The following is a 95,227-nucleotide window of genomic DNA, read 5'->3' as shown; positions in this document are numbered from 1 at the left end:
GCGGGACGGACGCCTTCCCGGCGACCAGACCCGCGAGGTCACACCCGTTCCCATCCCGAACACGGCCGTTAAGCTCGCGGGGCCCATGATAGTGCTTCGGCGCGAACGTCGGTCATCGCCGGGTCCCCTTCCCGAAGACGCCCCGCATCACCCCCGTGATGCGGGGCGTCTTCGCGCGCTGAGCTTCCGACGCTCATTCCTCGTCGCTTGGCCCTGGCCGGACTCCGGCCGGAGCCTGGGGAAGGACGTGATCCGGGAATTCTGGGAGTAGCCGGGGACAATCGCCCCGGCACGCTCGTCGCTGTCGGGGGAGTGGATCGGGGGTCAATCCGACTCGACGTTCCCCTGGTCGCGGTCTTCGATGCTGTGCTCCAGGGTCCGGCGCAGGAGTTCCTCGTCCTTGAGGCGTCGGGCGAGGAGCTCGACGCGGTCGTCGGGGGTACCGGGTTCGAGGAGGAGCCAGGAGGGGTCGTCGGGGTCGAGGGGGGCGAGGCGGCCGTCGGCGGTGAGGCAGATGGGGGAGAGTCGGCTCTCCTGGTGGCGGTAGTGCCAGCCGAGGCGCTCCATGAGGAGCGGGTCGGGGTGGACGGGTCTTGGCACATCGCTGCTGTAGTGGTGGACGACCTGGGGCTGGATGGCGAGGACCGCGAGCGTCTGGTGGGACAGCGCGGAGGGGTCGTCGCGGTCGGGGTCCTCTCGGATGACCAGGGCACGCAGGCCGGGGGGGGCGGGGATGCCCGGCTGGAGGATCCGAAGGGCGTAGCGCTCCATGGGGGGCCTCGCTGGCTCGGGGGGCGCGGTCGTCGGGGGAATCGTCCGGGGGCCGGTCTGGGCTTCAGTCATCGAGCGGCCGGGCGCGGACGACCCGGAAGGCGACCGGGCCGTGGTCGGCCTGGAGCATCAGGGGCCCCCGGGGGAGCTCGGCCCGGGTCCGCCAGGCGTGGCCGGTGGGATAGGGGATCTCCAGGTCTTCGTGGATGAGCCGGCCGTTGAGTTCGGCGCGGTCGAGCCGGGCGTGGGCGACTTTCTTGCCCGAGTCGTCGAACCGGGGGGCGCGGAAGACGGCGCGGAGGGTCTGCCATTCGCCGGGGGGCTTCGAGGCGTTGACCAGCGGCGGGAAGCCCTCGTCGATGTGGTGGTAGCGTGGCAAGAGTTCGGCGCGGGGGTAGACGCCGCCGTTGCCGGTGGCGTCGATCGGCTTGCCGTAGCTGTCGAACATCTGGATCTCGTAGAGGCCGAGGAACTTGACGCCGGCGTTGGAGCCCTCCGGCAGCATGTACTCGATCTCGATCTCGACGTCGCCGAACTCCCGGGTTGTCAGCAGGTTGGTCGTGCGGCCGGGAGGGTCGTTGATCATGACGCCGGTGCCGTCCTCGGAGGAGAGGTGGCGGGGGTCGTCGGGGTTGAGCGACGAGGAGCCGACGATCCGCCAGGCGCCGTGGGGTTCCTGGAACGCCTCCAGGCCGGTGCCGTCGCCGAAGAGGGTGATCCAGCCCTCCTGCCGGTCGTCGTCGGCCCGACTCGTGGGGGGGGCGAGGACGATCACGCTCGACAGGGCCGAGGCAGCGGCGATCGCTCGGACGATGCGCATGGCTTGGGCTCGCTGCGATTGGAAAGACCGGAGAGGGCGGGGCTGGCGGATCAGCGGCCATCCCTCGATGGTACGGGGCGCCGATCCGGATTTGCAACCGGCTGGGCCGGCCGGCCGGGGGCTCCCGAGGCGATCGCGAGCCATCCGACCAGGGCGAAGCGAGTGCGATCGGCCGGGTGCGGCCGCATTTGGGAGTTCCTCGGACAGGGGCATCGAGGCGGATGCCGACCGATACGGAATCGGTGTATGTGCATTCTGTTGTGCGTTCCCCGCGCAAGGGGGGGCTGGCCATCACCCCCCGGGATCCTCCCCGGGGCCGGGTCCGGGGCCATCCTCGGGGATGTCCCCCGAGGTGGTCGGGGATGGCCCTCGGGAAAATTGGCCTCGCCTTCTTGTGTAATCTTGTATAGTATCCGGGGCGGCGGGGATCGTGCTCCCCGATCCGATCGGGCGGCCTCGGAGACCGTCAGCCATGGGAGAGCTCGTCGGGGATGTGGTGCGGGACGAGGTGGGGGAGGTCTATCGCTCGGACTCGAGGCGGGTCTTCGCGGCCCTGGTCCGCCTGCTGGGGGACTTTGACCTGGCCGAGGAGGCGATGCACGAGGCGTTCGCCGCGGCGCTGGAGCGGTGGCCGGCCGAGGGGGTGCCGGCCAGTCCGAGGGCGTGGCTGGTGTCGGTGGGCCGGAACAAGGCGATCGACGCCCTGCGCCGGCAGGCTCGGTTCGACGCCTCGCTCGGCGCGCTGGCCGCCCGGCTCGATCGCGACCGGGGAGCGTCCGCCGAGGCGGACGAGCTGGGGGACGACCGGCTCCGGCTGATTTTCACCTGCTGCCACCCGGCCCTGCCGAGGGCGTCGCAGGTGGCCCTGACCCTGCGAGAGGTTTGCGGCCTGACCACCGAGGAGGTCGCGGCCGCCTTCCTGGCGGCGCCGGCGGCGATCGCCCAGCGGATTGTGAGAGGCAAGGCGAAGATCCGGGAGGCCCGGATCCCGTACGAGGTGCCCGCCCGGGACGAGCTGCCGGGGCGGCTCGAGTCGGTGCTGGCGGTCGTCTACCTCGTCTTCAGCGAGGGGTACGCGGCCAGCTCGGGGGAGGCCCTGACGCGGCCGGACCTCTCGGAGGAGGCGATCCGGCTGGGCCGCCTGGTCGTCGAGCTGCTGCCCGACCCGGAGGCGATGGGGCTGCTGGCCCTGATGCTGCTGCAGGAGTCTCGGCGGGAGGCTCGGGTTTCGGAGGGCGGCGACCTGGTCCTGCTGGAGGACCAGGACCGCTCGCTCTGGGATCGGGGGCTGATCGCCGAGGGGAGGGGGCTGGTCGCCCGGGCGTTCGCCTCGGGGAGGGGAGGGCCGTACGCGTTGCAGGCGGCGATCGCGGCGGTCCACGCCGAGGCGCCCGGGCCGTCGGCGACCGACTGGGGGAGGATCACCGCCTTGTACGGGGAGCTGGCCCGGATCCAGCCGTCGCCGGTGGTCGAGCTGAATCGGGCGGTGGCGGTGGCGATGCGGGACGGCCCCGAGGCGGGCCTGAAGCTGATCGACGGCATCTTCGATCGGGGGGAGCTGCTGGGCTACCACCTGGCGCACGCCGCCCGAGCCGACCTCTGCCGGCGCCTGGGCAGGGCGGACGAGGCCCGAGCGGCCTACCGATCGGCCCTCGAACTCGCCCGGCAGGGCCCGGAACGCCGATTCCTGGAACGCCGGCTCCGGGAGCTGGGCTGAGCGGGGCGGAGCGGAGTGGGGCGGGGCGGAGTGGGGCGGCACTCCCTGGGGATGGTTGCATTCTGCTGACCTCGACTCGAGGTTGGCCGTTCGGACAGGGACGGAAGGGGTCGTTGCTTGAGAGCAAGAGGGAAGAGGGAAGAGGGAAGAGGGAAGAGGGAAGAGGGAAGAGGGAAGAGGGAAGAGGGAAGAGGGAAGAGGGAAGAGAACAGGGAGTGAGGCCAAGGCGAACGTCAGGGCCGCTCGATCGAGCGGGTCAACGCCGTCCCCCAGCGAGAGGCTCAGGAATGAGACCATCCCCCCTGCCACGGCCTGGCGATCGAAGGGCTGATGGACCAAGGAGTTGTCGCCGAGACGGGGCGGGAGAGGGTGGGCCTCGGGGATTTTTCCCGGGGCGGGTGTCGATTTCGAGGTCGGCCGATCGACCTCGGGGAGGAGATCGGGATTGGGATCGGGCATCGGAGCCGGAGGGGCTGGGCTGATGCGCTTCGCCGTCCTCGGATACAGGGAGGAGCCAGGCCGGGACGCGAGGCTCGGGGCGAGCCGAGCCGCCCTGGAGGAGGGAGCCGCCGCCTTCGACGACGAGCTGCGCCGGAGCGGCCGGTTGCTTGCCGGGGTGTCGCTGCGCCATCGCCGGGACGCCGTCGCACTGAGGCGCCTCGACGGCCGGCTCGAGGTGGGGGTCGGGGCCCCCGGAGAGGGGGGAGGAGAACTCGACGGGCTCCGGGTGGTCGAGGCCCGGGACCTGAACCATGCGATCCAGCTTCTGTCATTGCACCCCGGAATTGGGCTGGGGTCGTTCGCGGTCCTGCCGGTCGACGACCGGGGCGGACGCGAGGCCTCGGGGCCGCTCCGGTCGGATGGCCGCAGATTCAAGGATGGTTTCATGCGGGAAGAGCCGTCGGAGCGGCACCGCTGGCTCGACCGGCTGGTCGGCTCGTGGTCCGTTTCGTCTGAAGGCCGGATGGTCCCCGGCGAGCCGCCGATGATCGCGACGGGGGTCGAGGTCGTGCGGTCGGTCGGCGGCCTGTGGGTTGTTGCCGAGGGGATCGGGGAGATGCCGGGCGCCGGCCCTTCGGAGACGATCATGACGCTCGGCTTCGACGCGAGAGCGGGCCGGTACGTCGGCACGTTCGTCGCCTCGGCGATGACTCACCTGTGGATCTCCGGCGGCGAACTCGACGCTGCCGGCCGGGTCCTCTGCCTGGACAACGAGGGCCCCAGCCTCGACGGGACGGGGACATCCCGATACCGGGATGTCATCACGATTCTCTCGGAGGACGAGCGGGTCATGACGTCGCACCACCGCACCGGGGAAGGCTCCTGGGACCCGTTGCTGACGATGCGCTACCGGCGGATCGCCTGACCCCCCGTCCGGGCGCCGCCTCCCGTACCGAGCCCTGAGGATGATGGCCTGACCCAGACCCGAGCGTACCCCGCCGGGGCGTCGAGCCCGGCCGACCGCCCCGGCCCTTCAAGTTGAGGACGAGCGATCGATGAAATACATGCTGCTTATTTATAGCGAGGAAGGCGCCTGGACCGACGAGGCGCGCGAGCACTGCTACGAGGAGTCGATGCGGCTCGGCCAGGAACTCCGGGAGAAGGGCCAGTATCTCGGCTCCTCTCCGCTGGAGCCGGTGGCCTCGGCGACGAGCGTCCGGGTGCGGGAGGGCAAGCCGTTGGTGACCGACGGGCCGTTCGCCGAGACGAGGGAGCAGCTCGGCGGCTTCTTCCTCGTCGAGGCGAGGGACCGGGACGAGGCCATCGCCATCGCCGGCCGGATCCCCGCCGCCCGGGTGGGGACCGTCGAGATCCGGCCCGTCACGGAACTGCCCGGCCTGTTCGAGCTCGGGGAGGGGTCCCTGGCCCAACGGGGGGCCGGCGAGTGATCCGGAACCGGGATCGGACCGGGTCGAGGCCGAGGGGGGACGCTGACGATGAAGGTGATGGCCCTGGTCAAGGCGACCGAGTCGTCCGAGGCGGGCGAGATGCCCGACGAGACGCTGCTGGAGGCGATGACGCGGTACAACGAGGACCTGGCGAAGGCCGGCGTCCTGATCGCGGGAGAGGGCTTGCATCCCAGCTCGAAGGGCGTCCGCGTCCGGTTCTCGGACGAGGGCCGACGGGTGGTCAGCGGCCCGTTTACCGAGACCAACGCGCTGATCGCCGGCTTCTGGCTCTGGCGGGTGGAGTCGATGGACGAGGCGATCGACTGGGCCCGGCGCTGCCCGAACCCGTCGCCGGGCGGGCCGGAGGTGGAGATCGAGCTGCGCCCGGTCTTCGGGCCGGAGGACTTCTCGGCGGCCGACCCCTCGGGCGCGATCCGGGCCGCCGAGGATCGGATCCGGGCCGGGCTGGTGGAGGGGGCCTGACGTGATCGTCGGGCCTCGGGCCTGATCGATACCCCTCGGGGGTCGAAGGGAGGAGGGAGCATGAGCAGCGTTCGAGTGCTCGTCGGCACGCGCAAGGGAGCGTTCATTCTCTCGTCGGACGGCCGGCGGGAGCGGTGGGAGGTCAGCGGGCCGCACTTCGGCGGCTGGGAGATCTACCACGTGACGGGCTCGCCGGCCGACCCGAACCGGCTGTACGCCTCGCAGTCGAGCGGCTGGTTCGGCCAGGTGATCCAGCGCTCGGAAGACGGCGGCCGGACCTGGGAGGCCGTCGGCAACGACTTCTCGTACGAGGGGGAGCCGGGGACCCACCAGTGGTACGACGGCTCGCAGCGCCCCTGGGCGTTCAAGCGGGTCTGGCACCTGGAACCCTCGCCCGACAACCCGGAGGTCGTCTACGCGGGGGTCGAGGACGCCTCGATCTTCCGCACCGACGACGGCGGCCGATCCTGGCGGGAACTGCCCGGCCTGCGCCAGCACGGAACGGGCCCGCGGTGGCAGCCGGGGGCCGGGGGGATGTGCCTGCACACGATCCTCCTCGACCCGAACGACCCGGCCCGGATCGTCGTCGCCATCTCGGCCGCCGGCGCCTTCCGCACCGACGACGGCGGGGAGTCGTGGCGGCCGATCAACCGAGGCCTGCGGTCGGAGTACATCCCCGACCCCGACGCCGAGGTCGGCCACTGCGTCCACCGGATCGCGATGCACCCGTCCCGGCCGAAGGTGCTGTTCATGCAGAAGCACTGGGACGTGATGCGCAGCGACGACGCCGGGGAGTCGTGGCGGGAGGTTAGCGGCGACCTGCCCAGCGACTTCGGCTTCCCGATCGAGGTCCACGCCCACGAGCCGGAGACGGTCTACGTCGTCCCTATCACCAGCGACTCGCAGCACTACCCGCCCGAGGGGAAGCTGCGCGTCTATCGGAGCCGCACCGGAGGGGGAGCGTGGGAGCCGCTGGCCGAGGGCCTGCCCCAGCGCGACTGCTACGTCAACGTGCTGCGGGACGCGATGGCCGTCGACCGCCTCGATCCCTGCGGCGTCTACTTCGGCACGACCGGAGGCCAGGTCTACGCCTCGAATGACTCGGGGGACCGCTGGGCCCCGATCGTCCGAGACCTGCCCGCGGTGCTCTCGGTGGAGGTCCAGACGCTGCCATGATCCGGGTCGCCCTGCCGTTCCACCTGCGGAACCTCGCCGGCGTCTCCGGCGAGGTGGCGCTCCGGGTCGACGGCCCGGCGACGCTCGGGGCGGTCCTCGACGCCCTGGAGGCCGAGCACCCGGCGCTCCGGGGAACCGTCCGGGACCGGGACACCCGGCGTCGCCGGCCGTTCCTGCGGTTCTTCGCCTGCGAGCGGGACCTCTCCCTCGACCCTCCCGACACCCCCCTGCCCCTCCCGGTCGCCGTTGGGGAGGAGCCCCTGCTGATCGTCGGCGCCATCGCCGGCGGGTAGGCCGGCCGACCTCCGAGGCTCCCGGCCGTCGGGGCGCCTCGGCCCTCGACCATGATGCTCACCTCGATCGCGTTGTCACGTTCCGATTTCAGATCCTCTTTTAACGGGAGCAAGTCCATGAGCCACCCGATCCCCGCCGGATTTCACACGATCACCCCGCATCTGGTCGTCGCCGGGGCCTCCGAGGCCATCGAGTTCTACAAGCGGGCCTTCGGCGCCGAGGAACGCTCGCGCATGCCCTTGCCGGCGGAGGGGGGTGTGGTGAAGATCGGCCACGCGGAGCTGCGGATCGGCGACTCCCACCTCTTCCTGGCGGACGAGTTCCCCGATTACGGCTCGGTCGGCCCCTCCGGCGGCCGTTCCCCGGTGACGATCCACCTGTACGTGACCGACGCCGACGCCGCCTTCGCCCGGGCCGTCGAGGCGGGGGCGACCGTGGCCATGCCCTTGCAGGACATGTTCTGGGGAGACCGCTACGGCAAGCTCGTCGACCCCTTCGGCCACCACTGGTCGATCGCCGAGCATCTGGAGGATGTCGCTCCCGAGCAGTTGAGGGAGCGGATGGCCGCCGCGATGGCCGAGGCCCCCTGCGAGTGATCGCGTCCTCTGGATCGGCCGGGGCGACGGGCGGGATCGCCCCCGCCCCGGCTCGTCGCTCTCATCTCCACCCCGTGTTCGAGGAGTCTCGGATGGCCCGTTCGGTGAAGACCCACCTCATGTTCACCGGGGCCGCCGAGGAGGCGATGACGTTCTACACGTCCCTCTTCGGCGGCTCGGCGATCCAATCGATCGAGCGCTACGGCCCCGGTGAGCAGGGCAAGGAGGGGACCGTCAAGATGGCGGCGTTCACGCTGGCCGGGCGGGAGTTCCTCTGCATCGACAGTCCCATCGAGCACGCCTTCGGCTTCACCCCGTCGGTCTCGCTGTTCGTCGAGTGTGAGAGCCAGGCCGAGCTGGACGCGGCCTTCGGCCGCCTGGCGGAGGGCGGAAACGTGCTGATGCCCCTGGGCAATTACGGCTTCAGCGCTCGGTTCGGCTGGCTGACGGACCGCTTCGGCGTCTCCTGGCAGTTGAACCTCGCGTAACCAGTCGGGAGGACGCCCAGGGTCGAGGTTCGAGGCGGAGGAGGCCGACGATGAGGCAGGCCCTCGGGCTGGTCTCCGTCGTGGTGAGGGATTCCGACGAGGCGATCGGCTCCTCCGTTGGCGTCCTCGGCTTCGACCTCGTCGAGGATACGGCGATCCCGGAGCAGGTCACGCAATGGGTCGTGGTGCGTCCTCCCGGCTTCCGGTAAGATGGGATTCTGCTCGCCCGAGCCTCGGACCAGGAGCAGGCGGCCCGCATCGGCAACCAAACCGGCGGGCGGGTCTTCCTGTTCCGCTCTACGGAGGACTTCGGGCGCGACGATGCCGCCGACCGCGACCGGGGCGTGGTCTTCGAGCGGCCTCCCCGCCGGATGCCCTCCGGGACGGTCGCCGTCTTCCGAGACCTGGACGGCACCCTGTGGGATCCGCTCCAGCCGACGAACGGATGGCCGACCGGGGACGACTGACCTGCCATGGCAACGCAATATTACACGGCGTCCAGCCTGGATGGCTTCATCGCCGGCCCGGGGCACTCGCTCGACTGGCTGTTCCAGTTCGGGCCGGCCGAGGAGGCCGGGTTTCCGGCGTTTATCCGGGAGGTTGGCGCGATCGCGATGGGATCGCACACCTACGAATGGCTGCTCCGCCACGAGATCCGGCCCGATTCCGAACACCCGGGGGCCTGGCCGTACGAGCTGCCGACCTGGATCTTCTCGTCCCGGTCCCTCCCCGCGATCCCCGGCGCCGACCTGCGGTTCGTCCGGGGGGATGTCCGGCCGGTGCACCGGGAGATGGTGGCGGAGGCGTCGGGGAAGAACGTCTGGATCGCCGGCGGCGGCGATCTGGCGGGCCAGTTCTTCGACCAGGGCCTGCTCGACGAGCTGATCGTCCAGGTCGCTCCGGTGACCCTGGGAGGAGGGGCCCCGCTGCTGCCGAGGATGATCTCGAATCCGCCGCTCCGGCTGCGGTCGGTCGCCCCCCTGGGCGAGGCGTTCGCCGAGCTTCGCTTCGACGTGCCTCGCCCGATCGCTCAGGGCGGCGGGCCGGCGACGGCCGACGCCCCGGACTGATCGTCCGGGGAGCTGGCCGAGGTCGGATCGGCCCGGGGAGGGGAAGCGCATGGCTCTGACGGTGTATCACCTCAACTGCGGCGTGCTCCACGCCCCGCCGAACCCGGCCGCCTCGTGCCACTGCCTGCTGCTCGAGGAGGGGGGCGTGCTCTCGCTGGTCGACTCGGGGATCGGGCTGCTCGACGTCGCCCGGCCGCTCGATCGGCTCGGCCGGGAGCTGATCGACCTGGCCGGGTTCCAGTTCGACGAGCGGCTGACGGCGGCCCGGCAGGTGGAGCGGCTGGGGTTCCGGCCCGACGACGTGGCGGACATCGTGCTCTCCCACGCCGATCCGGACCACACCGGAGGGCTGGCCGACTTCCCCCGGGCGACCGTGCACCTCTCGGAGGAGGAACACTCCCGGCTGGGGGCCGGTCACCCGCGATACGTCTCGAGCCACTTCGAGCACGGCCCGGTCTGGAAGACCCACGGACCGTCTTCCCGATCCTGGTTCGGCCTGGAGGCCCGCCCGGTTGCGCTCCAATCCGGGTCCGAGGTGCTCCTGGTGCCGCTCCCCGGGCACACGATCGGGCATTGCGGCGTGGCGGTCGGCCGGGAGGGACGCTGGACCCTCCACGTCGGCGACGCCTACTACCTGCGCATCGAGCTCTCGACCGACGAGCACCCCGTCTCGGCCCTCGCCGCCTTGCGGGCCGACGACGATGCCCTCCGCCGCGAGAGCCTGGGGCACCTCCGCCGCCTGAACCGCGACCACCCGGGAGCGGTCGAGCTTCTCGGCTACCACGACGTCACTGAATTCCCCGAGGGGACCGCGATCGGGCTCGAACCCCCCTTCCCGGGGCCTCGACTCGGCGGCTGATCCCCAGTCTCCCGGCGTCGGTCCTTCGCCCGGGAGGAGGGGCCCTCAGCCGGACCGGCGTCGGGCCGGCTCCTCGCCGCCGCCGTCATCCTCCGGGGAGGGGCCGGCGGGGACGTCGCAGAGGGGGACGCTGGGGCTGGGCTCGGCGAGGATCTCGGCGAGCGTGGTGCGAGCGAAGGCGTCCTCGACCCCGGCCAACGCATCGTCGAGGCGGCGGTGCAGCGGGCAAAGGTGCCGGCCGTGCGCCGCCAGGCCGAGCGGACAGGTCCGGATGCGTCGGATCGGGTCGACGGCGTTGACCACCTCGAGGATCGTCAGCTCCTCGGGCCGCTTCTCCAGCGCGATGCCGCCGCCGATCCCCCGCTGCGAGCGGACGATCCCCGCCCGCTTCAGCCCCTGCAGCACCTTCGACAGGTACGGCGCCGGCACCTTCGTCACCAGGGCGATCTGCTCGGTCGTCCTCGCCTCCGGAGCCCGATCGGCCAGGTGGGCCACCGCCCTCAGGGCATACTCGACCGTCTGAGAGAACATCGGCGGGGCTCGCCTCCAGGGCCGTCGGGAATTTCGGACCTTGAAATCCATTATAGGCGGTCGTAGAGTAGGGCCAAATCGGACTCGTTCGTCCGATTTGGGAGGCGCGCCGATCGCCCGCGGGATGGGGAGGCGATCGGAGAGCGATCCGATCATCCTACCGTACCAGGTTCGGGAGCGATCTCCGATGACGACGCGACGCGTGCGATCGAGGGTCTTGCTTTGCTTCGTCGGCCTGCTGGTCCCGGCGGTCCTGTCGGCGGCGATGGCCGGGGGGCCGGCCCGGGAGGCCCGGGAGGGGGGGGAGGCCGAGGGCGATCCGGCGGTCGAGCGGGCCCGGCGGGAGGTGCGGATGCTCGACACGCTGTACAAGACGGCGGTGGTTTCCGTCACCGACACGTACCGCCGGGGCCAGCCGGCGATCATGGTGGCCAAGGACGTGTTCAAGGCGATGGACGAGGGGGGCTTCCACTCGGCCCGGCTGGTTGACGCCTCGATGGCCCCGCTCGGGGTGGACAATGACCCGAAGACGGACTTCGAGCGCCGGGCGGCCGAGGCGATGCGGAGGGGAGAGACCTACCTCGACGAGGTGGTCGGCGAGGGGGAGGGCCGCCGCCTGCTTGCCGCCACGGTGGTGCCGGCGGTCCATCCCCGCTGCGCCGAGTGCCATGGCGTCGAGGAGGGGGACCTGCTCGGCTTCATCCGCTACGAGGTGCCGATCCGGTGAGGGAGGCCGGCTCGTCGTCCGGCGCCCGGCGTCTGTCGTCGAACGTCGAACGTCGAACGTCGAACGTCGAACGTCGAACGTCGAACGTCGAACGTCGAACGTCGAGCCGATCCCGATCCTCCCTCGGCCCGCTTCCCCTCCCCAAGTCGCGCTCGGTTCTGGAGGCTGGGGATCGCTGGATTCCGGGAGGTCGGCCGGGGGATCGGGTCCCGGGGGGCGAGGCCGCCGGGGCTCGGGATCGGGAGGGAGGGGGGACACCACGGGCGGGACGTCGGGGCCGATCGAGCGCCGGACCCGGCCGGGCCGGTGAGGCCGCCGATCGAGGCCCGGAGGGGCGTCGCCATCGGTTTCGAGGGCACGATGCCCACGCCCCGGGCAGGAAACCCGGGGCTGGTCGATGAGGCCCGGCCCCGGGCCTCGGGACGTGATCGAGGCGGCAGGCCTGGCCCGGTGTTCCCGGGGCCCCGGGACAGGCCGCGTCCGGGCCGGGGCGTCCGGGCCGTTCTCGAGGGGGAGAGCGGCCAGCGTCGTCTCTTCCGACCAGGGCCGAAAACGCCCGGGAACGGGCCTTTTGGGGGCTGTCGGCGAGCCCCGGGCGCGAGAGTTGCGTCAGTCCCGGAGCGCCGCGGGTTCCGCGGCCCGTCGCCGCACTTGAGAAGAGCGGTGCCGGTCGGCTGGATTCCGAGCCATCGGCGCCCTATGTCTCGTGTAAGGGGCGTCGTCCTTTGACGTCGGGGCGCGAGGGCGTCTCGGGCGGGCGCAATCGGGCGGATTGGTCACGGTCGAGACTCCCCGGGGCCGGGCAATGGCCCCGGGGGACCTTCCTCCATTCGGCCGAGTCTTTGTGAGGGCTCGGCGTCGGGGCCGGACGCTCGGGGGTTCGACAACCAACGATGATGATGAGTGGAGGAGGGTCGACGCGATGAAGCCGCCCGAAGGCACCGATGATGTCCCCGTCGAGCCGAAGTCCCACCAGCGGACGCAGGAGGTCATCGCCGCGCTGAACGTGGCGGCCGCCGAGCTGGTCAACCGGATCGTCCGGGCCGAGCGAGAGGTCCACGACCAGCGCAACGCCGCCTTCCAGGCCATGAACCAGGCCGCCCTGCTCGGCGACGACGCGGATCGCCTGCGAGCGGCCCTGATCACCGTCCGGCAGTTGATCGAGGCGGCTCACGTCGCCATCGCCTCGGAGCCGCTTCGGGGGGACCTGGCCCGGGGGCTGGCGACGATCGACGAGGTCTTGCGAGAGACGGGAGAATCCCGGGAGGGCTGACCCGTCGAGCCGAGGGAGCCGAGGGCCGGGGGGGCGGGAGCCCCCCGGGTCGTGCTACCATACGAGGTCGAGGGGCGGCCGGCCGGCCTTCCCGGCTCGGGGGCCTCCGCCCCTCCCCTCCCAGGCGCGACCGATTCCCTCCCCCTGCCCCGGACCCGACCCCGATGCGCATCCCCTGCTGGTCTTCTCGACGCCCGGGGGCGATCCTCGCCCTCTTCCCCCGATCCGGACTGCTCTCGATCCTCGCCCTGGCCCTGGTCCCGGTCGCGACGGCCCGGGGTCAGGACTCGGCTCCTCCCCCGACCCCGATCCGGCCCGGCACCCCCCTGGAGCGGACGGGGGACGAAATCATCGTCTGCGGCCAACTCTTCCACACGACCGCCCCGGTGGTGCTCTGGACCGACCCGGGAGGCTACGACGCCTACCGCGTCGAGCGCCGGTTCGTGCCCCTGGACCAGGCCGGCTGGCGGGAGTCGGAGGCGGCGGGCCTGCGCTCCCCCGTCCGGTTCGGCCTGAGGGGAGACCGGCTGACTCCCGATCAGGTCGAGCAAGTCCGGGGAGGCGGCTGGAGCCTGCCGCTGCTCCAGCAGGTGGTCGATCAGTTCGTGATCCACTACGACGTGGCCGGCACGAGCCGGACCTGCTTCAAGGTGCTGCACGACCTCCGGGGCCTGAGCGTCCACTTCATGCTCGACGTGGACGGCACGATCTACCAGACGATGGACCTGAAGGAAGCGGCCTATCACGCGACGATCGCCAACCGGCGCTCGATCGGCATCGAGATCGCCAACATGGGCGCCTACCCCCCCGGCCGAGCCGAGGCGCTCGACCGCTGGTACGAGAAGGGGCCCGACGGCGTCACCCGACTGACCATTCCCGGCGGGGCCGAGGCGGCCGGCGTCCGGAACCTCGACGCCAGCTTCCTCCCCGATCGCCCCGAGCCGGTCGTCGGGACCGTCCGGGGCATGGAGCTGGTCCAGTACGACCTGACCCCGGAGCAGTACGACTCGCTGACCAGGCTGACGGCCTCGCTCTGCACCATCTTCCCCAAGCTGGAGTGCGACTACCCCCGGGACGCCTCCGGGAACCTCATCACCGACACCCTGTCCCGAGAGGACTGGGAGTCGTACCGGGGCCTCCTGGGCCACTACCACGTGCAGACGAACAAGGTCGACCCCGGCCCGGCCTTCCAGTGGGACCGGGTGATCGAGGGGGCCCGGGCGCTCATGGACCCGAGCCCGGCCCGGGAGCGGGACGAAGCGGGGGGCTCGGACGCCGAGGGCCGCTGACCGTCCGGCGCGGCCTCCCTTCGATGGCCTCCGCTGTCGCCGCTGCCGCCGCCCGATCCCCTCTCCTCCGGGCCGGGGTCGGGCCGCCGCCGAGACCGGTCCCGGTCCCGGTCCCGGCCTCCCGGGCCTCCTCGGCCCGAGATCGGGCCCTCCCCAGTTCCCGGGCCCAGACCAGCAGCAGCGCCGGGGAGGCCAGGGTGCCGCCGAGGCTGAGGCGGTCCCCCAGGGGGCCGAACATCGAGGTCTGCACCGGGCCGGCGAGGATCACCGCGGCGATCGTGACGGCCCGGCCGAACCGGCCCCCCGCTCGCCAGGAGTCCACCGCGCACCAGGCCAGCGCCACGCCTCCCAGCACGAGCGTCGGCGGCTCGACCGAGGGGGAGAAGACGGCGAACCAGAGCGAGGTCAGCACGAACGCCCGGAGCAGCAGCTCCCGATCCCCCTCCCCTCCGCTCCTGGCCCGCCAGAGCGCCAGGCAGAGCACCCCCCCCGATCCCGCCTGGATCGCCAGGTATTGCCTCGAGGAAAGGGAGACGCCGCAGACGTCGAGGAACTCTCGGAGGCCGATCAACGTGCCGCGGAACGCCTCCAGGTGCTCTCCGCTGCTCGCGTAGGAGGCGATCGCCTCCAGCCGGGCCCAGGAGCCCGAGGCCGGGTGCAGCAGCAACGGCAGGGCCATGAACCCGAGCAGGGCCGCCGCGAACCGGGGGGCGAGCCGCTTCGGGTCGAGCGCCGACAGCACCAGGCCGAAGGCGATCGGGTAGATCTTGAACGACGAGGCCGCCAGCAAGAGCGCGGCCCCGGTCCGGTGCCCCCTCCGGGAGGCCACGGTCGCCCCCATCAGGCCGGCGAGGATCATCGGGTTGGATTGGCCGTTGGCGTACCCCTGCAACCCGATCATCGGCACGATCAGCCAGATCCCGGCCCGGGCCCGGGCCGGCAGGGCGGGGAACACCTCGTCGAGCATCGCCCGCAAGGCGGCCGCCACCGCCCCGATCGACAGGATCGCCCACACCGCCCCGCTCCACCGCAGCGGCAGCGCCGCGATCGGGGCGATCAGGTCGGTGAAGTAGGGCAGGTACTGCCTGGTCATCAGGGCGCCGATCGGCTCCCCCGAGAACCACTCCCGGGAGGCCTTCCAGTATTCCGGGAAGACCGAGTGCGACTCCGGAGCCACGGCCGCCTTGATCGTCGAGGCCGCCAGCAGGACCCCCCAGCCGATCCGGGCGGCCCGGAGGGAGGCCGGCCGATGGCGGTCCCCAGTCGGGGGGCGGCGGGCTGGCCGTCGGGGGCGGGCGGGCACGCGTTCCTCGCCTTCGCGATCTCGAAGGGGCAGGCCGGGACGGATGTGCGTCTCCAGGGCGATGGGGGCCCTTGTCAGCCGAAGACTAGCACCCGGCCGGGGCCCTTCGGGCGATTCTCCTCCCGTCGTCAGGGCGACCGGAGGGCTTGTCGCGGATGTGCTCGCGACGAGGTGCATGCCGGATGTGCCGGCCCTCGCGTCCCGGGAGCGATCCCCTCCCTCGACCAGACGGGGCCTTCCTGAAGCCGAGGAACGGACGGCCCCGATCCGCCTCGGCCCCGCTCGGCCCCGGGGCGGGGGCTTCTTGGTTTCGGCACCGATCGGCGCGCGTTAGCATGGGCGAGGAGCCGCTCGCTCGCTGCCGATCGCAGGCGGGAAGGGCGGGCCGGGAGGGGTCCCGGCCCCGGGCTCTCGTCGCTTCCTTCCTCGTTCCGACCGACGACGGCGGCCCGCCCCGCTCCGGGCCGCGCCGGCGCCTCGGATCCCGGCAGGCTTCCCAATCGGAGAGGAATCCCCCCGATGACCGAATCCAACCCGAACCCCTCGCGTCGGTCGTTCCTGAGGCACACCGGGGCCGCCTCGGCCGCCTCGGCCCTGGCGGGCGTGTACGTGCCTCCGGTGCACGCGGGAGAGCAGAACACGATCAAGGTGGCGCTGGTCGGCTGCGGCGGCCGGGGCACCGGGGCCGCGGAGAATGCCCTGTCGGTCGACAACGGGCCGATCAAGCTCGTCGCCATGGCCGACGTCTTCGAGGACAAGCTCTCCAACAGCTTCAACTACCTCCAGGAGAAGTTCTCCAGCCAGATGGACGTGCCCGAGGAGCGCAAGTTCCTCGGCTTCGATGCCTACCAGAAGGCGATCGACTGCCTCGACCCCGGCGACGTGGTCATCTTCACCACTCCTCCCGCCTTCCGATGGCCGATGTTCACCTATGCCATCGAGAAGGGCGTCAACACCTTCATGGAGAAGCCCGTCACCGTCGACGGCCCGACCACCCGCCGGATGATCGAGCTGGGGGAGAAGGCCAAGGAGAAGAACCTGAAGGTCGGCGTCGGCCTGATGTGCCGGCACTGCGACGCCCGCCAGGAGCTGCTCAAGCGGATCAAGGACGGCGCCATCGGTGAGATCCTCACCCTGCGCTCCTACCGCCAGGTCGGCGGCGGCGGCCTGATCGGGCCGAACGACTCCGACATGAGCGAGCTGATGTACCAGATCCGCAACTTCCACGGCTTCATGTGGGCCAGCGGCGGCGTGATCATGGACTACATGATCCACAACATCGACGAGAGCTGCTGGATGAAGGACGCCTGGCCGGTCGAGGCCCAGGCCAACGGCGGCCGGCTCTACCGCGAGGACAAGGTCGACCAGAACTTCGACCACTACTCGATCGAGTACACCTTCGCCGACGGCACCAAGCTGTTCGTCTACACCCGCAACGTCCCCCGCTGCCGCCAGGAGTTCGCCAGCTACGCCCACGGCACCGACGGCGCCGCGGTCATCTCGACCAGCATGCACACCCCGGCCAAGTGCCGGATCTACCCGAACCAGAAGATCGACCAGGGCGAGCCCCTCTGGGCCTACCCCCAGCCCGAGCCGAACCCCTATCAGCTCGAGTGGGACCACCTGATCGCCGCCATCCGAGAGGACCGGCCCTATAACGAGGTCAAGCGGGGCGCCGAGGCCTCCCTCGTCACCGCCATGGGCCGCATGGCCGCCCACACCGGCCGCCTCGTCACCTTCGACGAGATGCTCAACCACGAGCACGAGTTCGCCCCCGAGGTCGACTCGTTCACCTACGACTCCCCCGCCCCGCTGCAGATGGCCGCCGCCGGCATCTACCCCCAGCCCCAACCCGGCCGGCTCCGCGACCGCGAGTATTGATCCCCTCCCCTTGCCTTGCCGATCCGACGACCGACCGACGCCCGATGCCAGACCCCTCGCGAGGGGCTGGCATCGGGCGTTCGTTCTGCCAGCCAGGCGTACCTTGGAGGGGAGGGCACGCCCGCAAGGAAGGAAGGATTGTTGAGGTTCCCTGGCGCGTTGGGTTGTGGCAGACTGGTTGAATCAACGGGTTGAACAAGGAGGCTCTCTGGCGACCGTCGGCTCCCTCGAAGCCAAGACACAGCTTCCCCAGCTCCTGGAGCGAGTCGCGCGCGGCGAGCGCATTACGATCACAAAGCACGGCCGCCCTGTGGCCATGCTCGTGCCGCCGCCGGTCGAGAAGGCCGATGTCGAGGAGACCGTCAGGAAGCTGCTGGAATTCGGCAAGGGCCGATCGCTTGGGGGAATGACGATTCGCGAGATGGCGGAAGAAGGCCGCCGGTTCTAACGTATCGGCCGCGGCCATCGACTCATCGAAGACCGCAACATGGACAACAGGCTTTGTGCTCGACAACAGGCTTTGTGCTCGACAACAGGCTTTGTGCTCGACAACAGGCTTTGTACTCGACAACAGGCTTTGTGCTCGACAACAGGCTTTGTGCTCGACAACAGGCTTTGTGCTCGACAACAGGCTTTGTGCTCGACAACAGGCTTTGTACTCGACAACAGGCTTTGTACTCGACAACTCTGATTTTCTGGAGATCCTAATTTTTTATTATTCCGCCTTTGCCGATCGACCCCGCCACCCCGTTTGCGAGTTACACCCAGAGGTTGAGGGTCGTCTACTCCGATGACTGCGGCAACGACCGCGAAGGTCCCGAGATTGGCCCGTTCTACGTCGAGCATCACAAGGTGGGTGCGACGAATTACGACGTAACGCTATCGACCTGCCTCCTTTTCCGTGAACGGTCGATACCCGAGACACTCCCGCACCCCCGTCCGCCCGCCCAGATCCGTTCCACCACCTGTCGTGTCGACTCTTGCCGTCTGGTTGTTAGGCGAGCGTTCCGGAACACAGGCCCCCCTGGACCAGATGGCACGCCAGCGGACCTTCAAGGAGGTTGGCGATGACTGCGGCCCTCGCATCGCTCATGGCGGCAGTGCTACCCCTTGGCGTCCTGGCCCAGGAGATTCCCACCCCTGCGGCCGGTGCCGCCTTGCAGGCAATGCAGACAGGCAAGGCCAGCCCGTTCCCGACCTTCGCAGGGACGGCCTACAGCGGCACGACCAGCTACGGCCTCTCCTCGGAACTCCGCGAGGAGGAGGAGCCGATCTATGAGAAGTTTGCAAGCCTGCTGGAGAAGGTCAACGTCATCCCAGAGCAGAGGCACGCTCGCTTCGCATATCACAACCAGGTGCCCGCCTTCCGAGCGAATGCGGTTCGATGGTCCAAGATTGTCAGCTGGAGGGGCGAGCTTGTCAGCGTCGATGAGGGCCGAGACGGCTGGCTCGTCACCGTGTGCATCACGCCGAAGGTGGTCAACCAATGGGGCGGCCCCTCAGCCGTCTTCGACTCCTACTTCGAGATCTATCGCGTCACGAGGGACGGGAAGGTGTCGTTCGTGGGCTTCAAGGAAGGTACGGGCGGGATGATGGGCGGGATTGGCTGAGCGGGACCACCTCGGCCAGGCCAGGTGGGGGCAGAATCGTCGTACTGGCCCCCGCCAGGCTTGGGATGGTTGCGAAACGTCTTCCCCTCGCTCAGAAGTTCACCTGTCAACATAGGATGTTATTTGCGGTAGTATTCTTGTATGTGCGGCAGGGTCGCGCACAGGAGTAAGTATGTAGTTGCAGGATTATTCGCTATGGCCAGAAGCTGTAGGTTGTGGCCATGCCATCGCGGATACCTAATCCGCCAGGTGATCCACCCAATCGCGCGTTTGCAAGCGGCTGGTTCGAGCCAGCTTTTTGGCCAGCCGGTTCGTGCAGGATAACCCCCTTCATCCTGCACAACCATCGCCTGGACCGACCGCTTTTGCCGGAGATACTTCCCTTTACCTCTGACGATCTTGCCTTCCATCCATGATTTCGATCTCCTGCCCTACCTCGTCACCCCTCGGGGGCGTGGGAGCCGGCGGTGCCAGACTGGGCGCCCCGTTCGGGGGACGCGGTCGGGCGGGGCAATAGCGGGCCGGGCGGGGCTCGGCTAGGATGGGGCGAAACCGATCGGGGAGGGGCGAGGGGCTCGACCGGGGAGGGTGCAGGTGGCGACCGAGGGGCAGGCGAAGGCGACGGCGGCCGGCACGGCCGGCGGCCAGGGCGCGGCGATGCGGGTGCGGGGGACGTTGGGGTGGGCGTGGACGGTGCTCGGGCCGTTCGTTGGTCTGGTGCTGATCGTCCTGCTGTTTGCCTGGCTGACGAGCGACTCCGGCGCGTTCATGACCGCCTACAACTGGCGGACGATCGCCGTGCAGTCGGTGATCGTGGGCACGGCGGCCCTGGGCATGACCCTGATCATGATCGTCGGCGGCATCGACCTGTCGGTCGGCTCGATGGTGGCGCTGGTGACGGTGGCGGTCGCGTGCCTGGCCAACGGCTTCGAGCTCGATCCGTCGAACCTGCCGTCGGCCCTGGGGGGGGACCTGCTCCGGAGGCTGATCGGCGGCCCGGTCTCGGTGCCGGCGGTGCCCTTGCCGGCGGCGATGGCGCTGGGGGTGGTGCTGGGAGGGCTCTGCGGCCTGCTCAACGGGGGGCTGATCACCCGATTGGGGGTGGTGCCGTTCATCGTCACCCTGGGCACGATGAAGGTGTTCCGGGGCCTGGCGAAGTGGTCGGCCGGGAGCACGTCGGTTTACATTGACGAGGGGAGCAAGCCGGGCTGGTTTCGAGGCCTGCTCGCGACGGACGCCGGGCTGCCCGAGGGGCTCGACCGCCAGCTCGGCCGGCTGCCGGGGCCGATCGGAGAGGTGCTGCGCGAGGTGGGCCGCCTGGCGCCGGGGGTCTGGATTCTGCTGGTGCTGAGCGTCCTGATCGCGACGATGCTGCGGTACAGCCTGCTGGGGAGGCACTCCTACGCGGTCGGCTCGAACGAGGCGACCGCCCGGCTCTGCGGCCTGAACGTGCCGGGGATCAAGCTGGCGGTCTTCGGCATCGCCGGCCTGCTGGCGGGCCTGGCCGGGGTGATGCAGTTCACCTACCTCGGCGGCACCGGCGACCCGACGACGGCCGAGGGGCTGGAGTTGCAGGTCATCGCCGCGGTGGTCATTGGCGGCGGCAGCCTCGCCGGGGGTGAGGGGAAGGTGCTGGGCACCCTGATCGGGGTCCTGATCATGTCGGTGCTCAACAACGGCAGCGTTCACGCCGGGCTGCCGAACCCGACGCAGGACATCATCATCGGCATCATCATCGTCGCCGCCGTGACGCTCGACCGGCTCCGGCACCGGGCAGAAGGCTAAGGGGCCGGGCTCCTCGGGCGTTTTCTGGTTGTGGGGAAAATCGGCCGGGGGCTGTCGCCCCGGAGGGGCCGATTTCGAGAGATCTGGGTCCGGATCCCGCCAACAGGAGCGCCCGAGATGCGATCGGAGTTGACGATCCCGGCGATGGCCTTCGCCTTCGCCCTGTTCGGAATGACCCTGGCGAGCGTTGCCCAGGAGGACGGCATGAGCGATCGGAGCACCGTGTCGGTCTCCGGCGAGGGCCGGATCTCGGCGGCGCCGGATGTGGCGGACATCAGCGTTGGCGTCGTCACCGAGGCCGAGACGGCCCGGGACGCCCTTTCGAGCAACAACCGAGCGATGGCCTCCCTGACCGAGCAGCTCAAGCAGAAGGGCGTGGCCGCCAAGGACATCCAGACCACCAACATCAACCTGAGCCCGAAGTACTCCCAGCCCTCCCCCCGGCCGCCGGGCCAGCCGGGCTTCCAGGAGTCGTTCACCCCCCGGATCGTCGGCTACAGCGTGGTCAACTCGGTGCGCGTCACGGTGCGGGACCTGCGGAAGCTGGGCGAATTGCTCGACGCGGTGGTGACCGCCGGGGCGAACCAGATGAACGGCATCAGCTTCCGGGTCGAGCGGTCGGAGACGCTGCTGGACGAGGCCCGCAAGCGGGCCGTGGCCGAGGCGAGGAGGAAGGCCGAGCAGCTTTGCGGAGAGCTGGGAGTGGTGCTGGGGGCTCCGGTCCAGGTCGTTGAGGGAGGCGGCTTCATCCCTCCGCCGCAGCCGATGATGGCCCGGGCGATGATGGCCGCCGAGGCGGTCCCGGTCTCGCCGGGGGAGCAGGAGCTGAGCGTCTCGGTCCAGGTCGTCTTCGAGATCCGTCCCCCCGAGTGACCCGAGGGGGCGGTTGACATCCTTGTCTTGGTGTTCAAGTCGGGGGCGGCTGCGGGCCGAAGCTTCGATTGACGGTCGGGCCGGCCGGCCCTAGGATGCCCGAATCGCGTCCCGAACCGGCCGGTCCCGAGTCGAATCGAGTCGAATCAGACCCGATCCCCGCCGGACGGTCGGAGCGAGCCCCGGGACACCGGCCGGATCCGGCCCCCCGACGTGTCGGGGGGCCCGGCCAGTTCCCGGAGCTCGAGCGAACCCGACGGGCGTCCCAGGGAAGGTTGCCGCCCGGCCTACAGGGAAGTGCGATCGCGCATGCCCAGCACGTCGAGTTCGCCGAGAAGCGCCCGACCGCTCCGAGCGGCCCCAGCGGCCCCCTCCCCCGGGAAGGACTGGCCCGTCGCGGCCCCCTCCCCCTCCTCGGACGCCCCCGATCCCTCCTCCCGGGAGGGCTCGAGGAGGATCGCCTCGAACTTCGCGGCCCTGAGCGTCGCGGAGGTGGCCTGCCGGGCGATCTCGATGGTCGTCACGCTGGCCCTGGCCCAGCGGCTCGGCCGGGCCGGCTACGGCCGGGTCGAATTCTCGTTTAATGTCGTCTTCTGGCTGGTCCTGCTGGTGCGGGAGGGCCTGGACGTCATCGCCACCCGGGAGATCGCCCGCCACCCCCGGCTCATCCGACCGCTGGTCAACCACATCCTGGCCATCCGGGGATGCCTGGCGGCGGCGCTGCTGACCGGCCTGGTCGCCGTGGGGGTCGCCTGCTTCTCCGAGCCGACCGAGCGGCTGATCCTGGCCCTCTACGGCCTGATGCTGCTGACCACCGCCATCGGGCTCGACTTCGTCTACCGGGGGCTGGAGCGAATGGGCCTGGTGGCCGTCTCGCTGCTGATCCGGACGGCGATCTACGCCGTCGGCGTCGGCCTGCTGGTGAGCGACGCCTCCCGGATCGCGTGGGTGCCGATCTGCCTGGTGGGGGGGGAGCTGTGCGGGATCGCCCTGGTCTGGGGGTTCTACGTCCGCTCCCACGGTCTGCCGAGGCCGACCCTGCGCGCTTCCCGGGCGATGCGGACGATCATCCGACGGGGGAGGCCGGTCTACCTGATCCAGATCTCCCAGGCGGTGATCGGCTCGGCCGACCTGCTGGTGGTCGGGGTGCTCAGCCAGTGGGCCGACGTCGGCCTGTACGGGGCGCCGCACCGGGTCGTCTCGGCGGTGCTGACCTTCGGGATCATCTTTCGCCAGGTCGTCTTCCCGATGCTGGCGAGGACCTGGCGCTCCTCGGCCTCCGAAGGGAGAAAGGCGCTGGACGGCATGGTCCGGGTGCTGATGCTCGGGCTCCTGCCGGTGGCCGTTGGGGCCTCGGTGCTGGCCGAGCCGCTGATCGCCCTGCTGCTGGGTCCCGAGTACCGGGGGGCGGGGCTGTTGCTGGCGGTCGGGGCCTGGCGGATCCCCCTGCTGACGCTGGCCTTCCTGTACCAGACGGCGCTGATCGCCCTGAACCGGGAGGCGGCCGGGGTCCGGATGCTGATCGGGGCGGCGATCCTCGTCGCCCCGCTGACGGCGGCGCTTCGGCTGCAATTCGGGCTGGTCGGGGCGTCGGCGTCGGTGGTGGTCGTCGGCCTGACGCTGACGGCCTGCGGCTATCGCCGGCTGGCGGTCGAGGGCAGGGCGCCGGCCTGGCACCACCACCTGGGCCCGCCGCTGCTGGCCTCGGCGGCGATGGTGCCCGCCTGCCTGCTGCTGGCCCGCTGGCACGTGCTGCCGGCGGTGGCCGGGGGGGCGGCGGCCTACCTGCTGGTGCTGGCCGCGCTGAAGGCCTTGCCGATGGCCGAGATCCGGACGCTCCTCCGCGGCCGGGGCTGATCGCTCGGGCCCGATCGCGGTTCGATCCTCCCTACCACCTCCCCGATCGGGGCGTTACCCTGGGCCGAAGCCGGTCGGCGGTCCCCCTCTCCTCGCGACCTCCCGGCCGGATCGGATTGCATCGTCCCCAAGGACGACCACCCAGCCAAGGAGCGCGCACCGTGGCCCTGACCCCCTCGACCATGCTCCCCCTGGGCACCCCCGCCCCCGACTTCGCCCTGCCCGACACCGACGGCAAGACGGTCCGCCTGGCCGATTTCGCCGGCGCGCCGGCCCTGGTCGTGGCCTTCATCTGCAACCACTGCCCCTACGTCAAGCACGTCCGGCACGCCTTCCGAGACCTGGCCGAGGAGCTCCAGGGCCAAGGCGTCGCCGTGGTCGCCATCAGCGCCAACGACGTGACCTCCCACCCCGACGACTCCCCCGAGAAGATGGCCGAGGAGAAGGCGAGCGTCGGCTACACCTTCCCCTACCTCTACGACGAGAGCCAGGCCGTCGCCAAGGCCTACCGGGCCGCCTGCACGCCTGACTTCTACGTCTTCGACCGCGACCGTCGCCTGGCCTACCGCGGCCAGCTCGACGACAGCCGGCCGGGCAACGACATCCCCCCTTCCGGGAAGGACCTGAGGGCCGCCGTCGCGGCGGTCCTCGCCGGCCGGCCGGCTCCCGCCGAGCAGAAGCCGAGCATCGGCTGCAACATCAAGTGGAAGCCCGGCCAGGAGCCGGACTACGCCGGAGGCGCCTGACGCCCGGTTCGGATCGAGCCGTCGGGAATCGGTCGAGCAACTCGCGAGCAACCGCCAGGGCCGGCGTCCTCCCCCGGATGCTCCGGGAAGCGGCGCCGCCGTTCCCCTCGGCCTCGATCGAGGCGTTCCGGCCCGGCAGGTTCCGGCGGAGCGCCTCCGGGCCGACGGCGGGCCTGCCGTCCGGAATCGGGCTCGATCGCGATCGGCCCCCGGCCTCGATCCGAGTCCCGACCGGCGGACCCGGGAGAGGTCCCCTCAACAGCCCCGAAGCCTCCAGGATCGAGGACCCTCGCCATGCCGCCGCATCGGCTCCTTCCGCTCTGCCTGCTCGCCCTGCTTGCCGCCCCTCCGGCCTCGATCGCCGGCGACCGGCCGCCGAACCTCGTCATCATCCTGATCGACGACCTCGGCTGGACCGACCTCGGCTGCTTCGGCAGCGACCTGTACGAGACGCCGAACCTCGACCGCCTCGCCTCGGAGGGAATGCGGTTCACCGCCTCCTACGCCGCGTGTACCGTCTGCTCCCCCTCCCGGGCGGCGATCATGACCGGCAAGTCTCCGGCCCGGTTGCACCTGACCGACTGGATCCACGGCCACAACCGTCCCGACGCCCCGCTGCTGCCCCCCGACTGGACGGAAGCCCTCCCCGAGGGCGAGATCACCATCGCCGAGGCCCTCCAGCCCGCCGGCTACGCCTCGGCCAGCATCGGCAAGTGGCACCTGGGAGACGACCCCCGGCACTGGCCGGATCGCCAGGGGTTCGACCGCAACATCGCCGGCTTCGGCATGGGATCTCCGCCGAGCTACTTCTCCCCCTACCGGATCCCGACCCTCGACGACGGCCCCGACGGTGAGTACCTCACCGATCGCCTCGCCGATGAGGCCGTCCGCTTCATCGAGGCGAACAGGGACCGGCCGTTCCTACTCTACCTGCCGCATTACGCGGTCCATACGCCCTTGCAGGCGAAAGCACCGCTGGTCGAGCGTTACCGGGCGAAGCTTACGCCTGGATCGCGGCACGACAACCCGGTCTACGCGGCGATGGTCCACAGCATGGACGAGGCCGTCGGCCAGGTCGTCGGCGCGATCGACCGGCTCGGGATCGCCGAGGAGACCCTCATCGTCTTCACCTCCGACAACGGCGGCCTGGAGCTGCGCGACATCACCGACAACTTCCCGCTCCGGGCCGGGAAGGGCTCGGCCTACGAGGGGGGCGTCCGGGTGCCGATGATCGCCCGGTGGCCGGGGGTCGTCCCGCCGGGGACAACCTGCGACGAGCCGGTCATCGGCACCGACCTGTTCGCCACGGCGCTGGAGGTCTCCGGCGTCGGCGGCTTCGCCGATCTGCCCGACTCCAGGTCCCTCGCCCCCCTGCTCCGGGATCCCGACGCCTCCCTCGACCGGGACGCCCTCTACTGGCACTACCCCCACTACCACCCCGGCGGCGCCTCCCCCTACTCCGCCATCCGAGCCGGCGACTGGCGGCTCGTCGAGTTCTTCGAGGACGGCCGGGTCGAGCTGTACCACCTGGCCGAGGACGTCGGCGAGCAGCGCGATCTCGCCTCGGCCCTGCCCGAGAAGGCGAAGCAGCTGCACGACCTCCTGGTTTCCTGGCGGGAGTCGGTCGGGGCGCAGTTGCCGAGGCCGAACCCGAAGGCCGGCCCCCGGGCTTCCGAGACGGGTCGCTGAGCGGTCTGCCTTCGGCGAACCGAGGGAGGGATCACCACCGGGGGGCGAACCCGAGTTGCCGGCGCCGGCCGGGAGCGCCGAGCCGGTCCGGGGAGGCCCCCCCGGTTTCGAGAGAAGCCAGCAGGGCGGCGACGACCGCCGCCGGGTCGATCCATCGGCGATCAATCAATGCGCCTGGCCGTTGCCGTCGCCTCCCCCGGCGACGGAGCGGGCGGCCTGGCCGGCGTCGGCGACGAGGTGGGCGAGCCCCTCGTCGTCGGTCCGGTGGTAGACCGTCCGGTGCGGGAACGGGATCTCGATGCCCAGTTCGTCGAACCGCTTCTTCAGGCGGCGGAGCAGCTCTCGCTTGACCATCCACTGCTGAAGCGGCCGGGTCTTGATGAAGAACTTGATGATCACGGCCGAGTCGGCGAAGGCGTCGACGCCGAGCATCGTCGGATCCTCGAGGATCAGGGGGCGGAACCTCGGGTCCTGGCGCAGGTCCTTCCCCACCTCCAGGATCACCTCCATCACGCGGTCGACGTCCTCCTTGTAGGAGACGCCGATCTCGAACAGGGCGCGCGACCAGCCGTGCGTCATGTTGATCACCGCGGTGACCTGGCCGTTGGGGATGAAGTGCAGGTTCCCCTCCAGGTCTCTCAGCGCGGTCATGCGGAGGGTGATCCGCTCGACCTGGCCTGAGTGGTCGTTGATCTTCACCACGTCGTTGAGCTTGTACTGATTCTCCAGCAAGATCATGAACCCATAGAAAAAATCTGACACAAGATTCTGAGCCCCGAAGCTGATGGCCAGGCCGAGCACGGCGGCGCCGCCGAGGATCGGGGCGATCGGCACGCCGGCCTGGTCCAGGGCCATGATCCCGGCGCCGATGACAATGACGGCCGAGGCGGCGTTGTGGAACACGCTGACCAGCGTGTTGGCCCGGTCCTCGCGTTCGGTCTGCGTCCCCCGGTTGCTCCTCCGGGCGATCATGGATGCGGCTCGGCCGGAGAAGCGGTTGATCAGGCCGATCAGCAGGGCGGCACCGACGAGGATGGCCAGGATGCCCGGCCCCCTGGTGAGGGCCCATCGCGAGAGGTTGCGGGGGGAGAACGGATTGCTGGCCTGCTGGAGTGACTCTCGGGCCATCTCCAACTCGCGCCGAGCGGCGGCGGCTTCGCGGAGCACGGCCATCCGGGCCTCGAGAATCACATCCCGCTCGTCTCGGAGCTCTTCCAGGCGGCCGGTGCGGTCGCGAACCTCGGCGGTCGCCTGGCGGACGGCCCGTTCGGCCTCGGCGATCCGGTCCCGGAGGGGACGCAGTTCGGCCTCCGCGGCGCCTTCCAGGGCCTTGGTCTGGAACTCGGCGGCCAGCAGATCTCGGGTTTGCCGGGCGTTGTCGGCCTTGCGCTGGGCGTTGGTCAGTTGCTCCCGAACGGTGTCGAGGTTGCGGTCGATCAGTGCGAGCCGTTCCTCCAGGGAGCGGGCCCGGCGCTCGGCCTGGGCCGCGGCCTCGGACCGCTGCTCGACCTCCTGCTCGGCCCGGACGACCTCCTCGCTCTTGGCCGGAGGAGTGGCGGGAGGATCGGCGTCCGGGGGGGGCGTTCCGAAGGCCGCCGGCGCCGTCGATCCGAGAGGAGCCGGAATCGTCGGCTCGGCGGCGGAGGGCGAGCTCGCTTCGGAGGAAGCCGGGGCCGTCGGCTCGGGAGAGGTCGGAGCTGGTGTTGCGGGAGCAGGCGATGGCGAGGAGGCCGGGCCGTCGGCGCTGGCCGGAGCGGGCTCGGTCCCGGCCGGAGCCTCGCCCAACAGTTCCCGGAGCCGGGCCTCGTCTTCGGCGATGGCGCGTTCGAGGATCGCGATCTGTTCGGCGGCGGCCTTGCGCTCCTGAATGGCCAGCTCGAACCGTTCCTTGGCCAGTTGTCGGCGCGTCTCCAGGTCCTTGAGTTTGTCTCCCAGGGTGCCGTCGTCGTCCTGGCCGGTGTCGACCGCCGCTTGCAGGGCCGCTTGTGTCTTGGCGAACTGCTGGTCGAGCGTGTTGAACTCCGCCTCGGCGCGGCGGTACTCGGAGTTCGGCCCGTCGTCGAGCTTCGCCTTCTGCTTCTCCAGTTCCTCCCGGTTGGCCCGGATGATCCGCTCCAGCCGGGCGACCTGCTCCGCCTCCCCCGGTTCCTGCCCCGTCCGGGAGAGCTCGGGGTCGACCGGGGCCTCGGCCGGGGCGGTCGGGCTGGCCCGGGAGGAGTCGTCGGCGGCGGGAGCCCCGGCGGCCGGAGCCCCGGCGGCCGGAGCCGGCTCCTGAGGGGCCTCCTGGCCGGGGGAGGCGTTGAGCCCCCCGGATTGGTAGAGCACCAGGCCGGTCAGCGCGACCGTCGCGCCAACGGCCCGGGCCGATCGGCTCGGGAGGCTCTCGCGTCGCTTCGAGCGGGCCATGAGTCTCGATTCCCTGGGGTTTGCGTCGCGATCCGTCACGGATTTCCCCGCTGGCGCTCTCGGGGACGACGGAAGGACGGCGATCGGGCCTCGGATCGCCGGCGCGAGGCGGCGTGCAGGTCCCGTGCCGACCGCTTCGGTTCGACGGCCTCCGGCGGCCCGGCGTCACGATTTCTCAGAAGGCCGCCGACGGGGGAAGGGCGGCGGGAGCGGCCTGTCGGGGGCCTCGGAAGCCGGCCGGAGATCCACGGGATCCGGAGTCCGGTGTCCCGGATTGTACCGCGATCGCTGCGAATCGGGGAGGGCAAGAGTCGAGCGGCAGGCAGGGACGTTGCGCTCTGGTTTGTGCTCGCTCGCTTGCGCGATAACCGATGGCGGCCCGCGCCGCCGCTCGACCACGGCGATCCCTCCGGTCCCAATGGCCTTTCCTCAGGAGGCAGTCGGACAGCCCTCTCCCGGGACGCTCCCGGCGAGCGCGGGGGAGGACGAGGAGCGAGGCCGGGCCGGCGCGGGGGACGGCGCCATCGCCGGGCGTCCCGGGAGGGATCGGGACTGGGCCCCGGCATAGATCGCGATGTAGACGGTGGCGAAGCAGACGACGTTGTATCGCATCGGGGACGAGATGAAGCTGAACAGCACCGCCACGTAGACGGTCGCCAGCACCGGCAGGGCCAGGACGCTCCCCGAGGCCATCCGGCGGTACGAGGCGCCCCCGACCAGGCCGATGGTGACCAGCGCCAGCAGCGAGCCGATCGGGGAGAAGTCGAGGATCAGGCCGTGCAGCGCCCCGTAGACGTTGGTCCAGACGCCCGGGGAGATCTCGAATTCCTCGGCGTAGGGCCGATCGGCGATCCCCAGCAGCGTGAAGGGGCCGGAAAAGGTCCAGGAGCCGAACTCGGCGGGAGGGAACCGCCCCCAGGAGCGCTCGAACCACTGGCAGAAGGTCGGGGCGTAGCCGAAGAACAGGTGCCGGATCTTCGGCCATTGTTCCAGCAGGTGGCCCGGGCGGATCGCCTCGGCGGCCAGGGCGATCAGGTCGCCGACGCTCCGCTCTCGGCCGGTCAGGCTGTAGCGGCAGGCGGCGGCCACGAAGACGCTGAGCACCAGCGCCGCCGCCGCCGCCGAGAGCAGCGCCAGCCGTCTTCCCGAGAACAGCCGGCTCCTCCCCCGATCGAGGAAGACCCGGGCCGAGAGGTACCCGGCGATCCAGTGCAAGATCGCCAGCAGCAGGATGGCTCGCTTGGTTGAGATGAACGTGGTCGCCGCCGCCGGCAACAGCGAGATCAGCGCCAGCGCCCACCAGCGCCGCCTCGGGTCGGCGGCCGCGGCCAGGCCGCAGAGGGCGGGGGTGGCGAACTGGGCGACGTAGATCGGCTTGAGCAGGGTCGGCACGTCGTCCTCGCCGTACCAGGAGACGCCGACGGTCGCCGTCCGGATCGCCAGGAAGGCCAGGCCGGCGACCGTCCCGGCCACGACCAGCGGCATCGCCGCCGGCAGGGGCAGCCTTCTCGCCCCCGAGCCGTCGCCGGCCGTCGCCGTCGCGTCCTGTTTCGGCCCCCCGGCGACTGCCTGGCCGACGAGATCCCCCAGCGCGAAGGCGACACACGAGAAGGCGACCCAGGCCAGCCCCACCGCCGGCACCTCCTTCGCCTGCGCTCCCAGCAGCGACGGCGCCGAGATCCCCAGCCAGACCATCGCCAGCAGCGCCGAGGGGGCCATCCAGCTCCCCGACGCCAGCCTCGACAGGGCCGCGACCCCCGCCAGTGTGGTCAGGGCCATGAGCGTCAGCATCGGTCATTCGCCCCGACGGGCTCCTCCGGGGTCGTCGTGTCGGCCTTCCCCCGACGATCTCGGCAGGGGGAGGGAAAACGAGGGATCGCGTGGCGGGCCTCCTCGGAAGCAGGAGGGCGGTCGGAAGGAAAAGGGCCGGGCCGGTCGCCGGGGAGTCGCCGGGCGTCGATTCGTCTCGGGCCGGAGGCAGGCTCCCGTCCTTGGCCGATCGTCGGCCCCGGTTCCCCGGGCCTGGTCGATCGGCCCTCCGGCGTCGGCCATCGGCCGACGGGCATCAGCCCTCTGCCGGAGCGATTCCCTTCCGCGAGATCGGCACCGGATCCGGCCGAAAAAGGCCGGGGCGTCGGGCGGCGATGAGGCCGTCGACGGAGTACGACTCGTGCAGGTCGGCCGAGGCGAGGATGGCGAAGCCGAGCGACCGCAGCCGATCGAGGCAGTCGCGATGCAGCTCGGCCGAATGGGTCGAGATGAAGACGTAATCAACCCGGCCCGATCGAAGCATGCGATCGGCGCCGTCGAGCATGTCGCGCTCGGCCCCCTGGATGTCGGCGTGGAGGACGGCCAGGCGGTCGATCCCCTTGCAATCGCAGAAGGCGTCGACGGTCACGACCGGCACCGGGCCGCCGGCCGGCTTGGGGCCGACCAGGGCGTTGGTGAAGTCGGCTCGAGCGCCGTTGAGCCGGAAGTTCGCCCGGCCGCAGGCGAGGTAGGTCGGATCCGGCTCGACGAGGAAGCAGCGGGCCTGCGGCACCTCCTTGTGGAACCAGAGCGAGTAAAAGCCCCAGTAGGCTCCCAGTTCGAGCATGGCGCCGGCGGGCTCGACGTGGCGGAGGACCTCGGCGAAGACGCGCTCCTCCTGCGGCTCGTGCACGCCCCGGTTGGCCATCACCAGGCCCATGTTCCCGGGGCCGTAGTAGCTTCGGCCGTAGACCTTCAGGCCGTTGTGCATGGTCAGGACGCCGTGGTCGAGCGTCCCCGAGCCGGGAACCCGGGGGATGGCGGCGTTGTCGGGGCAGGAGATCACATCGTCGATCCGGGCCCGCCAGTACTCGTCGGCCGGAGCGGGGGAGTCGGCCCCGCTGGCGAGGCTCGCCCGGTGCGCATTCCGGATGTAAAGCTCGGCGATCGCCCCCAGCGCCGGGCCGGGCAGCACCCCTCGCAGCGCCGACTTGACCCGGGAGGTGACCGGCCTCCTCGGCCGGGCCCCCCCTGGCCCGTTCCCCCGGGGTGCCGCGACTCCGGCCGACGGTGATCCTCGCATCGACGTTCCCTCCCAGGTGCGTTGTCCGGCCCCGGTGCTGCCGGCCTCTCCGACGGGGCCTCGAGCCGGGCCCTCTCCGACGACCATAAAGCGCCTCTCGGGGAAATCGGCCGAGGAGCGATCGCCTGGAGCCGGGGCGGAAGGCGGCCGGCCGAGGACGGGCCATCGAGGAGCGACGCGGTGGCAGGCGCGTCTTGGGGTCTCTCGGGGCCTCTCGGGGCCTCGGGCGGGCCGAGGGTTCGGCGCCATCGGCATCGGAAGCCTTCCGGGCTCGGGGGCGACTCGCCCCCTGGGTTTCCCGGCCCCGATCGACGGCGAAGGTCCAACCGGCATCAGCCCTTGCGTGCCGAGGGAGGAGGCGGCCGGCCTCCTCTCTCCGCCGTGCTCAGGCGGTCAGGGCCATCACGGCCGGGCTCGGCTCCCGGGGGGAGGGTCGAGCGGGGCGGGGGCGGAACTCGGGGAGGGCGGCGGCGAGGGCGGAGACGACGGCCTCGGGGGGGTGATCGAGCTGGCTGGCGAGCCGGTCGATCGTCGCGGAAACGGCCTCCGGGTCGGGGGGAGCGGAGCGGGCGACGAAGATCTTCGGGTGCCTCGTGGCGTCGAGCGGCTCGCCGGGGCCGTGCAGCTCCTCGAACAGCTTCTCGCCGGGGCGGAGCCCGGTGTAGGCGATCTCGATGTCGCCGTCGGAGAGGCCCGACAGGCGGATCAGGTCCCGGGCGAGGTCGACGATCCGAACCGGCCGGCCCATGTCGAGCACGAAGATCTCTCCCCCCCGGCCGAGGGCGCCGGCCTGGAGGACCAACTGCGAGGCCTCGGGGATGGTCATGAAATAGCGGGTCATCTCCGGATGCGTCACCGTGACCGGTCCCCCCCGCCGGATCTGCTCCTGGAAGGTGGGCACGACGCTGCCGTTGGACCCCAGCACGTTGCCGAACCGCACGGCCACCAGCCTCGTCCCCGACCGGGAGGCCCGGGATTGGACGTACAGCTCGGCCAGCCGCTTGGTCGCCCCCATCACGCTCGTCGGGTTGACGGCCTTGTCGGTCGAGATCAGGACCATCGCCTCGACGCCGGCCCGGATCGCCTCGTCGACGACCGTTCTCGTGCCGAGCACGTTGTTGGCCACCGCCGCCGCGGGGTTGGCCTCCATCATCGGCACGTGTTTGTGGGCCGCGGCGTGGAAGACGACCTCGGGCCGGTGCTCGTCGAGGACCAAACGCAGCCGGCAGGCGTCTCGGACGCTGGCGACCACCGGCACGATGACCGTCCCGGGGGCCAGCCCTCTGAGCTCGCGCTCGAGGTAGAACAGGCCGTTCTCGTTCGTGTCCAGCAGGACGATCCTCCTGGGGCCGAAGGCCAGCGCCTGCCGGCAGATTTCCGAGCCGATGCTGCCGGCCGCCCCCGTGACCAGCACCCCCTTGCCCGAGAGGAAGCGGCCGACCGAGGCGCCGACGAACCGCACCGGCTCTCGCCCCAGCAGGTCCTCGATGGCCACGTCCCTCGGCCGGACGCTCACCCTCCCCGAGAGCAGGGCGTCGACCCCGGGCACCACCTGAGCCCGCAGGCCGGCGGCGTTGCAGCCGTCGACCAGCTCCCGGACCTGTCTGGGGGGAACCGAGGGCGTGGGGATGAGCACCACCTCGGCCCGGCGCCGGGAGGCCAGCGCCTCGAGGCGGTCGGTGCCGCCGAGCACCCGAACTCCGGCCACGACCCTTCCGGCCGCCCTCGGCTCGTCGTCGACGATTCCGACCACGCGCAGGCCCAGCTCCGGCCGGCCCTGCACCGCCCGCACCAGCGCCGCCCCGGCCTCTCCGGCGCCGACGACCAGCGCCCGGGTCCCCCGGCCCGGCGTCAACAGCGGATAGTACCGCTCCCGGGCCATCCGAAGAGCCACCCTCGCCCCGCAGAGCAGCCCCACAGTCCCCAGGCCGTCGATGACCAGGACCGATCGGGGGACCCTCGGCCCCCCGAGGGAGGGCAGCAGCAGGGCGATCGCCGCGGCCAGCGAGCCGAGGCCGGCGCATTCGACCAGGGCGACCAGGTCCGCCAGCGCCGGCGTCCGCCACCAGCCTCGGTAGGTGCCCGTGGCCAGGACGGCCAGCAGCTTCAGCCCAACGACCAGGGGCAGCGTCGCCCGGGCCGAGGCGGCGACCACGGCCGGCACCCGGCCGTCGAACCGCAGGGCGAACGCCAAGACGTAGATCACCGCGAAGGCGGCGGCGTGCGCCGACAGCACGGCGGCGGCCCTCAGCATCGGGGAGCCGGCCGCGCTTCGGGCGCGGACCAAGATGCGGGCCTCGGCCCGGGCCGCCCGTCCCACCGGGCTGGCCGCCACCAGCCGGTCGTCTGCGATGCTCACTGGCTCATCCTCCGGTCGGTCATCCGGTCGTCCCTGGGAGTCTCCCGCCGGCCTGGCCCGGCCCGCCTGCCTCGTCGCTCCGGGGCCGGGAGCCGCGCGCTCCCCTCGAAGGTCCCTAGGATGAGAAGGTGTGAATGTCAACTTTCCCGTCCCGCGGACGCTCTCAGGACGCTTGGAGTGCGCATTTCTCCGAATCGGGGCCTAAGCTCCCGGCGGGAGATTCTCCGACCGGATCTTCCTCAGGGACCCACCCACGGAGGCAAACCACACATGCATCGCCGATTCGCCAAGTTCCTTGCCCTGATCGTGATGACCTCGGGGATCGGCCTGATCCCCGGGCAGTCCGCCCAGGCTCAGGCCCAGACCCCCGGCACCGGGACCGCCCAGCTGCAGCGGCAGCTTCAGTTTGTCCAGTTTCTGCTCAACGCCGAGACGAACCAGCTTCGCATCCAGGAGCGCCGGCTGGCCCAGGAGCAGGCGTTCGTCTCCCGGATCGACAGCATCACCCAGCGGATCCCCAGCAGCCTGCGGCAGGCTCGCCAGGTGATGTCGCTCTTCAACCAGGCCCGGCAGCAGCTCGCCCGCTTCCAGTTCCAGACCCAGCTGGGCAACGTCCGGCTGCTGACCGGTCAGTCCCGAATCGCCAGCCTGCTGGCCAATCTCTCCGAGTTGGCGCCGACCGACGCCCGGCTCATCCGGTTGGCCCAGCTTCAGGCGGCCCAGGGGCCTCGAGTGACGGCCGTGGTCACCGCCACGCCCGCCCAGCTGCTGACGCCCATCCCCTTCCCCGGCGCCTGAGCCGAGCCCGGCCCGGCCCGGCCGCAACGACCGGAGAGCCGGGCGTCGCGGCCTGTCCGCAAACCCGACCGCATCGCCCGCCCCTCGCCGATCCGGCGATCGCCGTTCCCCGCCGCGACGGGTTCTCCGTCAAGGCCGGCGGCCGTCCTCGGCGCGGGGCCTCCTTCGTCCTGATCGCCGGGGTTCCCCGGCCTCGGGTCGGAGACACTCGCCGGCCGGGCCCCGCCGCCGGCCATCACCCCCAACGCGCTCGATCAAGGAGAGTCTGAGCCGATGAGCGATCCCCTCGATCGTCGGCCGATGGCCGACCGCGCCGCTGAGGGCGTGGTGCTGGCCTCGGTCGCGCTGGCCCCCTGGGCGTTCGGATCCGTGGAAGCCTGGGCGGAATGGCTGCTCTACGCCGCCGCCGCGACGGCCGCGGTGCTCTCGGCGATCGGGGCCCGTCGCGAGGGCTGGCGCCGCCGACTGTGCTGCGCGCCGAGCCTGGCGCTGCTCGGCCTGGCCGCGCTGGCGGCGGCCCAGGCGGCCCCGATGCCCGAGGACGTGCTCCGTCGCGTCTCCCCCCCGGCGGCCGAAGACCGCGCCGAGCTGCTGCCGGACGGGCCCGTCCGGGTGCTGGGGGACGACTCCCCGGCCGTCTCCCCGGCGCCGGCGACGATCAGCCGGAACCCGGAGGCGACCCGGGACGTCGCCTGCCGGCTGCTGGCGGCCTGGCTGCTGCTCCAGGCGGTGCTGGGCCTTGGCGGCGGCTCGGCGACCTACCGGCGGTTCGGCGCCGTGGTGGCCGTCAACGCCGCGGCCCTGGCCGGCTTCGCTCTCGTCCAGGCCCTCACCTGGAACGGCAAGATCTTCTGGGTCCGCCCTTCCCCCATGCCCGAGAGCCACGGCTGGTACACCGGAGGCCCGTTCGTCTCTCACGGGCCGCTGGCGGCCTGGCTGAACCTGGGGCTCGGGCTGGCGATCGGCCTGATGCTGACCGGCTCGGCTTCGACGATCGGCCGATCCCGGGGGATCCGCCCGGGATGGGCCTACGCGGCGGGGCTGATCGCCTTCGGGGTGGTCGCCTCGCAGTCCCGGGGAGCGTTCGTCGGCATGATCGCCGCGACGGCCCTGCTGCTGGCCCGCTCCCGGGGACTGGGCCGACGCGCCTGGTTCAGCCTGGTGGGCCTGGCGGGCCTGGTGGTCGTGATGCTGGCGGCCCTGGGGTCGTCGTCTCCGCTGGTGCGGCTGGCCTCGATCCTCGACGCCGGCGCCTCCGGCTACTCCGTCCGGCTCGACCTCTGGCGGGCGGCCGCCGACTCCTGGCGATCGGCCCCGGTGCTGGGCCACGGCTTCGGCGCCTTTGAGCTGGCCGTCGCCCCTCGGCTCGACCGCGACCTCGGCCTCGTCTTCCGCCGGGCCGAGAACGAGTATCTGGACGTGCTCGTCGAGGGGGGCCTCGTTGGCCTCGGCCTGGCGATGCTGCTGGTCGGCTCGGTGGTGAGGCTCGGCCTGAGGGCGTGGCGATCGGAGCGGTCGTCGCCGGAAGGGGCGTCGGCGATGGTCCTCGGCGGCCTCTTCGGCCTGGTCGCGCTGCTGGTTCACTGCCTCGGCGACTTCAGCCCGCACATTCCCGGCCTCTCGATCGCGGCCCTGGCCCTCTGCGGGCACCTGGCGAGGCTCGGCCTGGCCTCGAGACCGGCCCCGGCCCCCGCCCCCGCCGGCCGCCGGTGCTCCCTCCCGTTCGCCATCCCGGGCCCGGTGGCCCGGCTGGCGGCGGCGGGAGCGGCCGGGGCGATCGGCCTGGCGCTGCTCGGCCACGGCTGGGAGCGGGTCCGGGCCGAGTCGGCGATGGCCAGGTCGGGCCTGCCGCTGGTCGAGCACGTCACCCGGCTCGACGGCGTGATCCCTCCCGAGCTGCCGGCCGACGACCTCTCCCGAGCCCGGGACGCCCTCCGCCGGGCCCTGGCTCGACGCCCCGACTGGGCCGCCGGCCACCTGCTGTTGGCCCGGGTCGAGCTGGGGCTCTACCGCTGCCAGGCGATCGACTGGATCCAGGCCGTCGCCGGAGGGAAGCTCGAGGGGGTCGAGATCCTCGCCGACCCGCTCTGGGTCCACGCGATGGCCCACGCCGACCCCGAGGACGGCGCCGGAGGCTTCGGCGATCCGATCGAACACGAGCCGGTGCGGAACCACCTCGTCCCCGCCGCCCGGTCCTTCCTAGAGGCGCTGCGCTGCGCCCCGAGACTGGCCGAGGCTCACGGCGGCCTGGCGGGCCTGGACTACCTGCTTGTCGGCGGGGACGGCGGCCGGACGCTCGCCTCCCGGGCCGAGCGGCTCGCCGGCGCCGACACCGACCTGCTCGGCCGGCTCGCCCGACTGGCCGCCCACCAGGGAGACGCCCGGGTCGCCTCCCGACGCTGGCGCCGGCTGCTGTCGATCGACCCCGAGGCGTGGGAGCCGGTCGCCCTCGCCGCCGCCGCCCTGCTCTCCCCCGACGAGATCCTCGACGAGGTCGTCCCCCCCGGCGACGGCCGCACCGCCCTTCGGTTCGCCGGCCTGCTGTTCGCCGAGGGGGGCGACCCGGCCTCCCGAGACCGCTTCCTCCGGGCCGCCGCGCAGTGGCTCCCGAAGGACGACCGGATCGCGCCGGCCGATCGGCTCGCGCTGGAGGCCGAGGCCTGGGCCGGGCTCGGCCGAACCGAAGAGGCGTCGCGATCCCTGGCCCGGTCGCTGGTGCTGGAGCCCGGCCGGCTCGACCGCAGGAGGACGCTGGTCGACGTGCTGATCACCCGCGGCGAACTCGACGAGGCCCGCCGCCAGGCCCAGGTCGGCCTGAGCTACCACCCCGGCGACCCCGTGCTCCGCCGAGCCATCGAGCAGGTGGCCGACCGGATCGCCCGGGGCGACTTCACCCGGGCCGACACGCCCGCCGCCGCTGCCGGCGATCGGGTCGCCCCGGCCGGGGACGTGTTGTAGGGTCCGGTCGGGGCGATCTCGCCGATCGGGAGGCCGCCCCCACCGAGGGCCGGATGGGATCAGCCGACGCCCGGAGGAATCACTCCCCTCTGGAGGTCGGACGCCTCGACGAGGAGGGCTGGAGCCCGATGAACTGGCGGATCAAGTCCCGGATCCAGCGCTACTGTGACGCCGTTCCGGGAGGCGGCGGCATCTACGCCGGCCTCCAGCGGGCGGTCGGCCGCCACCGCCGGCCCGACTACGGCGAACGGCTCGACCTGGCCTGCCGCACGATCGCCGGCCTGGCCGAAGCCGGCGTCGCCATCGAGGGGGCCTCCGTGATGGAGGTCGGCACCGGCTACGCCCCCACCATCCCGGTCCTCTTCTGGCTGGCCGGCGCCTCTCGGGTCGAGACGTTCGACCTGAACCGCTACCTCCGCCCCCGGCTCGCCGCCGGCATGCTCGGCTGGATCGCCGACCGGGCCGAGCTGGTCGAGTCCCGGCTGGCCGGGCTCGTCGACCCGGACGCCCTGCGCCGCCGGCTGGCGACGCTCGACCAGCTCCAGGACCGGCCCCTCGCCTTCCTCAAACGAGCCAACATCGCCTACCACGCGCCGGCCGACGCCGCCGCCACCGGCCTGGCCGACGGCTCGATCGACGTGCACTTCTCCGCCTATGTGATGGAGCACGTCCCTCCCGTCGTGATCGAGGCCCTGCTCCGAGAGGCCTCCCGAGTGCTCCGGCCCGGCGGCGTCGCCGCGCACCGGATCGACCCGACCGACCACTTCGCCCACGCCGACCCGACGATCAGCACCGTCCACTTCCTCCGCTTCGACGAGGAGTCCTGGCGTCGGATCGGCGGCAACCGCTTCGCCTACCACAACCGGCTCCGGGACGACGACTACCGCCGCCTCTTCCTCGAGAGCCCGCTCCACCTGGTCCGCCACCGCTTCGAGGTCGACTCCCGGGCCGTCTCCGACCTCCGCAACGGCTTTCCCCTCGCCCCCCCCTACCGGGGCCGGGACCCCGAGGACCTCGCCCGCTGCCGGCTCGACTACATCGCCCGCAAGCCCGGTTCGCCTTCCCCGGCCCCCTCAGCCGGTTGACGGGCGCTCCTGGTCCCGTTGTCGGGAAATCGGGAGGTCGGACGGTGACGTCGAACGCCCGACGCGATCACCCCTCGAACCCGATCGAATCTCATCAAAACGGCGACGCTCCCCGATTTCGCCGATTGCCATTCGCCATCAGCCATTCCGCATCGAACCACCCGCGAGGAGCCTCCCCGATGAGCATCGCCACGCCCCCCTCCCCGATCCCGGCCGACCCCAACGCGATCCCCGACCGCAAGGACCTCGAGCGAGAGTTCCACAACCGTCGCGAGCGGGACCGCCAGCAGGACGCCGCGTCCTTCCTCGACCGCTACCCGAACAAGAAGTTCTACGCCCTCGCCCGGTCGAGCAAGGCGTTCATGAACCGCTGGATGGCCCGGCACGCTCCGGGATCGAGGGCGCTGGCCTACTGCTGCGGACTGGGCCAGGACGCGATCGAGCTGGCCCGCCTGGGGGCCAAGGACGTCGTCGGCATCGACATCTCCGACGTCTCCATCGAGACCGCCCGCCGGGAAGCCGAGGCCGCCGGCGTGGCCGACCGCACCCGATTCCTCGTCATGGACGCCGAACGCACCAGCTTCCCCGACGATTCCTTCGACGTGATCGTCGTCAACGGCTGCCTGCACCATCTCGATCTGGCCGCCGCCTTCGCCGAGCTGCGCCGGATCCTCACGCCGAACGGCCGGATCATCTGCACCGAGGCCCTGGCGCACAACCCGATCGTCATGGCCTACCGCCGCCGGACGCCTCACCTGAGGACGGCCTTCGAGGTCGACCACATCCTCCGCGTGGAGGACATCCGCCGGGCCCTCGAGTCGTTTGATCGGGTCGATATTCGTTTCTTTCATCTCGCCTCGATCGCCGCGCTGCCGCTGCGGACGACCCGGCTGTTCTCCCCCGCGCTGGCCGTCCTCGACGCGGTCGACGGGGCGATCCTCCGCATCCCGGGGCTGAGGCGATGGGCCTGGCAGGCGATCTTCGAGCTGTCGGGCCCGAAGGGGAAGGACGCCGTCGCATGAAGATCTGGCTCATCAAGCTCGGCGAGCCGCTGCCGATCGACGCGACCGACCCCCGCCTCTTCCGCACCGGCATGCTCGCCCGGGAGCTGGTCCACCGCGGCCACGAGGTCGTCTGGTGGTCCTCCACGGTCAACCACGCTGAGAAGCGCCACCGGGCCGACCAGGACGCCGATCTCCTCCTCGGCGACCGCTACCGGCTCCGCCTGATCCACGCGCCGCTCTACCGCCGGAACGTCTCCCTCGCCCGGATCGCCAGCCATCGCGTGACCGCGACTCGGTTCGCCGAGCTGGCCAGGAGGGAAGCGCCGCCGGACCTGATCGTCTCCTCCCTGCCGACGGCCGAGGTCAGCGCCGCCGCCGTCCGCTTCGGCCGGGAGTTCGGCGTGCCCGTGGTGCTAGACGTCCGCGACCTCTGGCCCGACCTGATCCTCGACCTGGCCCCCGGCTGGGCCCGGGGGGCGGCGGCCATGGCCCTCCGCTCGATGATCCGGGACACGAAGCAGGCGTGCGCCGGAGCCGACGCGATCCTCGGCACAACCCCCGCCTTCGTCGACTGGGCGCTCGGCTACGCCGGCCGGGGCCGCCGCCCCGTCGACCGCGACTTCCCCATGGCCTACGAGGCCCGCCGCCCCTCCGACAGCGCCATCGCCGCCGCCCGGCTCTCCTGGGCCGGCCGAGGGCTGGACCCCTCCCGGTTCCCCGAGGGGGAGCTGATCGCCTGCTACTTCGGGGCGATGGGCCGGCAGTCGGAGCTGCACACCGTCGTCGACGCGGCCCGAATCCTCCGCGACCGCCGCCGGTCGATCCGCTTCGTCCTCTGCGGCACCGGAGACCGCCTGGAGCGCCTCCGCCGCCGGGCCGCCGGGCTCGGGAACGTCCTGCTGCCCGGCTGGGTCGGCGCCGCCGAGATCTGGACCCTGATGCGGGCCTCCTCCGTCGGCCTGGCCCCTTACGCGAAGATCCCCAACTATGTGATGGGGATGCCGAACAAGCCGGTCGAGTACCTTTCGGCCGGGCTCCCCGTCCTCACCGGGCTCGACGGCGTGCTCGCCGACCTGCTCGGCCGGCACGACTGCGGCGTCTCCTACGAGTTCGGCCGCCCCGATCGCCTGGCCGACGCCCTGGAGGCGCTCGACGACGATCGCTCCCGCCTGGCCGAGCTGTCGGTCAACGCCTGGCGCCTCTACCGCGATCGCTTCACGGCCGACCGCGTCTTCGGCGCGATGGCCGACCACCTGGAATCGCTCGGGGCCGCCCGCCATGTCGCCGCTTGAGACGATCGCCCCGCCGCGGCCGGCCCGCCGCGCCGGCTCCTCCTACGAGGCGATCAAGCGGGCCATCGACGTGCTCGCCGCCCTCGCCGGCCTGCTGGTGATCGGACCGCTGCTGCTGGCGATCGGCCTGGCCGTCCTCCTCTCGTCCCCCGGCCCGGTCTTCTACCGGGGAGTGCGGACGGGCAAGGACGGGAGGCCGTTTCGTATCTACAAGTTCCGGTCGATGGTTGTCGACGCCGAGTCCCTCGGCGGCACAACCACCGGCAAGGGGGACCCGAGGATCACCCGGGTCGGCGCCGTGCTGCGGCGGTACAAGCTCGACGAGCTGCCGCAGCTCCTCAACGTCCTGGCCGGCGACATGAGCCTCGTCGGCCCCAGGCCCGAGGTGGCCGAGTACACCGACGCATACACCGAGGACGAGCGCCGGATCCTCTCCGTGCGGCCGGGGATCACCGACCTGGCCTGCCTGGAGTTCGGCGACCTGCAGGAGGTGGTTGGCGGCGACGACCCCGACGGCACCTTCCGCGCTCTGGTCCTGCCGCGCAAGAATGCGTTGCGACTCCGATACGTCGAGGAGCGGTCGCTCGGCCTCGATCTGGCGATCCTGGCCCGGACCGCCCTGCTCGTCCTTTCCAAACCGTTCCGGGGAGCATCGCCGCGATGGAGAGGACCCGACTCGGCCCCGACGGCCCGCTGATCTCCCGGCTCGGCCTGGGGGGCTGCCCGATCGGGGGCCACGGCTGGGGGCACGTCGACGACCACGAGTCGGCCGGCGCCGTCCGCCGGGCGCTCGACCTGGGGATCGACCACTTCGACACGGCCGACGTGTATGGCCTGGGGCACTCGGAGGAGGTGCTCGCCTCGGCGCTCGGGCCCGACCGAGAGCGGGTCGTTGTGGCCACCAAGTTCGGCGTCCGCCGAGCAGACGACGGCGCGATGACCAAGGACGCCTCCCCCGCCCACCTCCGCCGGGCGCTGGAGGGGAGCCTGCGACGGCTCCGCCTCGACTGCATCCCGCTCTACTACCTGCACTGGCCCGATGGCCGGACGCCGATCGAGGAGACGATGCTCGAGCTGCTCCGCCGCCGAGACGCCGGCCAGATCCGCATGATTGGCCTGTCCAACGTCGGGCCCGAGCTGATCGAGCGCGCCCTGGCCGTCGGCCCGGTCCACGCCGTCCAGCTTCCCTTCAGCCTGGTCGACCGCGGCGCGCTCGGCCCCCTCCGGGCGATCGCCGACCGGGAGCGGATCACGGTCGTCACCTGGGGGTCGCTCGCCCAGGGGCTGCTCACCGGCAAGTTCACCGCCGGCTCGACCTTCGACCGCGACGACCGCCGCCACCGCTACGACAACTTCTCCGGCGACCGCTTCCTGCGCAACCTCCGCGTGGCCGATGCCGTGCGAGAGGCCGCCGAGGGGCTCGGCCAGACCCCCGCCCAAGTGGCCCTGCGCTGGGTGCTCGACCAGCCGGGGGTCGGCGTGGCCCTCTTCGGCGCCAAGCGGCCGGAGCAGGTGGTCGACAACGCCGGGGCGCTCGACCGGCCCCTCCCCGCCGAGGTCGTCCGCCGGCTCTCGGAGGAGGCCGACGCCGCCCTGCTCGAACCCCTGCCGGTCTGAGCCGGCCGGCCGTCCTGAGCCGGCCGGGCGGAGGGCCGGGGGAGGGAGCGTCAGGCCGAGACGTGAGCGATTGCCTGGCTCTCGGTCTCGAAGATCGGCGCGACCTGCTCGATGCCGATGATCCGGGCCCCGACGAGGACGTCGGGGTCGACCCGGCACAGCGCCATCCGGCCGCCGTGCTGGCGGAGCAGCCGGCCCAGGCCCAGCAGCGCCGCGAACCCGGTGCTGCTGATGTAGCGGCAGGAGTCCAGGTCGACGACGATTCGGGTGCGGCTGTGCTGCTCCACCAGCCCCTTGAGCTGCGCTCCCAGCGCGGTGGCCGCTTCGGGGTGCCGGATCTCCTTCGCCGTGATCCGGGCGACCGTCGCGGCGTCGACGTCCTCGGCGACGAACTGGGGCTCGTTGGGGTCGCTCATCGTCGGTCCTCTCCCCTGGGGAGGGGGCGGGTTCGGGGGCGCCGTCCGGCCGCGCCGGCGGAGGCATTCCTGCGCAAATCTAGCCCGAGACGAGGCGACGGGCAACGGGCTCGCCTCCTTGCCCGTCGGCCCGGGTTCTGATAGTCCTGCTTCGGGGGCGGGTCCGGCCCCCCTTCTCCCTCGCCGGGCCCGAACGAGGCCCCGACCGCCCTCCCGGCCCGGACCACCGTCCGAGGGACCGCCGCCATGACGACTCGAACGCTTCGTTTCCGCTCTTTCGTCCGCTTCTGCTCCTGCCTCCTGGCCGGGTTGCTCGCCTCCGAGCCGGCGGACGCCCGCTCCCGACCGGCCGACGGCGAGAGCCCCGACCGCCCGAACATCCTCTGGATCACCTGCGAGGACATCAGCCCGAACGTCGGCGCCTTCGGCGACCCGTACGCCGTGACGCCGAACATCGACCGCCTGGCCTCGCAGGGGGTCCGCTACCGCAACGCCTTCGCCCCGATCGGCGTCTGCGCCCCGGCCCGGTCGACGATCATCACCGGCATGTTCCCACCCTCGATCGGCTCGCAGCACATGCGCTGCCAGGGCACGCTGCCCGAGGGGGTCCTCCTGTTCCCCTCCTACCTCCGGGACGCCGGCTACTACTGCACCAACAACGTCAAGACCGACTACAACCTGCCCACCCCCGAGGGGACCTGGGACGAGTCCAGCACCACGGCCTCCTACCGCAACCGGGCCGAGGGCCAGCCCTTCTTCGCCGTCTTCAACTTCACCTCGAGCCACGAGAGCCAGATCCGGCTGCCCGAGGACCAGTACCGCGACCGCGTGGCCGGGTTCGCCCCCGGAGAGCGGCACGACCCCGCCGACGCCCCCGTCCCCCCCTACCACCCCGACACTCCCGCCGTCCGACGGGACTGGGCCCGGTACGCCGACATGATCACGTTCATGGACAAGCAGGTCGGCGCCCTGCTCGATCAGCTCGAGGCCGACGGCCTGGCCGACGACACGATCGTCTTCTTCTACTCCGACCACGGCGCCGGCATGCCCCGGGGCAAGCGATGGCTGTACGACTCCAGCACGAAGGTCCCCTTCATCGTCCGGTTCCCGGAGAAGTACTCCCGATTCGCCCCCGGCCCCCCCGGCTCGGAAACCGACCGGCTGATCAGCTTCGTCGACCTCGCCCCCACCGTCCTCAGCCTCGCCGGGCTGGAGATCCCCGCCCACATGCAGGGCTCCGCCTTCCTCGGCGACCGAGCCGGAGAGCCCAGGAGGTATGTCCACGGCTTCCGAGACCGCATGGACGAGCGCTACGATCTGATCCGGATGGTCCGAGATGAACGATACAAGTATATCCGGAACTATTTGCCTCAGCTTCCCTACTTTCACCATCAGCACATCAGCTACATGTACGAGATGCCGACGATGCAGGACTGGCAGCGAATGGCCGACGCCGGCGCCCTGACCGGCCCTCCCGCCGCGTTCATGGCCCTGGAGAAGCCGGCCGAGGAGCTGTACGACACCGAGGCCGACCCCTTCGAGGTGAACAACCTGGCCGGCTCGCCCGAGCACCGAGCGATCCTGGAGCGCCTCCGAGCCGAGCACCGCCGCTGGCAGCTTGAGATCGTCGACCTCGGCCTGCTCACCGAGGCGGACCTCCGCACTCGGTTCGGCGACCGCCCGCCGTATGACGCGGTTCGGGAGGACCCGACGATCTACCCGATCGCCCGGATCGCCGCCGCCGCCGATCTCGCCGGCCGGGGAGACCCGTCCGACGTGGACGACCTGGCCGCCCTGCTCGATGACCCCGATCCGGCCGTCCGCTGGTGGGCCGCCACCGGCTTGGCGATCCGGGGAGACTCCGCCCTTCCCGTCTCCTCTCGGCTTGTCACCGCGACCAACGATCCGGCTCCCTGGGTCCGGGTCGCCGCCGCCGACGCCCTCGCCCGACTTGGCCGGGACGACTCGGCCCTGCCCCCTCTGATCAACGCCCTGGCCAGCGACAACGATTGGGTTCGCTTGCTTGCGATCAACGTGCTTGATCGTCTTGATGAACGGGCTTCCCCGGCCGAGGCCGCCTTGCGGACGGCCCTGAAGGACCCGAACGACTATGTGGTCCGGGTCGCTGAGCACGCTGTCGAGGCGTTTGAAGGCGACGACGCCCCGGCGGCCGACGCGGAGGGTGGGCCGCCTTCTCGCGAGTGGCCGGGAGAGTCCCCGGGAGGGGAGTCCAGGTAGCGACGACCCCGCAGGAGGTCGGGCAGGCAGGCCATCTCCTCCCGAGCGGCGGGGTCGTCGTGGACGGAGCGGTAGCCCCGGCCGTAGCCAGCCCCGGCCATCAGCGGGGTGACGGCGTTGCGCAGGTGCAGCGGCACCGGCTCTCGGGCGGAGGCGGCGGCGTCGCTCGACGCCGCCTGGTAGGCTCGCTTCACGAGGTCCGACTTCGGCGCCCGGGCCAGGTAGATCGTCGCCTGAGCCAGCGGGTAGAGGGCCTCCGGCAGGCCGATCAGCCGGGTGATCTCCGCCGCGGCGTGCGCCTGCACCATCGCCTGAGGGTCGGCCAGGCCGATGTCCTCGCTCGCCAGGATGCAGAGCCGGCGGGCGATGAAGACCGGGTCCGCCCCGCCCTCGATCAGTCGGGCGAGCCAGTACAGGGCCGCGTCGCCGTCGGAGTTCCTCAGGCTCTTGATCAGGGCCGAGGCGAGGTTGTAGTGATCCTCTCCCCCCTTGTCGTAGGAAAACCGGGAGCGGCCCAGGGCCTCGACGACGGTGGCCTCGTCCACGCGACGCAGGCCGTCTGGCCCTGGAGGGACCGAGAGCACCGCCGCCTCCAGCGCCGAGAGCGCCACCCGCACGTCCCCTCCGGAGAACCGGGCCAGCCGGCCGAGCTCCGCGTCGGGCACCTCGGGCCGAAGCGCCGCCAGGCCGCGCTCGCCGTCCTCCAGCGCCCGGCGCAGCAGCGAGACGATCTGGTCCTCGCCCAGCGGGTGCAGGATCACCGTCTTGCAGCGCGACAGCAGCGCCGCGTTCACCTCGAACGAGGGGTTCTCCGTCGTCGCGCCGACGAGCGTGACCGTGCCGTCCTCGACGCTCGGCAGCAGGGCGTCCTGCTGGGCCTTGTTGAAGCGGTGGATTTCATCGATGAAGAGCAACGTGTGGATGAAGTGCCGGCGGGCCTCCCGGGCCTGGGAGATCGCCTCGCGCAGCTCCTTCACCCCGGCCAGCACGGCCGAGAGCGGGGCGAACCGGGTCCGCTCCCGCATCGCCAGCAGCCGGGCCAGGGTCGTCTTGCCCGATCCCGGCGGCCCCCAGAGGATCAGCGACGGGAGCCTCCCCGTCCCCTCCACCAGCCTCCGGAGCATCTTTCCCGGGCCGATCAGGTGCTCCTGGCCGACGAACTCGTCGAGCGACCTGGGTCGCATCCGCTCGGCCAGCGGCGCCGACGGGTCGACCTCCAGGGCGGACCCGCCCTCGTCCGGCTCGTCGAACAGGAGGCCGGTCCGCCGGCTCGACATGGTGGATTCTCCCTGGGTCGGGTCGGGTCGGGTCGGGTCGGGTGGGGTGGTCAGTCGCGGTGATCGTCCGGTCGATCCTCGGTGGGCCGAAGGGGCTCGGGCAGGTCGAAGGTCCCCTCGGGGAAGGTGACGCCGTGCTCGATCGCGGCGAAGGCCGTCTTCACCGTCTGGCCGAGGACCGTATCGGTGCTCTGGAACGGCATCGTGACGCCGTCGACCTCCCGGAAGTCGGAGAACGTGGACTCGACCGGCACGGCTCCCATCGGAGACTCGATCGTCCGCTTGACCCGAAGCAGCAGGCCGGAGTCGGCGGCGTAGTAGCGGGTCTCGATGGTGCCCTCCTTGGGGGTCATCTCGACGACGAAGCATCGGGTGTCGTTCACCTGCTCGACGCCGGTCGTCTCGGCCTGGGCGTAGTGCTCCTTCCAGTTCAGGTCGGCGTCGAAGTCGGCCTCGCGGAGGGTGGCGGCCTTCTCGGCCCCCTCCTTGAGCCGCTCCCCGGTGATCGGGTTGATCTCGTAGACCTCCGAACCGTCGGTCCCTTCGATGATGGTGCCGATGCCCGGCAGCTCGAGGATGACCTTCAGCTTGTTCGGGGCCTGCTGCATGATCGTCAGCTCCCCCGTGAGCCCCTGGTCTGCGAACTCGATGCTGCCGGTGATCTTGCGGGAGCTGAGGGCCTGGTAGGCCTCGACCCCGCCGGTGGCCTCGATGGATTTGGCCAGGATCTCCTCGGCGCTGGGCAGGTCGTCCTGGTCCTGGGCCTGGGCTCGGGAGGAGGAGGCGGCCGGGACGAGCAGGCCAAAGGCCAGGGCCGGGGCGAGGAATCGGAGCGGAGAGCGTCCGGGCGTCAGGAACATGGGGTCGGGCCCTTTCTCTGCTGGTGCGGGGACGAGGTGTCGGGCCGGCGGTCCGTGACCGATGGCCCCGGGTCATGGTGGCTCGATCGGCCCGGGGGCGGTCCGGCCCTTGGCGTTCCATTGCAGCATGGCGGCCCGCCTCGGGGAAGCCCACGGAGGAGTCGCCGGTGCTTGATCGGGACCCCGACCGCCGAGGATCCTTCGCTCCGGGCCCGGCTCCCTTGAGTCGCGTCTGCCCTCGGCCGTCGAGCCGGCCGACGACCCCCTCCCCCGGCGCCGATCGGGAACTCCAACGCGGTTCGGTGCGCTGAGCGGTGATTACGGAACATGTTGAGCATTCCAAGGTTGCGGTAAGAAAACGGGTTCGTTTCGGTGCGACTGCTCCCGGAGAGCGCCGCCGCCGGGGCGCCTCCCCGATCCGAGGGATGAGGCCGCTCGATCGCGCGGGCGAGCAGACTCCCCGGTGCCCGGGAGGGAGGGCGAGCGCGCGGGCGAGGGCGCGGACGGCGCGCTGAGGCAGTTTGTTGTAAGTTGTTTTTTTAGATGGTATTGCGTCGATGTGTTGGGTTCGCTTCGTCGGGATGGTCGCATTCCGATGACCGCGATGTTGACGGTTCGGGAAGGAACGGACGAACACGTTGCCGGAGCGCAAGAGAACAGAGAGCACGGGCGTTTCGGAGGGTTGCTCGGGCGCAAGAGAGCAGAGGGCATGGAACAATGCTCGGGCGCAGGAGAGCAGAGAGCATGGAATAATGATTGGACGCAGGAGAGCAGAAAGCATGGAATGATGATTGGGTGCAAGAGAGCGGAGGACACGGAATGAGGCCGAGGCGAACGCCTCGGTCGGACGACCAGGACGGTCGACGCGGTCCACCCGCGCAAGGCCAAGGACGGCGACCATGCCGCTCCGTCGATTCGGCGCCGAGAGCGTTCCCGAGGCTCCCGAGCGGGGAGAGCGAACGGGGGACTCGGCGGAGGGATCGGACCCGCCAGCGGACGGAGAGGTGTCTCCGGGGCCGAGGATGCGAACGCGGGTTCGTGGTTGTGTTCATGGCTGGCCGCATCGGGAACGCGACGCCGAGGGCGGGACCGGGACCGGGACCGGGGCCCGAGGGCGAGGGGAGGCCGTTGCTCGGTGCTGTCTGAGATCATCGCCGGGAGGGGGCGGGGCCGGTCCGTCCTTGGGGAGGGGAGGCCCGGTTTCAGGGGAGGAGTTTGGCGTCTCCGAGCGGAAAGGGGGCGGGGCTGGTCCGTCCTTGGGGAGGGCGGGCGTGGGAGCCGGGGTCGGAGTCAGAGGATGAGCATGGCGTCGCCGAAGCGGCTTGGATCGACCCCGAACGACACCAGGATGACACGTCAGAGTCAGAGGATGAGCATGGCGTCGCCGAAGCTGTAGAAGCGGTAGCGGTGGGAGACGGCCTCGGCGTAGGCGGCTCGGATCAGGTCGATGCCGGCGAGGGCGGAGACGAGGACGAGCAGGCTGCTGCGGGGCAGGTGGAAGTTGGTGACGAGGGCATCGGTGCCGAGGACGGGGACGCCGGGGCGGAGGTAGATGTCGGTCTGGCCGGTGAAGGGGAGGAAGGTGCCGGAGGGGGTGACGCCGGTTTCCAGGACCCGGGTGGCGGTGGTGCCGACGGCGACCACTCGGCCGCCGGAGGATCGGGCGGCGTTGAGGCGGTCGGCGACGGCGGGGGAGATGGCGGCCCACTCGGCGTGCATGCGGTGGTCCTCCACCCGCTCGGCCTTGATCGGCCGGAAGGTGCCGGGGCCGACGTGCAGGGTGACGTCGAGCGTGGCGACGCCGAGGGCGGCGAGGCGGTCGAAGACCTCGGCCGTGAAGTGCAGGCCGGCGGTGGGGGCGGCGACGGAGCCGGGACGGGAGGCGTAGATGGTCTGGTAGCGCTCGCGGTCCTCCGGGTCGTCGGCGTCGCCGACTCGTCGGATGTAGGGCGGCAGGGGGACGCGGCCGAAGGCGTCGAGCAGCTCGAAGGCGGGCCTCGGGTCGAGCGGCCGGGCTCGCCAGTGGCCGGAGTCGAGGCGGTCGAGCAGTTCCAGGCGCAGGCCGCCGCCGCCGCTGTCGCCACCGCCACCGCCACCGTCACCGCCACCGTCACCGCCGCTGTCGCTGTTGCCGTTGCCGGCGATGAGGATGATCTCGCCGGCCTGGGGGCGGCCCCGGGTCTGGGCCATCAGCTCCCAGGAGCCGTCGGGGAGTTCCGAGAGGAAGAGCCCTTCCCAGCGGCCTCCGGTCGCCGATCGGCGGCCGAGGAGCCGGGCGGGGACGACCTTCGAGTCGTTGCGGACGAGCACGTCGCCGGATCGGAGCAAGTCCGGCAGGTCGGCGAAGCAGCGGTGCTCGATCTCCCCGGCGTCTCGGCGGACGACCATCAGTCGGGAGCGGTCGCGGCGGTCGGCGGGGTGCTGGGCGATGAGCTCGTCGGGCAGGTGGAAGTCGAAGTCGTCGGTGCGCATGGAATGGTCAGGGGGCCTCGGCGTTGATGGCCTCGAAGGGCAGGTTGCCGATCGGGTATGAGGGCCAGTCCTTGTAATCGAAGTGCCACCATTCGTTGTCGATGACGGTGAACCCCTGGTCCTCCATGGCCTGGCGGAGCCGGGAGCGATACCAGCGCCGCCGGGAGGTGCCGCCCAGGTAAAAGGCGCCGGCTCGGTCGGAGAACTCGTCGTAGCCGGCGACCATTGGGACGGGCGCTCCGGTGGCTCGGTCGCAGAGGGTCAGGTCGACGGCGCATCCCCGGTTGTGCTTCGAGCCGAGGGCCGGGTGGGCGACGAAGCCCCGGGACTCGGGGGGGGTGGCGTCGTAGAACATCTTGGTGACGTACCAAGGGCGGTAGGCGTCGTGGATCAGCAGGCCGAGGCCATCCGGTTCGAGCTCCTGGTGGGCCCGGACGAGGGCCTCGGCGGCGGGGCGCTGCATCAGGGCCCGGGGGGAGGAGTAGAAGGGGGTGCCGAGGAAATTGGTGTCGGTCGCGTAGCGGATGTCGAGGCGGATGGTCGGGTCCAGGGCGGTGAGGTCGACCAGCTCGGGTTCCCGGAAGGGCCCCGGCTCCGTCGGGGGAGCGGCGGCCAGGGCGCCCGGGAGCAGCTCGGAGACGGGCCGGAGGGGGACGACTCGGAAGGTGGAGCCGTCCTCGCCGGCGATGGGGCGGCGCTCGAAGACGACGCTGCCGGCGAGAAGGGCTCGGGAGGCCCGGCCGGAGGGGGAGCGCTCGAAGGCGATCGTCTCGTCGTGGTAGAGGCTGGAGTTCGGGAAGGCGAAGGTGTCGGTCTGTCCCGTGACGGGTTCGAGCGGGTCGAGGAAGAACCACTCGATGAGGGCGTAGAGCCGGCCTTCTCGCTCGAGGATTTCCAGGACGTTGTGATCCCACCCGTACGCTCCGATCAGGCCGAGCCACTCGTCGGGGGCCGGCGGGGGGGGCTGATCGTCGGGGAGGCGGCGGAAGGTGTCGCCGCCGAGGGTGAGGGCGTTTCGGTCGTCGGAGAACGTGATCGTCGGGCCGTGGGAGACGAGGGGGCCGTCGACGACGAGGGCGTTGTCGGGGCCGTCGGCCGGGCAGCGCAGCTCGGTGAGAAAGCCGCCCTGGGGGGGCACGAGGAGCAGGAGGCCGTCGATGTCGAGCAGCTCGACGACGCGGCCGGGGTCGTCCTCGTCGGCGAACCGGCCGCGGAGGGCTCGGGCCAGGCCGTCGGGCAGCGGCTCGGAGCGGGGGAACCGGGGGAGGGGCTCCCCCTCCTGGAGGGCGAGGAGGGTCTCGAGGGCCAGCTCGGCGATGCGGTCGACGTCGGCGCAGTCCCGAGAGGCGGAGACGGCGACGCCGAGCTGCTCGTCGGGAAGGGCGGCCAGCTCGGTGGCGAAGCCGTAGACGGCGCCGCCGTGGCCGAAGCGGCGGCGGCCCTGCCACGATCCCACGGCGAAGCCGAGGCCGAAGCGGCCGTCGTCGTCGAACTGGGGCTCGAGCATCCGATCGAGCGTCTCGGGCTGGAGGATCGGGCCGTTGGGCCCCTGGCCGTCGTGGAACAGGGCGATGAGGAAGCGGCCGAGGTCGGGCATCGAGGCGACGAGGCTGCCGGCCGGAGCGTAGCCCAGGGGGAAGCGGGGGGCGGGGAAGGTGCGGCCGTCGTAGCTCCACATGATCGCTTGCGGGAGCTTCCCTTCGAGTTCGGGGGACGGCTCGAAGTCGCTGGAATCCATGCCGAGGGGCCGGAGGATGCCGGAGCGGACGACCTCGGCGAAGGGCCGGCCCGAGGCGAGCTCGACGGCCAGGCCGACGGCGCCGAGGCCCGCGTTGGAGTACTTCGTCTTCGCGCCGGGGGGGAGCAGGCGGGTCGTGTTGTTGAGGCTCAGGACGGTGTCGGCCAGGGTCGGGCCGCTGGGGTCGAAGTAGTGGCCGACGGGGGGCTCCCGGACGATGCCGGCGCGGTGGGACATGAGGTGGCGGAGGGTGATCGGCTCGTCGAACGGGCCGGGGATGGCGAGCCCGGGGATGGCGTCGGCGATGGGGGCGTCGAGGTCGAGTTGGCCTTGCTCGACCAGTTGCATGGCGGCGATGTCGGTGAACAGCTTGGAGACGGAGCCGACGCGGTAGACCGTCTCGGCGGTGGCGGGGGTGCCGGACTCGGGGTCGGCCGAGCCGAAGCCTCGGGCCCAGACGATCCGGTCGCCGGCCACCAGGGCGATCGACAGGGCGGGGATCTCCTTCCGATCGACCTCTCGGGCGATGAAGGCCTCCAGGGCCGAGGCGGCCTCGGGGGTCATCGGGGCCTGGGGCCCGATCTCCTCCTGGGCGATCGCCGGGCAGGCCAGGGTCGGCAGGAGCAGCAGCGGCCGCAGCAGCAGCGCGGGGAGGAGGCGAGGCGGCATGGGAGGGCGGCTCCAATCGTCCGGGTCGGATCGGGAGGGGCGCCGGTCGATTATGCCCGATCGAGGCCTCGGAAGGGAGGGAGCGGGGCGGCCCGACGGTTTCGGGGAAGGCCGGTTCGAGGACGACGAGGGGCCTGGGAACGCCGGCGATCCGGGGCGAGGTCCGACGAGCCGGCGGAGGCACCCGGACGAAGCCATCGATCCGCGCCGGGGAGGGGCGAGCGGTGGGCGCGTTCCTGGGCCTCGAGGCGGTCGAGCAGATCGTCTTTGGCGGGTGTCGGCATCGGTGGGGCCTCCATCCGGGTGGGATCCGGCGCGATCGAGGGCGTCCCCCCTGGAATCTCGGCGGCGGAGGCCGCATCTTAGGGGCCGGTTCGGATCCCATCCCGGGCGGGGAGCACGATCGCCATGACGATCCCGATGTCGATGCTGCTGGTCTCGATGCTCGCCATGGGGCCGATGGCCGGGCCGGGGGCACAGTCCCCCGTGCTGGTCGAGGAGTTCGTCTTCGACCAGGAGCCGACCCCGCAGTGCCACGCCGCGACGATCGCCGAGGCAAAGGGGGGGACGCTCGTGGCCTCCTGGTTCGGGGGAACGCACGAGAAGCACCCGGACGTGGGGATCTGGGTGGCTCGGAAGGCTCCCGGAGGGGAGTGGTCGGCGCCGGTGGAGGTGGCCGACGGCGAGCAGTACGAGACACCGGACGGCGAGGTCCACCGGCACCCGTGCTGGAACCCGGTGCTGTTCCAGCCGGAGGACGGCCCGCTGCTGCTGTTTTACAAGGTGGGGCCGAGCCCGAGGGACTGGTGGGGGATGCTGACGACCAGCGACGACGGCGGCCAGTCGTGGTCGGAGCCGAGGAGGCTGCCGGAGGGGATTCTCGGGCCGATCAAGAACAAGCCGATCGCGCTGCCCGACGGGTCGATCCTCTGCGGCTCCAGCACCGAGGACCAGGGCTGGCGCGTGCACTTCGAGCGGACGGCCGACCTGGGCCGGACCTGGATCCGCACCGCGCCGATCAATGACGGCGAGGCGATCGGAGCCATCCAGCCGAGCATCCTGTCTCGGGCCGACGGCTCGCTGCTGGCCCTGGGGCGCAGCCGGCAGGGGAGGATCTGGCGGGCGTCGTCGGGGGACGGGGGCGAATCCTGGGGCGCCATGACGCTGACCGACCTGCCGAACCCGAATTCGGGGACCGACGCCGTCTCTCTGGCCGACGGGCGCCAGTTGCTTGTCTTCAACGCGACCGAGCGGGGCCGATCGCCGCTGAACGTGGCGATCTCGGCCGACGGCGGCGAGACGTGGGAGATGGTGCTCACGCTGGAGGACGAGCCGGGAGAGTACTCCTACCCGGCGGTGATCCAGGCCGGGGACGGCTCGGTCCACGTGACGTACACATGGAAGCGCAAGCGGATCAAGCACGTGGTCATCGCCCCGGATCGGCTCTGAGCCGGGGGCGGGATTCCTCGAGATCGAATCGATCGGACAATCGGGGCGTATCGCCATGGATCTGCAACTGGTCGGGAAGGTCGCGGTGGTCACGGGGTCGACGGCCGGGATTGGCCGGGCGATCGCCAGGGGGCTGGCGGAGGAGGGGGCGACGGTCGTGGTGAACGGCCGGAACCCGGCGTCGGTGGAGGCCACGGCGAGGGAGCTGTCGGCCCTGGGGAAGGGGAAGGTGGTCGGGGTTTCCTGCGGGCTGGACTCGGCGGAGGGGGTGGAGGCGTTGATCCGGGGGGCGGAGGCCGAGGGGCCGGTCGACATCCTGGTCAACAACGTCGGCATCTTCGAGCCGAAGCCGTTCGAGGAGATCCCGGATGAGGACTGGCAGCGGTTCTTCGACGTCAACGTCATGTCCGGCGTCCGCTGCTCCCGGGCGGTGATGGGGGGCATGCGCGATCGGGGGTGGGGGCGCATCCTGTTCATCTCCAGCGAGTCGGGCATCAACATTCCGGCCGAGATGGTGCACTACGGCATGACCAAGACGGCCCAACTGGCGGTCGCCCGGGGGCTGGCCAAGACGCTGGCCGGCACCGGAGTGACGGTCAACTGCCTGCTTCCCGGGCCGACCTGGACCGAGGGGGTGGCCACCTTCGTGGAGCGGATGGCCGAGCAGCGCGGCACGACCCCGGAGCGACTGAAGGAGCAGTTCGTGCCGATGGTGCGGCCCAGCTCCCTGATCCGACGCTTCGCCTCGCCGGAGGAGGTGGCGGCGCACGCGGTCTACCTCTGCTCTCCCCGGGCCTCGGCCACGAGCGGGGCGGCGCACCGCGTCGAGGGGGGGATCGTCGACATCTGCTTCTGATCTTGGGGAGCGGCCGGACCCAACCCGCTCAACCCCGAGGCGGGGAACGCTCCGCGTTCCGGAGGAGCTCCGGGAGATCGAGGAGGATGGCAGGCGGGGGGCGAGACGACTCCAGCCTCCCCCTCGATTTCGATTGGAGGACTCCGCTCTCCGATCGGGGAACTCCGGGATGATCCGGGGAGAGCCGGCTCAATCGTTCTCCAGCGCCGGGTTCGCGGCCCGGGAGAGGAAGCGGAGGGCGAAGCGGGCCTTCTGGCCGGTGCCGAGCTTCTCGAGGTAGGAGGAGCGGAGGGATTCGAGCCAGCGGAGCTCCCGGCCGTTGTAGGAGATGGCGACTCGGACGAGGATCGGGCCGGGGTGGGCCATCGCGGCGGCGACGCCGCCGACGACGTCGTCGTTGGACGCGATCGCCAGCGAGGCCAGGCCCATGCCTCGGGCCAGCGCGGCGTAATCCAGCCGGGGGAGGACGGTGGCGGTGGTGCGGCCGAAGAGGGGCTCCTGGAGCATCTGCATGTAGTGATACGCGCCGTCGTCGAGGACGAACAGCTTCACGGGCAGGTGCATCCGGGAGGCGGTGGAGGCCTCCAGGCCGGACATGAGGAAGCAGCCGTCTCCGGTGACGCAGGCGACGGGGAGATCCGGCCGGGTGCGCTGGGCGCCGATGGCGGCGGAGACGGCCCAGCCCATGCTCTGGTTGTCGGCCGGGGTGACGTAGCGGCGGGGGGCCTGGCGTCGGATCGCCTCGGCGGCCCAGTGGGTCGAGGCGGTCACGTCGACGAACATCAGCCCCTCGGGGCCGATCGCCTCGCCGAGCACGGCGAGGAAGCGCATCGGGTCGACGCCGTCTCGGATCTTCACCTCGTGATGCTGGGCGCGCTCGGCCGCTCGGTCCTGGTGGACGGCTCGAAGGAGCTGGGGGTCGGGGGGGCGTCGGACGAGGTCGCCGTCGGCCAGCAGGCGGGCGAGGAAGAGGCGGGCGTCGGCCAGGACGGGGACCGTGGCGGGGACGTTCTTGCCGAGGACGGCGGGGTCGATGTCGACGTGGATCAGGTGGTCGTGCTTCGGGACGTTGTAGTTGGCCGTCGAGACCTCGCTGTATCGGGCGCCGAGGGCGATCACCGTGTCGACCTTCTTGAAGGCGCGCTCGGCGGCCTTCGTGCCGAAGGAGCCGTAGCCCCAGCCGACGGCCAGGGGGTGGTCGTCGGGGATGACCCCCTTGCCGCTGACGGTGGTGGCGACGGGGGCCTGGAGCAGCTCGGCGGCGGCGGCCAGCTCGGCGGTCGCCTCGGCGGCGCCGAGGCCGGCGTAGATGCCGACCTTGCGGGAGGGGTCTCGCAGCACGTCGAGGGCCTTGCGGTAGGCGGCCTCGTCCCAGGGGGGGGCGATCTCGGGAGGAACGGGCTCGTCGTAGTCCCAGACCATCGACAGCAGGTCATACGGGACGACCACCCCGACGGGTCCGGGAGGTCCGGCCTTGGCGATGCGGAAGGCTCGGAAGATGGCGGCGGCGATCTGGCCCGGGTGGTGGACCTCGAAGACGGCCTTGGTCACGGTGCGGAGGATCGCGGCGTTGCTCAGTGCGTGGACCTGGCCGACGGGGGCGGAGGGGCCTCGCTTGACGTCGGTGACCAGGCCGACGATCGGGATGGTGTCGAGCAGGGCCTCGCCGATGCCGGTCAGGGCGTTGGTCAGGCCCGGCCCCGGAATCAGGGCGAAGGCGCCAACCCGGCCGGAGACTCGGGCCGAGGCGTCGGCCATGACCGGGGCGGCCGACTCGTGGCTGGTGAGCAAATACGGCAGACCGATCGTCTTCATCGCGTCCCAGAACTCGTTGTTCTGGGCCCCCGGAACCCCGAAGACGCAGGGGACCCCCTCGGCGGCCAGGGCCATCGCCGCGGCCTTGGCGCCGGAGAGCCGGCCCCGGACCCCAGGGGCCTGGGGGGGGACCTCGGCGTGGATCGGAGCAGGAGCGGGCGATGGGAGGTCCTGGCCCTTCGCCCCGGCCGAGAGCCCCGCTCCCGCCGCGGCGCCGACCGTCCCGAGGGCAGTGCGTCTGGTCATCTCCATCGGAGGCTCTCCCTGATCGCTCGGCACCGAGGGGACGGGGCCGCAGCCCCGCCCGGATCGCTACAGTCGCTCTATAGTGCCCCGTCGTCGTGAAGGGGCGAACCGGAATCCGGGGTGCTTTGGGGATCGGCTGGTCGGGTCGGTGGGGTTGATCGGATTGTCGGGCGAAGGCTCGGCTCGGGGCCGGCAGGACCAGGCCCGAGCGACGGAGCGGGGAGGAGCCTCGGATCCTCGGAGCCCCGGGGAGCGAGGGCGGAGATGGGGGCGCGTTGTTTCGGGGGGGGAGGTCGACTAGGCTGGTCGAGGACCGCGATCGGCGGTCCTTCTCGTCGAGGAGCGTCTCCAGGGGATCGCGAGGCCGAGGCCGATGAGCGACGCAACGGGTGCCCCCGAGGCCGGTTCGAGGAGCCGGTCGAGGACGATCGCGCTGGTGCCGGTGATGGCCCTGGCGATGGGGCTGGCGATGGCGCCGTCGGCAACGGCGGGGGAGGACGAGGGGGCGAGGGGGCGGCCGAATGTGCTCGTCCTCTTCGCGGACGACTGGCGGTGGGACACCCTGGGATACGCCGGCAACCGAGTGGTGCGGACGCCGGTTCTGGACGAGCTGGCGGCTCGGGGCGTCTGGTTCCGCCAGGCGAGGGTGACGACCTCGATCTGCTGGGTCAGCCGGGCGAGCCTGTTCACCGGCCAGTGGATGTCCCGGCACGGCGGAGAGCGGGCGAGGCCGATGTTCCGAACCCCCTGGTCGGAGACCTACCCCGCGCTGCTCCGGGCCTCCGGCTACTGGACCGGGCACGTCGGCAAGTGGCACAACGGCTCCTTTCCCTCCGCCGAGTTCGACTTCGGCACCTCCTACCACGGCCGGCACTTCATGACCCTGCCCGACGGGACCCGGATCCACGTCACCGACCGCAACGAGCGGGACGCGCTCCGCTTCCTCGACCAGCGGCCGAAGGACCGCCCCTTCTGCCTGACGGTCGCCTTCTTCGCCGCTCACGCCGAGGACCGCAACCCGGAGCAGTACCTCTGCCAGCCCGAGAGCGAATCGCTCTACCAAGGGGTGACGATCCCCGTGCCGGCCACGGCCACCGCGTCGCACTTCCACCGGCTCCCCCCCTTCCTGGCCACCGAGCGGAACGAGGGGCGCGTGCGCTGGCGCTGGCGGTTCGACTCGCCGGAGAAGTACCAGGACTTCGTGAAACGCTACTACCGGCTCGTCACCGAGGTCGACACCGCGATCGGCCGGATCCTGGAGGCGCTGGAGGCCCAGGGGGAGCTGGAGAACACCCTGATCGTCTTCATGGGGGACAACGGCTACTTCCTCGGCGAGCATGGCCTGGCCGACAAGTGGTACCCGTACGAGGAGTCGATCCGGGTGCCGCTGATCGTCGTCGACCCGAGGATGCCCGAGGCGAAGCGGGGGACCGTCAACGACGCGATGGTGCTCAACGTGGACATCGCCCCGACGCTGCTGGCCGCGGCGGGCGTTCCGGCCCCGTCGGGGATGCAGGGAAAGGACGCGGCGCCGCTGTACCTGGACTCCCGGCCGCCGAGCTGGCGCGAGGAGTTCTACTATGAGCATCCGACGGTGACGAGCCCGGACCGTATCCCGGCCTCGGAGGCGGTCGTCCGCCAGGGGGAGAAGTACATCTACTGGCCCGAGTTCGGCACCGAGGAGCTCTACGACCTGGAGGCCGACCCCTTCGAGGAGCACGACCGGGCCGCCGACCCGGCCGAGTCGTCCCGGCTGGCCGAGCTCCGGCGTCGGCTGGAGGAGCTGAGGGCCCAGGCGCGTTGAGGCGCGTCGCGGCGCGTTGAGGCGCGTCGCGCCGGGCCCGGTCGAGCATCGGGCCTGATAAACTCTTGCTGAACATGGGGCGGATGCCTAGAGTTTCGGGGGTGGGCCGCCTCTCCCCCGGACCCGGCCCGGATCGATCGCTTGCGCGATCGCGGAGGGTGCGCGCGAGCGTCCGACGCGATCCGACCTGGCCGCACGCTGCCGGAGGAGAAACCCGCCGATGTCGATGCCGATCCCCGCCGGCCGTTGCGAAGGGACCCTGCCGCGCCGGGCGTTTCTGAGGGCCGCGCTGACCGGGCTCTCGGGCCTGGGGCTGGCCGACCTGCTCCGCCTGGAGGCGGCCGCCCGAGGCGACGGCCCGGCTCCCTCGGGGCCGAGCCCGGGACCGTCGATCATCCTGGTCTGGCTCTGGGGCGGCCCGAGCCACATGGAGACGTTCGACCTGAAGCCGGAAGCGCCGGAGGAATACCGGGGAGAGTTCCGGCCGATTGAGACGAACGTGCCCGGCGTCCTCATCAGCGAGCACCTGCCGAGGCTGGCCCGGATCGCCGACAAGTACGCCCTGGTCCGGTCGCTGACGCACGAGAGCCCGGGCCACGTCAACAGCACGCACACGGTGCTGACCGGGTATACCGGCGAGCTGGTCGAGTCGCCGCCGTTCCAGCCGAAGTATCCCGACTTCTTCCAGGTGGCGCATGCCCTGATGCCCAGCCGGCTGCCGGGGATGCCGCAGTGGGTGGCCCTGCCCCGGCTGCGCTATACCGGAGGGGGGCACTTCGGGGCGTCGCACGGGCCGTTCGCCGTGGCGGGCGACCCGAGCGCCCCGGAGTTCCAGGTCCCCGCGCTGAGCCTGGACGAGAACCGCCGAGGCCAACTCGCGACGAGGGGACGCCTGCTGGAGCGGTTCGACCAGATGCGCCGGGCGATCGACCGGATCGAGTCGGTCGCCGCCCTCGACACCTTCCAGCGTCAGGCCCTCTCGTTGCTCACCGGCACCGCGGCTCGAGACGCCTTCGACCTCTCCCGGGAAGATCCCCGCCTGAGGGACCGCTACGGCCGGGACGAGATCGGCCAGCGCTGCCTGCTGGCCCGGCGGCTGGTGGAGGCGGGCGTCCGGCTGGTGACGATCGACTTCCCGTGCGTCCCGGGCCAGAAGGCGTTCTCGTGGGACGACCACGCCAGCGTCTGGAACATCTTCGATCAAATGAAGATCCGGTTGCCCGTGCTCGACCGCGCCGTCTCGGCCCTGATCGAGGATGTTTACGCCCGGGGAATGGAGCGGGACACGCTGGTCGTCGTCATGGGGGAGATGAGCCACACGCCGAAGCTCTCCAACCACCAGGGCCAGCCGGGGAGGGAGCACTGGTCCCGGGCGATGTCGGCGCTGCTCTCCGGAGGCGGGATGCCCATGGGCCAGGCCATCGGCGCCACCACCCGACGCGGCGAGGAGCCGGCTGACCGCCCGTTCCACCCCCGGGACCTGCTGGCCACCTGGTATCGTTTCCTGGGGATCGATTACCACCAGACGTTCTCCGATCAGACCGGCCGGCCGATCCCGCTGCTGGCCGAGGCCGAGCCGATCCGGGAGCTGGTGGGGGCCTGAGGAGCGATGCTCCGGAGCCCCCGACTTCTTGGCGGCAGCGGGCGTCCGCCCCCGACGGGCTTCAGGACATGAGAGACGAACCGCCCGACTGGGATGACGACGAGGAGGACGACCTCCTGGAGCCTAACGAGGAGGAGGACGACGACGAGGAGTCGGGCGTGCTCCCCTGCCCGTCGTGCGGCGCCGAGGTGTTCGAGGACGCCGAGCGATGCCCCCACTGTGGCGACTTCATCGTCGGCCGCCGCCTCCGGGCCTGGGAAGGGCGGCCGTGGTGGTGGATCGTGCTGGGTCTGCTGGGGATCGGGGCGGTGATCGGGGCCTTCGGCGGGTTCTGAGCCGGGGAGGGAGTCGGTCTGGCCGGGGGCGGTCAGATCCAGGGGTCGTCGACCGCCTCCTCGACCGAGGCGTAGAGGTCGACGAGCTTGGGCAGCCGCATCGAGTCGAGCACGGGGAGGATTTTCGGCGCGACGCAGCAGACGCGCAGGGCGCCGTGCTCCCGGTCGAGGTGCTGGAAGAAGGCGAGGATGACGCCGACGGCTCGGCTGGAGAGGTAGTCGACGTGTTCGAGGCTGAGCACGACGCGGCGGGGGAGCGGCTTGTCGAAGAAGGATTGCAACTCGTAACGGAGCGGGCCGACGGTGGTCTCGTCGTCGAGGAACGACTCGCGGATGCGGGCGACGAGGACGCCGTGGACGATCTCGCAGGCCAGGGCGTTGGTGGAGAGGGACGGGTCCCCCGCTCCGGGGAGAGGCCCGCCGCCGGCCTCGGCCTCGGCCCCGGCCCCGGCCCCGGCCCCGGCTCCGGCTCCGGTGCCGGGATCGGAGGAGGGGGAGCGGATCAGCAGCGCCGTGTCGGCGTGGGGGTCGGCGGAGGCGGCCTGGTCAAGCAGCCAGGAGGCCAGGGCGTCGTCGTCGGCGGTGCCCGGGGCGGGGCCGGAGAGGATCTGGAGCGAGAACTGGAGGACGCCGACCTGCATCGGGTCGCCGTCTCGGGCCTCGGCCTCCTCGCCGCGGAGGGTGCGGCCGGCGAGGATGGTGCCGTTCTTGGTGCCGTAGTCTCGGACGAAGACCTTGCCGTCGCGCAGCTCGATGATGGCGTGGATCCGGCTGACCGTCTCGCTGTTGGGGCGGAGCTGGCAGCGGGGATCGCGGCCGATGACGAAGCGGCGGCCTTTGATCTCGATGGCTCTCCCCTTGGCTCGGCCCGCCTCGACGATCAGCCGGACGGTGGGGGAACCCGGAGCGGCGGCCGGGGCCGGGGCCGCCGTTGCCGTTGCTGTTGCCGTTGCCCAAGAGGCGGTCGGCCCGGTCCCCTCCTCGGGCTCCTCCGGCCGGGAGGGGCGGGGCCAGACGCTCTCCAGCGCCGGCTCGGCGTCGGGGAACATCTCGATATGCTTGTAGAGATCGGTCATGAAGAACAGTTGCGCGACCGCCGGCTGGACGGTGCAGATCTTCAGGGCGCCTCCCCCCTTTCGGCAATGCTCGTAGACGCTGAGCACGGCGCTGAGGGCCTGGCTGGAGCAGTGCTCGACGTTGCGGAAATCCAGCGCGATGCGGACCTTGCCCGCGGCGATCAGCTCCTCCAGTTGGTGGGCGACGCGGCGGATGTCATCCTCGTCGATCAGGTCGCGGTCGAGGATGCGGGCCAGGGCGATGCCGTGCTGATCCTGCACCTCCAGGCCGTGCCGGGAGGGGGTCGGCTTCGGTGCGTGGCCGACCTCCTCGAAGACGTCCTCCTCGCCGTGCAGGCGGTCGAGGATCTTCTGGGCGGTCTGCATGGCCGGGGAGACGATAACGTTGGAGTCGGTGACGCCGGCGGAGACGACGCCGCCGTGGCGGGCCTTGATCGTCTCGGCGATCCAGGAGGGGGACCGGCGATCGAGTTCGGCCGGGTCGCCCACCAGCACCAGGTAGTGCACCGGGCCGACCGCCAGTTCGTCGCCGTCGGTCAACTCGACGGGGGCCTCGATGCGCTGGCCGTTGACGCTGGTGCCGTCGGCGGAGTTGATGTCCTCGACCATCAGCCGGTCGGCTCTCCAGTAGAGCCGACAGTGCCGCTTGCTCACCCGGCCGTGGTCGGGCCGGAGGTCGCACGACGGCTCTCGCCCGATGACGCATTCCTTGCCGGTCATGCGGTGGTGCTGGTTGCCGTACGCGCCGAGCTGGACGAGCCTGACTTCCATCGCGTTCGACTCCGAGCGCGGGCGGGCCCACGTTGGCCGGGAAGGCGAGGAGAGGAGAGGGCTTCCCAAATGTGACGACCAGAAGGATTGGTCGATCCGGCGGATGGAAGGCCGCCCGTCTTCTGGTCTACATCGGAGCCGCAGCGGACGCAAGCCCTCGGGACGATCCTCGCGGATTTCGGAGATTTTTCCACATCTTACGCATGCGTGTGTTCGTGGAGTTGGCCACGCCGGATCGTTCTCGGAGATCCCCTCGCCGAGGAGGACGACGTGCCGGGAGCGGAAGGCGAGCCAGGCTTCTCGGCGGATCTCCTTGCGGCGGGCGGCCTCTTCCTTGAGGGACTTCTTGTCGGCCTCTTGCTCGCGGTCGGACAGGGCATCGCTGTTTCGGCGAGGGATGAGAACGCCGCGCTGGGCGAGCTGGGCGTCGACGTAGGGGCCGATGCCGCCGGCCCGCTCGATGGCCCGCCAGAGGGAGAGCAGGTCGGTGGTGCGGGACATGCTGGCCTCGTCTGGGGGGGATCGGTCCGGACGGCGTTGGGGTCCGGTCAGATGCGTTCGGCGGCCCGGAGCTTGGCGCTGCGCGCCCGGGGGTTCTGCCTCAGCTCTCGGTCGCCGGCGATCTCGGGCTTCTTCGTGAGCGGGCGGAGGCGGTCGTCGTCGCGGAAGGCGGCCTTGACGCGCTCGTCCTCCAGCGAGTGGAAGGTGAGCACGACGAGGCGGCCGCCGGGCCGGAGGCGGTCGGGGGCGGAGTCGAGGAAGCGGTCGAGCGTGGCCAGCTCGTCGTTGACGGCGATCCGAAGCGCCTGGAAGACTCGGGTGGCCGGGTCGGTTCGCTCTCGGCGGTGGCCGTAGGCCGACCGGACGAGGTCGGCGAGCTGGGAGGTCGTCTCGATCGGGGCCTGGCGGCGGCGTTCGACGATCCGGTCGGCGATGGCCCGGGCGCGGGGTTCGTCGCCGAAGGCTCGGAAGGCGGCGATCAGGTCCTCGGGGGGCCAGGTGTTGACGATGGTGGCGGCGGTGGTCGGCTGGGAGGGGTCGAACCGCATGTCGAGCGGCCCCTCGCGTTGGAAGCTGAAGCCTCGGGAGGCGGTGTCCATCTGGTCGGAGGCGAAGCCGAGGTCGGCGAGGATGCCGTCGACCTCGGCGATCCCCAGGGTGTCGAGCACCGGGGCGATCCGGTCGGAGGCCGAGTGGATGAGGGTGACGGGCCGGTCCCGGGTGCGATCTCGGGCCAGGTCGAGCATCATCGGGTCGCGGTCGAGGGCGATCACTCGGCCCGAGGGGCCGACCCGATCGGCGATGGCCGCCGAGTGGCCGCCGGCCCCGGCGGTGGCGTCGACGAACACGCCGCCGGGCCCGGGGGAGAGCCAGCGGAGCACCTCGTCGAGCATCACGGGCCGGTGGATCGGGGGCATGGGTCCGGGGTCTGTTCTGGTTTCGTCGGGCTAGCTGGAGGAGGCGTCGAGGAAGCCCAGGCCAGTCAACCGATCGACCCGGGAGAGGTAGGCGGTGCGGGCGTCTTCGACCGAGTCGAAGGCGAGCCGTTGGCGACGCATCGGGGAGCCGGCTCGGCCCCAGTGGATCGTCAGGCGCTGGCGGTCGAGCGAGAGCTGAGAGACGTCTTCGCCGCGGTCGTCCCGCCGGCTGAAGACTCGGGTTTCGGCGGTGAGGGCCTCGGTGGGGGAGAGGCCCCGGCGGCGGAGCGTCTCCCGCTCGGCGAGGGCCATCCGCAGGGCGATGAGGTGGGCGCAGGGACCGTCCTTGAGGCCCTGGCGGCGGAAGAGGGGGCAGGTGCATTCGGCCTTGGAGACCTGCCCCTCTTCGGAGAGGAGCATCACCGGGCGGTACTCGCGGCGGTCCTCGGCCACCTCGACGCGGCCGGTCAGCTCCAGCCCGGCGGTGGCGATCCGGTTTTCGGAGACGATCGTCACGGCCCCCCGGCGGGCGACGAGGTCGTGGGCGATGCGCTCGCGCTGGTTCCGGTATTCCAGGCGAGCCAGGTCGATCGGAGCGTCGGTCAGCGGGCGGAGGCGGTAGACGTCGGCGGCGAGGTCGTACATGATCCGCCCTTGCTGGCAGCCGAGCTGGAGGGCCTCGATCAGCGGCTCCCACGTCAGCTTGGTCGCCTTGAGCAGCTCGCCGGCGCCGGCCTTCCAGTGCGAGGAGAGGTGGGCGAGCACGGCATCGAGCTCCTTGCTCGACTCTTGCGTCTTGCGGGGCAGCAGGAGGTCGAAGCTGATCGCCTGCGACCAGTTGGCGGCGGTGAAGCCGGTCAGGCCGAGGGTGAGGGTGATTGGCCCGGCTCGGAGGACCCAGAAGCTGGGCAGGCCGCTGCCGAGCAGGTGGACGTCCACCTCTCTGGCCAGCGGTAGGAACCGCCGCAGGAGGAACAGCCGGCGGCGCCCCCAGACCCGAAACACCCGGGCCGACGGGCCGGAGAACGGGGCCGCGCTGGACCGGATGACCGTCTCCCAGGGCTCCAGCACCAGCCGGGGGGGCTCGCCGGGGACGAGCTCGAGGCGGATGCCCCGGCGCCGGCCCTTCTGGTCGGCGTGCATCCGGAGCTGCCGCAGGGCGTTGTACAGGTCGATCGGGTTGAGGGAGAACGACGTTCGGGGCAGGGCCGCGGCCGACTGGACCTGGAGGAAGCCCCGGAGCCACGAGTCCGGCACGCGGACGGTCTTCTCCAGGACGGCGCCGGCCCCCTCGGTGGCGACGGAGACGCCCTCGAGGCCGAGGCTCAGGCGGGTCGTCCGGTAGCTCCTCATCTGCTCGATGCCGAGGTGCAGCGCCTCGCTGAAGTCGATGTTCGTGGTGCCCCAGGTTGTCGAGACGGCCGGGTCGGGCTCGAAGGCGTCGAGGTCGACGCCGAGCTTGGCGTAGGTCCCCTCGTCCTTGCTGAAGACCTCGAAGAAGACCTGGTCGGGGTGGGCGGTGACGACGGGGTCGAGGATGAGGTACGCCGTCGGGTCGTTCCGCATCAGCCAGGAGAAGTAGGCGCGTTGCGCCTCCCAGAGGCCGAGATGGGCGGATTCGGCCTTCATGCGGCGGTCGGCGAGGTAGGCGGTGCGGTCCTTGGGGACGTAGCGGTAGTCGCTGCCGACGACGGCGTGGAGGGCGGCCATCGCCTCTCGGAAGGGGAGCGGGTCGCGCAGGGCCGCCTCGAACCGGACGGCGGGGCGGTGCCGGTTGGCGACCAGCGAGAGCGTGGCCGAGTCCCCTTCGGAGACGAGCGTGCTGGGGCCGGCGTAGGCCAGGTCGACATCGGTATGGCCTGGCGTCTCGACGGCCTCGGCCGGCTCGGCGTCGGGGCGGTCGGCGGCGGCGGCGTCGCTCATGGCGTCACCTCGGGGCGTCGTCGGGAGTGCGGGCGGCCTCGGGCTCGTTTCGATCGGCGGAGGGCGCGCCAGGCGGCCTTGCGCAGCTGCTCGTCGTTCCGGTCGTCGAGACCGACGCGGCGGAGGTGCTCCTCGGCCGATTCGGCCGCCAGGGCGGACAGCCCCTCGATGGCGCCGAGCCGGGGGGAGTCGGGCAGGGAGCGGTCGTCGGCGACCCTCGCCAGCGCGTCGATGCGCTGGCGATCGACCAGCAGCGGCACGACGACCCCCTGCTCGTGGAGGCGGGGGGCCGAGGCATCGAGCAGGCCGTCGAGGGCGGCGCCGGCGCGGTCGGCCAGGCGATCGAGGCCGACGGGGTCGCCGAGCAGTTCGGGGGCGAGCCGGGAGGCCCTTTCGGCGTCGACCCGGGCCAGGGCGTCGGCGGCCGGGCCTCGGAGGTCGGGGGGGCCGTCTCGGGAGAGGCGTTCCAGGGCGTCGAGGGCGGCGGCCGGGGGGGAGTCGAACAGGAGGAGCGCCTCCGCCGAGGCCCGGAGCAACTTCTGCTCGTCCGGGATCGCGTGGGCGACGAGCCCCAGGGCGACGAGGTCGCCGATCGCCTCGGCCGCGATCCCGAGCCGGCCGGCCGCCCAGGCCAGCGAGGCGAGGGCTCGGGGAACGCCGTCCGCGTGGACGTTGCCGGTCATGAAGAGGTGCCAGCCGCGGGAGTCCCGGGCGATCGCCTCTCGGCGGCGGGACCAGTCGTCGAGCCAGCGGCCGAGGGCCGTTGCGATCGCCTCCGACGAGGCCGCGTCCCGGGCCCTTCCCAGGAGTCGGGAGGCGGCGGAGACGGCCAGCGGGTGGTCGGAGCCGAGGGCGGCTCGGGCCTCGTCGAGCGGCGGCTCGGGGCGGTCGAGCAGGATGGCGCCGATCGCGTCGGCGGTTTCGTCGGGGCAGCGGGGAATCAGGGCGAACAGCCGGCCGGGCTCTCCTCGTGCTCTGAGGCGATCCAGTGGCGAGTCGAGCGGGATGTCACACTGCGACTGGATCGCGGCCCAGCGCCGGGGGGAAGGGCCGAAGAGGCCGCTTGGGTTCTGGACGGCGGCCTCGTCGGGCTCGATCGACTCGGGGCCGAACACGAGGCGGGCGCTGCGGAGGGCGATGCCGCAGTCGGGGAACTCCCCCTCCCGAAGGTGGCGGAGCAGCAGGTCCCGGGTGGCTGGCTCGTCGTCGAAGGCGAGCAGCTCCAGGGCGACCCGGCGGTTGCCGAGGTCCTCGACGCCGTCGGCCACCGCTCGGATGCGGGCCCAGGCCTCCGGAGTGCCGAGCCATCGGAGGCCCTTCAGCGCCATCGGAGAGACGCTGCCCGGGGACCGGCTGCGGCGGTCGAGCAGCGAGAACACCTCGTCCGCCTTGCCCGAGCGGCCGAGGTGGCCGAGGGCCTCGGCGGCGACGTCCTGGAGGGCGTGGCCGTCCTCTCCGGCGAGCTGGACGAGCAGGTCGAAGGCGCGGGGGTCGCCCAGCTCGCCGAGCGCGACGACGGCGCGGCGGCGGAGGGAGAGGTCTTGCAGGAAGTCGACGGCCGACCGCAGGACGGCCAGCCCCTCGGCCCGCTTGCCCAGCGCCAGGCCCTCGGCGGCGAGGAACTGCGAGGTCGGGTCGGGGTGTGCGATCGCTTTCAGCAGCGGCTCCGCCGGGCCGGATCGCCGACGGAGCCGCCAGCCGATGGCCTGGAGGGCGAGGTGCCGAGGGCCTTCGTCGGGGTGGGTGGCGGCCCGGGAGAGCGGTTCGTCGACCTCGGGGCCGAGCGCCCATCGGGCCGGCGCGATCGCTCGCTGGAGCAGTCGGGGCTCGGCCAGGGAGAGGCAGCGGTCGATCAGCTCGGCGAGCAGGGCGTCTCGCCGGGGGTGTTGCTTCGCCATCCAGGAGCGGTCGCCGGGGCGGTCGTCGAAGGGGTCGTCGATGGGCTGGTCGTGGCCGCTGATCGTGAGCACGGCGTCGAAGGCGAGCGCCCGACGGTTCTTCTGGCGGTCCATCAGGGAGAGCAGGCGGCCCGCGTCCTCGGGGCGCCGGAACCGGGAGGAGGCCGGGATGAGCAGCTCGGCCGGGGAGGTGCCGGCGGGGTCCTCCTCCAGGCGGTCGAGCAGGGCGCCGGCGGCCCGGGGGTCGCCCAGGGCCTCGAAGGCGGCGACGATCCGGGCCTGCTCGGGTTTCTCGACCGCCTCGGCCAGCAGGCGGACCAGGGCGTCGAAGGCCGCCGCGTCCTTCTTGTCGGCCAGGGCGAGGGCGGCGGCGCGGCGGACGGCGGCGTACCGGGAGTCGAGGGCTCCCCGGAGGGCGGCCCGGGCCGGCTCGCCTCCCTTCCCCTCGACGGCCTCCTCGGCCAGCCAGGAGACGGCGATCGTCCGCAGCCGGTCGGAGCCGGCCTCCAGCGCCTTCGAGGAGACGGCCAATCGCCCGACCCGGGCGCTGAGCAGCCGGGCGGCCTCGACGGCAAGGTCGTCCTTGCGGGACATCATCACCTGTTCGAGAGCCGATCGGCCCGCCTCGGCGTCTCCGGGGGAGGCGCCGAGCAGCTCCAGGCCGCGGACGCCCACGTCGGAGTGGCCGGCGCCGAGGGCCTCGGCCCCGAGGGTGGTCGGCTCGAGCCCCAGCGCGAGCAGGTGGTCGAAGGCGGCGAGGCGGACGTCCTGGGAGGGGTCGCCGAGGGCCTGGACGAGGACCGGGATGACGCTCGGGGAGAGCGCCGGGTCGGCGTCGGCGAGGGCCCGGAGGCGGTCGGCCGCCGAGCGTCGGACGCGGGCCGAGGCCTCCGGGGAGACGAGCTTGACCGCCGGGGACGGCGTCTTCCGCTTCTTCTTGGCCTTTGAACCGGCCCGCTCCCCCTGTTCCCGGACGAGGCCGACGTAGGCGCCGAAGGCCCTCCCCTCCAGCTCCTTGGCCGGGATGGGCGCGGCGGTCGAGGCGGGGGCTCTTGGGGCCTCGGTCGCTTGGGGGAAGCGCCGAGACAGGCGGGCGAGGGCCAGCTCGAGCGCGGCCGACTCGGTGTGCTCGGGGCTGATCGTCGGCAAGAGGAGGGCGGCGGCCCGGGCGCGGACCAGCGGCGGGGAGAGCGTGAGCAGGGCGGCCATCGCGTCGACGGTCGGCCCCGGGACGCTCCACGAGGGCTGGTCGCCGCGGTCGTTCACCAGGCGGGTGGCCGCGTCGAGCAGCGCGGTCGGGTCGAGGGCCGACCGCAGCGTGTCGGCCGCGAGGAGGCGGACGCGGGGGGCCCGGCTCGACAGGGCGGCGACCAGCCGGGAGGCGTCTCCCCGGGGGGTCTTCAGCTCCCGGAAGACGAGCAGGAGCAGGGCGAGGGCCCGGGTCGTCTCGTCGTCGTCGTCGAGCGAGACGACGAGCCGGGGGTCGCCGAGGTCCCCCAGCGCGGCGGCGACGGCGAGGCGGTCGGCTCGAGAGAGGAGCTTGGCCCCCTCGGGGGAGTCGAGCAGCGGGGCGATGGAGGCGTCTCCCCGGAGGGCGAGGCCCATCGCGGCTCGGTACGTGACGGAGGGGTCGGCGTGGGAGAGGGCCTGGCGGAGCGGGCCGTCCTCCTCGGGCGTCGAGCACCAGCAGAGGACGGCCGAGGCCCCCTGGCGGAGGGGGGCGTGGGGGGAGTCGAGCAGCGGCAAGGCCGGGACGACGGCCTCGGGGTCGCCCAGCTCGGCGAGGCCGTCGAGCGCGGCGGCGGCCAGTGCCAGCCAGTCGGCCCGGCGCTCGGCCTCGGGGGGCTCGGGGGAGGCGGCGAGGGCGACGAGCGGCCCGAGCGCGGCTCGGTCTCCCAGGCGGGCCAGGGCGGAGGCGGCCCGGACCCGGACGTCGGCGTGGGGGCCGCTCAGGGCGAGGGCGAGGGCGTCCCGGGCGTCGTCGGTGACGAGGGCGTCGATGGCGAGCCGGCGGACGTCTCGGTCCTCGTCGTCGATCGCCCGGAGCAACAGCTTCTGCGCCGAAGCGGAGTGCTTCTTCACCAGCCCGGCGACGGCCTTCGCGCGAAGGTCGGCGTGGCGGCAGCCGAGGGCGGCGTCGAGGACTTCCAGGCCCCGGGTCTTCTTCTCGGCGGCGGTGAAGGCGTCGAGCCGGAGCGCGGGGTCGGGGTCGTCGAAGGCCTCGAGCAGAAGGTCCCAGGCCCAGGGCTCGGCGGCCTGGCCGAGGACCTCGGTGAGGACCTCTCGGCGGACGTCGGCGTGGATGCTGCGGCGGGCGAAGCGGAGGGCGCCGGCCCGTCCCCCGGCGGCGGGGAGGTTCAGCGCGGCTTTGAACGCCTCGGCCCGGATGGCGGCGGAGCCGTCGTTCAGGGCCCGGACGAGCAGCCGGCCGATCGGGTCGTCGGCCGACTCGGGGGGGGCCTTCTTCGCCTCGGCCAGCAGCAGTTGCAGCCCCCGGCGGCGGACGTCGTCCTGATCGGCGTCGAGGCCGGCGGCGGCGGCCTGGAGGGGAGCGTCGGCGTTGATCGCGGCCAGGGCGGTGAAGGCGGCGTCTCGGACCTCGGGGGCCGGGTCGAACAGGAGCGATCGGAGGCGGTCGACGGCGGCCGGGTCCCGAAGCTCGGCCAGGGCCCGGCAGACCTCGACCCGGGCCGAGGGCTCCGCCTCCCGGCTCAGTTGCAGGAGCAGCCCGAAGGCCCGGGGGTCTCCCAGCATCGCGAGGCCCCGGGCGCCCCGGAGCGAGGTGTCGAGCGACCGGCTCGAGGAGGCCGCCAGCAGCGGGGAAAGGTCGTCGGGGTCGAGCCCCGCTCCGGGAGCGTCGGGCGCCTCGGCCTCGGCCTTCGCCTTCCCCCCCTTCTTCGAGGGCTTTGGCTTCGCCCTGGGCTTCGCCCCGCCCGTCTCGGCCTTCTTCGAGTCGGGGGGGCCGGCCGCCCCCCCCTGCCCCGAGGGATCGGCGTCGAGGTCGGCGAACTGGCGGTCGAGGTCCGGGTCCTTGGCTCGGAGCGTCGAGCGCAGCCGGGGCCGGGTGTGGAGCATCAGCAGGAAGGCGACGCGGCGGACCTCGGCGTCCTTGTCGTCGAGCCGGCGCCGGAGGGCGGTGGCGACGGTCGGCCGGCCGAGCAGGTCGCGGTGCCAGAGCCGGAGCAAGCCCCAGCGGCGGAGGTCGGCGTGTTTGGCCCCCAGGGCGGTGAGGGTGGCCTCGGGGGAGTCGGGGGTGCCGGTCGATTCCAGGACCTCGGCGGCGGAGCGGCGGACCTCCCACTCCCGGGCGTCGAGCGCGGCGAGCAGGCGGTCATAGGCCTGGTCGTCCTTCCGGGCGATCGGGCCGAGGGCTTCGACGGCGAGACGCCCGATCTCGGGAGCGCCGGCCTTCAGGGCCAGGTCGATCGGCCGGAGGTCGTCCGGCCCGGCCCGGTGGCGGAGCCGATCGAAGGCGAGGGCGCGGACGGCCTCGTCGGGGTGGTCGAGCAGCCCTTCGAGCAGCGGGACGGCGCGGGGGTGGTCGGCCTCGCCGACCTTCCGGGCGGCGTCGAGCCGAAGGCCGGGGTCGCCGTCGGCCCGGGAGTGCTGGGCGAGCAGGTCGATCGCCGAGGCGTCGCCGGCCGAGGCGAGGTCGGCCAGGGCGGCCTCCCGGCGCCTGGGGTCCCCCTCGGCCAGGTCGTGCCGGGCTCGGGAGAGGGCGTCGTACAGCCGGTGCGAGACGTCGCCGAACTTGCCGGCGGCGTCGAGCACGACGAGCCGGAGCGTGTTGTCCTCGCAGCAGACGACCAGCCGGGGGCGGTCGTGGACGGTGACGACGGCCAGCCCGCGCACCCGGGCGATGCCGTCCTTGAGGGTCGCCGGGCGGGCCCCTCCGGTGCGGGGCCAGGTCTTGATGGTCGAGTCGAGCGACCCGGTGAGGAATCGGTCCCCCGGCGCCCAGGAGATCGCGGTGATGACGTCGTCGTGGCCGAAGCGTTTCGCCCGGTCCTCCGGCTCGAGCGAGCCCCGGGCGAGGGTGGAGCGGAGCGAGCGGTCGGCCCCGGCGGAGAGGAACCGGAGGTCGTCGGGCTCGAAGGCCAGGACGGTGACGGCCCCCTCGTGCAGCCGGGACGACTCGCTGAGGATGAAGTCGTCGCGCCCCTCGGCCGAGAAGACGGAGACGTCCCCCTTGGCCGAGCCGGCGACGAGCCATCGGCCGGTCGGATCCGAGGCAAGGCAGGTCGCCTCGCTCGGCAGTTCCAGCTCCTGGAGGGGGGCCGCCTTTCCCTTGCTGATCGCCGCGACGATTACCCTCGGGCCGGAGGCGATCGCCAGCCGGCCGTCGGCCAGCGAGGCGAGGGCCGGGATCGGTGCGCCCCCCTCGATGGTCAAGGCCTGGGACGGCGGGCCTCCGCTGATCGATCCGAGGGAGAGCGTCCCGTCGGTCCCTCCGATCCAGACCCGGTCATCCGCCACGCAGAGGGACCGGCCGCCGTGGGGGAGCGGGTCCGAGGCCAGCTCGAACGATCGGCAGTCGAGGCGGTAGAGTGCCGTCGGCCGGCCCTCGGGGTGCTCGGTGACGAAGACCAGGATCGGTCTGGACCCGGCGATCGCCCGGATCTCGCCGCGATAGCCCAGGTACTTCTCGGAAACGCTCACGACGCGGCCCCCTTCCCGTCGGTGAGGGCCGGCCCGGCCGCCGCCGCCGCGAGCTCCGGATGCGCGTGCCGGATCCGGGTGACGGCGACGAGGCAGGCGGCGTGCTCGCTCTTGCCCCGGGAGCCCAGGAACTCGACCAGCGGCGGCAGGGCGGCCCGGGCGAAGGCCTCGTCCTCGATCGCCAGGTCGCGTAGCGTCTCCACGACCGCGAGCTTCGCCAGGCGGTTCGGCAGCGGTTTCAGGCGATCGAACCCGTCTCCCGGCCCCTGGCCGTCCTTCCCGGAGGGGCCCGAGGCCGGTTTCCTCCCCGGCCGGCCGGGGGGGAGCTCGAAGAGCATCCGGCGGAGCAACTCGCCGAGGATCGGTGCGGGAGCGGGGGGCCGCTCCGGGGTCGCGGGGGGGCCAGTGCCCCGGGAGGAGGCCGCGGCGGCCGCCTTCTTCGTCGCGGTCGGGCCGATCATCGGCCGGGGGGAGACGTGGGGCGTCCACCCCTCGGTGACGCGGCGGTCCCGGTACAGCGACCAGAGCGCCCGGACAACGAAGGCGCGGACGGCCCGGTCGGGACTCTCGGTCAGGCGGTACAGCTCCTCCGGCAGGCGGAGCCGGGGGGAGCGGTCGATCAGCTTCAGGCCGAGGGCCCGGGTCGTCTCGTCGGCCGATTCGCAGAAGCGGTACACGGCGGCCGGGCTGAGCGTGTCGGGGTCGATCCGGTAGCGGCGGTGCTCGGGGGAGTCGTCGGCCAGCAGCGCCTCGGCGACGAAGCGGCGGACCTCCGCATGGGGAGACTCGGCCAGGCGGACGAGGTCCTCGCCGGGGGGGGACCAGCGGGCGAACTCGTAGCATGCCAGGGCGAGGGCGAAGGCCCGGATCGGCTCCCGAGAGTCGGAGAACAGCGGGCGGACGCGGTCGATCGTCAGGAACGCCTCGGGGATCTCGGCGCCGGGGTCGACGGGCCGGTCGGTCTCGTCGAGGGCCATCTGCGGATGGTGGCGCCGGATGTACTTCCGGGCGAACTGGCCGAGCCGGGCGTCCTCCCGACCGCCGCCAACGGCCAGCTCCCAGAGCCGATCGCAGCCGGCGAGGGTGGCGTCGGCGGAAACCTCCCGCGATCGGCCGGAGAGCATCTGGAGGAAGGCGGTCTCGGAGATGATCCGGATGTTCGCCCCCTGGCTGTTGAGCTCCTCGGCCTTGAGCTGTTTCGAGCCCTTCTTGCCGTGGCCGTAGAGCGGAGAGCCCTCGTCTCCGATCACCAGGTAGTGCAGCTTCGCCGTCACCCCGGAGGAGACCGCCCCGTTGGCCTCTCGGACCTTCCCCTCGGCCTCCTTGCGCTGCATCGTCGCCAGCTTGCCGGTGAACAGGAAGGAGGCCCCGCCAAGGTCGATCGCCTCCTCCTCCCTGGCCTCCTCCTCTGGGGCCGACGATGGCGGAGCGTCGGCGGCGGGAGGGCCCTGCGGCGAGGGGGCGAAGTCGGCCGGGACGAAGCCCTTGATCATCACCTCGACGGCGAAGTCGTGGTAGCGGGGCTCGGCGCGTCGGACGAGGCCGAGCAGCCAGTCGAAGCCGAGTTCCTCGGGGGAGAAGCGGCGGACGTCTCCCAGCCAGGCGAGGACGCTTTCCGAGGTCGACTCGTCGAACGAGAGGGCCGGGCCCCACCGATTCGAGATCGAGGGGGCCCGGCGGACCAGGGGATGGGCCTCCCAGTCGGGGTGGAAGGCCAGGGCCTTGAGCGCGTCGAGCGGCACCGATCGGGCCTTGAGGCGCCCCTCGTCGATCCAGCCGACGGCCTCCCAGCGCGTCTCGGGGCGGATCAGGAGCAGGGCGAGGAACTCGGGGTCGAGGCGGTCGGGCTCGAACCGGGCGAGGTGCTCCATGGCAAATCCGAGCACGTCGCCGGCGGGCTCCTCGACGGCGCGGTCGAAGGCGTCGATCAGGCCCTGGAAGTAGTCGGCGCCGAGGGAGTCGGGCCGGTGGAGCTTGGGGAGCAGCTCGGCGGCGAATTCAAACGCCTCGTCACTCTCCGAGGAGAGGAGGCGGTCGCGGAACCACTCGGGCGACAGTTCCTTGGGGCCGAAGTGGGCCCGGATGGCCCTGGCGGCCAGCTCGTGCCCGTATTCGGATTCGAGCAGGCGTCCCCAGGAGTCGAGGCCGACCTCCGAGCGGGGGTCCCGGGCGCCGAGCAGGTCGGCGGCGAGGGCTCGGACGGCCGGGCTGGGGTTGTCGGCCAGCCGGACGAGCCGGTCGACGGGGAGGTCTCGGGCGTGGGTCCGGGCGTACTGGGCGGCGTAGGAGCGGGCGTCGTCGCTGGGGGAGTCGAAGAGGGAGAGGACCGGCTCGTGCAGGCCGAGCGTTCGGAAGCGTCCCTGCTCGAACCTCGGCACATTGGCCAGGAGCCAGACGACGAAGTCGTGCACCGCCTCGCTCCGGGAGGCGATCAGGCGGACGACCCAGCCCGGTTCGACCTCGCGCAGCGAGGCCCGGAAGTCCTTCGTCAGGGCATCGGCCGCGAAGCGGCGGACGGCGTCGCTGCGGGCCCGCTCCAGCAGGCCGAACAGCGGCCGGGGGCTGCGCCGCCAGGCCTCGGCGAAGGCGCGGTGCGTCAGCAGGTCGGGGGGCCTTGAGCGGATCGAGAACCGGCCTCGGCTGTAGGTCTTCAGTCCGTGGTCGAGGATGTGGTTGTAGAGCCAGGCTCCGCCCGATCCCCACCAGCTTGGGTGCCACGACTCCGGGTATCGGGCCAGCACCGCCGAGGCCGCGTCGGGGTAGGCCACCGGCAGGGTCCGGCCGATCTCCCTCAGGTACCGCCAGGAGCGGCGGACCATGTAGCCCATCGTCCGGCGGCCGACGCCGTGCTCCCGGGAGGCGTACGCCACATCCAGCCGGGCCGCCAGGGCGGCGAAGACCTCCAGGTCCCCGCGTTGCTCGGCCTCCTTGAAGATCCGCTTCAGCGCCCGCCACGGCCCGTACACCAGCGCCACGCGGTCGATCACCCCCAGCAGGCAGGACCTCGAGAACGGCGAGCCGTCCTCCCAGAGGGCGAGGATGACCTCGAACAGCCGGAGCCGGTCGTTCAGCGGCACCTCGGCCTCGGGAGCCTCCAGCGCCCGGAATTTCGCCATCCGCTCGACGCGCTGCTGTTCCAGCGGCTTGCGGGAGAACTCCCGCCCCCGGATCTCGGCGATCGCCCGGTCGAAGGTCGGTGCCCCTTCCCGGATGGGGGGTTCCGGCTCGGGATCGGGCCGGGCGGCGATGGTCACGATCAGGTCGACCAGCACCGGGTCGCGCGCCTCCCAGGCGCGGCGGACATCGTCGATCGAGGGTCGGATCGCCACGGCTGGTCGCCCCGTCGGGTGCTCGCGATCGGGAAGGGTCGGGCTGTGGTGCAATCGCCGGGAGTCGTCGAGGTCAGGAGGCGGAGCGCGACGAGGGTGTCTTGCTCTCGGGCCTCACGCTCGGACTTCCGGGATGGAAGGGAGACGGGTTGCCTCACAACCCTGGTGATCGGGCCCCGGTTCGGGAGGCCGGCCGGTGGCCCGGCCCGGACCGCCGTCCCCGGGGAGTCGTCCTGCCATCGGAAGGGTCAACATCAGAGAGGGTCTACCACCGGACCTGGGACATCGAAGGCTCTCCGGCCCGCCGCCCCGACGGGATCCCTCTTCTCGGCGGAACCGCGACCGGCGCGGTTGAACCAGGCCCGCCGAGAAGAGGGATCCCGTCGGGGCGATCAGCGGGCCTGAAACAGCCTTCGTTGTGGCGCGAGGGATATCGCTTCCTCGGGCGGCGCATCGCCGCCCCCGGCACCCGAAGGCGCCGAGCTAGACCTGTCCTCCCGTCAGTTGCCCATTCGTCGATCCGCAGGACCGCTTCCTTGTATCGCGTTGGCGGGCGCCTCGCAAGGGGGTGTACCGAATTTTTGTCCACTAGGTTCCTCCAGGCGTTCCGGAGCCGCCCGAGGCCCCCGCCGGGCGTCCCGGCGATTGCCGGTTGGCCGGGCGGGGGTCCCGGGATCGTCGTTCGGACGGGTTGCCGCGTTGGCACGACTGCGGGGGTGTCCACCACAGGACCTGGGACATCGAAGGCTCTCCGGCCCGCCGTCCCCCGGGGACTACTCGGCCGGGCGGAACCGCGACCGGCGCGGTTGGACCAGGCCCGCCCGGCCGAGTAGTCCCCGGGGGACGATCAGCGGGCCTGAAACAGCCTTCGTTGTGGCGCGTGGGATATCGCTTCCTCGGGCGGCGCATCGCCGCCCCCGGCACCCGAAGGCGCCGAGCTGGACCTCGACCCCCTGCCCCGTCGGCTCCGAGCGCTCGGCTCGACTCCTCCGGTCGCCCTCTTCTACGGGACCGGTCCCCCCGCCGCAAGGGGCTCGTCCCCTCCTCCCTCGACGCCGCGACGCCCCCCGATCCGGGTTGCAATCCGGTTCGGGTCCCCGTAAGATCATTCCACACACCGAGGCGGATGGGCAGTCCCACGACTCCCCCCCATGGCGGCGTAGCTCAGTCGGTTAGAGCAGCGGAATCATAATCCGCGTGTCGGGGGTTCGAGTCCCTCCGCCGCTACTTGCGACAGGTTCCGACCCACCCCGGCCCGAGGCGACTCAACCCGCCTCGGGTTTCGCGTATGGTGGGCGTGCCGGCGCGAGTGGCCGCGCGACAGCTGATCACCGTGAGCGACCTTGAGGAAGGCTGTCCGGAAATCAGGGAGGACGAACCCAAGATCGGTCGCTTCTCGGCGGAACAGGCAGCGAGCGCTGCAACGTGATCGGTGGGCCGGCCCCCGTGAATCTCTCTGACGTTACGGACGGCGGAGAGACGGTCAAGATCGCGGATTCATTCGGTCAGAATCCGTACGTTCAGGAGGAGGACACCCCTGCCGGGTCGTTCCTCGGCGATCCGGAGAATCCCGTCATCTGCCGCCAGATTCACCGGGTCACTTACAATCCGGACGAGGGGGCGTTCTACGCATGGACGGGAGACTTCAATCGCGGGCACGGCGACGAATGCCACTGGCTGCGAGGGGTCTACGACCCCCACGCCGATCGTTGGGAATGGTCCGTGCTGATCTCGGTCGACGCCAATTCGCGATACCAGTCGGGCGGCATCACGTTCGTCGCCGGGCAGCACGACTGGGCGGCCGATGCCAATGGGCCGAAGCGCTCCGACGAGGAGTATGACCGCGGGATCTTCCGATGCTCCCCGGAAGACCTGACCGATCCGTCGACGCACACCCGGCTGTTCGATGCCAGGTTCGAACTGGCGAACATGATCATCCAGGATGGGGTGATCCTGGCCGGGCACTGCGCGCCGGCGTCGACGGTTCAGACGGGCATCACCTTCTCTCCCGACCTGGGCCGGACCTGGGTCGAAGACGACCTGGCCGAGTTCGGTCCGCGGTCCTCGGTCCGCTTCCATCCAAAGAACAGCGACGGCTGGTTCCGGGTCGATTTGCGCAAGGGATGGATCGAGCGTGGCGAGGTGCTCTTCATCAATCCAACGCCGTGACGGATCGCTCGGAACCCATCAGCGACCCGTGATCTTCGGTGTGACGCTTCCCGGCTCGGGCCGGACCCTCGGCGACCGCGATGGGGTCCAGGACCTCCCGGGACGCGAGCTGGGCCGGGGATCCGCCCGCTCGCCCGTCCTCCCGGTGCATGCTCCGGGGGACTCCGGCCTCCTCGACCCGGAGCGGGACGAGGAGGCCGGGGCCGGCCGGAGCATGGTTATCGGGGAGGGGGTTCCGGATCGATCAACGCCTTGTTCTGGGAGGCGGTCTTCTCGAAGGGGACGTAGAGGCGGGGGCGTTGCCGGCGGCTGGTCAGGGCCTCGACCCCGTCGATCAGCAGGGAGCCGAACCGGCCGAGGGAGATCGGGTCGACCTCGCCCTGGGGGCTGTCGAGGATTGCCTGGGCGAGGGCGCGATGCCCGCCGGCGGAGAGGCTGGGGCGGTCCTGCTCGTCGGCGACGAGGACGATGACGCCTCGGCGCATCAGGTCGCGGATCCAGCGGGTCTGGCGGCTCTCCCAGGGGGAGCCGGCTTCGTGGACGACGTCGAGGACGACGATCGTGGCGCAGCCGAGCCCGGCGGCCTCGCCGAGCCGGTCGGCCAGCCACCTGCGGTCGGGAGACGGGGCCAGGGCGTAGACCGCCCCCTCGTGGCCGGCGAGCATCCGGGTCCGCCGGCCGGAGGAGACGTTGAAGATCGCCACGCCCGCCTCGCAGGCGACGGCGATCGCCAGCGAGCCCGGTCCCCCCTCGCCGGGGGGGAGGAAGGAGTAGGCCCACCAGCGGCGGTCGGTGACCGGGTCGAGGGTGATCGGTCGGCGCTCGCCATCGGGGCCGACGAGGTCCAGCCGGTGGATGTCCCGGGGCTCGACCCGCCAGCCTTCGGCCGAGAGGAGGGCCCTGCGGACCTCGCCGCCGGCGACCGTGCCGGCCGGCCGCCGTCCGATTCTAGTCCGCTCCCAGGGCCGGGCCGATGGCCGGGGGCTTGATCACGATGCGGAATCCGACGTATTCGGCCAGGTTGATGCGGTCGAACGGGTCGCTGCGGTCGAAGGTCCGGGCGTTGGCCTCGCCGTCGAACAGCGAGCCGCCTCGGACGACGTGCAGGCCGGCCCTCCCGGCGGGGCGGACCCAGGGGTCGGGATCCGGCGAGGGAGTCTCGGGGTAGGCTTCGTAGTAGTCTCGGCACCACTCGCTGACGTTGCCCGACAGGTCGGCCACCCTCTGCTCGGTCTGGTCCTCGGCCCCCTCCTCCACCGGCACGGTGGCCACCGGCAGGCTGCCGGCCCCCTCGACGAGGATCAGCGCCCGCTCCCGGTCGTCGCCGACGAAGACGTGGTTCTTCCCCCGAGACCGGGCGGCGTATTCCCACTGGGCTTCCGTCGGCAGGCGGCCCCCCAGCCCGGCGGCGAGCCGGGTGGCCTCGATGTGGTCGAGGCACGAGGCCGGGTGGCGCCTCGCCTGGTGCAGGCCGAAGGCGTCCTGCACGCGGCGGACGTAATCCCGGAACGGGTGGTGCGGCCACTCGGCCTCGGCGACCCGAAGGCCCCGGTAGTAGGCGGCGATCTCTCCGATCGTCACCTCGAACCGCTGCATGTAGAAGCCCGAGACGGTCACGCGATGCACCGGCAGCGCCGCGTTGTCCCGGAGCCGGCCGCCGCTGGGGGTGAAATCCCCCATCGCGCAGGAGCCGCCGGGGATGCGGACGAACTCCACCCGCTGCGAGTCGCCGTCGCCGTGGTCGACCTCCCGGAACAGGACGCGGGGCCAGCCGTCCTCGGCCGGGCCGGCGTCGGGATCGACCCGCACGCCGATCGGCAGGTAGTAGCCGTCGCTCAGCTCGAAGTCGATCGAGGACCCCTCGTCCGTCGTCTGGTACACCGCCGAGGGCCAGCCGTCGGCGGTCGGCTCGCTCCCCGAGGCGACCTGGAACCCCAGCGCCTCCAGCCGCTCGACCCTCCGGCGATCGGCCAGGCTGGTTCCGGGGCCGGGCACGTCGGGGGGCTCTGGAGCCGCTTCCGGATCCGGAGGGGAAAAGGAAGGGGGAGGCTCGGCCGTCCTCCGCTCGGGGACGATCCCCCCGCCGACGAGCATCGGCCCGACGACCTTCACCCCGGCCACGACCCCGGCCGGCGGCCAGGGACGATCATCAGGTTCGACGGCTTCAGGTCGCGGTGGACGATCTGGTGGTCGCGAGCTTCTTGCAGCACGTCTCCCAGCTGGGCCAGCAGCCGGGCCACCCACCCCACCGGCCTGGGAGAGCCGGCGCCGGGGACGTGGTTGAGGCTCTTCCCTCGGATGTACTCCATCAGGATGAACGCCGCGTCGGCCCCGATCCGGGCGTCGTAGACGGTCACCGCGTTGGGGTGCTGGAACTGGGCCATCACCCGGGCCTCTCGGCGGAACCGGGCGCGGATGACCGGGTCGAAGGCGATCTGGCTGGTGATGAGCTTCAGCGCGCTTTCGCGGATCAACACCTGGTCGCGGACCCGCCAGACCGTTCCCATCCCCCCCTTGCCCAGCAGGTCGAGCACGAGGAAGCGGTCGTCCAGGATCGTCATTCTCTCGACGATCGTCCCCGGCAGGGCGAACGACTCGGCCGTGCCCGTCGGCCCGGTGCGCGAGCCGGAGCCGGACCCCGAGCCGCCCGACGCCGGGGTCGGGTCCGTCTCCAGCGGAGAGCGCCCCTGCCGGGGCTCCCGGGGGTCATCGCCTGGCTCAGGCTTCACGGAACAACCTGGGGAAGAGGGTCTCTGCGATCCGAACCGAATCCGAATCGATCCGGCCCCGCCGGTCGCCACCCTCTCCGGGTCGCTTCCCCGGGGCCGGGCGGCGCGGGGAGCGCCGGACGGCCGCCCTCGTCCGTCCGTCCGGATCGGGAGCCACCGCCTGGGCTCGCCCCCAGCCGATCCTCGGGGGCCGTCTCCCCTGTCATCTTCGCACTCACCCCCGGTTCCCTGCCAGAGAATCTCGCGTCCGATCCCTCTCGATGCGGCATCACGCCGCGACCTCTCCCGGTTCCCCCCCCCTCTCTCGTCTTCCCCAACCGCCCAATCCTCGCGTCCTCGGGCCCGACGCCGAGGGGACGCTCTTCCTTCGTGCCTTCGCGTTCGTCCTCCGCCGTTGGCCCTCGGTTCTCTGGTTCTCCGTTCTCCAGCCAGGCCCGCCCCCTCGTCGGCCTCAGCAGCCCTCCCCTGGCGCCGGACGGGGAGAACCGATCGATTCCGGACGCCGAGGGGAAGATCCGAGGCCTTGTTCTCGGTTACAATTGTCGGGATGCTGTCCAACAATTCTTGGAGAGGGCGGCCGCCCCGAGGTTGGGGCGAGCGGGCCGAGACGATCGATGTCGGGGGGAGGGCGATGGGACGCGCTCGAACGACCATCGGGCCGCCGGCTTCGGGCCGAGATCGCGGCCGATTCCCCGGGAAGGCCCTGCTGCTCGGGCTGCTTGCCCTGGCCGGGGCCCCCGGCCTTGCATCCGGCCAGGCCTCCGACCGAGACGGCCTCGACTTCTTCGAGACGCACATCCGCCCCCTGCTCGTCGAGCACTGCTATTCCTGCCACTCCGCCGACGCCCCCCGCCTCCGGGGAGGCCTGGCGCTCGACTCCCGGGAGGGGCTGCTCCAGGGAGGAGACCTCGGCCCGGCCATCGAGCCCGGCGACCCGGAGAACAGCCTGCTCCTCCAGGCCGTCCGCTACTCGGATGAGCTGCTCCGCATGCCCCCCTCCGGCAAGCTCCCCGACCGCCAGATTGAGCTGCTCGAGCGCTGGGTCGTCATGGGAGCCCCCGATCCCCGCTCCTCCCAGCCGGACGACTCCCCCTCCCCCGCCGCCGGGGAGCCGCCCGCCGAAGAGCCGTCCCGGGACGACCTCTGGTCCTTCCACCCCCCCACCGAGCCCGATCTCCCCCCCGTCTCCGATCCCTCCTGGCCCCGGACCGACCTCGACCGCTTCATCCTCGCCGCCCTGGAGGAGAACGGCCTCTCCCCCTCCCCTCCGGCCGACAAGCGGACCCTGATCCGGCGCGCCTCCTTCGACCTGCTCGGCCTGCCCCCCACTCCCGAGCAGGTCGCCGCCTTCCTGGCCGACGACTCCCCCGACGCCTTCGACCGCCTCGTCGACCGCCTGCTCGCCTCTCCCCACTACGGCGAGCGCTGGGGACGCCACTGGCTGGACGTCGCCCGATACGCCGACTCCAACGGCAGCGACGAGAACGTCGCCCACGGCAACGCCTGGCGCTACCGGGACTACGTCGTCGACGCCTTCAACCGCGACCTGCCGTATGACCGCTTCCTCATCGAGCAGCTCGCCGGCGACCTGCTGCCCGCCCCCGAGTCCGAGCCGCTGGCCGACCGCAACGCCCGGCTCATCGCCACCGGCTTCCTCGTCCTCGGGCCGAAGGTCCTGGCCGAGCCCGACCAGCGGAAGATGGAGATGGACATCGTCGACGAGCAGCTCGACACCGTCGGCCGAGCCTTCCTCGGCCTGACGATCGGCTGCGCCCGCTGCCACGACCACAAGTTCGACCCCATCTCCTCCGCCGACTACTACGGCCTGGCCGGCATCTTCAAGAGCACCCGGACGATGGACTCGTTCCAGACCGTCGCCCGATGGCACGAGAACGCGATCGCCTCCCCCGACGACCTCCGCCGCCAGGAGGCCCACGAGCAGGCCGTCGCCGCCAAGGAGGCCGAGATCGCCGCCGTCGTCGAGCGGGCCAACGCCCGCCTCGTCGCCGAGGGGGGAGAGGGGTTCTCGCTCCCCGAGGAGCCCGAATCCCTCTACACCGAGGACGAGCGGGCGGAGCTCGCCCGCCTCCGGGACGAGCGGAAGGCCCTCCAGGACTCCTCCCCCGAGTTGCCCTCCGCGATGGGGGTCGCCGAGGGCTCGGTCGCCGACATCCCCATCCACATCCGGGGCAGCCACCTCTCCCTCGGCGAGGTCGTCCCCCGCCGCGTCCCGGCCGCGCTGGCCGGGCCGGGCTCCCCCGAGTTCGACCCCTCCCGCAGCGGCCGGCTCGAACTCGCCCGCTGGATGGCCGACCCCGGCCACCCGCTCACCGCCCGGGTCATGGTCAACCGCGTCTGGCGCTGGCACTTCGGCCGAGGCCTGGTCGAGACGACCGACAACTTCGGCGCCCTCGGCGCCCGGCCGTCCCACCCCGAGTTGCTCGACTGGCTCGCCCTCCGGTTCGTCGCGGACGGCTGGTCGATCAAGGCGCTGCACCGTCGCATCATGCGCTCGAAGACCTATCAGATGAGCAGCGTCTTCAACCCCGCCGCCGCCGTCGACCCCGACAACCGCCTTCACTGGCGCGTTGACGTCCGTCGCCTGGAGGCCGAGGCGATCCGGGACGCCCTGCTCGCCGTCGCCGGCCTGCTCGATCGCGAGGTCGGCGGCTCGCTGCTCACCGTCAAGAACCGCGACTACTTCTTCAACCACACCTCCAAAGACCAGACCTCCTACGACTCCGACCGCCGCTCCCTCTACCTGCCGGTCGTCCGCAACCACCTGTACGACGTCTTCCAGCTCTTCGACTCCACCGACGCCAGCGTCCTCAACGGCGACCGAGACACCACCACCATCGCCCCCCAGGCCCTCTTCCTCCTCAACGGCGACCTTGTGCTCCGGGCCGCCGAGCACCTTGCCGACGACCTGCTCTCCCGAGACGGGCTGGACGACCCCGGCCGCGTCCTCCTCCTCTACGAGCGGGCCTACGGCCGGCCCCCCTCTCCCCTGGAGTGCGATCGGGCCGTCGCCGCGCTCGGCCGCTTCGCCGAGGTCCTCGGGGCCGAGGCCGGGTCCGACCCGGGCGAGGACCCGACCCGGCTGGTCTGGCAGGCACTCTGCCAGGCGATCCTCGCCTCCGACGAATTCGTCTCGATCCGCTGATCCCGACGGGGCGCCCCGACATGGACCGACCCGACCTCCTCCTCCCCAGCCGCCGCCGGATGCTCCGAGACTCCGCCGCCGGCTTCGGCCTCGTCGCCCTGGCCGCCATGTTGGCCGACGACGCCCGCGCCTCCTCCTCCTCCTCATCCCCCCGAGACGGCTCCTCCCCGAAGCCCCCTCACTTCGAGCCGAAGGCCAAGCGCGTCATCTTCCTGTTCATGAAGGGGGGCCCCTCCCACCTCGACACCTTCGACGAGAAGCCCCTGCTCCGCCGAGACGACGGCAAGCCCCTCCCCTTCGCCAAGCCCCGCGTCCAGTTCGCCGAGACCGGCGCCCTGCTCGCCTCCCCCTGGAGGTTCCGTCGCCACGGCGAGAGCGGCCAGCCCGTCAGCTCCCTGTTCCCGAACGTGGCGCGGTGCGTCGACGACCTCTGCATCATCAAGTCGCTGCACGGCACCAACCCCGCCCACGGCGGCGCCCTGCTGAAGCTGCACACCGGCAGCGACACCTTCGTCCGCCCCAGCATGGGGGCCTGGATCGCCTACGGGCTGGGGACCGAGAACCAGAACCTTCCCGCCTTCGTCACCATCTGCCCCACGCTCGCCCACGGCGGCGTGCGGAACTGGGGGTCGGCCTTCCTGCCCGCCTCCTGCCAGGGCACCCCGCTGGGCAACGCCAGCGTCCCCTCCGACCAGGCCCGCGTCGGCTACATCGACAACCCCCGCTTCCCCCGACGCCTCCAGCGGGAGCAGCTCGACCTCCTCGCCGACCTCCACCGAAACCACCAGGCCCTCACCGGAGGCGATCCCGCCCTGGAGGGCCGCATCGCCTCGTTCGAGCTGGCCTTCCGCATGCAGGCCGAGATGCCCGAGGCCCAGGACCTCTCCGGAGAGTCCCGCGCCACGATCCGGGACTACGGCCTCGACGACCCCGTCACGGCCGACTTCGGCCGCCAGTGCCTGCTTGCCCGCCGGCTCTCCGAGCGCGGCGTCCGCTTCGTCCAGGTCACCCACAGCGACACCAACGTCCAGTGGGACCAGCACAGCAACCTCAAGCAGGGGCACGAGAAGAACGCCCGGGAAGTCGACCGCCCCATCGCCGCCCTGCTCCGAGACCTCAAGGCCCGGGGCCTGCTGGAGGACACCCTCGTCCTCTGGGGAGGAGAGTTCGGCCGCACCCCCACCGCCCAGGGCAAGGACGGCCGCGACCACAACCCCGAGGGCTTCACCATGTGGCTGGCCGGCGGCGGCGTCAAACCGGGGATCTCCTTCGGCGCCACCGACGACTACGGCTACTACGCCGTCGAAGACAAGGTCCACATCCACGACCTCCACGCCACCCTCCTCCACCTCCTCGGTCTCGACCACGAACGCCTCACCTACCGTCACGCCGGCCGAGACTTCCGCCTGACCGACGTCGCCGGCCGGGTGGTCCACGAAATCATCGCGTCGTGATGGGTTTGCCCCGTCGGGCTCCCGGTCCCCGGCCGGCCCGTTGAACTCGAGGGCGGGCGACGGTCGGGCTGCTCGATCGCTCTCCTCCCTCTCCCTCTCCCCCTTCCCGATCTCGGGGAGATCGGGCCTGGAGGGAGTGGCCCATCGCTGGGCCTTGCCCTGGTGGATGGCGTGGACCGTCTCGGCCGTGCAACCGAGTCGTTCGCCCGAGCCGCCCTCCGAGTTCTCTGTTCCGAGTTCTCTGTTCTTTGTTCTTTTGTGCTCTGGAGTCGGCGACCCATCGGATCGCTTGGTCCACCTGTTCCGAGTTCTCTGTTCTTTGTTCTTTTGTGCTCTGGAGTCGGCGACCCATCGGATCGCTTGGTCCACCTGTTCCGAGTTCTCTGTTTTTTGTTCTTCTGTGCTTGATCACCCTGTCCTTGCCGTCCCTCTCTGATCGGTCAGCGTCACGGTCCTCGGAACGCGCACCCCCGGGCCTCGAGGCCGGCTGATCCCGGCTGGGGAGGCCGGGGAGAGGGCTCCCCCGCATCGGATGCCGGCCGGCACTGGGGTCGAGTCGATCCCCGCCTCCCGTCCGCACGTTCTCGAAACCGGAGATGCTGCCCAACGGTATCCGAGGCGGTTCCGGCTCGATCGCACCCGCTCGACCGCTCGGGGACTCTCATGGCGACCGCGACCCCCGACCCGCTCCTCACCGACTTGGCCCCGTCCTCGTCCCTCGTCTCGGCCGAGCCCCCGCCCCCCGCCTTGCGACGGATCGCCCGGGGGCTGGCGACGAGCGGCCGGGCGATGGCCTCGGCGGCGGAGTGGGTTTTTGGCGCCCTGGCCCTGGTCGTCGGGCTGGCCGTCCTGGCGGCGATCCCGGTCGCGCAGCTTCTCTGCCTCGGCTACCTGCTGGAGGCGGGCGGCCGGGTCGCCCGGAGCGGTCGGCTCCGGGACGGCCTGGTCGGCGTCCGGCTCTCGGCCCGGCTCGGGGGCATGGCGATCGGCATCCTGCTGTGGACCTTGCCGATCCAGCTCTTCGCCTCGATGGCCCGGTCCGCCGCCGTGATCGACCCCGGCGGCCCGATCGCCGCTCGATGGCGGGTCGCCTCCTTCGTCGTCCTCGCCCTCACGGCCGCTCACCTGACGATCGCCCTGGCCCGGGGGGGCCGGCTCCGGCACTTCCTCTGGCCCTTCGGCGCGATCGGCTGGCTGCGCCGCAACCGGGACCTCGGCCGAGTCTACCGCCGGTGCCGAGACGACTGCCTCGCCTTCGCCTCCCGGCTCCGGCTGCCGTACTACGCCCGCCTCGGGCTGCTCGGCTTCCTCGGGACGTTGGCCTGGCTCGTCCTGCCGGCGACGCTGCTCGCCGCCGGCCGGTCGGCGCCGTTGCTGGGCCTGATCGGCGCCCTGCTGCTGGGCGGGGTGGCGATGGTCCTGCCGTTCCTCCAGATGCACTTCGCCGTCGAGGGCCGGCTCCGAGCCTTCCGGGAACTTCGCCCCGTCCGAGACCGCTTCCGGCGCGCCCCCTGGGCCTTCGCCCTGGCGCTGACCCTCACCGCCACCCTCGCCGTGCCGCTCTACCTCCTGAAGATCGAGATGATCCCCCGAGAGGCCGTCTGGCTGCCCAGCCTCGTCTTCCTCACCTTCACGTTCCCCGCCCGGCTGGCCGCCGGCTGGGCCTACCACCGCTCCTCCCGCCGCGACCGCCCCCGCCACTGGGTCTTCCGCGCCTCCGGCCGCCTCTGGATGCTGCCGATCGCCGCCCTCTACGTCCTCTTCGTCTTCCTCTCCCAGTTCGCCGCCTGGCGAGGCGCCTGGAGCCTCTACGAGCAGCACGCCTTCCTCCTGCCCGTCCCCTTCATCGGCCTCTGATCGCCCCCGGCCCCGTCTCGCCCCGCCCTGCCCGGCCCCTCCCGCCCGGCCCCTCCCGCCTCCCGCCCGGCTCGGCCCGCCCGGCCGGGCCGGACCCGGTTCGCCCCGCTCTTCCTCGCCCGTCCTCCGAGCCCCCGGGATGAGTGCCGCCCCCTCGTCCGACGATCATTTCGTCGAGGGCTCCCCCCTCCCGACCTCCGACCGTTCCCCCCGCGTCCTCCTCCTGACCGGGCGCCTTCCCCCGCTCCTTGGCATCCCGATGGCTCAGATCCTCCGAACCTGATCCCGGGGTTCTCCGATCGCCGATCCTCGAACAACCGGCAAGGCCGGCGTCGTCTCGACCCCGTCCTCCCCGAACCGCGCCGCTTCAGCTTCAGCGATCGGAGCACCCCGGGATCCCTCCTGGCATCGGGCCGGTGCGCTTCCGACGGAACGAACCCGATTCTCCGCGCAACCTATTGGGGAAAAAAGACATTCGTTCGGGCGTCCCGGCGTTCCGGCCCGATCTGGACCGAGAGCGGAGGCCCTGGCGGCTCGGAGCCGATCCGGTCGGTTTCCACCGCCGGCGACCGGACGCGAAGGAGCGCGCGCTTTCGACGGAGCGAACCCAATCGGTTTGACGCAACCCTTGACAGAGCAAGCCAGTTCGCCCGATCCTCGACAGCGCACCGCAGCGCACCAATCGTGATCGCAGCCGCGTCCTGGGCCGCCCAGGGCGGATCGCTCCTCGGCCTTGGATTGGAGGGAGCCCTCGGACCAGGCCCGGGGGCGCGGTCGGCCCGGGACGACTCGCCGGGGCCCCGGCCTTCGACGATCATGGGGAGCGGAAGGGAAACGGAGGGACCACCCGCCGCTTCCCCGACAAGCCCGAAGCGGGTTCCGCGCTCGGATTCCTGACTGGAGTGATGCGATCATGCCTGTGGCCGCCTCGATCATCCTCGTCGGGCTCCTCTGCCTGGAGCGTGCTCCGGTAGCCTCGAAGATCGTGGCGTTCGCCGAGCAGGCGATCGGCCGGGAGGTCGGCGGCGGGGAGTGCACCGACCTCGTCGCCGAGGCGTTCCGCTCCGCCGGGGTGCACCCGGCCCCCGTCGGCATCTGGGGAGAGCCGGTCCAGGAGCTGGCCTCCCTCCGGCCGGGAGACATCCTCCGCTTTGAACAGGCCGAGTTTCGCGGCCGGTCCCGCTCGGGAGGCCGCAACCGGCGCTGGAGGCTCCAGTTCGACGAGCATGTCGCCATCGTCTCCCGGGCCGAGGCCCGGGGCGGCTCGGTGCTGGTCGAGTTCCTCCATCAAAACTTCCACATGGACGGCCAGCCCGAGGCCGAGGGGCGCGTGGTCCGGCGCATGGTGCTCGACCTCGGCCGACTGACCCGGGGCACGGTCCAGGCGTTTCGCCCGTCCTCCGGTGGGGCGACGCCCCCCCTGCCCTTGCCTTCCGGATGGCCCCGCGATTGACCCGAAGCCCTCGGATCCGCCCCCCTTTCCCGGCCGGGGACCTCGCGACCAGGTCGGTCCCGCCCCGATGGCGTCGGCCGCCTGGCCAATCGTGTCTTCCCTTCCGCCTCGGCCTGAGGGGCCGAGCCTCCCGGCCCGGGTCCCGGGTCGACGTCGACGATGGTTCCGATCCTCGGGGGGACTCGAGGGCCGCTCAACCGGGAGGCGTTCCGCTCCCGGTTGCCGACGCCGGCCTCGGACGACGGGAAGGCCGACGGCCCGGCCCCGGGGAGGCCGCCCGAGCAGGCCAATGCGGACGACCGCGCTCGGTCACTGACCACCCCGACCGACGACCGACCAGCGGTCGGCCGGGGCCCGATCGCGGGTTGTCCGGCCCCGCGGCGCCCGGCTCCCGACCGCCCGGGGCCCGCAAGGATCGTCCTGATCGGCACTTCGGCCAGGCGGTTCGGCGCGATCGTCGGGGCCGACCGGGGCTCCCGGCGAGGTCCCGGAATCGGACTTGCAACCTCGGGCGGACGTCCGCCCCTGGAGGAAGGGGGCGGGGCGGGAGCCTCGGGAGAGGCTCCCGGACGTCCGACCTCGTCGAGATCGCATCGACGAATCAACGCACCAGAGGGAGAAGAAACCATGCAGCGCCGACAGATGCTGGGGACCATCGGGATGGGGACCGCCGCCTTCGCCATCGCCGGGACCTCCCGGGCCGCCTCCCCGGCCTCCCAGGGGCACGAGGGGGCCGATCGGATCATGGCCGAGTGCGCCGAGGCCTGCGCCCGGGCCGCGTCGCACTGCCTCGAGCAGCTTAGGCAGCAGAGCGGCGACGCCGAGAAGCACGCCCGGGCCCTGGCGTACGCCGCCTCGTGTGAGAAGTTCTGCCTGCTCTCCTATGCCGAGTCGGCCTGCGGCAGCCCGCTGGCCCACCTGGCGCACGAGGCCAATGCCCAGGCCTGCCAGGAATGCGCCCGAGCCTGCGAGGGGATCGAGGGGCAGGTCATGCGGGACTGCGTCTCGGCGTGCCGCCAGTGCGCCGAGCACTGCCGCCAGCTGGCCCGCCAGGCCAACCAGGGGCGCTGATCGCCCCCCGGTCGTCGAGCGGCCCGCCCGATTCGCCGGGCGAGGCCGCCGTCGGCCGGGCGAACGGCTCAGTCGGGCAGCTCGGTCCCCTTTGTCTCCGGCGCGAAGGCCAGCAGGCCGATGCCGACGAGGAAGACGAGGCTGACGACCGCCACCGCCGGGCGGACGCCGATCGTCGCCCCGAGCCAGCCGCGCACCAGGAGCATCACCGCCCCGAGGACTCGGCCGACGTTGAAGCAGAAGCTCGTCCCCGTGGCCCGGAGGCGGGTCGGGAACAGCTCGGGGAAGTAGATGGCGTACCCGGCGTGCATCCCGACCACGAAGGCGGCCATCAGGGCCAGCAGCAGGACGGTTGAGGCCAGGCTCGAGGCCGCCAAAAAGGCCGCGGGCACCAGCACCAGCGCCCCGGCGTGATAGATCAGGAAGGTCGCCCGTCGGCCGAGAGTCGAGGCCAGCGGCGCGAAGGCCAGCAGGCCGGCGGCGCTGCCGGTCAGGGTGATGAGCGAGTAGACCTGGCTGGCCCGGGCCTGCTTCTCGGCGTCGGTCAGGGTGTCGGGGAGCACCTCCTTGACCAGCTCCGGAGCGAAGGCGAACACCCCCCAGTACGTACCCAGGCCGACCGCCGCCAGGCCCAGGCCGATCAGCGCCCGGGGCCGCCATCGGGGGTCGCCGAGCAGCTCTCGGAGGGAGCCGGCCGCCGGGGTCGTCTCGGGGCCGTCGTCGGGGCCGGCCGAGGAGCGTTGCCAGCGGTCGGGCTCGCGCAGGGAGAGGCGAATCCAGAGCACCAGCAGGGCCGGCGCCAGGCCGATGAGGAAGGCCCAGCGCCACTGGTCCGGCCCGGCGAAGAGCCAGCCGGTCGCCGACGCCAGGACCAGGCCAATCACGCTGGAGGCGTGGAACGCCCCCCCCGCCCAGGCCCGCCACCGGGTCGGCACCGACTCGGCCACCAGGGCCGCGGCGATCGCCCACTCCCCCCCCACGCCGATCGCCACCAGGAACCGCAGCGCGTGCATCTGCCAGGACTCCCGGACGAAGCACGTCAGGGCCGAGAAGACCGAGTAGACGAGGATCGTCACCCCCATCGTCCGGACCCGGCCGATGCGGTCGGCCAGCATGCCGAAGCCCAGTCCTCCGGCCGCTCCGCCGACGAGGAACAGCGCCAGGGCGACGTTGCTGTGCCAGTCGATCCGCCCCCGAAGCGATTCGGTCAGCTCCGCCCCCGGCGAGCCGCCGAGCAGCTCCCGGAGCATCGGCCCCTTGAAGACGGCGAAGAGCTGCCCCTCGTACACGTCGAACACCCAGCCGGCCGAGGCGATCGCGAAGACCAGCCAGGGGGCGGCGCCGGGGCCGACTCGGGGGCGATCCGGGGGATCGGGGGTTCCAGCCATGATCGCTTCCGATGGGGGGGAACGGCGGTCGGTCCTCGGTCCTCGGTCGGTGGTCGCTCAGGGGAGGAGCGGGCCGGCGCGGCGGCGTCCCCAGAGCGGCGCCGGCCGGAAGGCCTCGGCGAAGCGGACGCCGGCCTGGAAGCCTCGGAGGCGGGCCTGGGTCTCGGCCAGCTCCTGCAGGGCGTGGATGCCGCCGTCGTCCCTCCCGGTCTGGCTGGCGTGGCAGGCGAGCATGCGACGCTTCAGGTCGATTTGTTCGGAGATATCAACATAATGGGACGGCTCGAAGTTCGACGCGGCGATCGTGTCCATGTAGACGACCGCCGGGGGCCTCGCCAGCGGGGGGTGCTCGCCCATGTGCCCGCCCGAGGCGGCGAACCAGGAGGCCATTGTCGCCAGCTCTCCGACGCGGACGTGGTCGATGTGGTAGTCCTCTGGAGCGTGGGTGAGGATCAGCTCGGGCCGGGCCTTCCGAATCACCGAGACGAACCGGGAACGGGCCTCGGGGGTGTCGAAGACCTCGGAGTCTCCGAAGCCGAGGAAGTCGATCGGGGCGCCGAGCAGCGCGGCGGCGGCCTCGGCCTCGGCCCGGCGGCGGTCGGCCAGGGAGGGATCCGGGCCGGACGGCCCGCCGCGGTCCCCCTTGCTCACGACGGCGAGGTGGACGGACGAGCCGAGCTCGAGGAATCGGGCGAGCGTGCCGGCGCAGAGCAGCTCGATGTCGTCCGGGTGCGCCGCGATCGCCAGCACCCGGCCCGGCAGCCCGACCTGGGGGGGACCGGCGCTCATCGCAGCCCAACCTCGACGGGCTCGGCGACGTGGTCCGAAACGACGACCTCGGCGTCCGGGTGCAGGCCCAGCAGCGAGGCCGGGCACGCCGCCGAGATCGGCCCGTGCACGGCCAGGCGGACCACCCCCCGCTGCCAGGGGCGGTTGGCGTAGAGCCGGACGAGCCGGCTGCCGAGGATCTCGGCCATGCCGATCGTCACCGCCCGCCTCGGGATCACGTCGAGGGCGCAGCTCAGGTTCACGGCCATGTGTGCTCGGGATTCCGGGGCGACGTCGACGACCCGGGTGCCCCGGGTGGCGAACTCGTCGGGCATCGCGTCGGGCTCCGGCTCGTTGAAGGCGACGTGACCGTTGAGGCCGATGCCGCCGAAGCAGGCGTCGACGCCGCCGATCGCTCGGATGCGGGCTCCGACCTGGCCCGGGTCGGCCGGGTCGGGGCAGACGAGGGCCTCGGGCCTGGGGGCGCGGTCGGGGGGAAGCTGGGCGTAGAACTCGCGGTTGAGGAAGCCCCGGAAGCTCATCGGGTGCGACGGGTCGATGAGCCTTCCCGAAGGGTCGAGGTATTCGTCCATCTGGATGATCGTCGTTCCCGAGAGGTCGAGCCCCTCCTCCCGGGCCATCCGGGCCAGGTGGGCGTATTGCCCGACCGGGCCGACGGGGACGATCAGGCAGCTCGGCCGGCCGGCCCTCGTCCGATCGGCGACGACGCCGGCCAGGGACCGGGCCAGGTCGGCCATCAGCGCCTCGGGGTCGCCGGCGACCCGGACCCGGACCCGGGTTCCGGCTCCCAGGAGGTCTCGGGGGATCGTCATCAGGTCCCAGGGGTCCATGAGGCGGATCCTCTCGTCGCGTCGGGGATCTCCGGCGGGAGAGCTCGCCGAGGCCCGATGGTACTCCGGCCGCCCTCGAGGGGCCAGCGTCGAGCTCCGGCCGAGGGCCGGGGAAGTCGGGCCGGCCTGCTCCGCCTCGGCCCCCTGGCCGCTTGATCCCCGGGGGGGAGTCCGGGAGGATGGCCCCTCGGGAGGCGGAGCCTCCTTCCCGATCCGATCGCGGCCCTCTGCCACCGAGGAAAGGAAGCGACATGAGACGAGTGCGACCAGCCCGGACAGCCCCGATCCTCGCCTCGGCGCTGGCGGCCATCGCGATCGCCCCGGCCGACGCGGAGGACCGGCCGCCGAACGTGGTGCTCATCGTGGCCGACGACCTGGGCTATGCCGAACTCGGCTGCTTCGGGCAGAAGCTCATCCGGACCCCGGTGCTCGACCGCCTGGCCCAGGAGGGGATGCGCCTGACCTCGTTCTACAGCGGCAGCCCGGTCTGCGCCTCCTCCCGATGCACGCTGATGACCGGCAAGCACACCGGCCACGCCTTCATCCGAAGCAACGGCAACCCGCCGGGGCGCGAGCTGGACCACGACCGCGGCATCTTCCCCGGCCAGAACCCGATCCCCGACGCCGAGGTCACGATCGCCGAGCTGTTCCGCGGGCTCGGCTACGCCACCGGGGCGATCGGCAAGTGGGGCCTCGGGTTCGAGGGCTCCAGCGGCGACCCGAACCGCCAGGGCTTCGACCTGTTCTTTGGCTATCTTTGCCAGGTCCACGCGCACAACCACTACCCGCGCTTCCTCTGGAGGAACGGCGAGCAGGTCCCCCTGCCCGGCAACGACCGAGGCCAGACCGGGGCCATCCACTCGCAGTCGAAGTTCACCGAGGAGGCCCTCCGGTTCGTCCGAGACCACCGGGACGGCCCGTTCTTCCTCTACCTGCCCTTCACGATCCCCCACGTCTCGAACCAGGCTCCCGAGGAGTGGGTCGCCCGCTACCGGGGCACGCTGGGAGACGACCCGCCCTGGATCAACGACGACCCGCGCGGGTATACTTCGCATGAAACGCCGCACGCGGCCTACGCGGCGATGGTCAGCTACCTCGACCACGAGATCGGCCGCATCCTCGACGAGGTCGATCGCCTGGGGCTCTCCGACGAGACGATCGTGCTGTTCAGCTCCGACAACGGGCCGACGCACGGTCGGGTCGGCGGGGCGGACAGTGCCTTCTTTCACTCCGCCGGCCCGTTCCGGGGGTTGAAGGGCTCGGTCTTCGAGGGCGGAATCCGGGTGCCGACGATCGCCCGGTGGCCGGGCCGCATTCCGGCCGGCTCGGCCAGCGACGAGCCCGGCTACTTCCCCGACGTGCTGCCGACGCTGCTGGACCTGGTCGGCGCGTCGGATCAGGTGCCCGACGACGTGGACGGCCTGAGCCTCGCCCCCACCCTGCTCGGCCGTCCCGGCGGGCAGCAGCGGCACGAGTTCCTCTACTGGGAGTTCCCCGGCTACGGCGGGCAGCAGGCCCTCCGCCTGGGGAACTGGAAGGGGGTTCGCACCGACCTGATCCGCCGGGGGGACACGACGTTGCAGGTGTACAACCTCGCCGCCGATCCCGGCGAGCTGCATGACGTGGCGGGCGAGCATCCCGAGCTGGTCGCCCGCATCGAGGCCCTCATGGCCGAGGCCAGGGTCCCCTCTCCGCTGTTCCCGATCCCCGCCCTCGACCGGCCCTCCCCGGCCGCCGACGGTCGCTGACCCATCGGCGTCCTCCTTGCAGTGCGGCCCGATCGGGCCGAGACTCCGGAGCCGGCCTTGGCGATCGGTGTCACCGACCGCATCACGATCCGGCGCGGCCCGGTCGATCCCCCAGACGGTCGAGCAACGGGCCGACGCTCGAGGAGCGGATCCGGCCGCCCCCTCGCTGGAGCAGCAGCGGGATGTCGTCCCCATGACGTCGCGCGGTCGCCGGAGGGAGGGGAGAGGGGATCGACCTTTCGGGAACAGGGGGCGCGGCGCCGGGCCCCGTCGGCCGACTTCCCCGGCGGAACTGGCTTTCCCGAAGCGATCGGATGCTGGTATGCTGGCCGGAACTTTGTTGAACAGGCCGGCCCCGGGACGGGTGGCGGGCGTCCAGCCAGCAGGGCGGAGGTGGGTGCCATGCTCCTTCGGACGATCTTCTCGGTCGCGATCCCGGCGGCGATCCTGGTCGCCGAGGCGGCCGGGACCGGGGAGGCGGTGGACGAGGCGTTCTTCGAGGCGAGGGTGAGACCGGTCCTGGCCGGGACCTGCGTCAAGTGCCACGGGGCCGACAAGCAGAGCGGCGGCCTTCGGCTCGACTCGCTCGAGGCGATGCTCCGGGGAGGAGACTCCGGCCCGGCGGTCGTGCCGGGGGACCCGGACGGGAGCATCCTGGTGGAGGCGATCCGCCAGGAGGAAGCGCTGCTGCGGATGCCCCCCGGAGACGAGCCGCTGTCGGGCCAGGCGATCGCGGATCTGGTTTCCTGGATCGAGGCCGGGGCGCCCTGGCCCGAGGCGACGGCGGCCGGGCCGATCGACGCGGAGACGCACTGGGCCTTCAGGCCGCTCCAGGATGTGGAAGCGCCGGCCGACCCGACGGGCTGGGCCAGCTCGCCGATCGACCGCCTCATCGCGGTCGGGCACCGCGAGGCCGGGTTGCACCCGGTGGAACGGGCCGACCGGCGGACCCTGATCCGACGGGCCTCGTTCGACCTGCTCGGCCTGCCGCCGACCCCGGAGCGGATCGAGCGGTTCGTCTCCGACCCGAGCCCGGATGCATATGAGCGCCTGATCGACGAGCTGCTCTCCTCGCCGCTGTACGGCGAGCGCTGGGGACGCTACTGGCTCGACCTGGCCCGATACGCCGACACGGCCGGGGACAACTCGGACTACCCGATCCCCGAGGCTTACCTGTATCGGGACTACGTCATCGACGCCTTCAATGATGACGTCCCGTACGATCGCTTCCTGCACGAGCAACTGGCCGGGGACATCCTCGCCGCCGAGGGGCCCGAGGAGGATTATGCCCGTCGGGTGGGGTGTGACCGACGAATGATGTAGATCGGGCCGGTTCGTCCGCCTATGCTGGGGCTCCCCTCACACTCCGGGAGCCACCGCCATGGCCGCCACCATCGTCGCCCGATCCGAGACCGGCTTCACCATC

66 protein-coding genes, 1 tRNA gene, 1 rRNA gene and 2 pseudogenes are annotated in these 95,227 nt (G+C 72.0%); 45 read left to right on the top strand and 25 right to left on the bottom strand.

The annotated features are described in order from the left end of the window. Nucleotides 1-16: 16 nt before the first annotated feature. Nucleotides 17-124: ribosomal RNA gene (gene rrf / locus TsocGM_RS14335) — 5S ribosomal RNA — on the top strand. Nucleotides 125-324: 200 nt separating this feature from the next. Here rrf and TsocGM_RS14330 read toward each other — a convergent pair. Further along, nucleotides 325-771 carry a hypothetical protein gene (locus TsocGM_RS14330; RefSeq protein ID WP_126726150.1) on the bottom strand — a complete coding sequence of 149 codons (447 nt, stop codon included), beginning with the start codon at nt 769-771 and terminating at the stop codon, nt 325-327. A gap of 64 nt (nt 772-835) precedes the next feature. Next, nucleotides 836-1,591: a 3-keto-disaccharide hydrolase gene (locus tag TsocGM_RS14325; RefSeq protein ID WP_158633566.1), complete on the bottom strand. Its 756-nt coding sequence runs from the start codon at nt 1,589-1,591 to the stop codon at nt 836-838. Between the two features lie 496 nt (nt 1,592-2,087). Between TsocGM_RS14325 and TsocGM_RS14320 the strand changes: the two genes are divergently transcribed. The 11 genes and pseudogenes from TsocGM_RS14320 to TsocGM_RS14270 all read left to right on the top strand — a co-directional run bounded on the left by TsocGM_RS14320 (nt 2,088) and on the right by TsocGM_RS14270 (nt 10,163). Beyond that, complete coding sequence (locus TsocGM_RS14320) at nt 2,088-3,308, top strand: RNA polymerase sigma factor (RefSeq protein ID WP_391732513.1); 1,221 nt, start codon at nt 2,088-2,090, stop codon at nt 3,306-3,308. 481 nt (nt 3,309-3,789) lie between these two features. After that, nucleotides 3,790-4,674, top strand: coding sequence for a DUF1579 domain-containing protein (locus TsocGM_RS14315; protein WP_126726147.1), 885 nt, complete (start codon nt 3,790-3,792; stop codon nt 4,672-4,674). Nucleotides 4,675-4,804: 130 nt separating this feature from the next. Then, the gene (locus TsocGM_RS14310) at nt 4,805-5,197 is read left to right on the top strand and encodes a YciI family protein (RefSeq protein ID WP_126726146.1); all 393 of its coding nucleotides are present in this window, start codon (nt 4,805-4,807) and stop codon (nt 5,195-5,197) included. A 48-nt stretch (nt 5,198-5,245) separates the two neighbouring features. Continuing rightward, on the top strand, nt 5,246-5,680 hold the full coding sequence (locus tag TsocGM_RS14305) for a YciI family protein (protein WP_126726145.1): 435 nt from the start codon (nt 5,246-5,248) through the stop codon (nt 5,678-5,680). Between the two features lie 60 nt (nt 5,681-5,740). Next, nucleotides 5,741-6,856, top strand: a complete 1,116-nt coding sequence (locus TsocGM_RS14300) for a WD40/YVTN/BNR-like repeat-containing protein (RefSeq protein ID WP_126726144.1) — start codon at nt 5,741-5,743, stop codon at nt 6,854-6,856. Continuing rightward, nucleotides 6,853-7,149, top strand: a complete 297-nt coding sequence (locus TsocGM_RS14295; protein WP_126726143.1) for a ubiquitin family protein — start codon at nt 6,853-6,855, stop codon at nt 7,147-7,149. Before TsocGM_RS14300 ends, TsocGM_RS14295 begins: the two co-directional genes overlap by 4 nt. Nucleotides 7,150-7,266: 117 nt before the next feature. Beyond that, nucleotides 7,267-7,746 carry a VOC family protein gene (locus TsocGM_RS14290; RefSeq protein WP_126726142.1) on the top strand — a complete coding sequence of 160 codons (480 nt, stop codon included), beginning with the start codon at nt 7,267-7,269 and terminating at the stop codon, nt 7,744-7,746. A 92-nt stretch (nt 7,747-7,838) separates the two neighbouring features. Then, nucleotides 7,839-8,234 carry a VOC family protein gene (locus TsocGM_RS14285; RefSeq protein ID WP_126726141.1) on the top strand — a complete coding sequence of 132 codons (396 nt, stop codon included), beginning with the start codon at nt 7,839-7,841 and terminating at the stop codon, nt 8,232-8,234. A gap of 50 nt (nt 8,235-8,284) precedes the next feature. Then, nucleotides 8,285-8,701 (top strand): annotated as a pseudogene (locus TsocGM_RS27935) (VOC family protein). A 6-nt stretch (nt 8,702-8,707) separates the two neighbouring features. After that, entirely contained in the window at nt 8,708-9,304 is a 597-nt protein-coding gene (locus TsocGM_RS14275; RefSeq protein ID WP_126726140.1) for a dihydrofolate reductase family protein, read from the top strand. A 49-nt stretch (nt 9,305-9,353) separates the two neighbouring features. After that, nucleotides 9,354-10,163 (top strand): MBL fold metallo-hydrolase, encoded by an 810-nt coding sequence (locus TsocGM_RS14270; protein ID WP_126726139.1) that lies wholly within the window; start codon nt 9,354-9,356, stop codon nt 10,161-10,163. Nucleotides 10,164-10,208: 45 nt separating this feature from the next. On the opposite strand, the gene TsocGM_RS14265 is transcribed toward TsocGM_RS14270, so the two are convergent. Then, nucleotides 10,209-10,694 carry an RrF2 family transcriptional regulator gene (locus tag TsocGM_RS14265; protein WP_126726138.1) on the bottom strand — a complete coding sequence of 162 codons (486 nt, stop codon included), beginning with the start codon at nt 10,692-10,694 and terminating at the stop codon, nt 10,209-10,211. 187 nt (nt 10,695-10,881) lie between these two features. Between TsocGM_RS14265 and TsocGM_RS26065 the strand changes: the two genes are divergently transcribed. The 3 genes from TsocGM_RS26065 (at nt 10,882) to TsocGM_RS14245 (ending at nt 13,983) form a co-directional block, all read left to right on the top strand. Continuing rightward, nucleotides 10,882-11,421 carry a hypothetical protein gene (locus tag TsocGM_RS26065; RefSeq protein WP_158633565.1) on the top strand — a complete coding sequence of 180 codons (540 nt, stop codon included), beginning with the start codon at nt 10,882-10,884 and terminating at the stop codon, nt 11,419-11,421. Between the two features lie 922 nt (nt 11,422-12,343). Next, the gene (locus TsocGM_RS14250) at nt 12,344-12,694 is read left to right on the top strand and encodes a hypothetical protein (protein ID WP_126726136.1); all 351 of its coding nucleotides are present in this window, start codon (nt 12,344-12,346) and stop codon (nt 12,692-12,694) included. Between the two features lie 164 nt (nt 12,695-12,858). Beyond that, entirely contained in the window at nt 12,859-13,983 is a 1,125-nt protein-coding gene (locus tag TsocGM_RS14245; protein ID WP_126726135.1) for a peptidoglycan recognition protein family protein, read from the top strand. On the opposite strand, the gene TsocGM_RS14240 is transcribed toward TsocGM_RS14245, so the two are convergent. Continuing rightward, entirely contained in the window at nt 13,919-15,286 is a 1,368-nt protein-coding gene (locus TsocGM_RS14240) for a glycosyltransferase family 87 protein (RefSeq protein ID WP_126726134.1), read from the bottom strand. The genes TsocGM_RS14245 and TsocGM_RS14240 overlap by 65 nt on opposite strands. Nucleotides 15,287-15,805: 519 nt before the next feature. Between TsocGM_RS14240 and TsocGM_RS14235 the strand changes: the two genes are divergently transcribed. From TsocGM_RS14235 to TsocGM_RS14200, 8 genes are all read left to right on the top strand, one after another. Beyond that, a complete protein-coding gene (locus TsocGM_RS14235; protein WP_126726133.1) occupies nt 15,806-17,167 on the top strand; it encodes a Gfo/Idh/MocA family protein in 1,362 nt (453 codons plus the stop codon). Between the two features lie 166 nt (nt 17,168-17,333). Continuing rightward, complete coding sequence (locus tag TsocGM_RS14230) at nt 17,334-17,615, top strand: type II toxin-antitoxin system Phd/YefM family antitoxin (RefSeq protein ID WP_233578882.1); 282 nt, start codon at nt 17,334-17,336, stop codon at nt 17,613-17,615. Nucleotides 17,616-18,258: 643 nt separating this feature from the next. Continuing rightward, entirely contained in the window at nt 18,259-18,777 is a 519-nt protein-coding gene (locus TsocGM_RS14225) for a hypothetical protein (RefSeq protein ID WP_126726132.1), read from the top strand. Nucleotides 18,778-19,371: 594 nt separating this feature from the next. Next, nucleotides 19,372-20,562 (top strand): ABC transporter permease, encoded by a 1,191-nt coding sequence (locus tag TsocGM_RS14220; protein ID WP_233578880.1) that lies wholly within the window; start codon nt 19,372-19,374, stop codon nt 20,560-20,562. Between the two features lie 117 nt (nt 20,563-20,679). Then, nucleotides 20,680-21,435 (top strand): SIMPL domain-containing protein, encoded by a 756-nt coding sequence (locus TsocGM_RS14215; protein ID WP_126726131.1) that lies wholly within the window; start codon nt 20,680-20,682, stop codon nt 21,433-21,435. A 309-nt stretch (nt 21,436-21,744) separates the two neighbouring features. Then, a complete protein-coding gene (locus tag TsocGM_RS14210; protein ID WP_233578878.1) occupies nt 21,745-23,292 on the top strand; it encodes an oligosaccharide flippase family protein in 1,548 nt (515 codons plus the stop codon). Between the two features lie 161 nt (nt 23,293-23,453). Further along, complete coding sequence (locus TsocGM_RS14205) at nt 23,454-24,038, top strand: thioredoxin family protein (RefSeq protein WP_199756789.1); 585 nt, start codon at nt 23,454-23,456, stop codon at nt 24,036-24,038. A 294-nt stretch (nt 24,039-24,332) separates the two neighbouring features. Beyond that, nucleotides 24,333-25,727: a sulfatase gene (locus tag TsocGM_RS14200; RefSeq protein ID WP_126726130.1), complete on the top strand. Its 1,395-nt coding sequence runs from the start codon at nt 24,333-24,335 to the stop codon at nt 25,725-25,727. A 165-nt stretch (nt 25,728-25,892) separates the two neighbouring features. On the opposite strand, the gene TsocGM_RS27650 is transcribed toward TsocGM_RS14200, so the two are convergent. The 4 genes from TsocGM_RS27650 to TsocGM_RS14180 all read right to left on the bottom strand — a co-directional run bounded on the left by TsocGM_RS27650 (nt 25,893) and on the right by TsocGM_RS14180 (nt 33,544). After that, entirely contained in the window at nt 25,893-28,133 is a 2,241-nt protein-coding gene (locus TsocGM_RS27650) for a mechanosensitive ion channel domain-containing protein (RefSeq protein ID WP_126726129.1), read from the bottom strand. A 429-nt stretch (nt 28,134-28,562) separates the two neighbouring features. After that, the gene (locus TsocGM_RS14190) at nt 28,563-29,924 is read right to left on the bottom strand and encodes an O-antigen polymerase (protein WP_126726128.1); all 1,362 of its coding nucleotides are present in this window, start codon (nt 29,922-29,924) and stop codon (nt 28,563-28,565) included. Between the two features lie 274 nt (nt 29,925-30,198). Beyond that, a complete protein-coding gene (locus TsocGM_RS14185; protein ID WP_158633564.1) occupies nt 30,199-31,185 on the bottom strand; it encodes an FkbM family methyltransferase in 987 nt (328 codons plus the stop codon). Between the two features lie 385 nt (nt 31,186-31,570). Beyond that, nucleotides 31,571-33,544, bottom strand: a complete 1,974-nt coding sequence (locus tag TsocGM_RS14180) for a polysaccharide biosynthesis protein (protein WP_233578871.1) — start codon at nt 33,542-33,544, stop codon at nt 31,571-31,573. Between the two features lie 270 nt (nt 33,545-33,814). Between TsocGM_RS14180 and TsocGM_RS14175 the strand changes: the two genes are divergently transcribed. From TsocGM_RS14175 to TsocGM_RS14145, 7 genes are all read left to right on the top strand, one after another. Next, on the top strand, nt 33,815-34,342 hold the full coding sequence (locus TsocGM_RS14175) for a hypothetical protein (protein WP_126726126.1): 528 nt from the start codon (nt 33,815-33,817) through the stop codon (nt 34,340-34,342). Nucleotides 34,343-34,615: 273 nt separating this feature from the next. Then, nucleotides 34,616-37,300 (top strand): O-antigen ligase family protein, encoded by a 2,685-nt coding sequence (locus TsocGM_RS14170; protein ID WP_126726125.1) that lies wholly within the window; start codon nt 34,616-34,618, stop codon nt 37,298-37,300. A gap of 53 nt (nt 37,301-37,353) precedes the next feature. Then, the gene (locus tag TsocGM_RS14165) at nt 37,354-38,385 is read left to right on the top strand and encodes a class I SAM-dependent methyltransferase (RefSeq protein ID WP_126726124.1); all 1,032 of its coding nucleotides are present in this window, start codon (nt 37,354-37,356) and stop codon (nt 38,383-38,385) included. A gap of 179 nt (nt 38,386-38,564) precedes the next feature. Next, nucleotides 38,565-39,407 (top strand): class I SAM-dependent methyltransferase, encoded by an 843-nt coding sequence (locus tag TsocGM_RS14160; protein ID WP_126726123.1) that lies wholly within the window; start codon nt 38,565-38,567, stop codon nt 39,405-39,407. Next, entirely contained in the window at nt 39,404-40,681 is a 1,278-nt protein-coding gene (locus TsocGM_RS14155; RefSeq protein ID WP_158633563.1) for a glycosyltransferase family 4 protein, read from the top strand. The genes TsocGM_RS14160 and TsocGM_RS14155 overlap by 4 nt, the downstream gene beginning before the upstream one ends. Beyond that, nucleotides 40,668-41,378 carry a sugar transferase gene (locus TsocGM_RS14150; RefSeq protein ID WP_126726121.1) on the top strand — a complete coding sequence of 237 codons (711 nt, stop codon included), beginning with the start codon at nt 40,668-40,670 and terminating at the stop codon, nt 41,376-41,378. Before TsocGM_RS14155 ends, TsocGM_RS14150 begins: the two co-directional genes overlap by 14 nt. Further along, nucleotides 41,342-42,298 carry an aldo/keto reductase gene (locus tag TsocGM_RS14145; protein WP_126726120.1) on the top strand — a complete coding sequence of 319 codons (957 nt, stop codon included), beginning with the start codon at nt 41,342-41,344 and terminating at the stop codon, nt 42,296-42,298. The genes TsocGM_RS14150 and TsocGM_RS14145 overlap by 37 nt, the downstream gene beginning before the upstream one ends. Nucleotides 42,299-42,348: 50 nt before the next feature. Here TsocGM_RS14145 and TsocGM_RS14140 read toward each other — a convergent pair whose 3' ends face one another. Further along, nucleotides 42,349-42,714 carry an STAS domain-containing protein gene (locus TsocGM_RS14140; protein ID WP_126726119.1) on the bottom strand — a complete coding sequence of 122 codons (366 nt, stop codon included), beginning with the start codon at nt 42,712-42,714 and terminating at the stop codon, nt 42,349-42,351. A 246-nt stretch (nt 42,715-42,960) separates the two neighbouring features. Here TsocGM_RS14140 and TsocGM_RS14135 point away from each other — a divergent pair. Further along, nucleotides 42,961-44,817: pseudogene (locus TsocGM_RS14135) on the top strand (sulfatase-like hydrolase/transferase); the annotation flags it as partial. A 5-nt stretch (nt 44,818-44,822) separates the two neighbouring features. On the opposite strand, the gene TsocGM_RS27075 reads toward TsocGM_RS14135, so the two are convergent. From TsocGM_RS27075 to TsocGM_RS14115, 4 genes are all read right to left on the bottom strand, one after another. After that, complete coding sequence (locus TsocGM_RS27075; protein WP_126726117.1) at nt 44,823-46,229, bottom strand: replication-associated recombination protein A; 1,407 nt, start codon at nt 46,227-46,229, stop codon at nt 44,823-44,825. 50 nt (nt 46,230-46,279) lie between these two features. Further along, entirely contained in the window at nt 46,280-47,089 is an 810-nt protein-coding gene (locus tag TsocGM_RS14125) for a LolA-like protein (RefSeq protein ID WP_126726116.1), read from the bottom strand. 1,362 nt (nt 47,090-48,451) lie between these two features. Beyond that, nucleotides 48,452-49,561 carry a tRNA preQ1(34) S-adenosylmethionine ribosyltransferase-isomerase QueA gene (gene queA / locus TsocGM_RS14120; protein ID WP_126726115.1) on the bottom strand — a complete coding sequence of 370 codons (1,110 nt, stop codon included), beginning with the start codon at nt 49,559-49,561 and terminating at the stop codon, nt 48,452-48,454. Between the two features lie 7 nt (nt 49,562-49,568). After that, nucleotides 49,569-51,968, bottom strand: coding sequence for a serine hydrolase (locus TsocGM_RS14115; RefSeq protein ID WP_126726114.1), 2,400 nt, complete (start codon nt 51,966-51,968; stop codon nt 49,569-49,571). Nucleotides 51,969-52,376: 408 nt separating this feature from the next. On the opposite strand from TsocGM_RS14115, the gene TsocGM_RS14110 reads away from it, so the two are divergent. Next, the gene (locus tag TsocGM_RS14110) at nt 52,377-53,417 is read left to right on the top strand and encodes a sialidase family protein (RefSeq protein ID WP_199756788.1); all 1,041 of its coding nucleotides are present in this window, start codon (nt 52,377-52,379) and stop codon (nt 53,415-53,417) included. Between the two features lie 55 nt (nt 53,418-53,472). Further along, the gene (locus TsocGM_RS14105) at nt 53,473-54,273 is read left to right on the top strand and encodes an SDR family NAD(P)-dependent oxidoreductase (RefSeq protein ID WP_126726113.1); all 801 of its coding nucleotides are present in this window, start codon (nt 53,473-53,475) and stop codon (nt 54,271-54,273) included. Between the two features lie 189 nt (nt 54,274-54,462). Here the strand turns inward: TsocGM_RS14105 and TsocGM_RS14100 are convergent, their stop codons facing one another. Further along, nucleotides 54,463-56,334 (bottom strand): thiamine pyrophosphate-binding protein, encoded by a 1,872-nt coding sequence (locus TsocGM_RS14100; protein ID WP_233578869.1) that lies wholly within the window; start codon nt 56,332-56,334, stop codon nt 54,463-54,465. A 373-nt stretch (nt 56,335-56,707) separates the two neighbouring features. Here TsocGM_RS14100 and TsocGM_RS14095 point away from each other — a divergent pair, with 373 nt between their 5' ends. The 3 genes from TsocGM_RS14095 to TsocGM_RS26060 all read left to right on the top strand — a co-directional run bounded on the left by TsocGM_RS14095 (nt 56,708) and on the right by TsocGM_RS26060 (nt 60,076). Next, the gene (locus tag TsocGM_RS14095) at nt 56,708-58,138 is read left to right on the top strand and encodes a sulfatase family protein (protein ID WP_233578867.1); all 1,431 of its coding nucleotides are present in this window, start codon (nt 56,708-56,710) and stop codon (nt 58,136-58,138) included. Nucleotides 58,139-58,358: 220 nt separating this feature from the next. After that, nucleotides 58,359-59,741, top strand: coding sequence for a DUF1501 domain-containing protein (locus TsocGM_RS14090; RefSeq protein WP_126726111.1), 1,383 nt, complete (start codon nt 58,359-58,361; stop codon nt 59,739-59,741). A 68-nt stretch (nt 59,742-59,809) separates the two neighbouring features. Next, entirely contained in the window at nt 59,810-60,076 is a 267-nt protein-coding gene (locus TsocGM_RS26060; RefSeq protein WP_158633562.1) for a hypothetical protein, read from the top strand. A gap of 32 nt (nt 60,077-60,108) precedes the next feature. Here TsocGM_RS26060 and TsocGM_RS14085 read toward each other — a convergent pair whose 3' ends face one another. Genes TsocGM_RS14085 through TsocGM_RS14065 form a run of 5 tightly spaced genes read right to left on the bottom strand, consistent with a single transcriptional unit; the run spans nt 60,109 to nt 75,150 of the window. Then, nucleotides 60,109-62,424: an FHA domain-containing protein gene (locus TsocGM_RS14085; protein WP_126726110.1), complete on the bottom strand. Its 2,316-nt coding sequence runs from the start codon at nt 62,422-62,424 to the stop codon at nt 60,109-60,111. A gap of 47 nt (nt 62,425-62,471) precedes the next feature. Beyond that, nucleotides 62,472-63,341, bottom strand: coding sequence for a 16S rRNA (cytosine(1402)-N(4))-methyltransferase RsmH (rsmH, locus tag TsocGM_RS14080; protein WP_126726109.1), 870 nt, complete (start codon nt 63,339-63,341; stop codon nt 62,472-62,474). Between the two features lie 30 nt (nt 63,342-63,371). After that, complete coding sequence (locus TsocGM_RS14075) at nt 63,372-65,264, bottom strand: SWIM zinc finger family protein (protein WP_126726108.1); 1,893 nt, start codon at nt 65,262-65,264, stop codon at nt 63,372-63,374. Next, nucleotides 65,261-71,821 carry a HEAT repeat domain-containing protein gene (locus tag TsocGM_RS14070; protein WP_126726107.1) on the bottom strand — a complete coding sequence of 2,187 codons (6,561 nt, stop codon included), beginning with the start codon at nt 71,819-71,821 and terminating at the stop codon, nt 65,261-65,263. The genes TsocGM_RS14075 and TsocGM_RS14070 overlap by 4 nt, the downstream gene beginning before the upstream one ends. Further along, entirely contained in the window at nt 71,818-75,150 is a 3,333-nt protein-coding gene (locus TsocGM_RS14065) for a BRCT domain-containing protein (protein WP_126726106.1), read from the bottom strand. The genes TsocGM_RS14070 and TsocGM_RS14065 overlap by 4 nt, the downstream gene beginning before the upstream one ends. A 1,153-nt stretch (nt 75,151-76,303) precedes the next feature. On the opposite strand from TsocGM_RS14065, the gene TsocGM_RS14060 reads away from it, so the two are divergent. Next, nucleotides 76,304-76,377 (top strand) — tRNA-Met (locus tag TsocGM_RS14060). Between the two features lie 219 nt (nt 76,378-76,596). Next, nucleotides 76,597-77,319, top strand: coding sequence for a hypothetical protein (locus tag TsocGM_RS14055; RefSeq protein WP_126726105.1), 723 nt, complete (start codon nt 76,597-76,599; stop codon nt 77,317-77,319). A 218-nt stretch (nt 77,320-77,537) separates the two neighbouring features. Here the strand turns inward: TsocGM_RS14055 and TsocGM_RS14050 are convergent, their stop codons facing one another. The 3 genes from TsocGM_RS14050 to TsocGM_RS26055 form a co-directional block, all read right to left on the bottom strand. Further along, entirely contained in the window at nt 77,538-78,023 is a 486-nt protein-coding gene (locus TsocGM_RS14050; RefSeq protein ID WP_126726104.1) for a hypothetical protein, read from the bottom strand. 244 nt (nt 78,024-78,267) lie between these two features. Then, a complete protein-coding gene (locus TsocGM_RS14045; protein WP_158633561.1) occupies nt 78,268-79,314 on the bottom strand; it encodes a formylglycine-generating enzyme family protein in 1,047 nt (348 codons plus the stop codon). Nucleotides 79,315-79,427: 113 nt separating this feature from the next. Beyond that, complete coding sequence (locus tag TsocGM_RS26055) at nt 79,428-79,880, bottom strand: serine/threonine-protein kinase (RefSeq protein ID WP_158633560.1); 453 nt, start codon at nt 79,878-79,880, stop codon at nt 79,428-79,430. A gap of 799 nt (nt 79,881-80,679) precedes the next feature. On the opposite strand from TsocGM_RS26055, the gene TsocGM_RS14035 reads away from it, so the two are divergent. From TsocGM_RS14035 to TsocGM_RS14015, 5 genes are all read left to right on the top strand, one after another. After that, on the top strand, nt 80,680-83,211 hold the full coding sequence (locus tag TsocGM_RS14035; RefSeq protein ID WP_126726101.1) for a PSD1 and planctomycete cytochrome C domain-containing protein: 2,532 nt from the start codon (nt 80,680-80,682) through the stop codon (nt 83,209-83,211). A 20-nt stretch (nt 83,212-83,231) separates the two neighbouring features. Continuing rightward, nucleotides 83,232-84,665 (top strand): DUF1501 domain-containing protein, encoded by a 1,434-nt coding sequence (locus tag TsocGM_RS14030; protein WP_126726100.1) that lies wholly within the window; start codon nt 83,232-83,234, stop codon nt 84,663-84,665. A gap of 663 nt (nt 84,666-85,328) precedes the next feature. Next, nucleotides 85,329-86,522 carry a hypothetical protein gene (locus TsocGM_RS14025; protein ID WP_126726099.1) on the top strand — a complete coding sequence of 398 codons (1,194 nt, stop codon included), beginning with the start codon at nt 85,329-85,331 and terminating at the stop codon, nt 86,520-86,522. 913 nt (nt 86,523-87,435) lie between these two features. After that, nucleotides 87,436-87,975 (top strand): hypothetical protein, encoded by a 540-nt coding sequence (locus TsocGM_RS14020; protein ID WP_126726098.1) that lies wholly within the window; start codon nt 87,436-87,438, stop codon nt 87,973-87,975. 627 nt (nt 87,976-88,602) lie between these two features. After that, nucleotides 88,603-89,046 carry a hypothetical protein gene (locus TsocGM_RS14015; protein ID WP_126726097.1) on the top strand — a complete coding sequence of 148 codons (444 nt, stop codon included), beginning with the start codon at nt 88,603-88,605 and terminating at the stop codon, nt 89,044-89,046. 68 nt (nt 89,047-89,114) lie between these two features. On the opposite strand, the gene TsocGM_RS14010 is transcribed toward TsocGM_RS14015, so the two are convergent. Genes TsocGM_RS14010 through TsocGM_RS26045 form a run of 3 tightly spaced genes read right to left on the bottom strand, consistent with a single transcriptional unit; the run spans nt 89,115 to nt 92,053 of the window. Continuing rightward, nucleotides 89,115-90,434 carry an MFS transporter gene (locus TsocGM_RS14010; RefSeq protein WP_126726096.1) on the bottom strand — a complete coding sequence of 440 codons (1,320 nt, stop codon included), beginning with the start codon at nt 90,432-90,434 and terminating at the stop codon, nt 89,115-89,117. Nucleotides 90,435-90,491: 57 nt separating this feature from the next. After that, a complete protein-coding gene (locus tag TsocGM_RS26050) occupies nt 90,492-91,223 on the bottom strand; it encodes a PIG-L deacetylase family protein (protein ID WP_158633559.1) in 732 nt (243 codons plus the stop codon). Then, nucleotides 91,220-92,053 carry a glucosamine-6-phosphate isomerase gene (locus tag TsocGM_RS26045; RefSeq protein WP_158633558.1) on the bottom strand — a complete coding sequence of 278 codons (834 nt, stop codon included), beginning with the start codon at nt 92,051-92,053 and terminating at the stop codon, nt 91,220-91,222. The genes TsocGM_RS26050 and TsocGM_RS26045 overlap by 4 nt, the downstream gene beginning before the upstream one ends. A 251-nt stretch (nt 92,054-92,304) precedes the next feature. On the opposite strand from TsocGM_RS26045, the gene TsocGM_RS14000 reads away from it, so the two are divergent. Both TsocGM_RS14000 and TsocGM_RS13995 read left to right on the top strand, forming a co-directional pair. Then, nucleotides 92,305-93,801: an arylsulfatase gene (locus TsocGM_RS14000; protein WP_126726095.1), complete on the top strand. Its 1,497-nt coding sequence runs from the start codon at nt 92,305-92,307 to the stop codon at nt 93,799-93,801. Between the two features lie 402 nt (nt 93,802-94,203). Then, nucleotides 94,204-95,124, top strand: a complete 921-nt coding sequence (locus tag TsocGM_RS13995) for a DUF1549 domain-containing protein (RefSeq protein WP_126726094.1) — start codon at nt 94,204-94,206, stop codon at nt 95,122-95,124. The last annotated feature ends 103 nt before the right edge of the window (nt 95,125-95,227 follow it).

This window comes from Tautonia sociabilis, from assembly GCF_003977685.1.
GTDB classification, from domain to species: domain Bacteria; phylum Planctomycetota; class Planctomycetia; order Isosphaerales; family Isosphaeraceae; genus Tautonia; species Tautonia sociabilis.
Note: the sequence above shows the minus strand (reverse complement) of the source record. Positions and strands in the feature narration are given on the sequence as shown.

Coding starts and splice junctions, on each gene's coding strand:
- TsocGM_RS14330 (WP_126726150.1), bottom strand. CDS start 771: ATGGAGCGCTACGCCCTTCGGATCCTCCAGCCGGGCATCCCCGCCCCC.
- TsocGM_RS14325 (WP_158633566.1), bottom strand. CDS start 1,591: ATGCGCATCGTCCGAGCGATCGCCGCTGCCTCGGCCCTGTCGAGCGTG.
- TsocGM_RS14315 (WP_126726147.1), top strand. CDS start 3,790: ATGCGCTTCGCCGTCCTCGGATACAGGGAGGAGCCAGGCCGGGACGCG.
- TsocGM_RS14310 (WP_126726146.1), top strand. CDS start 4,805: ATGAAATACATGCTGCTTATTTATAGCGAGGAAGGCGCCTGGACCGAC.
- TsocGM_RS14305 (WP_126726145.1), top strand. CDS start 5,246: ATGAAGGTGATGGCCCTGGTCAAGGCGACCGAGTCGTCCGAGGCGGGC.
- TsocGM_RS14300 (WP_126726144.1), top strand. CDS start 5,741: ATGAGCAGCGTTCGAGTGCTCGTCGGCACGCGCAAGGGAGCGTTCATT.
- TsocGM_RS14295 (WP_126726143.1), top strand. CDS start 6,853: ATGATCCGGGTCGCCCTGCCGTTCCACCTGCGGAACCTCGCCGGCGTC.
- TsocGM_RS14290 (WP_126726142.1), top strand. CDS start 7,267: ATGAGCCACCCGATCCCCGCCGGATTTCACACGATCACCCCGCATCTG.
- TsocGM_RS14285 (WP_126726141.1), top strand. CDS start 7,839: ATGGCCCGTTCGGTGAAGACCCACCTCATGTTCACCGGGGCCGCCGAG.
- TsocGM_RS14275 (WP_126726140.1), top strand. CDS start 8,708: ATGGCAACGCAATATTACACGGCGTCCAGCCTGGATGGCTTCATCGCC.
- TsocGM_RS14270 (WP_126726139.1), top strand. CDS start 9,354: ATGGCTCTGACGGTGTATCACCTCAACTGCGGCGTGCTCCACGCCCCG.
- TsocGM_RS14265 (WP_126726138.1), bottom strand. CDS start 10,694: ATGTTCTCTCAGACGGTCGAGTATGCCCTGAGGGCGGTGGCCCACCTG.
- TsocGM_RS26065 (WP_158633565.1), top strand. CDS start 10,882: ATGACGACGCGACGCGTGCGATCGAGGGTCTTGCTTTGCTTCGTCGGC.
- TsocGM_RS14250 (WP_126726136.1), top strand. CDS start 12,344: ATGAAGCCGCCCGAAGGCACCGATGATGTCCCCGTCGAGCCGAAGTCC.
- TsocGM_RS14245 (WP_126726135.1), top strand. CDS start 12,859: ATGCGCATCCCCTGCTGGTCTTCTCGACGCCCGGGGGCGATCCTCGCC.
- TsocGM_RS14235 (WP_126726133.1), top strand. CDS start 15,806: ATGACCGAATCCAACCCGAACCCCTCGCGTCGGTCGTTCCTGAGGCAC.
- TsocGM_RS14225 (WP_126726132.1), top strand. CDS start 18,259: ATGGCGGCAGTGCTACCCCTTGGCGTCCTGGCCCAGGAGATTCCCACC.
- TsocGM_RS14215 (WP_126726131.1), top strand. CDS start 20,680: ATGCGATCGGAGTTGACGATCCCGGCGATGGCCTTCGCCTTCGCCCTG.
- TsocGM_RS14210 (WP_233578878.1), top strand. CDS start 21,745: ATGCCCAGCACGTCGAGTTCGCCGAGAAGCGCCCGACCGCTCCGAGCG.
- TsocGM_RS14200 (WP_126726130.1), top strand. CDS start 24,333: ATGCCGCCGCATCGGCTCCTTCCGCTCTGCCTGCTCGCCCTGCTTGCC.
- TsocGM_RS27650 (WP_126726129.1), bottom strand. CDS start 28,133: ATGGCCCGCTCGAAGCGACGCGAGAGCCTCCCGAGCCGATCGGCCCGG.
- TsocGM_RS14190 (WP_126726128.1), bottom strand. CDS start 29,924: ATGCTGACGCTCATGGCCCTGACCACACTGGCGGGGGTCGCGGCCCTG.
- TsocGM_RS14185 (WP_158633564.1), bottom strand. CDS start 31,185: ATGCGAGGATCACCGTCGGCCGGAGTCGCGGCACCCCGGGGGAACGGG.
- TsocGM_RS14175 (WP_126726126.1), top strand. CDS start 33,815: ATGCATCGCCGATTCGCCAAGTTCCTTGCCCTGATCGTGATGACCTCG.
- TsocGM_RS14170 (WP_126726125.1), top strand. CDS start 34,616: ATGAGCGATCCCCTCGATCGTCGGCCGATGGCCGACCGCGCCGCTGAG.
- TsocGM_RS14165 (WP_126726124.1), top strand. CDS start 37,354: ATGGGATCAGCCGACGCCCGGAGGAATCACTCCCCTCTGGAGGTCGGA.
- TsocGM_RS14160 (WP_126726123.1), top strand. CDS start 38,565: ATGAGCATCGCCACGCCCCCCTCCCCGATCCCGGCCGACCCCAACGCG.
- TsocGM_RS14155 (WP_158633563.1), top strand. CDS start 39,404: ATGAAGATCTGGCTCATCAAGCTCGGCGAGCCGCTGCCGATCGACGCG.
- TsocGM_RS14150 (WP_126726121.1), top strand. CDS start 40,668: ATGTCGCCGCTTGAGACGATCGCCCCGCCGCGGCCGGCCCGCCGCGCC.
- TsocGM_RS14145 (WP_126726120.1), top strand. CDS start 41,342: ATGGAGAGGACCCGACTCGGCCCCGACGGCCCGCTGATCTCCCGGCTC.
- TsocGM_RS14140 (WP_126726119.1), bottom strand. CDS start 42,714: ATGAGCGACCCCAACGAGCCCCAGTTCGTCGCCGAGGACGTCGACGCC.
- TsocGM_RS27075 (WP_126726117.1), bottom strand. CDS start 46,229: ATGTCGAGCCGGCGGACCGGCCTCCTGTTCGACGAGCCGGACGAGGGC.
- TsocGM_RS14125 (WP_126726116.1), bottom strand. CDS start 47,089: ATGTTCCTGACGCCCGGACGCTCTCCGCTCCGATTCCTCGCCCCGGCC.
- queA (WP_126726115.1), bottom strand. CDS start 49,561: ATGCGCACCGACGACTTCGACTTCCACCTGCCCGACGAGCTCATCGCC.
- TsocGM_RS14115 (WP_126726114.1), bottom strand. CDS start 51,968: ATGCCGCCTCGCCTCCTCCCCGCGCTGCTGCTGCGGCCGCTGCTGCTC.
- TsocGM_RS14110 (WP_199756788.1), top strand. CDS start 52,377: ATGACGATCCCGATGTCGATGCTGCTGGTCTCGATGCTCGCCATGGGG.
- TsocGM_RS14105 (WP_126726113.1), top strand. CDS start 53,473: ATGGATCTGCAACTGGTCGGGAAGGTCGCGGTGGTCACGGGGTCGACG.
- TsocGM_RS14100 (WP_233578869.1), bottom strand. CDS start 56,334: ATGACCAGACGCACTGCCCTCGGGACGGTCGGCGCCGCGGCGGGAGCG.
- TsocGM_RS14095 (WP_233578867.1), top strand. CDS start 56,708: ATGAGCGACGCAACGGGTGCCCCCGAGGCCGGTTCGAGGAGCCGGTCG.
- TsocGM_RS14090 (WP_126726111.1), top strand. CDS start 58,359: ATGTCGATGCCGATCCCCGCCGGCCGTTGCGAAGGGACCCTGCCGCGC.
- TsocGM_RS26060 (WP_158633562.1), top strand. CDS start 59,810: ATGAGAGACGAACCGCCCGACTGGGATGACGACGAGGAGGACGACCTC.
- TsocGM_RS14085 (WP_126726110.1), bottom strand. CDS start 62,424: ATGTCCCGCACCACCGACCTGCTCTCCCTCTGGCGGGCCATCGAGCGG.
- rsmH (WP_126726109.1), bottom strand. CDS start 63,341: ATGCCCCCGATCCACCGGCCCGTGATGCTCGACGAGGTGCTCCGCTGG.
- TsocGM_RS14075 (WP_126726108.1), bottom strand. CDS start 65,264: ATGAGCGACGCCGCCGCCGCCGACCGCCCCGACGCCGAGCCGGCCGAG.
- TsocGM_RS26055 (WP_158633560.1), bottom strand. CDS start 79,880: ATGACGATCCTGGACGACCGCTTCCTCGTGCTCGACCTGCTGGGCAAG.
- TsocGM_RS14035 (WP_126726101.1), top strand. CDS start 80,680: ATGGGACGCGCTCGAACGACCATCGGGCCGCCGGCTTCGGGCCGAGAT.
- TsocGM_RS14030 (WP_126726100.1), top strand. CDS start 83,232: ATGGACCGACCCGACCTCCTCCTCCCCAGCCGCCGCCGGATGCTCCGA.
- TsocGM_RS14025 (WP_126726099.1), top strand. CDS start 85,329: ATGGCGACCGCGACCCCCGACCCGCTCCTCACCGACTTGGCCCCGTCC.
- TsocGM_RS14020 (WP_126726098.1), top strand. CDS start 87,436: ATGCCTGTGGCCGCCTCGATCATCCTCGTCGGGCTCCTCTGCCTGGAG.
- TsocGM_RS14015 (WP_126726097.1), top strand. CDS start 88,603: ATGCAGCGCCGACAGATGCTGGGGACCATCGGGATGGGGACCGCCGCC.
- TsocGM_RS14010 (WP_126726096.1), bottom strand. CDS start 90,434: ATGGCTGGAACCCCCGATCCCCCGGATCGCCCCCGAGTCGGCCCCGGC.
- TsocGM_RS26050 (WP_158633559.1), bottom strand. CDS start 91,223: ATGAGCGCCGGTCCCCCCCAGGTCGGGCTGCCGGGCCGGGTGCTGGCG.
- TsocGM_RS26045 (WP_158633558.1), bottom strand. CDS start 92,053: ATGGACCCCTGGGACCTGATGACGATCCCCCGAGACCTCCTGGGAGCC.
- TsocGM_RS14000 (WP_126726095.1), top strand. CDS start 92,305: ATGAGACGAGTGCGACCAGCCCGGACAGCCCCGATCCTCGCCTCGGCG.
- TsocGM_RS13995 (WP_126726094.1), top strand. CDS start 94,204: ATGCTCCTTCGGACGATCTTCTCGGTCGCGATCCCGGCGGCGATCCTG.